At 67.7% G+C, this 115343-nt stretch carries 100 protein-coding genes and 7 pseudogenes (1 of these 107 running past the window's edge); 39 read left to right on the top strand and 68 right to left on the bottom strand.

Annotated features, from left to right (window positions below):
- The 9 genes from WS75_RS13655 to WS75_RS13615 form a co-directional block, all read right to left on the bottom strand.
- Positions 1 to 189, bottom strand: the 5' portion of a protein-coding gene (locus WS75_RS13655; RefSeq protein WP_059681057.1) for a RidA family protein. It extends 210 nt beyond the left edge of the window; only the first 189 of its 399 coding nucleotides appear in the window; the start codon lies at positions 187 to 189; its stop codon lies off the left edge, out of view.
- A gap of 116 nt (positions 190 to 305) precedes the next feature.
- The gene (benD, locus tag WS75_RS13650; RefSeq protein WP_059680925.1) at positions 306 to 1082 is read right to left on the bottom strand and encodes a benzoate diol dehydrogenase BenD; all 777 of its coding nucleotides are present in this window, start codon (positions 1080 to 1082) and stop codon (positions 306 to 308) included.
- Positions 1079 to 2101, bottom strand: a complete 1023-nt coding sequence (gene benC, locus WS75_RS13645) for a benzoate 1,2-dioxygenase electron transfer component BenC (protein ID WP_059680924.1) — start codon at positions 2099 to 2101, stop codon at positions 1079 to 1081. Before benC ends, benD begins: the two co-directional genes overlap by 4 nt.
- A gap of 39 nt (positions 2102 to 2140) precedes the next feature.
- Positions 2141 to 2629 carry a benzoate 1,2-dioxygenase small subunit gene (gene benB / locus WS75_RS13640; protein WP_059602469.1) on the bottom strand — a complete coding sequence of 163 codons (489 nt, stop codon included), beginning with the start codon at positions 2627 to 2629 and terminating at the stop codon, positions 2141 to 2143.
- Entirely contained in the window at positions 2626 to 3984 is a 1359-nt protein-coding gene (locus WS75_RS13635; RefSeq protein ID WP_059680923.1) for a Rieske 2Fe-2S domain-containing protein, read from the bottom strand. The genes benB and WS75_RS13635 overlap by 4 nt, the downstream gene beginning before the upstream one ends.
- A gap of 116 nt (positions 3985 to 4100) precedes the next feature.
- A complete protein-coding gene (gene catA, locus WS75_RS13630; protein WP_059680922.1) occupies positions 4101 to 5036 on the bottom strand; it encodes a catechol 1,2-dioxygenase in 936 nt (311 codons plus the stop codon).
- A 73-nt stretch (positions 5037 to 5109) separates the two neighbouring features.
- Positions 5110 to 5400, bottom strand: a complete 291-nt coding sequence (catC, locus tag WS75_RS13625) for a muconolactone Delta-isomerase (RefSeq protein ID WP_059680921.1) — start codon at positions 5398 to 5400, stop codon at positions 5110 to 5112.
- A gap of 45 nt (positions 5401 to 5445) precedes the next feature.
- A complete protein-coding gene (locus tag WS75_RS13620) occupies positions 5446 to 6582 on the bottom strand; it encodes a muconate/chloromuconate family cycloisomerase (protein ID WP_059602459.1) in 1137 nt (378 codons plus the stop codon).
- 520 nt (positions 6583 to 7102) lie between these two features.
- Complete coding sequence (locus WS75_RS13615) at positions 7103 to 8287, bottom strand: sugar transporter (RefSeq protein WP_059680920.1); 1185 nt, start codon at positions 8285 to 8287, stop codon at positions 7103 to 7105.
- Between the two features lie 202 nt (positions 8288 to 8489).
- Between WS75_RS13615 and WS75_RS13610 the strand changes: the two genes are divergently transcribed.
- On the top strand, positions 8490 to 9164 hold the full coding sequence (locus WS75_RS13610) for an HAD family hydrolase (protein ID WP_059680919.1): 675 nt from the start codon (positions 8490 to 8492) through the stop codon (positions 9162 to 9164).
- A gap of 108 nt (positions 9165 to 9272) precedes the next feature.
- On the opposite strand, the gene WS75_RS13605 is transcribed toward WS75_RS13610, so the two are convergent.
- Positions 9273 to 9515 (bottom strand): DUF6566 family protein, encoded by a 243-nt coding sequence (locus WS75_RS13605; RefSeq protein ID WP_059680918.1) that lies wholly within the window; start codon positions 9513 to 9515, stop codon positions 9273 to 9275.
- Positions 9516 to 9681: 166 nt separating this feature from the next.
- On the opposite strand from WS75_RS13605, the gene WS75_RS13600 reads away from it, so the two are divergent.
- From WS75_RS13600 to treY, 8 genes are all read left to right on the top strand, one after another.
- A complete protein-coding gene (locus WS75_RS13600) occupies positions 9682 to 10170 on the top strand; it encodes a phage protein NinX family protein (protein ID WP_059680917.1) in 489 nt (162 codons plus the stop codon).
- Positions 10171 to 10356: 186 nt separating this feature from the next.
- Positions 10357 to 13749 carry a maltotransferase domain-containing protein gene (locus WS75_RS13595; RefSeq protein ID WP_059680916.1) on the top strand — a complete coding sequence of 1131 codons (3393 nt, stop codon included), beginning with the start codon at positions 10357 to 10359 and terminating at the stop codon, positions 13747 to 13749.
- Positions 13749 to 17159 (top strand): maltose alpha-D-glucosyltransferase, encoded by a 3411-nt coding sequence (gene treS, locus WS75_RS13590; protein ID WP_059681056.1) that lies wholly within the window; start codon positions 13749 to 13751, stop codon positions 17157 to 17159. Before WS75_RS13595 ends, treS begins: the two co-directional genes overlap by 1 nt.
- Complete coding sequence (gene glgB / locus WS75_RS13585; protein WP_059680915.1) at positions 17156 to 19357, top strand: 1,4-alpha-glucan branching protein GlgB; 2202 nt, start codon at positions 17156 to 17158, stop codon at positions 19355 to 19357. The genes treS and glgB overlap by 4 nt, the downstream gene beginning before the upstream one ends.
- A gap of 32 nt (positions 19358 to 19389) precedes the next feature.
- Complete coding sequence (gene glgX, locus WS75_RS13580; protein WP_059680914.1) at positions 19390 to 21504, top strand: glycogen debranching protein GlgX; 2115 nt, start codon at positions 19390 to 19392, stop codon at positions 21502 to 21504.
- A 9-nt stretch (positions 21505 to 21513) separates the two neighbouring features.
- Positions 21514 to 23385 carry a malto-oligosyltrehalose trehalohydrolase gene (gene treZ, locus WS75_RS13575; RefSeq protein ID WP_059680913.1) on the top strand — a complete coding sequence of 624 codons (1872 nt, stop codon included), beginning with the start codon at positions 21514 to 21516 and terminating at the stop codon, positions 23383 to 23385.
- Entirely contained in the window at positions 23382 to 25679 is a 2298-nt protein-coding gene (gene malQ, locus WS75_RS13570) for a 4-alpha-glucanotransferase (RefSeq protein WP_059680912.1), read from the top strand. Before treZ ends, malQ begins: the two co-directional genes overlap by 4 nt.
- Positions 25676 to 28441: a malto-oligosyltrehalose synthase gene (gene treY, locus WS75_RS13565; protein ID WP_059680911.1), complete on the top strand. Its 2766-nt coding sequence runs from the start codon at positions 25676 to 25678 to the stop codon at positions 28439 to 28441. The genes malQ and treY overlap by 4 nt, the downstream gene beginning before the upstream one ends.
- A gap of 83 nt (positions 28442 to 28524) precedes the next feature.
- Here treY and arsH read toward each other — a convergent pair whose 3' ends face one another.
- The 5 genes from arsH to WS75_RS13540 form a co-directional block, all read right to left on the bottom strand.
- On the bottom strand, positions 28525 to 29247 hold the full coding sequence (gene arsH, locus WS75_RS13560) for an arsenical resistance protein ArsH (protein ID WP_059680910.1): 723 nt from the start codon (positions 29245 to 29247) through the stop codon (positions 28525 to 28527).
- Complete coding sequence (arsB, locus tag WS75_RS13555; protein WP_059680909.1) at positions 29244 to 30338, bottom strand: ACR3 family arsenite efflux transporter; 1095 nt, start codon at positions 30336 to 30338, stop codon at positions 29244 to 29246. The genes arsH and arsB overlap by 4 nt, the downstream gene beginning before the upstream one ends.
- A gap of 68 nt (positions 30339 to 30406) precedes the next feature.
- On the bottom strand, positions 30407 to 30901 hold the full coding sequence (locus tag WS75_RS13550; RefSeq protein ID WP_059681055.1) for an arsenate reductase ArsC: 495 nt from the start codon (positions 30899 to 30901) through the stop codon (positions 30407 to 30409).
- 22 nt (positions 30902 to 30923) lie between these two features.
- Entirely contained in the window at positions 30924 to 31259 is a 336-nt protein-coding gene (locus tag WS75_RS13545; protein WP_059680908.1) for an ArsR/SmtB family transcription factor, read from the bottom strand.
- A gap of 150 nt (positions 31260 to 31409) precedes the next feature.
- Complete coding sequence (locus tag WS75_RS13540; RefSeq protein ID WP_059680907.1) at positions 31410 to 31664, bottom strand: hypothetical protein; 255 nt, start codon at positions 31662 to 31664, stop codon at positions 31410 to 31412.
- Between the two features lie 128 nt (positions 31665 to 31792).
- Between WS75_RS13540 and WS75_RS32060 the strand changes: the two are divergent.
- Positions 31793 to 31960, top strand: a pseudogene (locus WS75_RS32060) (phophatidylserine decarboxylase associated domain-containing protein); the annotation flags it as partial.
- Positions 31961 to 32012: 52 nt separating this feature from the next.
- On the opposite strand, the gene WS75_RS13535 reads toward WS75_RS32060, so the two are convergent.
- From WS75_RS13535 to WS75_RS13515, 5 genes are all read right to left on the bottom strand, one after another.
- Entirely contained in the window at positions 32013 to 32237 is a 225-nt protein-coding gene (locus tag WS75_RS13535; RefSeq protein WP_059680906.1) for a hypothetical protein, read from the bottom strand.
- A 262-nt stretch (positions 32238 to 32499) separates the two neighbouring features.
- The gene (locus tag WS75_RS13530) at positions 32500 to 32841 is read right to left on the bottom strand and encodes a DUF1488 domain-containing protein (RefSeq protein WP_059680905.1); all 342 of its coding nucleotides are present in this window, start codon (positions 32839 to 32841) and stop codon (positions 32500 to 32502) included.
- 3 nt (positions 32842 to 32844) lie between these two features.
- Positions 32845 to 33393 carry a type 1 glutamine amidotransferase domain-containing protein gene (locus WS75_RS13525; protein WP_059680904.1) on the bottom strand — a complete coding sequence of 183 codons (549 nt, stop codon included), beginning with the start codon at positions 33391 to 33393 and terminating at the stop codon, positions 32845 to 32847.
- 310 nt (positions 33394 to 33703) lie between these two features.
- The gene (locus tag WS75_RS13520) at positions 33704 to 34069 is read right to left on the bottom strand and encodes a DUF3022 domain-containing protein (RefSeq protein WP_059681054.1); all 366 of its coding nucleotides are present in this window, start codon (positions 34067 to 34069) and stop codon (positions 33704 to 33706) included.
- A 90-nt stretch (positions 34070 to 34159) separates the two neighbouring features.
- The gene (locus WS75_RS13515) at positions 34160 to 34582 is read right to left on the bottom strand and encodes a hypothetical protein (protein ID WP_059680903.1); all 423 of its coding nucleotides are present in this window, start codon (positions 34580 to 34582) and stop codon (positions 34160 to 34162) included.
- A gap of 132 nt (positions 34583 to 34714) precedes the next feature.
- Here WS75_RS13515 and WS75_RS13510 point away from each other — a divergent pair, with 132 nt between their 5' ends.
- Entirely contained in the window at positions 34715 to 35071 is a 357-nt protein-coding gene (locus tag WS75_RS13510) for a DUF3175 domain-containing protein (RefSeq protein ID WP_059680902.1), read from the top strand.
- A gap of 42 nt (positions 35072 to 35113) precedes the next feature.
- Entirely contained in the window at positions 35114 to 36436 is a 1323-nt protein-coding gene (locus WS75_RS13505) for a cation:proton antiporter domain-containing protein (protein ID WP_059680901.1), read from the top strand.
- Between the two features lie 13 nt (positions 36437 to 36449).
- Here WS75_RS13505 and ligD read toward each other — a convergent pair whose 3' ends face one another.
- From ligD to WS75_RS13470, 8 genes are all read right to left on the bottom strand, one after another.
- On the bottom strand, positions 36450 to 39224 hold the full coding sequence (gene ligD, locus WS75_RS13500) for a DNA ligase D (RefSeq protein WP_059680900.1): 2775 nt from the start codon (positions 39222 to 39224) through the stop codon (positions 36450 to 36452).
- 24 nt (positions 39225 to 39248) lie between these two features.
- The gene (ku, locus tag WS75_RS13495) at positions 39249 to 40274 is read right to left on the bottom strand and encodes a non-homologous end joining protein Ku (RefSeq protein WP_059680899.1); all 1026 of its coding nucleotides are present in this window, start codon (positions 40272 to 40274) and stop codon (positions 39249 to 39251) included.
- Positions 40275 to 40558: 284 nt separating this feature from the next.
- Positions 40559 to 40945 carry a DUF3022 domain-containing protein gene (locus WS75_RS13490; protein WP_059680898.1) on the bottom strand — a complete coding sequence of 129 codons (387 nt, stop codon included), beginning with the start codon at positions 40943 to 40945 and terminating at the stop codon, positions 40559 to 40561.
- On the bottom strand, positions 40942 to 41103 hold the full coding sequence (locus tag WS75_RS32055; protein ID WP_027792525.1) for a DUF1328 family protein: 162 nt from the start codon (positions 41101 to 41103) through the stop codon (positions 40942 to 40944). Before WS75_RS32055 ends, WS75_RS13490 begins: the two co-directional genes overlap by 4 nt.
- 54 nt (positions 41104 to 41157) lie before the next feature.
- Entirely contained in the window at positions 41158 to 41346 is a 189-nt protein-coding gene (locus WS75_RS13485; RefSeq protein ID WP_059680897.1) for a DUF3008 family protein, read from the bottom strand.
- A 54-nt stretch (positions 41347 to 41400) separates the two neighbouring features.
- Positions 41401 to 42834, bottom strand: a complete 1434-nt coding sequence (locus tag WS75_RS13480) for an RNA polymerase factor sigma-54 (RefSeq protein WP_059680896.1) — start codon at positions 42832 to 42834, stop codon at positions 41401 to 41403.
- Positions 42835 to 43079: 245 nt separating this feature from the next.
- On the bottom strand, positions 43080 to 43364 hold the full coding sequence (locus tag WS75_RS13475) for a hypothetical protein (RefSeq protein ID WP_082729587.1): 285 nt from the start codon (positions 43362 to 43364) through the stop codon (positions 43080 to 43082).
- A gap of 193 nt (positions 43365 to 43557) precedes the next feature.
- Entirely contained in the window at positions 43558 to 43860 is a 303-nt protein-coding gene (locus WS75_RS13470; RefSeq protein ID WP_059680894.1) for a hypothetical protein, read from the bottom strand.
- A gap of 166 nt (positions 43861 to 44026) precedes the next feature.
- Here WS75_RS13470 and WS75_RS13465 point away from each other — a divergent pair, with 166 nt between their 5' ends.
- The 5 genes from WS75_RS13465 to WS75_RS13445 all read left to right on the top strand — a co-directional run bounded on the left by WS75_RS13465 (position 44027) and on the right by WS75_RS13445 (position 47788).
- Entirely contained in the window at positions 44027 to 44281 is a 255-nt protein-coding gene (locus tag WS75_RS13465; protein ID WP_059680893.1) for a hypothetical protein, read from the top strand.
- An 87-nt stretch (positions 44282 to 44368) separates the two neighbouring features.
- Positions 44369 to 44803: a CBS domain-containing protein gene (locus WS75_RS13460; protein WP_059680892.1), complete on the top strand. Its 435-nt coding sequence runs from the start codon at positions 44369 to 44371 to the stop codon at positions 44801 to 44803.
- Between the two features lie 90 nt (positions 44804 to 44893).
- Positions 44894 to 45376: a PRC-barrel domain-containing protein gene (locus WS75_RS13455; protein WP_059680891.1), complete on the top strand. Its 483-nt coding sequence runs from the start codon at positions 44894 to 44896 to the stop codon at positions 45374 to 45376.
- 279 nt (positions 45377 to 45655) lie between these two features.
- The gene (locus WS75_RS13450) at positions 45656 to 46951 is read left to right on the top strand and encodes an MFS transporter (protein ID WP_059680890.1); all 1296 of its coding nucleotides are present in this window, start codon (positions 45656 to 45658) and stop codon (positions 46949 to 46951) included.
- Positions 46952 to 47005: 54 nt separating this feature from the next.
- Positions 47006 to 47788: a substrate-binding domain-containing protein gene (locus tag WS75_RS13445; RefSeq protein WP_059680889.1), complete on the top strand. Its 783-nt coding sequence runs from the start codon at positions 47006 to 47008 to the stop codon at positions 47786 to 47788.
- Between the two features lie 24 nt (positions 47789 to 47812).
- Here the strand turns inward: WS75_RS13445 and dctA are convergent, their stop codons facing one another.
- The 9 genes and pseudogenes from dctA to WS75_RS13400 all read right to left on the bottom strand — a co-directional run bounded on the left by dctA (position 47813) and on the right by WS75_RS13400 (position 54358).
- Complete coding sequence (dctA, locus tag WS75_RS13440; RefSeq protein WP_082729596.1) at positions 47813 to 49135, bottom strand: C4-dicarboxylate transporter DctA; 1323 nt, start codon at positions 49133 to 49135, stop codon at positions 47813 to 47815.
- 43 nt (positions 49136 to 49178) lie between these two features.
- The gene (locus WS75_RS13435) at positions 49179 to 50102 is read right to left on the bottom strand and encodes a LysR family transcriptional regulator (RefSeq protein ID WP_059680888.1); all 924 of its coding nucleotides are present in this window, start codon (positions 50100 to 50102) and stop codon (positions 49179 to 49181) included.
- A gap of 250 nt (positions 50103 to 50352) precedes the next feature.
- Positions 50353 to 50757: a hypothetical protein gene (locus tag WS75_RS34115; protein WP_179948905.1), complete on the bottom strand. Its 405-nt coding sequence runs from the start codon at positions 50755 to 50757 to the stop codon at positions 50353 to 50355.
- A 2-nt stretch (positions 50758 to 50759) separates the two neighbouring features.
- Positions 50760 to 51371, bottom strand: a complete 612-nt coding sequence (locus tag WS75_RS13425; protein WP_059680886.1) for a hypothetical protein — start codon at positions 51369 to 51371, stop codon at positions 50760 to 50762.
- A 128-nt stretch (positions 51372 to 51499) separates the two neighbouring features.
- Positions 51500 to 51796, bottom strand: a pseudogene (locus WS75_RS13420) (hypothetical protein); the annotation flags it as partial.
- Positions 51797 to 51914: 118 nt separating this feature from the next.
- Positions 51915 to 52481: a hypothetical protein gene (locus WS75_RS13415; protein ID WP_059680884.1), complete on the bottom strand. Its 567-nt coding sequence runs from the start codon at positions 52479 to 52481 to the stop codon at positions 51915 to 51917.
- A gap of 67 nt (positions 52482 to 52548) precedes the next feature.
- Positions 52549 to 52848 (bottom strand): DUF2795 domain-containing protein, encoded by a 300-nt coding sequence (locus WS75_RS13410; protein ID WP_059680883.1) that lies wholly within the window; start codon positions 52846 to 52848, stop codon positions 52549 to 52551.
- Between the two features lie 46 nt (positions 52849 to 52894).
- A complete protein-coding gene (locus tag WS75_RS13405; protein WP_059680882.1) occupies positions 52895 to 53923 on the bottom strand; it encodes an SDR family oxidoreductase in 1029 nt (342 codons plus the stop codon).
- A gap of 27 nt (positions 53924 to 53950) precedes the next feature.
- Positions 53951 to 54358, bottom strand: a complete 408-nt coding sequence (locus WS75_RS13400) for a BON domain-containing protein (protein WP_059681052.1) — start codon at positions 54356 to 54358, stop codon at positions 53951 to 53953.
- Positions 54359 to 54646: 288 nt separating this feature from the next.
- On the opposite strand from WS75_RS13400, the pseudogene WS75_RS34930 reads away from it, so the two are divergent.
- Positions 54647 to 55025 (top strand): annotated as a pseudogene (locus WS75_RS34930) (glycosyltransferase); the annotation flags it as partial.
- Positions 55025 to 55193, top strand: a pseudogene (locus WS75_RS34545) (glycosyltransferase family 2 protein); the annotation flags it as partial. The pseudogenes WS75_RS34930 and WS75_RS34545, both read left to right, overlap by 1 nt.
- A 17-nt stretch (positions 55194 to 55210) precedes the next feature.
- On the opposite strand, the gene WS75_RS13395 reads toward WS75_RS34545, so the two are convergent.
- Positions 55211 to 56578 (bottom strand): sigma-54-dependent transcriptional regulator, encoded by a 1368-nt coding sequence (locus WS75_RS13395; protein WP_059680881.1) that lies wholly within the window; start codon positions 56576 to 56578, stop codon positions 55211 to 55213.
- Positions 56579 to 56927: 349 nt separating this feature from the next.
- On the opposite strand from WS75_RS13395, the gene WS75_RS13390 reads away from it, so the two are divergent.
- The gene (locus WS75_RS13390) at positions 56928 to 57992 is read left to right on the top strand and encodes a sigma-54 interaction domain-containing protein (RefSeq protein ID WP_059680880.1); all 1065 of its coding nucleotides are present in this window, start codon (positions 56928 to 56930) and stop codon (positions 57990 to 57992) included.
- A 26-nt stretch (positions 57993 to 58018) separates the two neighbouring features.
- Here WS75_RS13390 and WS75_RS13385 read toward each other — a convergent pair whose 3' ends face one another.
- Positions 58019 to 58969: a glycosyltransferase gene (locus WS75_RS13385; RefSeq protein ID WP_059680879.1), complete on the bottom strand. Its 951-nt coding sequence runs from the start codon at positions 58967 to 58969 to the stop codon at positions 58019 to 58021.
- The gene (locus WS75_RS13380) at positions 58959 to 60035 is read right to left on the bottom strand and encodes a glycosyltransferase family 9 protein (RefSeq protein WP_059680878.1); all 1077 of its coding nucleotides are present in this window, start codon (positions 60033 to 60035) and stop codon (positions 58959 to 58961) included. Before WS75_RS13380 ends, WS75_RS13385 begins: the two co-directional genes overlap by 11 nt.
- 521 nt (positions 60036 to 60556) lie before the next feature.
- On the opposite strand from WS75_RS13380, the gene WS75_RS13375 reads away from it, so the two are divergent.
- On the top strand, positions 60557 to 62146 hold the full coding sequence (locus tag WS75_RS13375) for a PAS domain-containing hybrid sensor histidine kinase/response regulator (protein ID WP_059680877.1): 1590 nt from the start codon (positions 60557 to 60559) through the stop codon (positions 62144 to 62146).
- Between the two features lie 4 nt (positions 62147 to 62150).
- Here WS75_RS13375 and WS75_RS13370 read toward each other — a convergent pair whose 3' ends face one another.
- From WS75_RS13370 to WS75_RS13350, 6 genes are all read right to left on the bottom strand, one after another.
- On the bottom strand, positions 62151 to 62483 hold the full coding sequence (locus WS75_RS13370; protein WP_156429774.1) for a four-helix bundle copper-binding protein: 333 nt from the start codon (positions 62481 to 62483) through the stop codon (positions 62151 to 62153).
- A complete protein-coding gene (locus WS75_RS35075; protein ID WP_059680875.1) occupies positions 62483 to 62662 on the bottom strand; it encodes a hypothetical protein in 180 nt (59 codons plus the stop codon). The genes WS75_RS13370 and WS75_RS35075 overlap by 1 nt, the downstream gene beginning before the upstream one ends.
- A 100-nt stretch (positions 62663 to 62762) precedes the next feature.
- A complete protein-coding gene (locus WS75_RS33530) occupies positions 62763 to 62903 on the bottom strand; it encodes a hypothetical protein (protein ID WP_156429773.1) in 141 nt (46 codons plus the stop codon).
- 113 nt (positions 62904 to 63016) lie between these two features.
- Positions 63017 to 64552, bottom strand: a complete 1536-nt coding sequence (locus WS75_RS13360; RefSeq protein WP_059680874.1) for an FAD-dependent oxidoreductase — start codon at positions 64550 to 64552, stop codon at positions 63017 to 63019.
- Between the two features lie 365 nt (positions 64553 to 64917).
- Positions 64918 to 65370 (bottom strand): phosphate-starvation-inducible protein PsiE, encoded by a 453-nt coding sequence (locus tag WS75_RS13355; protein WP_059680873.1) that lies wholly within the window; start codon positions 65368 to 65370, stop codon positions 64918 to 64920.
- Positions 65367 to 65666 (bottom strand): hypothetical protein, encoded by a 300-nt coding sequence (locus WS75_RS13350; RefSeq protein ID WP_059680872.1) that lies wholly within the window; start codon positions 65664 to 65666, stop codon positions 65367 to 65369. Before WS75_RS13350 ends, WS75_RS13355 begins: the two co-directional genes overlap by 4 nt.
- Positions 65667 to 66082: 416 nt before the next feature.
- Here WS75_RS13350 and WS75_RS13345 point away from each other — a divergent pair, with 416 nt between their 5' ends.
- The 7 genes from WS75_RS13345 (at position 66083) to trpS (ending at position 76191) form a co-directional block, all read left to right on the top strand.
- A complete protein-coding gene (locus WS75_RS13345; protein WP_059680871.1) occupies positions 66083 to 67153 on the top strand; it encodes a Dyp-type peroxidase in 1071 nt (356 codons plus the stop codon).
- Complete coding sequence (locus tag WS75_RS13340) at positions 67146 to 67961, top strand: family 1 encapsulin nanocompartment shell protein (protein ID WP_059680870.1); 816 nt, start codon at positions 67146 to 67148, stop codon at positions 67959 to 67961. Before WS75_RS13345 ends, WS75_RS13340 begins: the two co-directional genes overlap by 8 nt.
- 108 nt (positions 67962 to 68069) lie before the next feature.
- Positions 68070 to 68339, top strand: coding sequence for a hypothetical protein (locus WS75_RS13335; RefSeq protein WP_059681051.1), 270 nt, complete (start codon positions 68070 to 68072; stop codon positions 68337 to 68339).
- 636 nt (positions 68340 to 68975) lie between these two features.
- The gene (locus WS75_RS13330) at positions 68976 to 71822 is read left to right on the top strand and encodes an ATP-dependent Clp protease ATP-binding subunit (protein WP_059680869.1); all 2847 of its coding nucleotides are present in this window, start codon (positions 68976 to 68978) and stop codon (positions 71820 to 71822) included.
- A gap of 124 nt (positions 71823 to 71946) precedes the next feature.
- Positions 71947 to 74226, top strand: coding sequence for an FdhF/YdeP family oxidoreductase (locus WS75_RS13325; RefSeq protein WP_059680868.1), 2280 nt, complete (start codon positions 71947 to 71949; stop codon positions 74224 to 74226).
- A gap of 588 nt (positions 74227 to 74814) precedes the next feature.
- A complete protein-coding gene (locus WS75_RS34105) occupies positions 74815 to 74970 on the top strand; it encodes a hypothetical protein (protein ID WP_179948904.1) in 156 nt (51 codons plus the stop codon).
- Positions 74971 to 75177: 207 nt separating this feature from the next.
- Positions 75178 to 76191, top strand: a complete 1014-nt coding sequence (gene trpS / locus WS75_RS13320) for a tryptophan--tRNA ligase (RefSeq protein ID WP_059680867.1) — start codon at positions 75178 to 75180, stop codon at positions 76189 to 76191.
- 119 nt (positions 76192 to 76310) lie between these two features.
- Here trpS and WS75_RS13315 read toward each other — a convergent pair whose 3' ends face one another.
- The 4 genes from WS75_RS13315 to WS75_RS13300 form a co-directional block, all read right to left on the bottom strand.
- Positions 76311 to 76724: a VOC family protein gene (locus WS75_RS13315; RefSeq protein ID WP_059680866.1), complete on the bottom strand. Its 414-nt coding sequence runs from the start codon at positions 76722 to 76724 to the stop codon at positions 76311 to 76313.
- A gap of 233 nt (positions 76725 to 76957) precedes the next feature.
- Positions 76958 to 77878: a bestrophin family protein gene (locus WS75_RS13310; protein WP_059680865.1), complete on the bottom strand. Its 921-nt coding sequence runs from the start codon at positions 77876 to 77878 to the stop codon at positions 76958 to 76960.
- Between the two features lie 180 nt (positions 77879 to 78058).
- Positions 78059 to 79066 carry a cytochrome d ubiquinol oxidase subunit II gene (gene cydB / locus WS75_RS13305; protein WP_059680864.1) on the bottom strand — a complete coding sequence of 336 codons (1008 nt, stop codon included), beginning with the start codon at positions 79064 to 79066 and terminating at the stop codon, positions 78059 to 78061.
- A 3-nt stretch (positions 79067 to 79069) separates the two neighbouring features.
- Positions 79070 to 80470, bottom strand: coding sequence for a cytochrome ubiquinol oxidase subunit I (locus WS75_RS13300; RefSeq protein ID WP_059605895.1), 1401 nt, complete (start codon positions 80468 to 80470; stop codon positions 79070 to 79072).
- Positions 80471 to 80877: 407 nt separating this feature from the next.
- Between WS75_RS13300 and WS75_RS34540 the strand changes: the two are divergent.
- Positions 80878 to 81074: pseudogene (locus WS75_RS34540) on the top strand (formate dehydrogenase accessory sulfurtransferase FdhD); the annotation flags it as partial.
- Between the two features lie 609 nt (positions 81075 to 81683).
- Entirely contained in the window at positions 81684 to 84269 is a 2586-nt protein-coding gene (acnB, locus tag WS75_RS13295) for a bifunctional aconitate hydratase 2/2-methylisocitrate dehydratase (protein ID WP_059680863.1), read from the top strand.
- A 122-nt stretch (positions 84270 to 84391) separates the two neighbouring features.
- On the opposite strand, the gene WS75_RS13290 is transcribed toward acnB, so the two are convergent.
- Entirely contained in the window at positions 84392 to 85315 is a 924-nt protein-coding gene (locus WS75_RS13290) for a LysR family transcriptional regulator (RefSeq protein WP_059680862.1), read from the bottom strand.
- Positions 85316 to 85382: 67 nt separating this feature from the next.
- Here WS75_RS13290 and WS75_RS13285 point away from each other — a divergent pair, with 67 nt between their 5' ends.
- Positions 85383 to 86000, top strand: coding sequence for a LysE family translocator (locus WS75_RS13285; protein ID WP_059680861.1), 618 nt, complete (start codon positions 85383 to 85385; stop codon positions 85998 to 86000).
- A gap of 124 nt (positions 86001 to 86124) precedes the next feature.
- Here the strand turns inward: WS75_RS13285 and WS75_RS13280 are convergent, their stop codons facing one another.
- Positions 86125 to 87549, bottom strand: coding sequence for an aminotransferase-like domain-containing protein (locus tag WS75_RS13280; protein ID WP_059680860.1), 1425 nt, complete (start codon positions 87547 to 87549; stop codon positions 86125 to 86127).
- Between the two features lie 639 nt (positions 87550 to 88188).
- Here WS75_RS13280 and WS75_RS13275 point away from each other — a divergent pair.
- Positions 88189 to 89094: pseudogene (locus WS75_RS13275) on the top strand (branched-chain amino acid ABC transporter substrate-binding protein); the annotation flags it as partial.
- Positions 89095 to 89125: 31 nt separating this feature from the next.
- Here the strand turns inward: WS75_RS13275 and WS75_RS13270 are convergent.
- From WS75_RS13270 to WS75_RS13220, 11 genes are all read right to left on the bottom strand, one after another.
- On the bottom strand, positions 89126 to 90037 hold the full coding sequence (locus WS75_RS13270; protein WP_059680859.1) for a hypothetical protein: 912 nt from the start codon (positions 90035 to 90037) through the stop codon (positions 89126 to 89128).
- A 61-nt stretch (positions 90038 to 90098) separates the two neighbouring features.
- Entirely contained in the window at positions 90099 to 90422 is a 324-nt protein-coding gene (locus WS75_RS13265) for a TfoX/Sxy family protein (RefSeq protein ID WP_059680858.1), read from the bottom strand.
- Between the two features lie 78 nt (positions 90423 to 90500).
- The gene (locus WS75_RS13260; RefSeq protein ID WP_059680857.1) at positions 90501 to 92237 is read right to left on the bottom strand and encodes a site-specific integrase; all 1737 of its coding nucleotides are present in this window, start codon (positions 92235 to 92237) and stop codon (positions 90501 to 90503) included.
- A 98-nt stretch (positions 92238 to 92335) separates the two neighbouring features.
- The gene (locus tag WS75_RS13255; RefSeq protein ID WP_059680856.1) at positions 92336 to 93601 is read right to left on the bottom strand and encodes an MFS transporter; all 1266 of its coding nucleotides are present in this window, start codon (positions 93599 to 93601) and stop codon (positions 92336 to 92338) included.
- A 15-nt stretch (positions 93602 to 93616) separates the two neighbouring features.
- Positions 93617 to 94405 carry a peptidylprolyl isomerase gene (locus WS75_RS13250; RefSeq protein ID WP_059680855.1) on the bottom strand — a complete coding sequence of 263 codons (789 nt, stop codon included), beginning with the start codon at positions 94403 to 94405 and terminating at the stop codon, positions 93617 to 93619.
- A 9-nt stretch (positions 94406 to 94414) separates the two neighbouring features.
- Positions 94415 to 95098, bottom strand: a complete 684-nt coding sequence (gene narI / locus WS75_RS13245) for a respiratory nitrate reductase subunit gamma (RefSeq protein WP_059680854.1) — start codon at positions 95096 to 95098, stop codon at positions 94415 to 94417.
- Positions 95099 to 95122: 24 nt separating this feature from the next.
- Positions 95123 to 95818 (bottom strand): nitrate reductase molybdenum cofactor assembly chaperone, encoded by a 696-nt coding sequence (gene narJ / locus WS75_RS13240; RefSeq protein ID WP_059680853.1) that lies wholly within the window; start codon positions 95816 to 95818, stop codon positions 95123 to 95125.
- On the bottom strand, positions 95815 to 97344 hold the full coding sequence (gene narH, locus WS75_RS13235; protein WP_059680852.1) for a nitrate reductase subunit beta: 1530 nt from the start codon (positions 97342 to 97344) through the stop codon (positions 95815 to 95817). Before narH ends, narJ begins: the two co-directional genes overlap by 4 nt.
- A complete protein-coding gene (locus tag WS75_RS13230) occupies positions 97341 to 101120 on the bottom strand; it encodes a nitrate reductase subunit alpha (protein ID WP_059680851.1) in 3780 nt (1259 codons plus the stop codon). The genes narH and WS75_RS13230 overlap by 4 nt, the downstream gene beginning before the upstream one ends.
- An 816-nt stretch (positions 101121 to 101936) precedes the next feature.
- Entirely contained in the window at positions 101937 to 102128 is a 192-nt protein-coding gene (locus WS75_RS13225) for a DUF2964 family protein (RefSeq protein ID WP_059511565.1), read from the bottom strand.
- A 15-nt stretch (positions 102129 to 102143) separates the two neighbouring features.
- A complete protein-coding gene (locus WS75_RS13220) occupies positions 102144 to 102623 on the bottom strand; it encodes a universal stress protein (protein ID WP_059680850.1) in 480 nt (159 codons plus the stop codon).
- Positions 102624 to 102888: 265 nt separating this feature from the next.
- On the opposite strand from WS75_RS13220, the gene WS75_RS13215 reads away from it, so the two are divergent.
- Complete coding sequence (locus tag WS75_RS13215) at positions 102889 to 103650, top strand: 2-keto-4-pentenoate hydratase (RefSeq protein ID WP_059680849.1); 762 nt, start codon at positions 102889 to 102891, stop codon at positions 103648 to 103650.
- Positions 103651 to 103814: 164 nt separating this feature from the next.
- Here WS75_RS13215 and WS75_RS13210 read toward each other — a convergent pair whose 3' ends face one another.
- Positions 103815 to 104732: a LysR family transcriptional regulator gene (locus tag WS75_RS13210; protein ID WP_059680848.1), complete on the bottom strand. Its 918-nt coding sequence runs from the start codon at positions 104730 to 104732 to the stop codon at positions 103815 to 103817.
- Positions 104733 to 104841: 109 nt separating this feature from the next.
- Here WS75_RS13210 and WS75_RS13205 point away from each other — a divergent pair, with 109 nt between their 5' ends.
- Positions 104842 to 105441: an FMN-dependent NADH-azoreductase gene (locus WS75_RS13205; RefSeq protein WP_059680847.1), complete on the top strand. Its 600-nt coding sequence runs from the start codon at positions 104842 to 104844 to the stop codon at positions 105439 to 105441.
- A gap of 133 nt (positions 105442 to 105574) precedes the next feature.
- Positions 105575 to 106981, top strand: a complete 1407-nt coding sequence (locus WS75_RS13200) for a hypothetical protein (RefSeq protein WP_059681050.1) — start codon at positions 105575 to 105577, stop codon at positions 106979 to 106981.
- Between the two features lie 207 nt (positions 106982 to 107188).
- On the opposite strand, the gene WS75_RS13195 is transcribed toward WS75_RS13200, so the two are convergent.
- Positions 107189 to 108025, bottom strand: a complete 837-nt coding sequence (locus tag WS75_RS13195; RefSeq protein WP_059680846.1) for an alpha/beta fold hydrolase — start codon at positions 108023 to 108025, stop codon at positions 107189 to 107191.
- Between the two features lie 220 nt (positions 108026 to 108245).
- The gene (locus tag WS75_RS13190) at positions 108246 to 109079 is read right to left on the bottom strand and encodes an oxidoreductase (RefSeq protein WP_059680845.1); all 834 of its coding nucleotides are present in this window, start codon (positions 109077 to 109079) and stop codon (positions 108246 to 108248) included.
- Between the two features lie 94 nt (positions 109080 to 109173).
- Here WS75_RS13190 and WS75_RS13185 point away from each other — a divergent pair, with 94 nt between their 5' ends.
- From WS75_RS13185 to fucP, 3 genes are all read left to right on the top strand, one after another.
- Positions 109174 to 110145 (top strand): AraC family transcriptional regulator, encoded by a 972-nt coding sequence (locus WS75_RS13185; protein ID WP_059680844.1) that lies wholly within the window; start codon positions 109174 to 109176, stop codon positions 110143 to 110145.
- Between the two features lie 312 nt (positions 110146 to 110457).
- On the top strand, positions 110458 to 111384 hold the full coding sequence (rbsK, locus tag WS75_RS13180; protein WP_059680843.1) for a ribokinase: 927 nt from the start codon (positions 110458 to 110460) through the stop codon (positions 111382 to 111384).
- Positions 111385 to 111425: 41 nt separating this feature from the next.
- Complete coding sequence (gene fucP, locus WS75_RS13175) at positions 111426 to 112799, top strand: L-fucose:H+ symporter permease (RefSeq protein WP_059680842.1); 1374 nt, start codon at positions 111426 to 111428, stop codon at positions 112797 to 112799.
- A 38-nt stretch (positions 112800 to 112837) separates the two neighbouring features.
- Here the strand turns inward: fucP and deoR are convergent, their stop codons facing one another.
- Positions 112838 to 113608 (bottom strand): DNA-binding transcriptional repressor DeoR, encoded by a 771-nt coding sequence (deoR, locus tag WS75_RS13170; RefSeq protein WP_059680841.1) that lies wholly within the window; start codon positions 113606 to 113608, stop codon positions 112838 to 112840.
- Between the two features lie 146 nt (positions 113609 to 113754).
- On the opposite strand from deoR, the gene deoC reads away from it, so the two are divergent.
- Entirely contained in the window at positions 113755 to 114435 is a 681-nt protein-coding gene (gene deoC / locus WS75_RS13165) for a deoxyribose-phosphate aldolase (RefSeq protein ID WP_059680840.1), read from the top strand.
- Between the two features lie 163 nt (positions 114436 to 114598).
- On the opposite strand, the pseudogene WS75_RS13160 reads toward deoC, so the two are convergent.
- Positions 114599 to 115264: pseudogene (locus tag WS75_RS13160) on the bottom strand (IS256-like element IS1356 family transposase); the annotation flags it as partial.
- Positions 115265 to 115343 lie beyond the last annotated feature (79 nt).

The raw sequence follows: 115343 nt of genomic DNA, 5'->3' as shown, positions 1-115343 counted from the left end.
CACCAGCCTGAGATTCTCGAACGCCTGCACGATCTGCGCCTCGCGTTCTTCCACCAGTTGCATCGTCGCGTCGCGGCCGATCTGGCCGGACACGTACACGGTATCGCCCGCCTTGATCGCCGGCGCATAACCGATTTTTTCGTACACGGCTTCCATTCCCGCGGGGATGATCGCTTCGCGTTCGCGCATGAGTGTCTCCGTGGCCGGACGTTCTGCGTCGGCCGGTTGTTCGATGGTCATCGCGCGCACGCCTGACCGGGGGGCGCGCATCGCTGAAGCAGCGGGCGAACAGGCAACCCGGCCGCTCAACCCGTATCGCCGCCCGCAACCGGCAGCACCGTGCCGGTGATGTAACTCGCTTCGTCCGACGCGAGGAACAGGATCGGCGCGATCTGTTCATCGAGCGTGCCGTAACGCTTGAAGAACGTCGAAGCGGTCACCTGCCGCACCGCTTCGGCCATCCACGCCTGTTCCTGCGCGTTGTCGCCGGCCGCATTGCGCGGCACGCGGCGCGGCGGCGCCGTGGTGCCGCCCGGCGCGGTCGCGACCACGCGGATGCCGTGCTCCGCGTATTCCATCGCGAGCGCCGCCGTCAGCGCATTGACACCGCCTTTCGCGGCCGAATACGGCACGCGCCGAATGCCGCGCGTTGCGTTCGACGACACGTTGACGATCGTGCCGCCGCCCCCGGCCAGCAAGTGCGGCAGCACCGCGTGGCAACTGTAGAGCGTCGGCATCAGCGAGCGGCGGATTTCCGCGTCGATCTGCTCGGGCTCGAACTCGGCGAACGGCCGCATCCGGATCGCGCCGCCGACGCCGTTGATCAGCACGTCGATCCGGCCGAACGTCGCGACCGCGCATGCCATCGCAGCACGCGCGCCGTCGTAGGTCTCGAGATCCGCGACGAATCCGGCCGTGTTGCCGCCCGGCGCCTCGGCGGCCACCTCCGCCACGAAATCCGCGCGATCGACGAACAGCACGCGGCCGCCCTCGGCCGCCGCGCGTAGCGCGACGCCGCGGCCGATGCCCTGCGCCGCGCCCGTGACGACAACGACCTTTCCAGAGAATCGTTGCATGGTCATGCCGCCTTTGCCGTCGCGTTCGGGGTGAACTTCTCGTAGTGGAAGCTGTTGGGCTTCACGCCTGCGTCGTCGAAGTACTGGCGCACCGCGTCGACCATCGGCGGCGGCCCGCACAGGTAGACGTCCACGTCGCCGTCGTTGAGTGCATCGGCCGGAATGTGCTGCGTGACCCAGCCCTTGCGCGGATGGCTCGACGCCGCATCGGCAACGACGGTCGAGAAGCTGAAGTTCGGCAGCTTCGCCGCATACGCTTCGATCGCGTCGACCAGCACCAGGTCGAGATCGCGCGTCACGCCGTAGATCAGGTGCACCTTCTGCCGCGAGCCGCTGCGCGCGAGCACCTCGAGCATCGACAGGAACGGCGCGAGGCCCGTGCCGCCCGCGAGGAACAGCAGTGGCCGCGCCGCATCGCGCAGGTAGAAGCTGCCGAGCGGCCCGTTCAGTTCGAGCGTGTCGCCGGGCCTGGCCGATTCGAGCCACGTGCTCATCACGCCGCCGGGAATCTTCTTGATCAGGAATCCGACCTTCGTGTCGCCCGGCGCGGACGAGAACGAATACGACCGGTGCTGGCCGCTGCCCGGCACGCCGATGTTCACGTACTGGCCTGGCAGGAACACCGGCGCGGCCGCATCGACGTCGAGTTCGAGCACGATCGCCGCATCGTTGTGCGGCTCGACCTTCGTCACGGTTGCGGCGAACGCGCTGTGGCCGGTCTTGCAGGCGAGCGACGAGCTCGGCACCGCGATCACGCAATCGCTTTGCGGCACCATCTGGCACGTCAGCACGAGACCGCCGTCCTTTTCATCCTCGGTGAGCGCGTCGTCGATGTAATCGTCGCCGAGATCGTAGCTGCCGCTCTCCGCGCGGCACTTGCAGGTGCCGCACACGCCGTCGGAGCAGTCCATCGGCAGGTTGATCTTCGCGCGGAACGCGGCGTCGAGCACCTTCTCGCCGGCCTTGCAGTCGATGAAGCGGGTGACCCCGTCCTCGAAGTTCAGTGCAATCTTGTAGGTGGACATGACATCGTCTCCCGGTGTTACGTGTCGAATCGATCGGCGTCAGACGTGGTACACGTCGAGCACCTGCCGGATGTAGTCGTTCTTCAGCACGATCTTCTTGTTCGAGATCAGCCATGCGTCGCCCGAGCGGCGCAACGTGACGAACATCGTGCCGAAGAAGTGATCGGTCACGCGGTAGCGGTGGTTCAGCGTGTGGAAGTTGTAGCGCACGTCCACCTCGCCGTCGCGCTCGGCCAGCACCTCGACGTTCGTCACGTTGTGGCTGGTGCGCGGCTCGGGCGTCGACGCGCCGCTGCGCTCGGTCTTGATCCGGAACACGCGATCCTCGAGGCCGCCGCGATCCGCGTAATACATCAGCGAGATCTGGCTGTGCGGATCGTCGGTCGGCCGGTCGTCGTCGTCCCACGCGGGCATCCAGTACGTGACGTCTTCCGTGTAGCAGGTCAGCCACTCGTCCCACTCACGATCGTCGAGCAGGCGCGCTTCGCGATACAGCGCCGCGCAGATGGTCCGGTAATCGATGTTCATGCTTCCACCTCCCCGCGTTCCTTCTTCAGTGCATCGCGCATCACGTGCACCCAGTGCTCGTGCTGGCACACGAACAGCCCTTCGTCCTCGCTGCGCTCGCCCGATATGCGCGGGTTCAGCCCCATCCTTCTCGCGTTCTCGTCCGGCCCGTCGATCCATAGCGGCGCGCCGCGCGACAGGTCGTTCCACATCGCCGTGATGCCCGCATAGCCGGCCTGGCATGCGCGGAACTCCTCGAGGTCGTCGGCCGTGCCCATTCCGGTCACGTTGAAGAAGTCCTCGTACTGGCGGATGCGCGTCGTGCGGTCGGCTTCGCTCTCGCCCTTCGGCGCGAAACAGAAGATGCTGACTTCGGTCCTGTCGACGCCGAGCGGGCGCACCACGCGGATCTGCGTGCTGAACTGGTCCATCAGGAACACGTTCGGGTACACGCACAGGTTGCGCGTCTGGTTCACGATGAAGTCGGCCTGCACGTCGCCGACGCGCGCCTTGATCTCCTCGCGGTGCTGGTACACGGGCCGCACTTCGGGGTTCATCGTCTTGGTCCACAACAGGATGTGGCCGTTGTCGAAGCCGTACACGCCCGCGACCGACTTGCTCCAGCTGTTCGCGTCGACGGCCTTGGTGCCGTCTTCCTTGCGGCGGCCCATCGTCGCGGCGTAGTTCCAGTGCACGGTGCTCACGTGATAGCCGTCGCAGCCGTTCTCCATCTGCATCTTCCAGTTGCCTTCGTAGATGTAGGAGGAGTTGCCGCGAAGCACTTCGAGCCCGTTCGGCGCCTGGTCGACGATCTGGTCGATGATCACGCGCGCCTCGCCGAGGTACTCCTCGAGCGGCAGCACGTCGTCGCTCAGGCTGCCGAACAGGAAGCCGCGGTAGTTCTGGAATCGCGCGACCTTCTTCAAGTCGTGCGAGCCATGCGTGTTGAACTGCACCGGATACTCGGTCGTCTTCTCGTCCTTCACCTTCAGCAACTTGCCGGTGTTCGAGAAGGTCCAGCCGTGGAACGGGCACGTGAAGCTGCCCTTGTTGCCGTGCTTGCGGCGGCACAGCATCGCGCCCTTGTGCGCGCACGCATTGATCACCGCGTGCAGCTCGCCGGTCTTGTCGCGCGTGATGACGATCGGCTGGCGGCCGATCCACGTCGTGTAGTAATCGTTGTTGTTCGGGATCTGGCTTTCGTGCGCGAGGTACACCCAGTTGCCCTCGAAGATGTGCTTCATCTCGAGCTCGTAGAGCGCCTCGTTCGTAAAGATGTCGCGGCGGCAGCGGAAGATGCCGGCCTCCTTGTCGTCCTGCACGGCGGTGGCGAGCAGGTGGTCCAGTTCGGTGGTGTGGTCGATCGTGGCGGACATGTTGGTTCCTCCTGTGTGCGTGCCGGGTCCTGCAAGCACGCTCGCATCGGTATCGATTGAATCTCGCGGGGACGGGGCCGGCGGCGGCGCAGGCGCGCCGCCGTGCCGTCGGGCGGTTATGCCGTGGCGGAAGCGCGCAGGCGTTCGACGATCTGGTTGTCCTTGCCCTCGACGCGTGGCGTCAGGACGAAGTTGAACTCGATGTCCTGATATGCGTCGGCCTTCAGCCCGAGCGCGGCGCCGCCGGTCTTGCTGGTGACGGGCGGAATCAGCTCCTCGCGCGTCGCATACGCGAAGTCGTCCCAGATCAGCGGGTCGCCGTCGATGTTGAACTGCGTCGTCAGCTTGCGGTGGCCGTCGCTGGTCACGAAGAAGTGCACGTGCGCCGGGCGGTTGCCGTGACGGCCGAGGCGGTCGAGCAGCTGCTGCGTCGCGCCCTGCGGCGGGCAGCCGTAGCCGACCGGCATCAGCGTGCGGAATTCATACTTGCCGTCCGCGCCCGTCTTCACCGCGCCGCGCAGGTTGAAATCGCTCTGTGCGCCGGTCGGGTCGAAATGCGAGTAGAAGCCGTGCGAGTTCGCGTGCCAGCACTCGACCAGCGCGCCGGCCACCGGCTTGCCGTCGACCCCCGTGACCGTGCCGTGGATCACGAGCGGGCCCGCGCCTTCGTCCGCATCGAGGTCGATCTTCGCGACGCCGTCGCGCACCGGCGCGCCGCCGACGTACAGCGGGCCTTCGATCGTGCGCGGCGTGCCGCCGTCGAGTCCGATCGCCTCGTCCTCCGCGTCCATCCGGATGTCGAGATACTTCTCGAGGCCGAGGCCGGCCGCGAGCAGCGCCGCCTCGCCGTCCTGGCCGAGCTTGTTCAGGTAGTTCACACCGGCCCACACTTCGTCCGGCGTAATGTTGAGGTCGTCGATCGCCTTGAACAGGTCGCCGAGCAGCCGCAGCACGACCTGCTGCGTGCGCGCGTTGCCGCCACTGGCGCCCGCGTTCGACGCGGCCTTCAGCAGATCCTGCACTTCCTTGGTTTCGAATACTTTGACGCTCATGATGGTGTCTCCACGTGTATTTTGGGGAAAGGTGACCCGGTGCCCGCCGTTGCGGAAGAAGCGGCTCCGTGGCTCAAACGTCGCCGTCGTGAATCGACGACGGGTGGCGACACAACGGCGTCACCGAAATCTTCATGTACGGGAACAGCGGCAGGCCGGTCAGGATCTCGTGCAGCTCGGCGTTGCCGGACACGTCGAACACGCTGTAGTTCGCGTATTCACCGGCGATGCGCCAGATATGGCGCCACTTGCCGCTGCGCTGCAGGTCCTGCGAATAGGCCTTCTCGCGGGTCTTGATCTCGTCGGCCACGCCGACCGGCATGTCGGCGGGGAGGTTGACGTCCATGCGTACGTGGAAAAGCATCGTGATGTCCTGGTGCGTGATCGTGTTATCGCGAGTTGTCGCGATTCAGCGGGAGACTTTCGTCAGCCCGTCGCGCGTGAAGCGCGCGACCTTCGCTTCGTCGAGTTCGATGCCGAGGCCCGGGCCGCTCGGCACGGTCAGTTCGAAATCGCTGTAGTCGAGCGGGGTCGTGAGAATCTCTTCGGTAATCAGTAGCGGTCCGAACAGTTCGGTGCCCCACTGCAGGTTCGCGAAGCTCGCGAACAGATGCGCGGACGCGACCGTGCTGAACGCGCCTTCGAGCATCGTGCCGCCATACAGCTCGATGCCGGCCGCATCCGCGATCGCCGCGACGCGCTGCGCCGCGAAAAGGCCACCGCTCTGCTCGATCTTGATCGCGAACACGTCCGCGCCGTGATGCTTCGCGATCTCGAACGCGCTGTCCGGGCCCTGCAGGATTTCGTCGGCCATCAGCGCGACCGGGAAGCGGCGCATCAGCCGTGCGAGCGCAGCGGCCGACGCGACCGGCTGCTCGACCAGTTCGCAGCCGGCATCGGCGAGCGCCGGAATCGCGCGCGCAGCCTGCGTTTCACTCCACGCCATGTTCACGTCGACGCGCACCGATGCGCGCTCGCCGACCGCCCGCTTGATCTCGGCCACGTGACGGATGTCCGCGTCGAGCGCCTTCGCGCCGATCTTCAGCTTGAACACGTTGTGGCGGCGCAGGTCGAGCATTCGCTCGGCTTCGGCGATATCGGTCGCCGTGTTGCCCGATGCGAGCGTCCACGCGACCGGCAGGCGATCGCGCCGGCGGCCGCCGAGCAGTTCGCTGACCGGCACGCCGAGGCGCTTGCCGTGCGCGTCGAGCAGCGCGGTTTCGAGCGCGCTCTTCGCGAAGTGATTGACCTTCGCGAGCTTGCCGAGGAACGCCATCAGCGCCTGGATGCGCGTCGCATCCTTGCCGATGATCGCCGGTGCGAGGTACGCGTCGATTGCGAGCTTCATCGCTTCCGGGCTTTCCGGGCCATACGCCATCCCGGCAATCGTCGTGCCTTCGCCTGTGCCCGTCACGCCGTCGCTGCAGGTCACCTTCACCAGCATCAGCGTCTGGCCGTGCATCGTGGCGACCGACAGCTTGTGCGGACGGATCGTCGGCAGGTCGACGAGGCGGGTTTCAATGCGTTCGATGGTGACGGGAGACATGGGGCACGCTGCGTGTGGTGAGTTCATGGGACGGATTTATACGCGGCGGGGAAATGGACCGTCCAATACTTTTGGCCTCGCTTTTTCATACCTGTCAGGTATTGAAATTCGCTTCAGATCGAGAAATATTGCATCGCGCCATACCCGTTTTGTCTGGTTGGCGTGGCTGGAAGGCTTGCTGGGAGGAGCGGGACAGGTTTCAGGGCACCGCGTGGCGAGCAGTGAAATGCGGGCAGGCTGGTGGTTGGCGACGTCGACGGAAATCGAGGTCCGGGCGGGCGGATCAGGGTTTTCCTGATGGGAATGCGGTGTGGCCCGCCGCCCGTATTCCGCACGAAGGCGCCGCGATCCGGCCACGTCCCCGTGGCCGGATCATTGCGGTGGCGATAGGCGCCTGAAGCGCTTCCACAGTGTCTTCAATGTCTGATGATCTGCAGCCACGCGAGCGACCAGAAAGCCGCGAGCAAAGGCCGCGCCCGGCATGGCATGTGGCATGCAGTGCGATGGCACTGAAGGCGGACTACGCCACCGCCCGCCGCTCATGCAGCCGCAACGCGGCCCACGCGATGCCGGCGGAGAATATCCCGACCACCCCGCCGAACGTGCCGACCCACGGCAGCCCGAACTCCCCGGCGATATGGTTGCCGAGCAGCGCGCCGGCGCCGATGCCGACGTTGTACAGCCCGGAAAAGATCGACACCGCGAGATCGGTCGCCTCGGGCGCGAGCTTCAGCACCCAGGCCTGCATCGCGAGCCCGAAGCAGACGATCGCGCCGCCCCACACCAGCGTGTGAACCGACAGCGTGACGATGTTCAGCGCGCTGGGGAACAGGATCAGCAGACACGCCGACAGCGCGATGATCGATGCGAGCAGGAAATCGGCCGGCCGCTCCGGAAACACGTGGTTGAAACAGACCGCGGCCGGCATGCCGGCGACGCCGAACAGGATCAGCACGTAGGTAATCCGGCTGCTGCTCGCATGATTGACGCTCTGCACGAACGGCTCGATGTACGTGTACGACGTGAAATGCGCGGACACGACCAGCACGGTGATCGCGTACAGCGATACCAGTGCCGGCTTCCTGAGAAACATGCCGATGCTGGACAGCGATCCGGCGCCCTGGCTCGACAGCGTCGGCAGCGTCACGCGCAGCATCAGCAGCGCGACAGCCGCCGCGCCGCCGATCACGAGGAACGTCACGCGCCAGCCGAGCACCTCGCCGATCACGCGCCCGAGCGGAATGCCGGCGACCATCGCGATCGCCGTGCCCATCGCGAGCAGGCTCAACGCGCGGCTTTTCCGGCCGCTCGGCGCGAGCCGCACGGCCAGCGGAACGGAAATCGACCAGAACACCGCATGTGCGCACGCGATGCCGAGCCGGCCGATCATCAGCACCGCGAAATTCCACGCGACGCCGGTGACGACATGGCTGCCGATGAACACCAGCAGCGCGCAACTCAGCAGCCTGCGACGTTCGACATGGCGCGTGACGAACGTCAGCGGCAGCGACACGACCGCGACAGCCCACGCGTAGATCGTCAGCATCAGGCCGACGTCGGTCGGCTGCATCCGCAGGCTGTCGCCGATCGCGCTCAGCAGCGCGACGGGCACGAATTCGGTAGTGTTGAAGATGAAGGCAGTGAGTGCCAGGGCCAGGACGCCCCACCACGACTGTTCGGAACTGACGGCGTCCGGAGTTGCCATACGGGAATTCGACGAGGGTTGGGGGCGCGTGCGGCGCGGGCAGCCGGCCCGACGCATCGGCGCGATTGTACCAGCGGCAAACGACACGCCGCTGCCGGCCGCGGCGCCGGGACATGGCGATGACACGGCCGCGCGCCGATAATGCGTCGAAGGACTTTTCGCGGACGATTCGCCCGAACCTCATCGGGCCAGGAGATTCAACATGCGCATTGAAACGTCGTTTCTGTTCGATCTCGACGGCACGCTCGTCGACAGCGTCTACCAGCACGTGCTCGCGTGGAAGGAAGCGCTCGATGCCGAGGGCATCGAGCTGTCGGTGTGGCGCATCCACCGCAAGATCGGGATGAGTGGCGGCCTGTTCCTGAACCAGCTGCTGCGCGAGACGGCCGGCAACATCGACGCCGAGCGCGTCGAACAGCTCGCACGGCTGCACGCGGCCGCGTACCAGCGGCTGCGCGCGCAGGTCCGGCCGCTGCCGGGCGCGCGCGAGCTGCTGGCCGCGCTGTCGAACGCGGGCATCCGCTGGGCGATCGCGACCAGCGGACGGATGGAAACGGCGGCCATCAACCTCGAGGCACTCGGCGTCGATCCGGCGAAGAACGTGGTCGTCACGCGCGATCAGGTCAAGTATGCGAAGCCGGATCCCGATCTGTTCCTGACGGCCGCCGCGAAGCTGAACGTGCCGATCGAGCATACGGTGGTGGTTGGCGACAGCATCTGGGACATGCTCGCCGCGAGCCGCTGCCGCGCGCTGGGCGTCGGCTTGCTGTCGGGCGGTTACGGCAGCGACGAGCTGGAACGCGCGGGCGCGCTGCGCGTGTATGACGATCCGGCGGATCTGCTGTGGCACCTCGACGAGATCGCGGCGCGGCCGTGATGCCTGAATCGTCCGCCTGACCCACGGCGCCCGGCTCTGCGGCGTCACCTTCGTCGGCTTGCGGCCCCGCGTGCAAGCTGCCGGTCGCACCAATCGGGTCGGGTCGGGTCAATCGTCGTCGACACGCTTGTGGACCAGATAACGCCCGCGCTCGACACCCGCGCGCAGCGCCTCGTCCTCGGTTTTCCATTCCGGGCCGGCCGGCTCCGGCACGTGGAGCTCGATGCGCTCGCCGTCGACATACACCTGCACTTCGTCATCCCACGCGCCGCGCGCATTGCGCCGCGCCCAGACGCGAATCTCGTGGCCGCGATACGGGTCGCGCACCTGTGCGTCCTGTTGATGCTGCATGCTGGCCCCCTGTGCATATCTGCGATGGCGATGCAAAAAATGCGCGCCGCATGATCGCCGCGCGCGCCGTTGGCCCCATGCGCACACGCCGTGCCCGCTATCCGGCAGCTTGGTACGCCGCTTGCGCGCGTCCCACCGCGCTGACAAACCCTGACGGAGCTTGCCCATGCGAACCGACGAACTCGCCGGAACGGCCCTCGACTATTGGTGCGCGCGCGCGTTGTGCGCGGACGACGAAGACACGCTGTGCTTCACGGCCGTCGAGCCGCAGCTGACCGTGACCGCGGCGTGCGATGCATTTCGGCGCCTCGATGCAGGTTTCGCGCCGTCGACGTCGTGGGCCGATGCGGGAGCGGTGCTCGATCGCGTCGGCGATCTGCGGATCGCGCGGCGCGGCGACAGCGTCGAATGCGACGCATGCTTCATCGGTGGCCCGTCGACCTGCGCGGCGCGCGCGACCGACCCGCGCACCGCGCTGCTGCGCGCGTTCGTGCGGGCGCACTTCGGCGACGACGTCGATACCCCGCCGGCGTTCGCGCACCGGATCAAGCGCGGCGCGCCGGTGCGTTACTTCCCCGGAGCGCCGCTTCCCGAATCGGACGACGATCCGGCCGCCGGCGACAGTTCGGACATCCGCTCGATTCCGCGCATGTGACGACGCTGGACGCGCCCCGCCCCGCTCCGCGCGCGATGCAACGACCGTACAGCGTTCATGTAAAAACGACAGAGGTTCAGCCTGCGGCACCCCGTCGGCGCGTTGCCGCGCGGGGCTCGGCGCCGCAGGCACGCGGGTTGCGGCGCACGGCCGTTACCGTTCGCCGCCGCCCGCTCACGCCATTCCATGAACTTCACGCCGCCCTTCGCCGCACACCTCTACTTCTGCGACGCCCGCCTAGTCGGTCCGCTCGACACGTGGCCAGACACGTTCGCACATATCGCGGGCATGGGCTTCGATCACGTGCTGATCGGCGGCTTCTGGGCCGCCAGCGTCGCGGGTTTTCCGCGTCACGTCGCCGACTTCCATCGGCCGGCCGCGACGTTCGCGACGCGCGCCGGCGCGCTCGAGACGTTCTCGCGGCTCGCGCAGCTCGCCCACGGCCACGGGCTGCGCGTGATGCTCGAAGTCGTGCCCGATCGCATCGCGCGCGACAATCCGCTGCGCGTCGAGCATCCGGACTGGTACGTCGAGCGCTCGCACGACGACGCGCTGATCGATCCGCGCCGCGCCGCGCACGAACTCGACGTCGCGCATGCACAGGTCGGCGAGGATGCGACACACGACGCACTCGCCGCATGGTGGTGCGCGCATCTCGCTGCGTTCGCGGACGCCGGCGCGGCCGGCTTCCTGATCGACGCGCCGCATCATCTGCCGGCCGCGTGGTGGCCCGGCTGGCGCGCGGCGCTGCGTCGCGCGCGCCCGGACGTCGCGGTGCTGGCCGGCGTACCCGGCCATGCGCGCGACGCACTCGCGCAATTCGAGGCGGCCGGCTTCGACGCGGTGTTCTCGTCGGTACGCTGGTGGGATCTGCGTTCGCCGTGGTTTGCGGACGAACACCGTCTGTTGCGGCGCATCGGCTCGCCGATCGCGTTTCCCGACACCTACGACGGCCCGCGTCTCGCCGACGACTGGCGCGACGCGCCGGACGAGACGGTCGCCCGGGCGTATCACCGCGCGTTGTGGACCGCGGCGGCGGTCGGTACCGGCTGGCTCGTGCCGATGGGCTTCGAGCGCGGCGTCACGCTGCCGCTGATGGCGCGCGATGCGGATGCCACGCGCTATCGCGCCGCGTTCGACGTCGCGCGCTTCGACCTGTCCGGCGCGATCGCCGACGCGAACGCATGGCGCCGCGCGACGCCGCTCGCGGCCCAGCGCGGCGAAATCGCGCAACTGAGCGCGCCCGGCGCAGCCGCGACCGCGCTGTTGCGCGGCACGGGCCCGTCGCTCGAGCACGACGACACGGCACTCCTAATCGCGCTGAATCCCGATCTCGATACCGAAGCGCCGATCGATCCCGCCGCGATCCTGCCCGGCGTGCCGGGCGGCTTCACCCATGTCGCGACACCGGACGGCGCGCGCAAGCACGCGCCGGTCGCGCTGGAAGCGTTCACGCTCGAACCCGGCGGCTATGCGCTGCGCGAAGCCTGGCGCGCACCGCCGGCGATCCCGCGCGCCGACACCGCGCGTGAGCGCACCGCGCTGTCCGCGGCGCTCGCGGCCGACCGGATCGCGATCGAACGCGTCGAGCCGGCCGTGGACGGCGGCCGCTTCGCGATCAAGCGCGTGATCGGCGAAACACTGGTTGTGCACGCATCGATTTTCTCGGACGGGCATGCGCATCTCGCGGCAGCGTTGCAATGGCGCGCGGACGACGAGGACGACTGGCGCGAAGTGCCGTTCGTTGCAGAGCAGAACGATCGCTGGCACGCGCGGATCGCGCTCGACCGGCTCGGCCGCCACGCGTTCCGCGTGATCGCCTGGCGCGACGACTGGGCATCGCTCGTCACCGACATCGCAAAAAAGCGTGCGGCCGGCCAGGACGTGATGCTGGAGGTGCGCGAAGCGCAACTGCTGCTCGCGACCGCGCTGAAGCGCGCCGACCCCGCCGATCCGCGCGCGATCGGGCAGATGGAACGGCTGACCGCCGACTTCAAGGACGCGCCGCCCGACGCACGCCTCGCGCTGATCGGCGCGCCCGCGCTCGCCGCAGCCTTCGCGGCGCTGCGCTACCGGCCGTTCGTCACCCATGACGAAACGGTGTATCCCGTCGACGTCGAGCGCCGCGCCGCGCGCTTCTCGAGCTGGTACGAAATGTTCCCGCGCTCGGCGAGCAACGATCCGCACCGGCACGGCACGTTCGACGACGTGATCGCGCAGTTGCCGCGCATCCGCGACATGGGTTTCGACGTGCTGTATTTCCCGCCGATCCACCCGATCGGCACGACCGCGCGCAAGGGCCGCAACAATGCACTGAAGGCCGGCCCGGACGACGTCGGCAGCCCGTACGCGATCGGCTCGCACGACGGCGACCACACGGCCGTGCATCCGCAGCTCGGCACGCTCGCGTCGTTCCGGACGCTGGTCGATGCGGCGCGCGCGCAAGGGCTCGAGATCGCGCTGGACTTCGCGATCCAGTGCTCGCCCGACCATCCGTGGCTCGCCGCGCACCCGGGCTGGTTCGCATGGCGGCCCGACGGCTCGCTGCGCTTCGCGGAAAATCCGCCGAAGCGCTACCAGGACATCGTGAATCCCGACTTCTACGCGCCGGACGCGCTGCCCGACTTGTGGCTCGCGTTGCGCGACGCGGTGCTGTTCTGGGTCGACGCGGGCGTGCGGATTTTCCGCGTCGACAATCCGCACACGAAGCCGCTTCCGCTCTGGGCGTGGATGATCGCCGACGTGCGCGGCAAGCATCCGGACGTCGTGTTCCTGTCGGAGGCGTTCACGCGGCCGGGCATGATGTACCGGCTCGCGAAGGTCGGCTTCTCGCAGTCGTACACGTATTTCACGTGGCGCGAGACGAAGCGCGAATTCATCGATTACCTGACCGAGCTGACCGCCGGTCCGCCGCGCGAGTTCTTCCGGCCGAACTTCTTCGTGAACACGCCCGACATCAATCCGCGCCACCTGCAGAACGCGCCGCGCTCGCAGTTCGTGATCCGCGCGGCGCTCGCGGCGACGCTCGCGGGCTCGTGGGGCCTGTATTCGGGCTTCGAGATCGGCGAATCGGCGCCGCTGCCCGACAGCGAGGAATACGCGGATGCGGAGAAATACGAGCTGCGCGCGCGCGACTGGAACAAGGCCGCGCACATCGGCGCCGAAGTCGCGCGGCTGAACCGCGCGCGGCGCGAGCATCCGGCGCTGCAGACTCACCTCGGCCTCACGTTCGCCGACGCGGACAACGACCAGGTCCTCGTGTTCGTGAAGGCGACGCCCGCGCACGACAGCGTCGTCGCGGTCGCGATCAGCCTCGACCCGTGGCACCCGCAGGCCGCAAATTTCACGCTCGACACGTCGCTGTGGCGCGGCCTCGGGCTCGTCGACGGCGAACCGCTCGACGCGCTCGAACAGGACGCCGCGCATGCCGAAACTTGGCGCGGGCATCGCCAGTACGTGTCGCTCGACCCGCACGTGCGGCCGTATGCGATCTGGCGGCTCGCGCCATCTCCCGGCGCCGCGCGAGCGGCGGCGCCCGAGCCGGGCGACGCCCGACACTCTTCCGGAGCACACGCATGATGAAACGCGAAGACTCCCTCGACGACGTGCGTCGCGCGCAGTTCCCCTCGCTCGCACCGGCCGGCACGCCGCGCCGGCGCCGGTCGCGGCGCCGCGCGCCCGCGCTCTGCGCGGACGATCCGCTGTGGTACAAGGACGCGATCATCTACCAGGTGCACGTGAAGTCGTTCTACGACTCGAACAACGACGGGATCGGCGACTTCCCCGGCCTGATCATGAAGCTCGACTATATCGCCGAGCTCGGCGTCGACACGATCTGGCTGCTGCCGTTCTACCCGTCGCCGCGCCGCGACGACGGCTACGACATCGCAGATTACCGCGACGTGCATCCCGACTACGGCACGCTCGCCGACGTGCGGCGCTTCATCCGCGAAGCGCACGCGCGCGGGATCCGCGTGATCACCGAACTGGTGATAAACCACACATCGGACCAGCATCCGTGGTTCCAGCGCGCGCGGCGCGCGAAGCCCGGCTCGATACATCGCGACTACTACGTGTGGTCCGATACCGACACGAAATACGCCGGCACGCGGATCATCTTCCTCGATACCGAAACGTCGAACTGGACGCACGACCCGATTGCAGGCCAGTACTACTGGCACCGCTTCTACTCGCACCAGCCGGACCTGAACTTCGACAATCCGGCCGTCGTGCGCGAGGTGCTCCAGGTGATGCGCTTCTGGCTCGATCTCGGCATCGACGGGCTGCGGCTCGACGCAGTCCCGTACCTGGTCGAGCGCGAAGGCACCAACAACGAGAACCTGCCGGAGACGCACGCGATCCTGAAACGCATTCGCGCAACGATCGACGCCGAGTATCCGAACCGGATGCTGCTCGCGGAAGCGAACCAGTGGCCGGAAGACGTGCAGGAATACTTCGGCCACGAGGACGAATGCCACATGGCGTTCCACTTCCCGCTGATGCCGCGCATCTACATGTCGATCGCGAGCGAGGACCGCTTCCCGATCGTCGACATCATGCGCCAGACGCCGGCGCTCGCGCCGAGCAACCAGTGGGCCGTGTTCCTGCGCAATCACGACGAGCTGACGCTCGAGATGGTGACCGACTCGGAGCGCGACCTGCTGTGGCAGACCTATGCGTCCGACCGGCGCGCGCGGCTCAACCTCGGCATCCGGCGCCGCCTCGCGCCGCTGATGGAGCGCGACCGGCGCCGCATCGAACTCATCAACTCGCTGCTGCTGTCGATGCCCGGCACGCCGGTCATCTACTACGGCGACGAACTCGGGATGGGCGACAACATCCACCTCGGCGACCGCGACGGCGTACGCACGCCGATGCAATGGTCGTCGGACCGCAACGGCGGTTTCTCGCGCGCGGACCCGGAACTGCTGGTGCTGCCGCCCGTGATGGGCTCGCTGTACGGCTATGACGCGGTCAACGTCGAGGCGCAGACGCGCGACCCGCATTCGCTGCTGAACTGGATGCGCCGCATCCTGTCGACGCGTCGCGCGACGCAGTCGTTCGGGCGCGGCACGATCCGCTTCCTGCGCCCGGAGAACCGCAAGGTGCTCGCGTACCTGCGCGAACTCGAAGGCCACGAGACGGTGCTGTGCGTCGCGAACCTGTCGCGCTCGTCGCAGGCGGTCGAACTCGACCTGTCCGAATTCGCGGGCCGCGTGCCGATCGAGATGACGTCGGACTCGGCGTTTCCGCCGATCGGGCAGCTCACTTACCTGCTCACCTTTCCGCCGTACGGGTTTCTATGGTTCGTGCTGTCCGAGCACGGCCGCGAGCCGTCGTGGCGGCAGCCGCACGCGGAGCCGTTGCCCGAGTACGTGACGATCGTGATGCGGCGCGGCGACGTGCGGCCCGACGTCGGGCAGCTGCATATGCTCGCGCACGATGCGCTCGCGTCGTGGCTCGCGCGGCGGCGCTGGTTCGCGTCGAAGGACCGCAAGATCGGCAATGCGTGGCTGAATGTCGTCACGCCGATACCGGATGAGCCGTTCCAGTACGCGGAGGCCTGGGTGTCCGCGAGCGACGGCGGCGTCGAACGCTACGTCGTGCCGCTGGCTGCCGCATGGGGCGGCGAGACGTCGCATCCGCTGTTCGCCCAGCTCGCGCTCGCGCGCGTGCGGCGCGGCCACACGGTCGGCTACCTGACCGACGCGTTCGCGCTTCCCGCGTTCGCGCGCGGGATGCTGCGCAAGCTGCGCGACGGCGCGACGGTGCCGACCTCCGACGGCGGCCGCCTCGACTTCCTGCCCGAACGTGCGCTTGCCGCGCTCGACCCCGGCGACGACGCCGACGTGCGCTGGCTCGCGGCCGAGCAGAGCAACAGCTCGCTCGTGATCGGCGACGAGATCGTGCTGAAGCTGGTGCGCAAGGTCGCGCACGGCATCCATCCGGAAGCGGAGATGAGCCGCCACCTGACGCGGATCGGCTACGCGAACACCGCGACGCTCGCCGGCGAGGTCGTGCACGTCGATCCGGACGGCTCGCCGCACACGGTCGCGATCCTGCAGCGCTACGTCGACAACCAGGGCGACGCGTGGACGCGTTCCTTCGACTTCCTGAAACGCGCGGTCGACGAGCTCGCGCTGCCCGCCGTCGCCGACGGCGAAGCGGCCGAGCCCGACGAGGAACCGGATGCGCTGCTCGGCTACGCGGCGTTCGCGGGCATCGTCGGTACGCGGCTCGGCCAGCTGCACGTCGCGCTGGCGCAGCCGTGCGACGACCCGGCGTTCACGCCGGAGCGCGCGACGCCCGAGCACGTCGACGGCTGGTGCCTCGACGCGATCGCGTCGTTCAGGCACGCGCTCGACGTGCTGGCTACCCGGCTCGATGCGCTCGATCCGGCCATGCGCGCCGCCGCCGACACGCTGCTCGCGTCGCGCGACGCGGCCGTGCAGGCGCTTGGCGAACTGGTGCCGCGCACGCTCGACGCGCAATGCACGCGGATTCACGGCGATTTCCATCTCGGCCAGGTGCTCGACGTGCAGGGCGACGCGCTGCTGATCGACTTCGAAGGCGAGCCCGCGCGTCCGCTCGAGCGGCGCCGCGCGAAGTCGCATCCGCTGCGCGACGTGGCCGGCTTCCTGCGCTCGCTGTCGTACGTGAGCGCGACCGCGCAATTCGCGATAGAGAAGGCGCCGCCGCAGGCGGCCGGCCGCAAGCGTGCGCTGTTCGACCGCTTCGGGCAGGCCGCCGCCGACCGCTTCGTCGAATGCTATCGCGCAGCCGCCGAAGAGGCGCCCGAACGCTTCGTCGACCCGCGCTACGCCGATCGCCTGCTCGCGCTGTTCCTGATCGACAAGGCGTCGTACGAGCTGTGCTACGAGGCCGCGAACCGCCCCGACTGGCTCGGCGTGCCGGTCGGCGGGCTCGCCGCGCTCGTCGAACGCCTGCTCGACACGCACGGCACACCCGACAACGGAGGCGCCCAATGACCGACACGCTGTTCGACCGTCGCGATATCGATGCACTGCTCGCCGGCCGCCATCCGGACCCGTTTGCATGCCTCGGCCCGCACGGGGATGCCGGGCGAATCGTCGTGCGCGCACTGCTGCCCGGCGCGCGGCGCGTGCGCGCTGTGACGCCCGACGGCGACGAACTCGGCACGCTCGCGTGCGTGAACGACGCCGGCTGTTTCGCGGGGACACTCGCGCACGACGGCCATTACCGGCTCGCGATCGACTGGCCCGACACGCGCCAGGTGACCGACGACGCGTATGCGTTCGGCATGCTGCTCGACGACGCGGCGCTCGCGCGTTTCGCGGCCGGCGACCCGGCCGCCGTGCTCGACTGCCTCGGCGCGACGCCCGCGCGCATCGACGGCGTCGACGGTGTGCGCTTCGCGGTGTGGGCGCCGAACGCGCAGCGCGTGTCGGTGGTCGGCGACTTCAACGTCTGGGACGGCCGTCGGCATCCGATGCGGCTACGGCGGCCGTGGGGCGTGTGGGAGCTGTTCGTGCCAGGCATCGGCGCAGGCGAGCACTACAAGTACGAGCTGCGCGCGAGCGACGGACGCGTGCTGCCGCTCAAGGCCGACCCGTGCGCGCGCGCGACCGAGGCACCGCCGCGCACCGCATCCGTCGTCGCCGATACGGCGGCGCTCGACGCGTTCGCGTGGCACGACGACGACTGGCTGCGCGCGCGGCCGCATGCGGACCGCCGCTTCCGCATCCCGTGGTCGATCTACGAGGTGCATGCGGAGTCATGGCAGCGCGTGCCCGAGGAAATGGACCGCAGCGCGACCTGGGACGAGCTCGCCGAGCGGCTGATCCCGTACGTGCGCGGCATGGGCTTCACGCACGTCGAATTCATGCCGATTTCCGAGTATCCGTTCGGCGGTTCGTGGGGCTACCAGCCGCTCGCGCAGTTCGCGCCGTCCGCGCGCTTCGGGCCGGTCGACGGCTTCGCGCGCTTCGTCGATCGCGCGCATGCGGCCGGCATCGGCGTGATCGTCGACTGGGTGCCCGCGCACTTCCCCAACGACCCGCACGGTCTCGCGCAATTCGACGGCAGCGCGCTGTACGAGCACGCCGACCCGCGCGAAGGCATGCATCCCGACTGGAACACCTGCGTGTTCAACCTCGGGCGCAACGAGGTCGGCGCGTTCCTCGTCGCGTCGGCGCTCGCATGGGCACGGCGCTATCACGTCGACGGGATCCGCGTCGACGCGGTCGCGTCGATGCTGTACCGCGACTATTCGCGCAAGGAAGGCGAGTGGGTGCCGAATGTCCACGGCGGGCGCGAGAATCTCGAATCGGTCGCGTTCCTGCGCACGCTGAACGACACGCTGCACGGCGCGCTCGCGCCGCAGGGCGTCGTCACCTTCGCGGAGGAATCGACGGCGTGGCCGGGCGTCACCGCGTCGACCGGCGACGGCGGGCTCGGCTTCGACTTCAAGTGGAACATGGGCTGGATGCACGACACGCTCGCGTATCTGCGCGAGGATCCGGTCCATCGCCGCTATCACCACGACCGGATGACGTTCGGGCTCGTCTATGCGTTCTCCGAACGCTTCGTGCTGCCGCTGTCGCACGACGAGGTCGTGCACGGCAAGGGCTCGCTCGCCACGAAGATGCCCGGCGACGCGTGGCAGCGGCTCGCGACGCTGCGCGCTTACTTCGGCTTCATGTGGGCGCATCCCGGCAAGAAGCTGCTGTTCATGGGCAGCGAATTCGCGCAATGGGCCGAGTTCGCGCACGACGCGACGCCGCACTGGGACCTGCTCGACGCGCCCGCGCATCGCGGCGTGCAGCGGCTCGTGCGCGACCTGAACCGCCTGTACGCGGCCGAACCTGCGCTGCATGCGCTCGACTGCCACGCGGAAGGCTTCGCGTGGCTGATCGGCGACGATCGCGACAACAGCGTGTTCGCGTTCGCGCGCCGCGACGATGTCGGACGCCTCGTCGTCGCAGTCAGCAACTTCACGCCGGTGCCGCGCGCCGGCTATCGCATCGGGCTGCCCGCGCCCGGCCAGTGGCGCGAGCTGATGAACACCGATGCGGCCGTGTACGGCGGCTCCAATGCCGGCAACGACGGCGCCGTGTGGGCGGAAGCCGTGCCCGCGCACGGCGAATCGTGGTCGGCCGCGTTGTGCCTGCCGCCGCTCGCGACCGTCTGGCTGAGCCCGGCTTGACACCCGGCGATTTCGACACGGAGACCCGCCCCATGCCGACCGCCCTGCCATCCCGACTCGATCCCGGCCGCGCCTATCCGCTCGGTGCGACCTGGGACGGTCTCGGCACCAATTTCGCGGTATTTTCCGCGCATGCGCAGCGCATCCAGCTGTGCGTGTTCGACCCGACCGGCCGCAAGGAACTCGCGCGGCTCGACCTGCCCGAGTGCACCGACGAGGTGTGGCACGGATACCTGCCGAACGCGCATCCGGGCACCGTGTACGGCTTTCGCGCGGACGGCCCGTACCAGCCGCAGCATGGCCACCGCTTCAATCCGACCAAGCTGCTGCTCGACCCGTACGCGCGCAAGCTGGTCGGTCATTTCCGCTGGTCCGACGCGCTGTTCGGCTATCGCGTGCATTCGAACCGGGCGGACCTGTCGATGGACCGCCGCGACTCGGCGCCCGCGATGCCGAAGGCCGTGGTCGTCGACGAGGCGTTCGACTGGCGCACCGACCGGCGCCCGAACGTGCCGTGGCGCAGCACCGTGATCTACGAGGCCCACGTGCGCGGCGCGTCGATGCGCCGCGCCGGGCTGCGCGCGCCGGAACGCGGCACCTTCGCGTCGCTCGCGCATCCGGCGTTCATCGATCACCTGCTGTCGATCGGCGTGACGACCGTCGAGCTGCTGCCCGTGCACGCGTTCCTGCAGCAGCGCGCGCTCGTGAATCGCGGACTGCGCAACTACTGGGGCTACGACACGGCCGCGTTCTTCGCGCCGGAGCCGTCGTATCTGTCGACGCGACGGCTCGACGAAATGCGCATCGCGATCCGGCAGCTGCACGCGGCCGGCATCGAGGTCGTGCTCGACGTCGTCTACAACCATACTTGCGAAGGCAACGAACTCGGCCCGACGCTGTCATGGCGCGGCCTCGACAATGCGAGCTACTACCGGCTGCGGCCGGGCGACCCGCGTTACCACGTCGACGAGACCGGCTGCGGCAACACCTTGAACATGTCGCATCCGCGCGTCGTGCAGATGGTGATGGACTCGCTGCGTTACTGGGCCACCGCGTTCAATATCGACGGCTTCCGTTTCGATCTCGGCGTGACGCTCGGCCGCGAGGATCACGGCTTCGAGCCTGGCGCGGGGTTTTTCGACGCGTTGCGGCAGGACCCGGTGCTCGCGCAGCGCAAGCTCATCACCGAGCCGTGGGACCTCGGGCCCGGCGGCTATCAGCTCGGCCGCCACCCGCCCGGTTTCGCCGAATGGAACGACCGCTTTCGCGACACCGTGCGGCGCTTCTGGCGCGGCGACGCAGGGCAACGCCCCGAACTCGCCGCGCGCCTCGCGGGCTCGGCCGACCTGTTCAATCATCAACGGCGCCATACGTGGGCATCGGTGAACTTCGTCACCGCGCACGACGGCTTCACGCTCGCCGATCTGGTTTCGTATGCGCACAAGCACAACGACGCGAACGGCGAGGACAGCCGCGACGGTCGCGACGACAATTGCAGCGCGAACTGGGGCGTCGAAGGCGCGACCGACGACGCGTCGATCCGCGACCTGCGCGCGCGCGTCGCGCGCTCGATGCTCGCGACGCTGTTCACCGCGCTCGGCACGCCGATGATCGTCGCCGGCGACGAATTCGGCCGCACGCAGCACGGCAACAACAACGCGTATTGCCAGGATAACGAACTGTCGTGGCTCGACTGGGACCTGGCGAACAGCGATGAAGGCGTGCAGATGACGCGTTTCGTGTCGCGGCTCGCCGCGCTACGGCGCATGTACCCGGTGATGTCCACGCCGCGCTATCCGTCGGGCGACCGCGACGGCGCGCCCGGCATGCACGAGATCGACTGGTTCGACGAGCGCGGCGGCGCGCTGAGCGTGCCCGCGTGGGAGGACGGCGAGCGTCGCGCGTTGACGATGCGGCGCGTCGGCACGGGCCGCACCGGACGCACCGAGGCGTTGCTCGTGATGCTGAATGCGTCGACCCAACCCATCACGTTCAAGCTGCCCGCGCCGGTGCTCGACTACCGCGTGCTGCTCGACACCGCGACGCCCGACGCCGGGCCGCGTTCGTGGCCGGAGGCCGGCCTCGACGTCGCCGCGCACGCGGCCGTGATCGCCGTCGCGGCCGTGCCGCCCTCCCCGCCCGCGTAAGGAGCTGCCATGACGTCACATACCGCCCGTCCGCCCGTCCCACACGCGTTCGCCTCGTCGTTCGGCGCGGCCTGCATCGACGCGGCGCACACGCGGTTCCGCCTGTGGGCACCCGCGAGCCGCACGGCCACCGTCGAACTGCACGGCGAGCAGCGCATCCCGATGCCGGCCGCGGGCGACGGCTGGTTCGAGGTCGTCGCGCCGTATGGCCCCGGCACGTTGTACCGCTACCTGCTCGACGACGGTCTCGCCGTGCCCGATCCCGCGTCGCGCTTCCAGCCCGATGGCGTGCATGGCCCGAGCCAGGTCGTCGATCCGGCCGCATACCGCTGGCTCAACGATGCGTGGCGCGGCCGGCCGTGGCACGAGACGGTGCTGTATGAACTGCACGTCGGCGCGTGCGGCGGCTATTCGAACGTCGAGCGGCGCCTGCGGGATATCGCCGCGCTCGGCGTGACCGCGATCGAACTGATGCCCGTCAACGCGTTCCCTGGCGCGCGCAATTGGGGGTACGACGGCGTGCTGCCGTTCGCGCCCGACGCGTCGTACGGACGGCCCGAGGAACTGAAGGCGCTCGTCGACGCCGCCCACGGGCTCGGGTTGCAGGTGTTGCTCGACGTCGTGTACAACCACTTCGGCCCCGAAGGCAACCTGCTGCCGCGCTATGCACCAGAATTTTTCCGTGCGGACCGGCAGACCGCATGGGGGCCCGCGATCGACTTCTCGCGAGCGCAGACGAGCGCGTTCTTCATCGACAACGCGCTGTACTGGCTCGACGAATTCCGTTTCGACGGCCTGCGCATCGACGCCGCGTATGCGATCGACGACGACGCGTGGCTGCGCGCGCTCGCGCTCCGCGTGCGCGCGTATGCGGGTGACGCGCGTCACGTGCATCTGGTGCTCGAGAACGAACGCAATGCGGCGAGTCTGCTCGGGCCCGGCGGCTTCGATGCGCAGTGGAACGACGACTTCCACAACAGCGCGCACGTGCTGCTGACCGGCGAGCGGGAAGGCTACTACCGCGCATACGCCGACGCGCCGCTGCACGATCTCGCGCGCACGCTCGGCGAAGGGTTCGCGTACCAGGGCGAGCCGTCGCCGCTGCACGGCGGCGCGCCGCGAGGCGAGCCGAGCGCCCACCTGCCGCCGACCGCGTTCGTCACGTTCCTGCAGAACCACGACCAGATCGGCAACCGCGCGTTCGGCGAACGCCTGCGCGCGCTCGCGAACGACGACGCGGTGCGCGCGGCCACCGCCCTGATGCTGCTCGCGCCGCAAATTCCGTTGCTGTTCATGGGCGAGGAAGACGGCAGCACGCAGCCGTTCCAGTTCTTCACCGACTATCGCGGCGAACTCGCCGACGCCGTGCGCGAAGGCCGGCGCCGCGAGTTCGCCGCGTTTTCCGCGTTCGCCGACCCCGCGCATCGCGACGCGATTCCCGATCCGAACGACGTCGGCACCTTCTTGCGCTCGTCGCCCGGCCATGCGGGTGAGGACGCGTGGCCCGACGCCGACGCGTGGCGGCGCTTCTATCGCAGCGCGCTGACCGTGCGCGCGGCGCTCGTGACGCCGCACCTGCCGGGCGCCCGCGCGCTCGGCGTCGAGCTGCTGGCCCGCAACGGCGACGACGCCGAGGTGGCGCTCGTCGCACGCTGGCAGCTCGGCGACGGCAGCACGCTGACGATCGCGTTCAATCCCGGCTCGCACGACGCGATGCTGTCCGCGCTGCCGGTCGGCAAGATCGTGTTCGAAACGCCGCCGCGCGCGCGCGACCGGCTGGCCGACGAGCGGCTGCCCGCGCGCACCTGCATCGCGTGGCGCGACGGCGCGGTCAACCGCGATGCGCTGAGCCACCGCTCGAACGGGCATACACGGCCATGACGATCGACGTCCCGATCGCCGAACTCGCGCGTGCGGCCGGGCTGGAGCCCGACTGGATCGATGCGGGCGGTGTCGCCCGGCGAGTGGACGACGACGCGCTCATTGCGCTCGTCGGTGCGCTCGGCTGGCCGTGCGGCACGCCGAGCGAGCGGGTCGACAGCGCGGCCGCGCTCGCCGCCGCGCACGACGCGACGCCGCGCGTCGTGACCGGCGACGCCGGCGTGCCGCTCACGCTGCCACGCAGCGTCGCACCGCCCGGCGCGCGCTTCCGGATTTCACTCGAAACGGGCGGACACGTCGACGGGCGCGTGAGCGGCGCGGGCGAATACGGCACGCTGCCGCCGCTCGCGCTGCCCGGCTATCACGCGCTCGACATCGGCGAGCAGCGGATCGGGCTTGCGATCGCACCGCCGCGTACACGGCCGTTCGATGCCTGCGACGACGCGCAGCGCCGCTGGGGCATCGCGGCTCAGATCTACGGCCTGCGCCGCACGGGCGACGACGGCGCGGGCGACTACACCGCGCTTGCCCGCGTCGCCACGCGTGCGGCGCGGCACGGCGCGCACGCGGTCGCAATCAGTCCGACGCATGCCGGGTACCCGGCGCTGCCCGAACGCGACAGCCCGTATTCACCGTCGTCGCGGCGCTGGCACAACGTCGCGTATCTCGACTGCGATGCGGTGCCGGGGGCCGATATCGTGCGCCGAATGAGCGGCGCGGCGCCGGACATGCCGCACGCAGGCGACGCGCCGCTGATCGACTGGCCGCACGTGCTGCCGCTGAAGCTGCGCCGGTTGCGCGCGTGTTTCGATGCGTGGCGCGCGAACGGTGAGCCGTCGCGCGACGCGTTCGAGCGATTCCGCGCGGCGGGCGGCACGGCACTCGACGCGCACGCGCGCTTCGACGCGCTGCAGGCGTTCTGCATCGAACACGGGATCGGCGCGGACTGGCGGCAATGGCCCGCGCAGTGGCTGACGCCGGCGTCAGCCGAGGTCGACGCCTTCGCCCATGCGCATGCCGAGACGATCGCGTTCCATACGTTCCTGCAATGGTGCGCGTCGGACGCGCTCGGCAACGCACAGCGTGCCGCGCGCGATACGGGAATGGCGATCGGGCTGATCGCCGATCTCGCGGTGGGCTCCGATCGTGCGGGCAGCGATGCGTGGGCGCACGGCACGACACTGCTGCGCGGCGTGTCAGTCGGCGCGCCGCCCGACCTGTTCAATGCGGACGGTCAGGCATGGGGCGTGACGACGTGGACGCCCGCCGCGCTGCGCGCGAACGGCTTCGCGCCGTTCGTCGAGTTGCTGCGCGCGGCCTTCGCGCATGCGGGCGGGATCCGCATCGATCACGTACTCGGCTTCGCGCGGATGTGGATCGTGCCGGAGGGCCGGTCGCCGCGCGACGGCGCGTACCTGCGCTACCCGCTCGACGATCTCGTGCGGCTCGTCGCGCTGGAAGCGGCACGGCATCGCGCGGTCGCGATCGGCGAGGATCTCGGCACGGTGCCGGAAGGTTTTCGCGAGCGGCTCGGCGCGCAGGGTATCGCGGGGATGCGCGTGCTGTGGTTCGAACGTGAAGCCGGTCACGCGTTTCGGCCGCCGTCGGCGTGGGATCGCGACGCGATCGCGATGACGTCGACGCATGATCTGCCGACGGTGGCCGGCTGGTGGCGTGGTGTCGATCTCGAATGGCGGCGGGTCGTGGCCGGGGCGGGCCCGGATGCGGATGCCGATACCGATGCGGCCAGGGATGCGGCTGACCGGCGCGACCCGGTGCGGCGAGCCGCGAGTGCACGCAATGCCGGCGACGACATCGGTCGCGCCGCGGCCGCCCACGGCTCGAGCCGCGACGAACGGATCAATCCGGTCATGCGTGACGATACGCCGGCCACGGATGACAGCCACGGCGCGCCCTCCGCGCCCAACACACCGTCGCCCACCCCGGACCTCACGGCCGCCCGGGCCGAACGCGCCACCGACCGCGCGATGCTGTGGCGCGCGTTGCAGCACGCGGGCTGCGCACCGGCGAGCGATCCGATCCCGCCCGCCGATATGCCGCCCGTCGGCGCCGTCCTCGCGTACGTCGCGCGCAGCCCGTCGCCGCTCGCGATCGTGCCGCTCGAGGATCTGCTCGCGCTGGCCGACCAACCGAACCTGCCCGGCCCGCCATGCGGCCACCCGAACTGGCTGCGCCGGCTGCCGCGCACGGTCGACGCGCTCTTCGACGCTGACGTGCGCACACGCATCGCGGCGATCGAGCGCGCACGCCATGCACCGGAGGACGACGCATGACCCCGCGCGCGACCCTGAGATTGCAACTGCACGCGGGCTTCACGTTCGACGACGTGGCCGCGCACGCAGACTATTTCGCGCGGCTCGGCGTGAGCCACCTGTACCTGTCGCCGATCACGACGGCCGAGCCCGGCTCGACGCACGGCTACGACACCGTCGACCATCGCACGACCCGCGCCGAACTCGGCGGCGAAGCCGGTTTCCGCCGCCTCATCGACGCGCTGCGTGCGCGCGGCCTCGGCGTGATCGTCGATATCGTGCCGAACCACATGGGTGTCGGCGGCGCATCGAACGGCTGGTGGAACGACGTGCTCGAATGGGGACCGGCGAGCCCGTACGCACACTACTTCGACATCGACTGGCATCCGCCCGATACGGCGCTCGACGGCAAGGTGCTGCTGCCCTGCCTCGGCGCACCCTACGGCGACGCGCTCGCGGCCGGCGACATCATGCTCGGCGCCGATCCTTCAGCCGGATGCTTCTTCCTCGCATGCCCGGGCAGGAGGTTGCCGGTCGCCGCCGCAACTTATGCAGAAATCCTGCGCATCGCCAATCGTGCGGACCTGAACGCACTCGCCGAACGTTTCGCTGCCGCGCCGGTACGCGGCAGCGCGCGCCTCGCGGATGCACACGCGGCGCTGCGCGACTACGCCGCCACCCATGGCCCGCATGCGTTCGACGCGATCCTGCGCGGCGCCGATCCGCGCCGCGCGCGCTCGCGCGCGTGCCTGCACCGGCTGCTCGAACGCCAGCATTACCGCCTCGCATGGTGGCGCACGGCCGCCGACGAACTGAACTGGCGGCGATTCTTCGACATCGCGACGCTCGCGGCCGTGCGCGTCGAAGACGAAGCGGTGTTCGACGCGGTGCACGCACTGCCGTTGGAACTTCATGCCGCCGGCTTCATCGACGGCCTGCGCGTCGATCACGTCGACGGCCTCGCCGACCCGTGTGCGTACTGCCGGCGCCTGCATGCGCTGCTCGCCGCGCAGCGCGACGAGCGGCCGTATGTCGTCGTCGAGAAGATTCTTGCGGCGGGCGAGACGCTGCGCGAGGACTGGCGCGTCGACGGCACGACCGGTTACGACTTCATGAACGACGTCGCCGCGCTGCTGCACGACCCGGCTGGTGCCGCGCCGCTCGCCGCGCACTGGGCTGCCGTGTCGGGTTCGGCGCGCTCGTTCGCGCAGGAAGCGGTGGCCGGCAAGCGGCGCGTGCTGACACGGCAGCTTGCGGGCGAGCATGAACGCGTCGCGCGGGCGTTGCACCGCGTCGCCCGCGCCGCGCCCGCGACGCGCGACATCAGCCGGATTGCGATCCATCGGGTGCTGGGCGAGCTCGCCGTGCATCTGCCCGTGTACCGGCTCTACCCGACCCTCGGCGAGGAGCCGACCGGCGCCGATCGTCGCGTGCTGGCGCACGCGTACGACGCCGCGTGCGCGGCGATCGATCCGTCCGACCGCTACGCGCTCGATCGCGTCGCCGGCTGGCTCGGGCTGCCCGGCACGCGCGTGCCGCGCGCGGATGCCGCGGCGCTGCACGCGGCGCGTGTCGCGTTCGCGCAGCTCACCGCACCGCTCGCCGCGAAAGGTGTCGAGGACACGGCCAACTATCGCTACGGACGGCTGCTGTCGCGCAACGAGGTCGGCGCCGATGCCGGCGAGTTCAGCCTGTCGCGCGGCGCATTCCATGCACGCAACCGGCGACGCGCGCGCACCGTTCCGCATACGCTCGTCGCGACGGCGACGCATGATCACAAGCGCGGCGAGGATGCGCGCGTGCGGCTTGCGGTGCTGAGCGAAGTGCCGGACTGGTGGCGCGCGGCGTCGCTCGACTGGTCCGCGTTGAACCAGCCTTGGCGCGGCGGCGCGCATCGCGATCTTGCATGGACGCCGGGGCCTTCCGCCGAGGCGATGCTGTACCAGACGCTGGTCGGCTGCTGGCCGCCGGGGCTCGCGCCCGACGATGCGGCCGGACTCGCGGCGCTCGCGGAGCGCGTGGTGCGGTGGCAGACGAAGGCGCTGCGCGAGGCGAAACAGCATACGGACTGGCTCGCGCCGAACGCGGACTACGAGCACGCTTGCGAAGCGTTCGTCCGCGCGATCCTGACGCCGCACGGCACGGGCGATTTCGCGCATCGGCTGCAGGCGTTCGTCGCGCGGATCGCGCCGGCCGGCGTCGTCAACAGTCTCGCGCAGGCGGCGTTGCGAATGGCGTCGCCGGGCGTGCCCGATCTGTATCAAGGTACCGAGTCATGGGATCACTCGCTCGTCGATCCGGACAACCGGCGCGACGTGCCGTTTGCGGAGCTGGCGGCCGAGCGGGTCGACGAACCGGTCGCCGCGTACCTGCGCGACTGGCCCGATGCGCGGGTGAAGCGCGCGCTCGTCGAGCGGATGCTCGCGTTGCGCACGCGCTGGCCAACGACGTTCGCGGACGGCGCGTACGTGCCGCTGCGCGTTCGCGGAAAACTCGGGCGGCACGCCGTGGCATTCGCGCGCTGCGACGAAGCGGCGACGGTCGTGGTCGTGGTGACACGGCTCGCGTGCCGGCTGCTCGGCGAAGCGCCGGCGCTGCCGCGCGTGGAACCACGGGAATGGGGCGATACGGCCGTGGTCGTGCCGCAAGGCGCCGGCGAGCGGTGGATCGACTGGCTGAGTGACGGAAGCGAAGTCGCGGCGCCTGACGGCGTCATTCGGCTCGATCGCTGTCTGGGCGCGTTGCCGGTGGCGGTGCTCGTCGCGGCACGCGTTCGGAATTGAATCGGTCCGGATGGCTGAGGATCGTGCTCGCACACGCCGCCTGTCTCGATTGGGTCTCGCGAGAGGACGCGCACGCCGCTCCGTCAGATCGCCCGCTGATTCACCCGCTTCGATAATTCCTCCGCGCTCTCCTTCCGCTCGCTGTACCGGTCGACCAGATACGAACCGATGTCGCGCGTCAGCAGCGTGAATTTCACCAGTTCCTCCATCACGTCGACGACGCGATCGAAATAGGCCGACCGCTTCATCCGCCCTGCTTCGTCGAATTCCATGAACGCCTTGGCCACCGACGACTGGTTCGGGATCGTCAGCATCCGCATCCAGCGCCCGAGCACGCGCATCTGGTTCACCGCGTTGAATGACTGCGAGCCGCCGCTGACCTGCATCACCGCGAGCGTCTTGCCCTGGGTCGGCCGCACGGCGCCGATCGACAGCGGAATCCAGTCGATCTGCGACTTCATGATGCCGGTCATCGCGCCGTGTCGTTCCGGCGAGCACCACACCATCCCTTCGGACCACTGCACCCGTTCGCGCAGCTCGACGACCTTCGGGTGACTCTCCGGCGCATCGTCGGGCAACGGCAGGCCGCTCGGATTGAACATGCGCACCTCGGCACCCATCGCCGTGAGCAGGCGCCCGGCCTCCTCGACGAGCAGGCGGCTGAACGAACGCTCGCGCAGCGAACCGTACAGCAGCAGGAAACGCGGCGGATGCGTGGACGGCGAAGCCGGCCGCAAGCGGCTTGCGTCCGGCACGCGAAAGAGTTCGGGGTCGAGTTGCGGCAGGTCGGTCAGTGGGTCGGTCATGGATGGATTCCGTGGTTGGCTCGAGCGCGCTCGTACCAGCCCTTCGACCGGTTCACGATGCGCACCACCAGCAGCATGACCGGCACCTCGATCAGCACGCCGACGACGGTCGCGAGCGCCGCGCCGGAGTGAAAACCGAACAGGCTGATCGCGGCCGCGACGGCGAGCTCGAAGAAATTGGATGCGCCGATCAGCGCGGACGGGCACGCGACATCGTGCGTCTCGCCCACAGCGCGGTTGAGCCAGTACGCGAGCGCCGCGTTGAAGAACACCTGGATCAGGATCGGCACCGCGAGCAGCGCGATCACCAGCGGCTGCTTCAGGATCGCTTCGCCCTGGAACGCGAACAGCAGCACGAGCGTCGCGAGCAGCGCGGCGATCGACCACGGGCCGATCCTCGCCATCGCGGCATCGAACGCCGCCTGGCCGCGCCGCAGCAGCCGCTTGCGCCAGAGTTGCGCAAGCATCACCGGAATCACGATATAGAGCAGCACCGACGTGAGCAGGGTCGCCCACGGCACGGTAATCGCGGACATTCCCAGCAGCAGCCCGACCAGCGGCGCGAACGCGATCACCATGATGCTGTCGTTCAGCGCGACCTGCGACAGCGTGAACAGCGGATCGCCGCCCGTGAGCCGACTCCACACGAACACCATCGCCGTGCACGGCGCGGCGGCCAGCAGGATCAGGCCGGCGACGTAGCTGTCGATCTGGTCCGCCGGCAACATCGGCGCGAACAGCTGGCGGATGAACAGCCAGCCGAGGAAGGCCATCGAGAACGGCTTGACGAGCCAGTTCACGGCGAGCGTGACGCCGATCCCCTTCACGTGCCGTCGCACTTCATGCAGCGCGCCGAAATCGACCTTCAGCAGCATCGGGATGATCATCACCCAGATCAGCAGCCCGACCGGCAGGTTCACCTGCGCATACTCGATGCGGCCGATGCGCTGGAACAGGCCGGGCAGCACCTGGCCGAGCGCGATGCCGGCGACGATGCACAATGCGACCCAGACCGTCAGGTAGCGTTCGAAGAAGTTGATCGCGGGCTTCGCGGCGGCGTTGCAAGGCGGGATGGTGTTGGACGTATTCATCGGACAGGAGTCGATGCTGGAAAGACACAAGCGGCACGCGGGTTCGAGCGTGCCCTCCGTGCGGACGCTCAGTTCCGCGAGATCTCGATCAACGCCGCCTGGAGCCCGGCATCGCTCAACCGGTCGAGCGGCAACGCCAGCAGTTGCAGCATCCGGTAACCGATCGCCTCGCGCGTCAGCTCGAACGCGAGCCGCTTGCCTGCATCGCCGCCTTCGGCATTCGACGGATCGGCGTAGCCCCAGTGCACTTTCACCGGGCTGCCGGGCCAATACGGGCAGGCCTCGGCGGCCGCGCTGTCGCATACCGTGATGACGATGCGCATGCGCGGCGCGCCGTCGCCGACGAATTCGTCCCAGCTCTTGCTGCGGTATCCGGCGACGTCGACGCCTGCGCGTGTGAGCGCGTCGAGCGCGAACGGATTGAGCCGGCCGCTCGGCGCGCTGCCGGCGCTGTAGGCACGCACGTCGCGGCCGAGTTTCGCGGCCCAGTGATTGAGCATGCCCTCCGCGAGCACGCTGCGGGCGGAGTTGTGGGTGCAGAGGATCAGGACGTTGGTGGTCATCGGCGGGGGCATGGACGTGTGCCTACGTTGGGTCGGAGCAGGGGGTCGAACAGGCGGAGACCGGCGTGCACGGATTGCCGCCGCAGCAGTTCTCGGTCAAGTAGCCGATCAGCCCGTTCATCGTCGCGAAGTTCGCGCAATAGAACACGAAGCGGCCTTCCTGGCGGCTCGTGACGAGCTGCGCGTGGGCCAGTTCCTTCAGATGAAACGACAGCGACGACGGCGGCACGTCGAGCAGCGTCGCGATTTGCCCGGCAGGCAGGCCCGACGGGCCCGCCTGCACGAGCGCGCGGAATACGGCGAGGCGCGACTCGTGCGCGAGGGCCGACAGGGCGGCGATGGTCTGGTTCGTTTCCATTTTTCGATATTACTCGAAATATGGAAACGACGAAATCAGTGCTACCGGGCCCGGACTCTTTCCGCGGCGACGATTCTACCGAGCCTGCGCTCGTCGATTGCTATCGCCCGGAGCGACTGGCGGGCCAACAACAAGCGCTCAAGGTCACGATCACTCTTCCGGCGGCATCGCGCCGCTGTCATCTTCCCAATGCGGCTCGGCGGTCTTGTGACCGCCGCTCGGCGCCACCGGCCCGTTCCCGCTGCCGCGTTCGGCCCGCCGTGCAGCGTTACCCGCGTTACGTGAGGTCGCCGCGCGCACGCGTGCCCGCGTGCGGGTCGGCGCCACGGTCCGCTGTTCATCGCCGCCGCGCTCGTCGGTCGACGCCGCATCGTTCGTCTTTCGCACATTCGAGGCTGCGTTCATGTGTCCACTCCTGAGTCATCGAAAGCATCCATCGCCCCGAAAGCAGCAATTTCGATGCCGCGCACCGGGCAGCGCATTGCTGCCTGCGTTCGTATCGCAACGCTTCCCCGAGGTGAGCATGCCGACCGATCCCGGAACTGATGACGGTGATCGATCACCCGATGACCGACACGCTGCCATTCAGCGAAACGAGCCTGATCGTGTGCCCGCTGAACGCGTTCCTCGACTGGCCGATGTACATGCCGTCGGGCCACGCGGTGTTTCGCGACACGGCGGTCAACGCACATCTGTCGCGATCGCACGCTGAACCGCGCGCCGGCCACACGCGCGAGCATCATCCATCGCGTGTCACGCGTCGTGACCGCCGGCGTCGCGGCTGTCGTCCCGCTGCACGCACCGGACGACCGACAACCCGTCGGCGGTCAGCGCGGGGCGGCTCGTGCCCGACGCGTCCGGACGCATCACGATCAACTGTCGTTCTACCAGCGCGACGATGTCGTCGCGGTCGGTCTGGATCTGTTCCGGTGCGCGATGCACCAGGAACAGCGCGGCAAATTCATGGGCGGTCAGCATGCTTGTCTCCCCGTTGACGATTTCGCACGAAGCATCTGCGGCATCGCGGCGACGCACGGCGCGAAACGTGCGCCGGCGACGGGAGAAGCATGCAGGGAGCGTGCCAGATCGTGGGACGCAGCCGCCCCGCTCGCGACCGGCGCGCGGCGCGACGTGTCGCCACGAACCGCGTGACGGCGGCTGCAAAGTTTTCAACGGCGTGTAAGCGGGCACACGCGCGGCGCGCGAGCCGGCCCGCGCCGGCGGCCCGCAGCCGCGCGGATCACGACTTTCTCGAACGGAACAGCCCCGCCCGCGCCGTTTTCCCCGCCGCCTGATCGCGCGCGCGGAAATAGCCGCTGTGCAGTTCCACGCCGCCCTCGCCATCCGCGAGCACTTCCTCGCACGCGGCCTCGATGCGCGCACGGCCGCGCTCGAACGCGTCGCGCAAGTCGGCCTCGAGCGCGGAGCGCGCGCCGAAATGATCCTCGAGCGCTTCGACCGTGATCGCGCATGTGAGCAGCTTCCCATCGACCTCGACGACGAAGCGCATCTGCAGCGTCGCGCCGTCGAATTCGGGCAGCGCGTCGGTCAGCGTCACGCGATGAATGGAACCGGCGGGCATCGCTCAGGCCCCCCGCGACGCCAGACACTGCACCAGCGCGCCGTTGAATGCGGGCAGGTCGTCGGGCTTGCGACTCGTGATCAGGTTGCCGTCGCGCACGACCTCCTGGTCGACCCACTTGCCGCCCGCGTTGCGGATGTCGTCCTGCAGGCTCGGCCAGCTCGTCATCGTGCGACCCTCCACCAGCCCGGACGATACGAGCAGCCAGCCGCCGTGACAGATCGCGGCGATCGGCTTGCCCGCACCGACTGCCGCTGTCACGAATTCGCGCGCGGCCGTCACCATCCGGATCGCGTCGCCGTTGACGACACCGCCCGGTAGCACGACCGCGTCGTAGTCGCCTTCGCGCGCATCGTCGAACGTACGATCGACCTTCACGCGATCGCCCTTGTCGACGTGCCTGAAACCCTGGATCTCGCCGGGCTTCTGCGAAATCACGTCGACCTGCGCGCCTTCGGCCCTGAGCGCGCGCTGCGGCTCGACGAGCTCGGCTTCCTCGAAGCCGTCGACCGCGAGTATCGCCACCTTGCAATGGTCCAGCTTGCCGATCATGGAGCGCCCTCCTGTTGATGTTGCGGCATCGGTCGTGCCGTGCCTGTCGCGCAGCAATCTGCGTGCCGCGCGCACGGGGACGCCACCCGCACGCAGCATCGCGTCCATGGGGCGCGACCCGCCATCCCCGAATGGCCTCACGCGCGTGAGCCGCCGTGTGACGCGTAAAAGCCGACGTCACGCCGCGCCGCGCGGTGTCTGCAAAGATTTCAAAGGGATGTAACGCGATTGCCCTCGACTGCCCGCGACTGCGGCCCGGCTCTGTCATGCCAGGCCGCGCCCGTGGCGGCTCGCTACCGGCTCGACACGCTCACTGCAGATGACGCGCCGCGTCGAGCATCGCATCGGTCAGCTCGACCGTCAGCGTCAGATCCTCGGTGACGTCGGGCAGCGTGTCGAGCGCGGCCTGCACGGCATCGTGCAGCATCGCGTGCACGCGCATCCGCGCGCTGTCGTCGAGATCGGCGTAGCGCTCCATCGTGTCGTAGTCGAGTGCGAGCACGACCGCGTGCCGCGCGGTATCGGGCGGCGCATCGGGCGCCAGAGCCCAAGCCGCGTGAAACGTGATCCTGCCGGTCTCGATGTCGAGATGCACCGCCGTATCGAGATCATCGGAATCGGCCTCGTCGATGTCCGGTTCGGTCGGGTCGAACGAGGTCCGGTGGTTCGAGTGCATGATGTCCTCCTGCGTGGAGGCGGTGTGCGGCCCCGCGGCCGGCGCCCGCCATCGCGCCGCGCCGGTCATGCCGGCGCGACACCGTGATCGTCAGTAGCCGCTGGAACCGGCGCCGCCCGTACCGCCCGTACCGCCCGTACCGCCCGTACCGCCCGCGCCACCAGAGCCCGTCGCGCCCGCCCCTGCGCTGCCACCGCCGTTGGCGCTGCCGGTGCTGTCGCTACCGCCGGTGCCGGCACCGCTCGGGCCGCCCGGCTTGGTGCGCACATGCGGGCGCGCGTGCGAACGCATGGCGCGTGGCTCCTGCATGCGGGTCGCGGGCGGCGGCGCCGCCGTATTGCCATTCGACATGCTGCCGCCGGCGCTCTGTGCCGATGTGTCCGGCGGCGACAGGATCGGCACGCCGGCGCCCTCGTCGGAACGCTGCGAATTCTGTGCCCACGCGACCGGTGCGCCCGCGACGAGTGCGACGGCCGCGCACGCAGCGGATTTCGATTCGAATACTGGCTTCATGGAACGTTCTCCGTTAATGGAACCGCTGGCGTGGAATTTCCTGGGTCCCTGGTTCAGCAAGCCACGTGCCGTCAGCGATGCGCGGCATGCGGCTTGCTGCGCAGGGCCATCGATCCCGTACCGAGCCCTGTCATGCCTTCAGCTTCCGCCTCCCGTCCGCACGGCAAACGCGTGACGCGCCGCCCCGGCCGCGCGCGCAGCAACGATCCGCATCATCGCAAGCGCTGGTCCGCCGACGTCATGAAAAAGAGCGATGCGTTGGACATCGAACCCGAGATCTTCAAATCCGACGACCCGGGCGAGATCGCGGCGTCGCTCAAGCGCTCGGCCGAACACAGCCGCCGCCGCAAGGCGCCGCCGTTCCAGTCGGCGATGTCGATGCTCAACTTCTATGTGAACCGCGCGGGCCGCAATCTGCCGAAAACACGCCGCGCGACGCTCGAACGCGCGAAGCGGAAACTGCGCGAGGCGTTCGGCCGCAAGCCGTGACGCCCGCCGCCCGCTCCGTATCGACCTGCTCCGCCTGCACGTATGCATGAGACGCTGTGGTATCTGATCATCGGCGCGGTGCTGATGGCCATGGGTGTCGCGACGTCGGCGCTGCGTCACCTGCCATGCAGCAGCGCGATGATCTATCTCGCGCTCGGCGTCGCGCTCGGCCCGTCCGGCGCCGGACTCCTGCATCTCGACATCGAACGCGACGCGCCGCTGTTGCGCGAGATCGTCGAGGTCGCGCTGCTGGTGTCGCTGTTCGCGATCGGGCTGCGGCTGCGCGTGCCGCTGTCCGACAAGTTGTGGCTCGTGCCCTGCCGGCTCGGCCTGCTCGCGATGATCGTCACCGTGCCGCTGCTCGCCGGCTGCGCGGTGCTGACGCTCGGGCTCGGCTGGGGCCCCGCGCTGCTGCTCGCGGCGATCCTCGCGCCGACCGACCCGGTGCTCGCGCACGACGTGCAGGTGCACGATCCCGGCGACCGCGACCTGGTGCGCTTCGCGCTGTCCGGCGAAGGCGGGCTGAACGACGGGATCGCGCTGCCGTTCGCGCTCGCTGGCCTCGCGCTGTGCGGCGCGCCCGACACGTCACACGCGCGGCCGGCGCTGTCGGGTGCGTTCGCGCTGACCGCGCTGTGGGGCATCGCAGGCGCGGCCGCGATCGGCGGCGTGCTCGGCGCGTCCACCACCAAGGCGATCGGCTGGCTGCGCACCCGCCATGCGCAGGCGCTCGGATTCGAAGGCTTCTTCGCGCTCGCGCTGATCGTGCTGTCGTTCGGCGTCGCTCAGCTTGCGAATACGTTCGGCTTCATCGCGACGTTCGCCGCGGGCGTCGCGATGCGCCGCGTCGAGCATCGCGCGAGCGGCGGCCGGCGGCCGCGCGAAGTGATCGGCCGGATCGATTCGGAAGACGTGGTCGCGACCGAGAAGCATCCGGAGAAGGTGCACGCGTTCATGACCGAATCGGTGCTGGACTTCACGATCGAGCTCGAGCGGATCGCCGAGGCGCTCATCATGACGATGGTCGGCAGCGTGCTCGCGACGCTGTCAGCGCCGCTCGTGACGTGGGGCGCAATCGGGCTCGCCTTCGTGCTGTTCGTGGCCGTGCGGCCGCTCGCCGTGTTGCTGACGCTGACCGGCTCGCGCGCGACCCACGCGCAACGGCGGTTGATGGCGTGGTTCGGGATACGCGGGATCGGCTCGTTCTATTACCTGCTGTTCGCGCTCGAACACGGGCCGTCCAGTGCGGTGCGCCCGCTCGCGGCGCCGGTGCTGGCCGTCGTGGCGGCGTCGGTGATCGTGCACGGCGTATCCGCGACGCCGCTGATGGACTGGTATTACCGCCTGCAGCAGCGCGGGCGTTGACCGCGCCGGCAACTCACGACGCGCCGAGCCGCGCGCGCATCTTCGCGGAGATGCGCTGCCGCGTGTCGGCGTAGCCTTCCCACGGATCGCGCTCGAGCCGGTCGAGCCGTTGGTGCAGCGTGTCGATCGTCCATTGCGCGCCGCCCGTCGTGTCGGGCACCTCGTCCCAGCGCAGCGGCACCGACACGCCCATCCCGGGCCGCGCACGCGTCGAATACGCGGCGATCGTGCTCGCGCCGCGGCCATTGCGCAGGTAGTCGATGAAGATCTTGCCGCGACGATGATGCGGGCCCATCGTCGCGGTGAAACGATCCGGCAGCGCACCCGCGATGTGTTGCGCGACCGCGCGCGAGAAATCCTTCACGTCGTCCCATCCGAGGTGTCGCGTGATCGGTACGACCACATGCAGCCCCTTGCCGCCGCTCGTCTTGCAGAACGACGCGAGCCCCAGTTCGTCGAGCAGCCCGCGCACGAGTTGCGCGGCCTCGATCATCGCGCGCCACGGCAGCGCGGGATCAGGATCGAGGTCGAACACGATTCGGTCCGGCCGCTCGATGTTCGACGCGTGCGCGTTCCACGTATGCAGTTCGACCGTGCCCATCTGCGCGGCACCAAGCAGCGCGTCGACGCTGTCGAGCGACAGCAGCGGACCGTGCCCTGGATCGAGCCCGGCGTGTTGCGTGACGAACGGGATCTCGCGGCGCTCCGCGTGCTTCTGGAAGAACAGCTCGCCGGCGATGTCGCCGGGCGCGCGCACGAGCGACACGGGTCGCCCCTTCAGGTCCGGCAACAGCCACGGCGCGATCCATTGCCAGTAACGCGCGAGATCGATCTTGCGCGTACCGCTTCGCGGATCGAGCACGCGGTCGGGATGGGTGATGCGCACGCGGCCGAGCTGATCCGGGCCGGCATCGTTGCCCGCCGTGCGGGTGGATGCCCGCACACGCGCGTGGTGCTCGCGGCCATTCGCTTCGTGGGCCGCGCGCGTGGTTCGATGTCGATCCATCGCCACCTCCGTTTCCGCATTTTTCGTCTGTTTCGGCACTTCGCGGACGATCTGCGCGGCCGGCTTGTCTTCGCGCAGCGCGATGAACGCGGCCTGCCGCACGATGCCGTCGCCGGTCCACTCCGCGAATTCGCATTCGGCGACGAGCGTCGGCTCGATCCAGTGCACGCGCGTGCGCGAGCGTTCGCGCGGCGGCGGATCGAACGGCGCCGTTTCGCGCTCGTGCTTGCGCAGGATCGCGGCAAGCCGGTCGAGCATGCGTGCGTCGAATCCGGTGCCGACCCGGCCGACATAGCGCAGCGGTGTCGGCCCGCGCCGCCGCTTGCCGGCCGGCGCCGGTTCGTGCACGCCGAGCAGCAGCGCGCCGAAGCCGTGGCGGCTGCCCGACGGCTCGGTATAGCCGCCGATCACGAACTCCTGCCGGCGTCGGCATTTGAGCTTGATCCACGCAGGTGAACGCCCGGCCCGGTAGCGCGAGTCCGCGCGCTTGCCGATCAGCCCTTCCAGGCCGGTATCGCAGGCGCTCGCGATCAGCGATGCGACGTCGTCGCCGAGATCGGGCGAAAAGCGCAGTCGCGCAGGGTCGCTGTCGGCCAGCAGGGGTTCGAGCAGCGCGCGGCGTGCGGTGAGCGGTGCGTCGCGCAAGTCGTAACCGTCGAGATAGGGCAGATCGAAGACGAACAGCGTGACCGCATCCGAGTGCCCTGCGCCGAGGGCGTTCTGCAGCGCCTGGAAATCGGGGAGACCGTGCTCGCCGAGCACGACGGCCTCGCCGTCGAACCATGCGCCGTCGACGTCGAGCGCGGCGAGCGCGTCGCGTTGCGCGCGCAGTTTCGCGGTCCAGTCGCGGCCTTCGCGCGTCATCAGCTTCACATGCCGGCGTATGCCCTTGCCCGCAATGCGCGCGAAAATCCGGTAGCCGTCGAACTTCAGTTCGTAGCGCCAGTCGCCCTGCGCGGGCGGCACATCGACCAGCGTCGCGAGTTGCGGCGCGACGCGCTCGGGCAACGGCGCGCGCACCGCGCCTTCGATCCCGGACGGATCGGCCGGCGGGCGGCCACGATCGTCGTGTTCGTCATGCCGCGCGCCACGTGCAGCGCGTTTCCCGGCCTTGTCGCCGCTGCCGCGCGGCACCCGGCGCGTACGCTCGGCGCCGTCGGGCGAATCCGGCAGCGCCACCGCACCATCATGCACACTCCCCGGCCGCTCGCCGACGACGTCGAATTCGTCCGCGCCGCGCGCGTCGTCGTCGCGCTCCTTGATCAGCAGCCACTGCTCCTGCCGCCCCTGCTGGCGCCCGCTGCGCACGAGCGCCCAGCCGCCGTGCAGCTTTTCGCCGTCGAGCCGGAACGTGAGCTTGCCCGCGCGATAGCCGTCGCGTGCCTGCGCGAGGCCGCCGTCGGGCGTCCACGTGCCCTCGTCCCATACGACGACCGATCCTGCTCCGTAATGCCCGGCTGGAATCTCGCCTTCGAACGACGCATATTCGAGCGGATGGTCCTCGACATGCACGGCGAGACGCTTCACCGCCGGATCCAGGCTCGGCCCTTTCGGCACGGCCCACGACTTCAGCGTGCCGTCGAGTTCGAGCCGGAAGTCGTAGTGCAATCGCCGCGCATGATGCTCCTGGATCACGAAGCGCAGCGGATGGCCGGTGCGCGCACGCCCCCGCGCGGACGGTTTCGCATCCGCCTTTACACGTCGACGCCCGTGCGCGCCTTCAGGCTCCGGCGTCGCGCCGAAGTGGCGTTTGCGGCGATATGGATCGAGCTTGCCGGGCATTGCGTCACCTCGCTTCGCGCGGCGTCATGCGGCGTGCTTGCGGCGCGCGGTGGCTTTCTTTGCCGCATGCTCGCCGGTCGCGGCACGTTTCGCGGACGGCCGTTTCGCAGCAGCGGTTTTCGTGGACGCGCCCTTCACCGCGGTTTTCGAAACCGGCTTGCGGCGCCCGCCGCCGCGCGACGACAAAGACGCCCCGTCCGTATTCGCGTCCTCGTCGTCGCCCGCATCGCGCAGATCCGCCGCACGCGCCCCGCCGCCGCCATTCAGGCTGCGCTTCAGCAGCTCGGTCAGGTCGACCACGTTGGTCGCCGCCCGGTGCGTCTGCGCGGGCCGCTCCTCGACCTCCTCGATCTTGCCCGCGCGCACCTTGCGCTCGACCAGTTCGAGGATGTCGTCGCGGAACGTGTCGTGATACTCGTCGGGCGTCCATTTGCCGGCCATGTCGTCGATCAGCTTCTTCGCCATTCCGAGCTCGCGCGCGGTCACGCCCGCGCCCTTCGCGTCGACGGCCGGCACCGTCAGTTCGTCGAGGGGCCGCAACTCTTCCTGCCAGCGCAGCGTATCGAGCGCGAGCAGCGGGCCGACCGGAATCAGCGCGCCAAGATGCTGTCGGTCGCGCATCACCACGAGCGCAATGCCGATCTTGCCGCTTTCCTTCAGTGCGTCGCGCAACAGCGCATAGACCTTTTCGCCCTTGCGGTCCGGCACGAGGTAGTACGGCGTGTCGAGATAGAGGAACGACACGGCATCCGCGTCGACGAAGGTCAGGATGTCGACGGTCTGCGTCGATTCGGGGTTCGCCGCACGGATTTCGTCGTCGGTCAGCACGACGTAGCGCTCCTTCTCGTACTCGTAACCGCGCACGATGTCCTCGCGCGTGACTTCCTTGCCGGTGCGCTTGTTGATCTGCCGGTAGCCGACCGGATCCATCGAGCGCTTGTCGAGCAACCGGAACGACGGCTTCACGGTGCGTGTCGCGGGAAACAGCTGCACGGGCACATGAACGAGCCCGAAGCTGATCGCGCCTTTCCATATCATCCTCGGGGCCATGCCTGTCCTCCTTGCCGCCTGCACGCGCGCCTGGCGAACGGGCTCCCCGGTGCAACGCCCCGCTCGCTGGCGCGATTTCGCGCCGTCGGGTGGCGGCGGATTGCCGGATCGGGAAAATGCGTCATGCGCGCGCCCTCGTATCGGTTCGGTGAAGGACGGCTGCGTGCGTCACCGCGGCGCGGCGTCGCGGCGCACACGGAGCCGTCACGGGAAACGAACGAGCCGCGCGGCGCGTGCCGCGACGGCCCGCTACGGTGTTGTCACGGCGGGCTGCTGCCGCGACGTCAGGGCGCGCGAAGCGCGCGATCCAGTTCCTCGCGCGTCACGTCGAGCGCGACGCTGCATTCGATCTCGGCGTCCTCGACGCGCGGTTTCTGTTCATCCACCGCGCGCCGCGCCATGTCGCACACATGGGTCCGAACGCGCAACCGGTCGGCCGAGTCGAGGGACACATACCGCGCGAGAACGTCCGGCTCGAAGCGCAGGTCCACCGCGCAGCGCCACTGCCGCGCGCTCGCGTCGACCGGCACCCGCACCCACGACACCTGGATCGTCAGCCGCCCGGACGCGTCGTCCGCATGCACGACGAGGGTCGACTCCGACGGAAATCCGTTCGCGAGCGCAGCTTCGAGTTCAGCGATGCGCTGCGAACGGTCGGGCGTGACCGTCATCGGCGCACGACGCCCAGCAGCAGCGTGACCAGGAAGATCACGACGAAGATGTAGAACAGGATCTTCGCGATCTCGGCCGCGCCGGCCGCGATGCCGCCGAAGCCGAACACGGCGGCGACGATCGCGATGATGAAGAAGATGATGGCGTATCGCAGCATGAATTCCTCCTGGAGTCCTGACGAATGGCGATCGTCGACGCGGGTCGCCGCCGATCAAGAATCGTGCTTGTGCCTGGGTTTGCCGTGGACCGGCGTCGAAGCCATTTTTTCGAGTTCCTTCTCGCTCATCGACTTGGCCATCGACTTCGCAGGCGGCTTCAGGTCCTTCATCCTGGTGTCACCGCGCTTGGCCGACAGGGCGGCCCCCGCGGCGCGCTGCTGTGCCTGGGACTTGGCTGGCATGGCTTTCCTCCTCTCGGTGGTGCGCGCGGGCAGCGCGCGGTTCGAACGGCATCGTCATGCGGCGTCGCGCCGACGCAGTTCAGCCGGCGGAATCTTCATCGCCTGGCGATACTTGGTCACCGTCCGACGCGCAAGAAGGATGCCGCGCCCCGCCAGGTTCTGGGTGAGCGCGACGTCCGACAGCGGGTCGGATTGGCGCTCGGCCGCGATCATGTCGCGGATCAGCACCTTCGCGGCCAACGCCGAGCACACGCCCTTGCCGGCGGCTTCCAGCTTGCGCGGGAAGAAATACTTGAACTCGAACGTGCCGTGCGGCGTGGCCATGTACTTGTTGCCCGTCGCGCGCGACACGGTCGATTCGTGCAGGTCGAGCGCCTCGGCGATGTCGCGCAGCACGAGCGGCTTCATCGCGATCTCGCCGTAGCGGAAGAAATCGCGCTGCCGCGCGACGATGCATTCGCCGACGCGCTGGATCGTGTCGAAGCGCTTCTGCACGTTGCGGATCAGCCAGCGCGCTTCCTGCAACTGCTGGCCGAGCGGCGAATCCTGCTCGCCGCTCGACTGCGCGAACAAGGTTGCGTAGCGCTCGTGCAGCCGCGCGCGCGGCAGCACGGCCGGGTTGATCGTCACGATCCATTCGTCGCGCACCTGGCGCACGATCACGTCGGGTATCACGTAGTCGCCGCGCGTGCTGCCGTAGTGGTTGCCGGGACGCGGATCGAGCGTGCGCACCAGCGCGCACGCGGCCTGCATCGTCGCCTGGCTGCAGCCCAGGCGTCGCTGGATTTCGGCCGTCTCGCGACGCGCGAGCCGTTCGAGATGGTCGCGCGCGATCGCCTTCGCCTCCGCGAGCGCCGGCGTGCCGGCCGGAATCGCGTCGAGCTGCAGCACCAGGCATTCGGACACCGAGCGCGCGGCGATGCCCGGACGGTCCAGCATCTGCACGAGCCGCAGCGCCACCGCGAGATCCTGTTCCGACAGCAGCAGCGCCGGATCGGCCGCGACCAGCAGCTCGGCCAGCTCCTGACGCAGGTAGCCGTCCTCGTCGAGCGCATCGATCACGATGCGCGCAGCTTCGCGGTCGCGCTTGTTCAGCGGATAAAGGCGCAGCGCATCGTGCAGTTGCTGGTGCAGCGACGGCTCGGCCGCCATCCACTCGCCGGGCGACAGGTCGCTCGTGTCGTCGGCCTGGCGGCTCGTGCCGCGCGGCGCCGGAGCCGCCGTATACGACACCTCGCCGTCAGGCGGACGCACGTCCTCGTGCTCTGGCGGCGGCTCGGGCGGCGCGGCGTCCGCGGTGGGTTCGGGCACGTCGGCGGCGACTTCGTCGTCGCCCTGGCCATCTTCGAGAAACGGATTCGAGTCGAGCGCCTGCCGCAGTTCCTGCTGGAATTCGAGCGAAGACAACTGCAACAGGCGAAGGGACTGCTGAAGCCTAGGCGTGAGTGCCAGATGCTGTCGCATCTGGAGCGCTAGCGTGACGGACATCGATGCCCTCCTGGCGGTATGCTGAATTGCGTGTAGACGAATTCACGCAGCTTCCATGCCAAGGTGGCGAAGCGCCGTCCGTCGCGGCTCTCGCGGGTTCGCACCCCGCTTGCGGCGGCTCCGGCTGCCCCTTTTTTACAAGTGCCGGCAAGTTAGGGGCACGGAATTCGCGCCGGGCGGACGCATCGGCTGCGCACCGGCGCGCCGGTGTGTCCGCGCACGGCCGCCGCGCGACGTGCCATACGTCAGTGCTGCATCGGCGGCGGCGTGCGCGGCATCATCCGGTCGCCCTGCGCGCCGTTCGGTCCCGTCGCCAGCGCGTGGATCGGCGGCTCCCGCGTCGGCGGCTCACGTTGCGGTGGCGGCTGCGCTGGCGGATCGCCTTCCGGATCGTGATACGGCTCGGGCGTGCCGGGCGGCAGGTCGTCCGGCGGGGGCGGTTGTGGGTCCGGCTCGACGTCGGGCACAGGCGGCTCGGGCCGGTGCATCGACTGAGCAGGGTTTCGGGTGGCGTCGCTGTTCATGGGCATTCGATCGTTGCGCGCTCCTCGCGGAACCGGATCGCGGCGCGGCGCGTTCGCCGCTCGATGCGCCAGGGTCCGCAAGCCGCATGCCGGCCTTTGTCAGCGCTTGCCGCGCGTCGACGCGCTCACGCACAGGCCGCCCCTCGGCGCGACGTGTCTTCCCTACACCGCGCGCTGCAATTCTTTCAAGACCATCGCGCTACCCGTCGTACGCAGCCATCACGAGCCACAGCGCGTGGTCGTCGTCGCGCACCCGCGCGGCGAGCGCATACGGATCGGCCGGCTCGCACGCGCGCTGCAGCGCGAAGCGCGCCGGCTCCGTCGAGCCGAACGTCTCGTCGAGCAGCCTCACGTCGGCCTTGCCTTCGAACATGCGGCGATCGGGCCGGTAGATCAGCGGCGCCTGCTTCCACGTGATGAAGTGGCGCTTCACCGACTCGAACCCTCCGCCACATACGTTGACTTCATAGCGCACGCCTGGCCGCCGTTTCGGAATCGTCATCGTGCCCTCCCGCTTGATGTGCGTATGCAGGCGGCGCGTCGCGCGCCGTGGTGTCGTCGTTGCCACCGACGCGGCAAGTCACGCGGCAAGTCGCGTGCCGTCCGGATGCAGCGGGCACGGCCGTTGCGCCAATACCGCCTCATCGTCACCGACACGGAGCCCTGCCATGAAAGATTCGACCCGTTCCGGCCGCGACGCGCCGGCGCACGAACCGCACCCCGCCCCGTCGCCGCCGCTGAAGGACCAGGACCACACGAAAACGCGCCACTCGGAGCGGCATATCGACAAGCAGCTCGAGGACACGTTCCCCGCGAGCGATCCGCCGGCGACCGGCGGCATCACGCGCATCGAGCCCGACACGCCGCCGGGCACGCACGACGACGGCCCGTGGCAGGACCCGGCCAAGCGCCGCGACGCATGACCGTCGGCGATTCGACGGACACCCGTGCCGAGCGGCACGCCGCTTGCTGAATCGCACGGCCCCGCTTCAAGCCGCAAGGAGGACTTCATGCAGCGCGTCAACGAAATCATGTCGCAGGACGTCGTGCACATCGCGCCGACCGACTCGATCCGTCATGCGGCACAACTGATGGAGCGCTACGACATCGGCGCGCTGCCCGTGTGCGACAACAACCGGCTGATCGGCATGGTCACGGACCGCGACCTCGCGGTGCGCGCGATCTCGGCCGGCAAGCCGCCGGAGACGCGGATCCACGAAGTTGCGTCGGGCCCGATCGAATGGTGTTTCGAGGACGATCCGCTGGACGAGATCCAGCACTACATGGCCGACGCGCAACTGCGCCGCCTGCCCGTCGTCGATCACGACCAGCGCCTCGTCGGCATGCTGTCGCTCGCGGACATCGCGACGCGCACGGCCGGCCCCGCGCGCGACGACGTCGCGAACACGCTCGAAGGCGTGTCGCAACCGAAGAAGCGTACGTGACGGGGCGATCCTCGCCCCGCCCGACAACCCGCGCGACCCGCAGGGCCCATCCCGGGCACGGCCGCGCTCCACGCAACCAGGAGGACAACCATGCAGACTTCCGATCGAGGACAGACGCGCATCATCGGCAAGGGCGCCGCGACGGCGGCCGGCCCAGGCCCCGACGTGATGGCGGCCGACACGCTGGAAGGCAACAAGGTCTACACGACCGATGGCGACGACGTCGGCAAGATCAAGGACATCATGCTCGACGTGCGCTCGGGCCGCGTCGCGTACGCCGTGCTGTCGAGCGGCGGCCTGCTCGGCATCGGCGACAAGCTGCTCGCGATTCCATGGAGCGCACTCACGCTCGATACCGAACGCAAGTGTTTCCTGCTGTCGGTGTCGTCCGAGCGGATCCGCAACGCGCCGGGCTTCGACAAGGATCACTGGCCGGCGATGGCAGACCCGCAATGGGCCGCGCCGCTGCACGAGTTCTATGGCAGCACGCCGTACTGGAGCGCGGGCGACGAGCTCGGGCTCACCGATCCGACCGAGGAACTGAATGATCCGCGCACGCGCGGGCGGCATTGACCGTTCGTGATTTGTCGGTGGTTCAGGCGACAGGCCCCGCGAATGCGGGGCTTTTTTTGAGGCTTTTCGACGGATCTCCGAGGCGTGCCGATCCTTCGAGGCCGGCGTCGTCGGTCGCCGGCCGTGCGCGACTGGCGTAGCGCGCCGCCCGATTGATAACCAAACAACATCAATCCTTCCGAAAATCGCACTTATCGTTTTCTCGTCTTCGGGAGAAGATTGCCGAAACGACAATCGATCGCTCCCCGCGCATTTCCTGCATTCTCTGGAGACACCCTGATGCACCCCTCGCCCAGCCTTCCGACCGGACGTTCGAAGGCCGCCGCGGTATTCCGCGTGACGGCCGGCAACTTCCTCGAGCAGTTCGACTTCTTCCTGTTCGGCTTCTACGCCACCCAGATCTCCGCCGTGTTCTTTCCCGCCGCGAGCGAGTTCGCGTCGCTGATGATGACCTTCGCCGTATTCGGCGCAGGCTTCCTGATGCGGCCGCTGGGCGCGATCGTGCTGGGTGCATACATCGACGACGTCGGCCGCCGAAAGGGCCTGATCGTCACGCTGGCGATCATGGCAAGCGGCACGATCCTGATCGCGTTCGTGCCGGGCTACGCGACGATTGGCCTGCTCGCGCCCGTGCTCGTGCTGGTCGGGCGCTTGCTGCAGGGTTTTTCGGCAGGCGCCGAGCTCGGCGGCGTGTCGGTCTATCTCGCCGAGATGGCGACGCCTGGCCGCAAGGGCTTCTACACGAGCTGGCAGTCTGCCAGCCAGCAGGTCGCGATCGTCGTCGCGGCAGGCCTCGGCTTCGCGCTCAATCAATGGCTGAGCACGTCGGCCATCGCCGCGTGGGGCTGGCGCGTGCCGTTCTTCGTCGGCTGCATGATCGTGCCGTTCATCTTCATGCTGCGCCGCAACCTCGAGGAAACGCAGGCGTTCAAGGCCCGCAAGCATCGTCCGGGCATGAAGGAAGTGTTCGGTACGCTGGCGCGCAACTGGGGCGTCGTGGTCGCCGGCATGATGCTGGTCGCCATGACCACCACGAGCTTCTATCTCATCACCGTCTACGCGCCGACCTTCGGCAAGACGGTCCTGCACCTCAGCACGGCAGACAGCCTGCTCGTGACGCTGTGCGTCGGCGTGTCGAACTTCGTGTGGCTGCCGATCGGCGGCGCCCTGTCCGATCGCATCGGCCGCCGGCCGCTGCTCGTCGGCATGACGCTGCTCGCGATTGCGACGGCCTATCCCGCGCTGTCCCTGCTCGCGCATGCGCCATCGTTCGTCAACATGCTGCTCGTGCTTCTGTGGCTGTCGTTCATGTACGGGATCTACAACGGTGCGATGGTCGTCGCACTGACGGAAGTGATGCCCGTCGAAGTGCGCGTGGCAGGCTTCTCGCTCGCCTACAGCCTCGCCACGGCCGTGTTCGGCGGCTTCACGCCGGCCATCTCGACGGCACTCATTCACATGACCGGCGACAAGGCCGCCCCCGGTTACTGGATGAGCCTCGCCGCGGTGTGCGCGCTGCTCGCGACGTTCGCGCTGTATCGCCGCCGGACGCCCACGCTGACGCCGGCGCACTGAAGCCGCGTCATGCCGAACGACCTGTCCCGACTCCATACGGCCAAGACCACGACCATGAAAAACCTGCTCCTGAAACTCTGCGCCACCGCGCTCGTCACCACCTCGGCGGTCACGGCGAACGTGCAAGCCGCCGACCTGCACGTGATGAGCTCGGGCGGCTTCACCGCCGCCTACAAACTGCTGGGCCCGCGATTCGCGTCCAGCACGGGCAACACCCTCGATACCGCGCTCGGCCCGTCGATGGGCAAATCGCCTGAAGCGATTCCGAACCGGCTCGCGCGCGGCGAGCCGGCCGACGCCGTCATCATGGTCGGCTATGCGCTCGACGATCTGATCCGGCAAGGCAAGGTGATCGCCGGATCGCGCGTCGAGCTGGCCGATTCGCGCATCGGCATGGTCGTGCGCGACGGCGCGGCGAAACCCGACATCAGCACGGCCGAAGGCCTCAAGCAGGTTCTGCTGCATGCGAAGTCGATCGCCTACTCGGACAGCGCGAGCGGCGTCTACATCGAGCGGGAGTTGTTCAGGAAGCTCGGCATCGAGGACCAGGTGAAATCGAAGGCGACCATGATCCCGCGGATCCCGGTCGCATCCGTGGTCGCGAACGGCGACTACGAGATCGGCTTCCAGCAGGTGAGCGAACTGCTGCCCGTGAAGGGCGCGACCTTCGTCGGGAAGATTCCCGAGTCGCTGCAGTCCGTCACGCGCTTCGCGGCCGGCATCCCCGTCGGCGCGCACCACCCGCAGGAAGCGAAGGCACTTCTCGACTATCTCGCGTCGCCCGACGTGCAGGCCGAAGTGAACTCGACCGGACTGGATTCCGTTTCCGCACATTGAGCACGGACCACGGGAAGGTGCGCGTCAGACCGCCTTCCCGTCGGGCCCGGTGCCGGCATCGGATTCATCCGCGCCATTCGGGCCAGCCGGTTCGGTCGCGTTCAGCATCCGCGCGAGCCGCGCACGATCGCACGCCCCTTCCCGCATCGACACGAAGATCACAGCGCACGCGTTGCTGATCACGCTCGTCAGCGCACGCGCCTCGGACATGAAGCGATCGATGCCGACCAGAAGCGCGACGCCGGCAACCGGCAGGTCGGGCATCACGGCGAGCGTCGCGACGAGCGCGACGAGCCCGCTGCCGGACACGCCGGCCGCGCCCTTCGACGTCAGCAGCATGATGGCCAGCATCACGGCGATCTGCGGCGCGGAAAGCGTCACATCGCACGCCTGGGCGATGAACAATGCCGCGAGCGTCAGATAGATCGCGGTGCCGTCCAGGTTGAACGAGTAGCCGGCCGGCAGCACGAGCCCCACGACGCCCTTGTCGCAACCAAGCGACTCCAGCTTGACGATCAGCCGCGGCAATACCGGTTCCGTGGACGACGTCGCGAGGACGATCAGCAACTCCTCGCGGATGTAGCGCAACAGCCGCCACAACGCGAAACCGTGCAACCGCGCGAGCGGCGCGAGCACCAGCGCGACGAACAGCGCGCAGGCCACGTAGAACGACACCATCAGCCGTGCGAGCGAGCCGACCGAGCCGATGCCGAAGCGGCCCACCGTGAAGGCCATCGCGCCGAATGCGCCGAGCGGGGCGAGCCGCATGATCATCGCGAGCACGCGAAAGACGATCTGCGCGACGCCGTCGATCAGCGCCAGCACGGGCCGCCCGGCCTGCGGATACGCGTTCAACGAAAAACCGAACAGCAGCGACAGCAGCAGCACGGGCAGCACCTCGCCCTGCTGGAACGCGCCGAGCATCGTATCCGGGATCACGCTCAGCGCGAACGCGATGAATCCGCGCGGTTGCGCATGCTGCGCGTATTGCGCCAGAACGCTCGCGTCGAGATGGCGCACGTCGACGTGCATGCCGGCGCCGGGCCGCAGCACGAACGCGGTGACGAGCCCGAATGCGAGCGCGGCGGCGGTCAGCAGATAGAACAGCACCAGCGCGCGGACGATCGTGCGCCCGATGGCCTTCCCGTTCGCCAGCGACGTGATGCCGGAGACGATCGTGCAGAACACGATCGGCGCAATCATCATCCGTACGAGACCGACGAATGCGTCGCTGAGCGGCTTGAGCGACGCGCCTGCCGACGGCCAGAAGTGGCCGACGCTCACGCCGAGCGCCATCGCCAGCAGAACCTGCACGTAGAGCGAATGCAGCGGTCTTTCCAGCCTCACGGTGTGGTCTTCCTCGATGTTCCGGTCGTATTCGTCGCGTGCATTACTTCGATGCATCGCCGTGTGGCGCACCGCCGCGTCGGGCGTCGACAACCGCTCGGTGAAACTCCTCCGCGGCCGGCGTCAGCGGGCGTCCACGCCGTTTCACGATGCCCACCCGGCGCTTGACCGCCGGTTCGACGAGGGGCACGCTCGTGAGCAGCGGATGGTCGTGTCCGGGCATCGCCATCGACGGTACCGCGGCGACGCCGAGCCCCGCCTCGACCAGCCCGAGCATGGTCGTCACGTGGCGCGTCTCGCACACGCTCGGCGCACGCGGCGCGACGCTCGTCAGTGCCTGATCGAGCAACAAGCGATTGCCGGATGTCTTGTCCACGGACACGTACTCGTACTCGTAAAGCTCGTTCCAGGTCACGCGCTTCTTGCGCGCGAGCGGATGATCGCGCCGGCACGCGGCAACGAAGCGCTCCTGCAGCAGCAGCTTGAACTCGACCTCGGACTCCTGGCTGCCCATGAAGCTCACACCGAAATCGGCCTCGCCGCTGATGACGGCACTCAGCACCTCGTTCGCGCTCGCATCGAGCAGCTTGACCCTGATGCGCGGAAAGCGGCGATGATAGCTCGCGATCACGTTCGGCAGAAAGTAGTACGCCACCGACGGCACGCACGCGATCGTCACGTGACCGAGGCGGCTCGACGACACGTCGCGGATGCCAAGCAGCGCGACGTCGAGATCGTCCAGCAGCTGCTCGGCGCTCGGCGCGAACACGCGGCCGACCGTCGTCAGCGTGACGCTGCGCGTCGTGCGTTCGAACAGACGCACGCCGAGCGCTTCCTCCAGTTTGTCGATCCGGCGACTCAACGCGGGCTGCGAAATGCTGATCGCCTCGGCGGCCTTCCGGAAACTTCCCAGCTCCACCACCGCGCGAAACGCCTGCAAGTCGGTCAAATCGAAGTTGATTCCCACGGGCCTGGTCTCCGCATCTCTAATGCCGGGTATTGTGCACGATTCGGACAAGCACACCCAGCCGCGAAATGCCCGGCTGCGACGCGCCGGCCGCGCCGCCGTGCCGCCTGCGGCGGGCGAATGCGCGCGGCACGACGACGCCCGATGCCGTTTTACACGTGCCGTGGAAGGCTCCCGATCGGCCACGCTCGATCGTGCGCGGCCACGCGCCGGTTCCAGACAGGTGCGGCGTCAGCGGCACGGCCGCGCGTCACGGCAGCACGTCGCCGGCGTCCGTATCGTCGTGGGGGGCGAATTGTATCGCGGCGCTTTCGGTCGTCGCCGCCGACGATGCACCGGCCACGCTCGACGCCTGCCGCCGCTGCGGGCTGTGGGAACATGCGCCGCAGCCAGTGCCCGGTGCGGCGCCTGCCGCCGCGCGCATCATGCTGGCCGGCCAGCCGGGCAGCGGCATCGCATCGAACGTGTTCGGGAGGCTGGCGGTCGTGCCGATGGCGGGATCGGTAATCGTGATCGCCGCGGACATGCTGACCTGACCGGAACGGTGTGGTTGCGTCAGCAACCGTTCAACCGGGGAGGACCGGGACGGCGGCGCAACGATATCGGACAGCCGGGCGGCCGCGCGAGCAGCATGGCCCGGTTGCCCGATCGGCATGGTTACATCATCTTGCCGCGCGACTTTTCGGCACGCGCCGCATCGGCCGCCGACTCGACCTTCTTCACTTCCTCCGGCGGCGGGAGCACCGCCTTGAAGCCCATCGAGTCGATCCACATCTCGCGCGCCCAGCCGCGCGTGTGATAGAGGTGATGGTCCTCGTCGGCCTCGACTTCATCGTGCGCAGCCTTCAGCGCCTTCGCCGCATCGCCGTCGCGCAACTGGTCGGCCGCGTAGCCGATCAGTTCCCAGTTCAGGTGATCCTTGGTTTCGGCCAGCACCACGCATTCGGCCGCGACGACCTGCGCGACCGCCGGCTCGGCCTGCTTCCTCGCCTGCTCGATCACCTGGACGAGCGACTTGCCGGTCGCCTCCACGGCGGCACGGCCCGGCGACTTCGTATCCGGATCGAGGCCGAGCGTTTCGAATACCTTGCGCAGCACGTCCTGGTGATGCATCGTTTCGCGGTGGTACTTCTCCCATTCCTTGTGCAGGTCCTCGTCGGTCGCGCACTTGAGCGCGGCCTCGTAGATCTTCGCGCCGCCAAGCTCGGTCTCGTATGCCTGGCAGAGCAATTCGAGGATACCTGCATGCTTCGATTGTCGATGGGCCATGACTGCTTCTCCGAAAAAACGGGCCGCCCGCGCGGCCCTGGGGTTGAAGCGGACGCGCGTTACTGCGCGCCCACCTTGCACTGGAGTGCCTCCGCCATGCGGAGGTGATGCCTGTGCGTCGGCAGCGTGGATGTCGCGAACGCGACGATCGCACCTCTGGTCGCCGAGCAGTCGGGCAGCTTCGGGCTGCCGTGATACGCGGTCACCGACGCGGTATTGACGATGCGCCCGCCCGCTTTCGCGAAACCGATCGCGACCGCGCGGCCGATCCCGCTGTCGCCGCCCGTCACGAGCGCGACCTTGCCGGCCAGCTTGCCGCTGCCGACGTAATCGGCCGCTTCGCCGCGCGGCTTCGGGCGCATCTCCCGCTCGCGGCCTGGCTGTTGCGTCTGCGTCTGGGGTGGCGGTGTCCTGGCGACGGTCATGGGTTCCTCCTTGAACGGGTGTCGCGAATGCACCGCAAGCAGCGTGCCGTGTACCGCGCGGCGGCACACGCGGCGGCACGCCGCGCTGCAGACGCAGGCACAGGCGCAAACGACTCGTTCAGCGCGGGCGGCCCTGCGTGGTGCCGTCCGGCCGGCGCACCGGATCGAAGTCGCGCCACTCGCCGTCCTGCCAGTCGCCTTCGACACGCTCGATCGATTGCGCGCCGGTCGCGCGCAGCACGTCTTCCGCGGCGGCCGCGGTCGTCGCCGTCACGCGTGCGGCCAGGATCACGCCGGTTTCGGTACGTGCAAGCGTGCCCTTGCCTTCGGCCTGCTCGCCGCGCATCCGCCCGAGCGCGCCGCCGAATGCGCCGAGATACGCACCGGCGAGCGCGCCGGCGGCCGGCACGAACCAGTCGTGCACGCCGAGCGCATAGACGATCAGCCCGACGATCGCGCCGATCAGCAGCCCGCGCAGCGCGCCGACCATCGCGCCACGGCCACCCGGCTTCGCAGCCGTATCGGCATACACGTCGCCGCCGATCGGAAAGCGCGCGTGCTGGCCGCCCGGGTTCAGGAAGAAGATCGACACGTCGTCCGGGCCGAACGCGCGCTCGTAAAGGTGGCGCGCGCCACCTTCCGCTTCATGGAACGTCGTAAATCGTCCTGCGACGATCATCGCCATGTTCGTGCTCCTCGTGACCGTAAGCTGCCGCACACGCGACGGCGTGCGCGACGCGACGTGGCGGCGCTCACATCAGCCGCCCGAGCTCCTTCGATACCGATGCCGGCGTGCGGTATTCGCGATCGGGTATCTGCCTGAGCATGTCGAGCATGTGCGGGTCGGCGTGCGACCGCTCCGCGCACTGGACGACATCCGACTTGCTCGCCGGATAGTCCATCCCCTTCAGCGCCTTCTGCACGTCGACCGGGCCCGGCGCCTTGCCGTGCCCCGCCTGGTGACCGCCCTTGTCGTGGTCCTGCTGCGTGCGCTCGCCTTCGTGCGCGCGAGCGTGGCTGTATTCGTGGCCCGTATGTTGTCGGGATGACATCGAAACCTCCTTCGAATGAGACACCGGGAAACGGAACGGAACGCGGTTACGTCGAGGCACGCCGCGCACGTGCCAGCGCGGCAACCACGAGCGCCGCGGCGCCGAGCGCAACCGCGCCCGCGACCTTCGGCTGCTGCACCACCGCGTTGTACGCACAGCCGCGCAGCACGGGCCCTTCCATTCCTTCGCGCTCGTGCAGCGCATGGCGGGACTCGTACAGCGCGTTGTCGTCGCGCGGGCGCGCGGGGCGCACCGTGCGCTGGCCGCGTGAGAACAGCGTGGCCGCGATGCGATCGAACAGGCGCGGCGCGTGATAAGCACTGGCCGACGTCAGCTTCGCGGCGCCGCCGACGAACAGGGATCGGCGCGGGTGCGCGGCGGCGAACAGGATCGCGTCGGCGACGAGGTCCGGGTCGTAAATCGGCGGCGGCAGCGTCGCCTCGACGTTCATGTAGTTCTTCGCGTGCATCACGAACATCGTGTCGATCGCGGCGGGCTTGATGAGCGTGACGGACACGGGCAGGTGATCCGACTCGATCTCGAGGCGCAGCGAATCGGTGAAGCCCTTCACCGCGTGCTTCGACGCCGCATACGCGCTTTGCAGCGGCAACGGCGCATCGGACGCCTCGCTGCCCATGTTGATGATCGCGCCGCCGTGGAAATCGCTCTTGCGCCGGAAATGGTCCGACGCGACGAGTGAGCCGTGCACGACACCCCAGTAGTTGGTGTCGAACAGCCGGCGCTGATCCTCGAGCGGCACGGCCGCAGCCGTGCCGAAGATCGACACGCCCGCGTTGTTGACCCACGTATCGAAGCCGCCATAGGTATCGGCCGCCTTCGCGGCCGCGCGTTGCAGGTCCTCGAGAATGCCGACGTCGCCGGCGACCGGCACCGCAAGGCCGCCGTGCTGGCGGATTTCCTCGCACAGCGTGTTCAGCGCGGCCTCGTTGCGCGCGAACAGCACCAGCTTCGCCCCGCGCCGTGCCGCCTTGCGCGCGGTGACGAGGCCGATGCCGCTCGTGGCGCCCGTGATCACGATCGTCTGCTCGCCGACCGGTTTGAGCATGCACTTCATCACTGGACTCCTTCTGCGGGGCAGAGGTTATTGCGGGCGGATGGTCAACTGGTTACGCACGTCCCGCACGCCGTCGATCTGCTTGACGACGCTGACGGCCTGCGCACGCTGCTGGTCGTCCGGCACGCTGCCGGTCAGCATCACGATGCCGTGGCGCGTCTTCACGTGAATGTCGCCGGCCGACAGGCCGCTCGTGCCGACCAGCTCGGCTTTCGCCTTGGTCGTGATGGTCGCGTCGCGGATCTTCGTGCCGGTGCTCGAATGCGTCGACGACGACATGGATGACGATGCCGTGCCGTCGTCTCCTGAGGCGAACACGTTCGGCGCGACGGCGATACAGGCAGTGGCCGCGGCGATCGCGACCGCCATGCCGAGACGCTTCGCGGCACGACGGCGGAATCGCGGAGCGCGGGCTTGCAACGGGAATACCTTCATCGGGACCTCCTGTCGGGTGATGCCGGCATGGCCGGCGGACATCCGGGTGGCGCAAATCGCGTGCCGCGCGCAACACGCCGCGCGCACGCGCGACACGCTGATCGGAAGCGCTTTCATCCAATGCGTTGTAATTTCTTCGGCGTGGGGACGGGACATGCGCCCAGCAAAGTGCCGGGTATGGCGATTGCCGGAGGGGGACGCAACGGGGCTGGCCGGCGCGGCCCCGACCTCGGGAGCAGCACCATGCAAAGAATCACGTTGATCAGTGGAGATGCGTCGCCGCTCGGGGTGATCCACGTGCCGGTCGGCGCGCCCGACGAAATCCCGAAGGAACGGCTGCTGCCTGATATGGGCGCGCTTGCGAACTACTACATGACGGCGCGCATGCGGCAGGATCCCGACCCGGTCGATGTGATGCACGCGAACTGCTTCATGTCGTCGGGTGAGGCCGCGCTACGCGTGAGGAAGCATCTGGGGATCCCGCTCGTCATGACGTTCGATGCGCGCGGCCGCGTGCGCCGGCTGCATCAGGGCGTGGCCAACAGTTTCCCCGACAAACGCTTTGCGATCGAGGACACGCCCGCGCGTCGCGCTGACCAGCCGATCACCGAGTGCCCGCAGGATGCGCTCGCGCCTGACCACGCCCTACCGCGCAGATGCCGCGCGCACAGGCTCCGCATGTTACCGGGCCTGTGGCGCGAACGCAGCATCACGCCCGCGTTCGCAACGCCTACCGTGGATCCTGCGCGAGCGGCGCACGTTGCCGCCGCATGTCGAGCGCATGCGCCGCCGCCTCAACGAAGAAACGCGTCGCTGTGCGGGTGCGCGCGCATGAGCACGTCCGGCACGACATCAGGAATCCGGTTTCTCCACTTCGTCTTCCAGTTGCGCGAGCCGGTTGTAGATCGTCTTCAGGCTGACGTCGAGCACCTCCGCCGCCTGGGCCTTCACGCCGCCGCATTGCGCGATCGTGCCGAGGATCAGCTTGCGGTCGACTTCCTCGAGCGGTGTGCCGAACGGCACCGTCACGCGCTCCTCGTCCGAGTCGACCATGTTCGACAGTTCCTCCATGATCGGCGGCGGCAGCGTGTCGATCACGTCCGCGTCGGTGAAGATGCTCGCACGCTGCACGAAGTTGCGCAGCTCGCGCACGTTGCCGGGCCACGCGTAGGTCTTCAGCGCTTCGCGCGCGGCCGGCGCGAAGCGCAGGTTGCGGCCGCTTTCCTCGTTGTAGCGCTGCAGGAACGCATCGGCGAGCATCGGGATGTCGTCGCCGCGCGCGCTCAGCGGCGGCAGCGGAATCGGGAACACGTTGATCCGGTGATAGAGGTCGGGCCGCAGCTTGCCGTCCGCCATCGCGGCTTCAGGATCGCGGTTGGTGGCCGCGACGATGCGCACGTCGACGTCGATCTCGCGCGTCGAGCCGAGCCGCGTGAGCCGCCCGGTTTCCAGCACGCGCAGCAGCTTGACCTGCGATTCGACCGGCATCTCGGTGATTTCGTCGAGGAACAGCGTGCCGCCGTCGGCGCGTTCGAAGAAGCCCTTGTGCTGCCGCTCGGCGCCGGTGAAGCTGCCACGGTCGTGGCCGAACATTTCGCTCTCGACGAGGTTCGCCGCGATCGCGCCGCAGTTCACCGCGAGGAACGGGCCGCGGCGGCGCAGGCTCAAATCGTGAACCGTCTGCGCGGCGAGCTCCTTGCCCGTGCCCGACTCGCCGGTGAGCAGCACCGACGCTTCGGTGCGCGCGACGCGGCCGATCGCATCGTAGACGGCCTGCATCGCGGGCGAATTGCCGAGCATCCGGCCGAAACGGCCGAGACGCTTCAGCTCGGAGCGCAATTCGGCGATTTCCTCGTGCAGCGCGGTGGTGCGCGGCACGCGCGCGAAGATGCTGTTCAGTCGCTGCATGTTGAGCGGTTTCACCAGATAGTCGGTCGCGCCGCGCCGCAATGCGTCGATCGCGGTTTCGAGACTTGCGTGACCGGTGGTCAGCACCATTTCGCAATGCGCGTGCTTGGGCAAAGCGTCGAACAGATCCATCCCGTTGCCGTCCGGCAGCACGAGGTCGCACAACACGAGATCGGGGGTATGCGTCGAAACGAGCGTGCGCGCTTCTTCGAGCGTCGCGGCCGTGTCGCAGGCGAGTTGCTGCGCCTGGGCGAGCGTCGCGAGCATCGTGCGTGTATCGGCATCGTCTTCGACGATCAGGACATAAGGCATCGAAGCTCCTTGTGATGCGGCCCCGGCACCAAGCATCGACCGAAACCGCGGCGGGCATGCAATGCGGGCACGACACCGGTATTTGGCATGCAAGTCCGCACTGCACACGAATGAGCAGACTAGCTGTCCTGCCATGACAATCGAGTGCTTAGCAGTATAGAAGAAGCACGTCGCGCGATCGCCACTCATCGAATAAATCTATCCGCCGGCCGCGGTGGCATTGCCAGATTCAATCCGGCGATTCCGGCATAAAAGGTATGATTTCCACATGAAAAAATGACGTGTGTCGGTCATTTTTTCATCCAGTCTTCGACGGTTTCGGTCAATACTTCCCGACGCGATATCACTCATGTCGAAATCCGACGATGACGGCACGCGACTGTTCGGCCGCTCGCGAACGATTCAGAACTTGCTGCTGAAAGTTTCGCGCGTCGCAAGCACACGCGTCAGCGTGCTGGTGGTCGGCGAAAGTGGCGCCGGCAAGGACATCGTCGCGCGGCTCATCCACGACATGAGCCCGCGCCGGCGCGGCCCGTTCGTGCCCATCAATTGCGGTGCAATTCCGAAAGACATCGCTGAATCGCATTTGTTCGGACATGAGAAAGGCAGCTTCACCGGCGCCGTTGCGCAACATGTGGGCATGTTCGAAGCCGCGCGCGGCGGGACGCTGTTTCTCGACGAAATCGCGGAAATGCCGGCGGAATTGCAGGTGAAATTGCTTCGCACGCTCGAGTCGAACACGATCATGCGCGTCGGCGGTCACGAAGCGATTCCGCTCGATGTGCGGATCGTCGCGGCCACGCGTCACGATCCGGTGGAAGCCGTGCGCAGCGGTCGGCTACGCGAGGATCTCTTCTACCGGATCGCGACGATCGCGCTGCACGTGCCCGCGCTGCGGAAGCGCGAGGACGACATCGGCGACATCGCGCTGCAGATCGTCGAACGGCTGAACGCGCGGCACCGCACGCGCAAGCGTCTGTCGATGCAGGCGATGAAGGCACTGCGCGCGTATTCGTGGCCCGGCAACGTGCGCGAGCTGCGCAACGCGCTGGAGCGCGCATTCATCCTCGCGGACGAACAGATCGAACTGCAGTTGCCGCGTCGGCAACAGCCGCGAGAGGAAGTCCGACACAATGCGATGACGCTGCATATCGGCACGACGCTCGCTCAGACGCAGCAGCGCTTCATCGTCGCGTCGCTGCGTCATTTCAACGGCGACAAGCCGCGCACCGCGAAAGCGCTCGGCATCAGCCTGAAAACGCTGTACAACCGCCTCGCGCTATTGCCCGAACACGAGCGCAATGCCGCGAGCGGCGCGCCAGCACCGGCGCCAGGCGCGAGTGGTGCAAGTAGTACAAATAGTGCAAGTGGCGCCGCGAGCGCGGGCGCGCCACCGAGCGCAACGAGTCCGTAAGCGCGCCGCCTCGGCGGCTGAACCGCTCACGACGCGACGTCGCACAACGCGCTGTCCCATTCACGCACGAACCGCTCGATCCCGAATCGCTCGCACGCATCGCGCTTCGCCGCCGCGCCCCACTCGCGCGCGAGGTCGGGATCGCGGATCAACCTGCGCATCGCGTCGATCAGCACGGCAGGCCGCGTATCGGCGACCCCGTTGCAACCGCTCCTCACGAGCTGTGCCATCTCCGTCGTTGCGAGCGCAACGATCTGCAGCCCGATCATCATCGCTTCGATCACCGCGAGCCCGAGGCTCGCGTAGCGGATCGGATTGAAGAAGAAGCGGTAGTGCGACAGGAACTGCGGCAGCGCCGGGTTCGGCACCTCGCCGATGCCGCCGAGCTCGGTCGACCCAATGCCCACCAGATCGAGCGGCACGCTGTGACGCACGACCTCGAACAGGTCCGCACCGAGACACCGCCCGCGCCGCGCGATGTCGTTCACGACCGTCACGCCCTTCGGCAGCGTGCCCCGATACTCGACGCCGTCGGGAATCAGCACGCCGTGCTCGATCACGCGCGTCGGCGTGACGCCGTTGTCCCACATCAGCGCGTTGAACGGCGTCACGTGCACCAGCAACACGTTCGGGTCCTGCACCGGGTGCAGCGTGTCGGTCGGATGCTCGCCCGGCGGATCGTGTTCGACGAACAGCGCCGGCAACGCACGCTGCGCGTCGCTCAGGAGCCGCAACCGGTCGTGTGCGTATTGATTGTGATGCTGGTACAGCACGCAGTCGAACTGGGTATCGCGCACGCACTCGACGCGCACCTCGTGCACGTTGTCGCCCCATGGCAGGTGCCCGGCCCGCCCCGCGTAGCCGGGCGGATGCTGCGGCTTCGTCACGATATGGAAATCGTGCGGCGCCTGCGACAGGTAATACAGATAGTTGCCATGCACGTGCCAGGTGAGCACGCGCAACCGCTTACGTGACATGACGTCTCTCCTCGGCGAGCAGTTCGCCCGCCCGTTCCATCACGTCGTCGACGCCGATCGCCGTCGCGCACGCGTGCCCGTACGGACACGTGTCGAACGTGCACGGCCGGCAAGCCGGATAGTTCGCGAGAATGCGGTGGCGTTCGGCGTCGAGCGGTGCCCAGCGGGCCATGTCGCTGCCGCAGGCGACGACGATGCTCGGCGTGCCGAACGCCGCCGCGACAAGCGACACGCCCGTGTCGTTGCACAGCACGAGCCGCGCGCGGCCGATCAGTGCGGCCAGCGCGCCGAGCGGCGTGCGCCCGCACAGATTCACGCACGGCCGCGCGAGATGTTCGACGAACGCACCGGCCAGCGCAAGCTCCGCTCGCGTGCCGGTCAGCACGATTTGCCAGCTGTCGTCCGCGAGCTGCCGTGCCACGCTCGCGAAGCGCTCGGCCGGCCAGCGTCGCGACGCCATCCGGGCGCCCGGATGAACGATCACGTAGCGGTCCGGATCGAGCGCATGTTCGTCGCACAGCACATGCCATAGCGCATAGTCGAGGCCGCCGAGCGGAAATTCCAGGTAATCGCCCCAGTCCGGATAGCCGAGCTTGCGCATCAGCGACAGGGCGCGCGTGACCTCGGGCTCACCGTCGCGCCAGACGACCGAACAGTCGAGCGCGGTCGTGCCGCCGTCAGGCGGCACAAAGCCGGCGGTGCGCGTCGCGCCGAGCGACGCGACGATCGCGTTGGTCTGCGCGCCGCTGCCGTGCAACTGGATCGCCAGATCGAAGTCGCGCGCGCGGCATTCCGCGACGAACGCCTCGCGCGCGGCCGGCTCGGCGTCCGGCTGCTCGCCGAGCCCCGGCGCGCCGGGAAACGCGATGAAGTTGTCGACGTAGTCCGAGAAGCGTGATGCGAACTCGCGTGCCCACGGCAGCCCGATCAGCGTGATGCGCGCGGCCGGTTCGCCACGCCGCAACGCGCGCAGCGCCGGCACCGCACATAGCATGTCGCCGAGCTGCAGCGCGCGGAATACCGCGATGCGGACCGGACCGGACGACGAAACGGATTCGAGCATCATAGGAAGAACACCCGGAAGTGAAGCGCGCCGCGCACGGCCCCATGTCGCGTCGCGGCGTGCGTCGGTCAACTGGTTGCAAGTCACGTGCCGCCTGGCCGGCCGGCGCGAAGGGGCGGCACGTCGACGTCAATGTTCCGGTCGACGCCGTGATCCCCGCACCTCGCGCCCGACGCCCGCCGACGGGCGGCGCCGATCGGCCACGCGTCGCCGAACGTCCCTTGCCGGGCCTCCCTATCTGCAACGGGATTGCAGTTTTTGCGCAGCCGGTCGTCCTGCTATGGCCCTATTCGCCGCCCGTGCCGGGTTCCTCCGGCGCGTCCGGATCGTCGATGCCGCCTGGCTCGCCGCCGGCAGGATTTCGCACCACGGGCCCCGCGCGGCACAGGACGTGCGCCACCATTGCTCAGGTGAATTGACCTCCCTTATGCTTTCGGGGGTCAATCCGATTTGAATGGCCGCAGCCCGCCCGGCCGGCTGCGGCGGGGCGGCGTTCGTCCGCCCGCATCCAACTTGCCGTTCCGATGAAGACAGACGACACCATTTCCAATCCGTCCCCGCCGCTCGGACCCAACGATGCGCGCGATCTGCGGCACCGGTTCGCCGAGTTTCGCTTCGAGACCGTCGTCGGTGCGATCACCGACTACGCGGTGTTCATGCTCGACGCGCACGGCAACGTCGCGACGTGGAACGCGGGCGCCGAGCGCATCAAGGGATATCGCACGGCCGAGATCGTCGGCCATCATTTCTCGCGTTTCTATCCGCCCGACGCGATCGCGGCCGGGCGGCCCGCATTCGGGCTCCGGCATGCCGTCGCGCACGGCCACTTCGAGGACGAAGGCTGGCGCGTGCGCAAGGATGGGTCGCTGTTCTGGGCCAGCGTGACGATCACGGCCGTGCGCGACCATGCGGGCCAGCTCGCCGGCTTCATCAAGATCACGCGCGACATGACCGAGCGCAAGCGGCTGGCCGAGCTCGAAGTGTCAACGCACCGGCTCAGCGTGTTCATCGCGATGCTCGCGCACGAGTTGCGCAACCATCTCGCGCCGCTGCGCCATTCGGTCGGCGTGCTGCAGAGCCTGCCCGATCCGGCGCCCGGGCTCGCGCAATGCCGCGATGCCGTGCACCGCCAGGTCGGACACTTGACGCGGTTGGTCGACGACCTGCTCGACGTCGGGCGCATCACCGCCGGCAAGGTCGAACTCGACGACGCGCCGGTGACCGTGCGCGACCTCGTCTGCCGCGGCGTGGAAAGCATCCAGCCGAAGCTGGCCGCGCGCGGGCAGCACATTCGCGTCGATCTGCCGGCCGATCCGCTGGTCGTGCGCGGCGACGCCACGCGGCTCGTGCAGGTGTTGCACAACCTGCTCGACAACGCGTCGAAATTCTCGCCGCAAGGCGGCCGCATCGACGTCAGCGCGCACGCCGAGGGGCCGATCGTCGCGATCCGCGTAACCGATCACGGCGTCGGCATCGCGCCGGGCTCGCTCGAATCGATCTTCGACCTGTTCGAACAGGAAGCCGTGCCGGGCCGGCGCCCGTCGGACGGCTTCGGGCTCGGCCTCGCGATCTGCCGGTCGTTCGTCGAGTTGCACGGCGGGATGATCGCCGCTGAAAGCAGCGGCCCCGGCCATGGCGCGACGTTCACGGTGCGGCTGCCGCTCGAGCATGCCACGCGCGCGACGCCGGGCGATGCGCCCGCACCGCGCAGAACCGAACAACCGGCCCGTGCGCCGCTGCGCATCCTCATCGTCGACGACAACCGCGACTCCGCCGACACGCTCGCCGTGCTGCTGCAGGTCAAGGGCCACGCGCCGCGCGTCGCGTACAACGCGGACGACGCGCTGGCGTTCGCGGGCGACTTCGTTCCGCACCTGATGCTCGTCGACCTGTCGATGCCCGACGTCGACGGCTTCACGCTGCTGCGCCAACTGCGCGCGATCGACGCACTGGCCGGCACGACCTGTGTCGCGCTGTCCGGCCATGGGAGCCCGGCCGACTTCGCACGCACCGCGAGCGCGGGCTTCGACGATCACCTCGTCAAGCCCGTCGAGATGGCGGTGCTCGACGCGCTGCTGCAGCGCGTCGCCCGCAAGGTTCACGACGCGCGCTGAGCGCTCAGGTCATCGCGCGGCACATCGCGGCGCAGGTGTCGCATGCCAGCGCGCAGCGCCGGCAGTGGTCGTGCGCGTGCTGCAGGCATTCGGCCGCGCACAGCTCGCACGCATGCGCACAAAGCGCGCATACCTGAGGCGCGAGCGCGCTGCCGCGTGCCATCGCGCCCGATGCAAGGCGGCACAGCTGCGCGCAGTCGATGTCGAGTGCGATGCAGCCTACCAGGGCGTGCGCTTCCGGTTCCGTGAGGCACCCGGCGATACAGGCGTCGCACGCATGCGCGCACGCGTCGCACGCGGCCATGCAGTTGTCGTAGCGATCGTTGATCTGGTTCATCACAGCCCTCCTCGTTCCGGTTCGCATCGTCGTGGCGTCAGCGTCACCTTCATCCAGCCTGGCTCGCGCACGTCGAACGCGCGATACGCGTCGACCGCATCGGCCACGTCGGCGACTTCCGGGTCGGGTACCGTATCGATTCGAATATCGCCGATGCCGTGAAATACGACTGCTTTCATGTCAGGCCCTCCTTGTCGAAAGCGGAAACGGTGTGGACACCGTCGCGCTGTTCGAGCAAGGCGCGCGCCCGTCGGCGTCGCACTCCGGCCTGCTGCCTTCTCAGTCGGTGGGTGTGGCGACGCCGATCGTCATGCCGATCGCAGCCGTCAGCGGCAGGAACACGGGACTATTCGCGATCGGGTGCGTGATCGTGAATAGCGTCGGGAACACCTCGACGGAGCAGTCGAAGTCGCGGTGCATCTGCTCATGTCCGGTTCGGCGGTCTCCGCGCATGTCGCGACACTGCAACGACCGTTGCATACGCAACACCTTGACCGGAGCGTGCACCGCTCAATGCACGGTCGGCAGCCTGCTCACGCGTGCGTCGCGCCCTGCTGCTCGAGCGCCACTTCCGCGCGCAGGCAATCGAGATCGCGGCCGATCGTCGCGACCGCGAGCCGGGCGTTGCCGCGCCAGTACGTCACCGAAGCGTCGTGCGCGTCGAGATCGCCGTCGATCTCGACGCGGTCCCATTGCTCCGCGTGGCCGACATAGCGTACCGTCAGGTCGTAGTGCTGGCTCCAGAAGAACGGCACCGCGTCGAACGGCTGCTGGCGGCCGAGCATGTTGTGCGCCGCGGCGATTCCCTGTTGCTCCGCGACGACCCAGTGCTCGACGCGAATGCGTTCGCCCGTCAGCGGATCGGGCCAGCGTGCGATGTCGCCGGCCGCGTAGATGTCCGGCGCGCTCGTCTTCAGGAAACGGTCGACCGTCACGCCTCGATCAACGAGCAACCCCGCGTCTTGCGCGAGCGCGAAGTTCGGATGCACGCCGATGCCGACCAACACGACATCCGCCGGCAGCACATCGCCGTTCGACAGCGTGACGTGATCCTGCGCGATCTGCGTGGGCGTCGCGCCGAGATGGAACACCACGCCGTGCGACTCGTGCAGCGCGCGGATCGTGTCGCCGAGCGCGTCGCCGAGCACGCGTGCCATCGGCCGCGCATCGGGCGCGACCACCGCTACGTCGAGCCCGCGCGTGCGCAGCGCGGCGGCCGCTTCGAGGCCGATGAAGCTCGCGCCGACCACGACGCAGCGACGCGCGGTCTTCAGCTTGCCGATCAGCGCATCGCAATCGGCGCGCGAGCGCAGCACGCACACGTGCGGAAGATCGGCGCCCGGTACGATCAGGCGGTTCGGCTCGGCACCGGTGGCGAGCAGCAGCGCGCCGTAGCCGACGCGGCTGCCATCCGCGAGCTCGACCGCGTGTTGCGCGGGGTCGATCCGCGCGACACGCGTGCCGCAGCGCACGTCGATGCGCTGGTCGGTATAGAACGACGCCCCGCGCAGCGGCAGCCAGTCGGCTTCGGCCGTGCCGGCCAGATAGTCCTTCGACAGGTTCGGTCGATCGTACGGCGGCTCGCTGTCCGCGCTCAGCAGCGTGATCGCGTGCGGGTAGCCTTCCTGCCGCAGCGTCACGGCCGCCGCGATAGCGGCCGCGCCACCGCCGACGATCACCACCGATGCGGGCCATCCGGCCGCGTTCGACACGGGCGGCGACGCGGCAGGCTGCGGGCCGAGCACGACCGCACGGCCGTCCCGACGTTCGACGCGCCAGCACGTCAGGCCGTCGAGCGCCGGCGCGCGCAGCCGTTCGCCGGTGCGCAAGCAGAACGCCGCGTGATGCCACGGGCAGCGAATCGTGTCGCCGACCAGCAGCCCTTCGGCCAGCGGTGCGCCGTAGTGAGGGCATTGCGCGCTCACGGCAAACAGCGCGTCGGCGCGGCGCACCAGCAGCACCGTGGCGTCGCCGACCTGGCCCTCGATCATCGCGCCGTCGGCGATGTCATCGAGCGAAATGCCCCGCGCAAGATCGGGGCGTGAAGACGATGCGTCGCTTCCGGACATGGCGTGGCTCCCGGCTGAGGTAACGATCCCATTATCGGCGTCCTTCCTGAAAAGAGCAGGGACGGCCGACCCCGCAGCGCACGCAAACGCGGAGCATGGCTCGTATGCGATCCGCGACCGGCATGGAGCGTCAGCGACGCTGCGGCGCAACACGCTGGATACGCGTGCGCGGGATCCGGCGGCCGGAGCAATCCGCATGCCGTGTGCGACATATGGATTGCCGAGCGTCCCGAGCGGGCCGTCCTTGAACGGCCAATCCGCGCCGGGAACGGCAAGCTTGCCAGCTGCGTCCATTTCAACGATGACACCGTTATCGTTATGGAATCCTTTGTTATTCTCCGAAAGCGCCAGCCAGGCACGCGGCCTTAACGACGCATGTGCGCATCCTCCTCGACATCGTCGACTTCCGCCGGAAAACGATGCTGACCGAAGCTGAGGATCAGTACGCCCACCGCAAGCAGCACGATCCCGAACGTGGTCATCAGCATTCGCTCGGGGCTGTCGGTGGCGCCGCGCAGGATCAGGTCGCGCGCGAGCGACGTCATCGCGATGAACAGCGGAAAGCGCACCGGCGGCCGGCCGAGTCGCAGGTAGCGCACGTCCATCGCGAGCACTTCGAGATACAGGAACATCAGCAGCAGGTCGGTCAGCGACACCTCACCCGCGAGCACGACCTTCCACGCTTCCTGCGCCATCGCGAACGCGGTCGCGAGGCCGATCACGATCAGCCCGGCCATCTCGGCCGCATGGAGGAAGTGTCCGAAGCGGCGGCGGATGCGCTCGGCGGCCGTATCGGCGGAAACAGTGGACGTATTCAACGCGATGACTCGTGCAATGGCATCGGTGCCGCGATCGACGCTCCGTCGACGCGGTTGATGGTTTCGAGCGGCGGAAAGCCCCCGCCGAGTGAATCCTGAACGGTTGCGCACGCATCGATCCGGGCGATGGCTTGCGCGACCTCGACCAGCGTCCTCCTACAGCACAGGTGGAACGCGACGCCGGCATCGGTACACGCCATGGCGTCGCCGCGTTTCAGGTCGGACGCCGCACCGGGTGCCCCGCCATGCTCGACCACCGCGACGAAAATCGGCATCGCTTCCAGCAGGTTCATCATGATGGTCCTCGTCGGTGGGCGGAGCGAACCTAATCTACTGTACGCACCGCACCCGCTCAAGAGCACAGCGCCGCGCGCTTCAGGAGTACAGCCGCGCGCCCGCGACGCGAAATCGGACCCTGACCAGTCCATTCGAATCACAGATTGCCGATACGTGTTCCAAAGACCCGCCGAAGCTGCTAGATTGCATGCTCGACGACGTTACGCAGTGCGGCGAGGTCATGCGCCGGGCGAACGCGCGGCCATCCTGCCTGCCTCCCCTTGCGCGCCCGGGCGGCAGGCCGCCGCTGCCACGGCCCGTTGCGCGACGCCCGCGCAACGTCCTTCATCCGCATGTCACAAAGAGAACAGTCGAATGACACAGTCCAACCGTGCGTCTTCGCGCGCCGCGGCGTTCGCGGCCCGTCCGTCCCGACATGACTGACCGGCAGGCCGCGATGCAAACCCTTCCCCCGCTCTCCCAGGCCGTTCACAGTCCGATCACGCGCAGCGCGATCTTCCTCGTCGCAACCGTCAACCCGGGCGCCGACCGCGCCGATACGATCCGCGCGTGGTGCGGCGACATCGCCGCGCTCGTGCGCTCGGTCGGCAAGCGCGTGCCGGGCGGCAACCTGTCCTGCGTATGCGGCTTCGGCGCCGACGCATGGGATGCGCTGTTCGGCGATCCGCGCCCCGCGTCGCTGCATCCGTTCCGCGAATTCGGCGCCGGCCAGCGTGTCGCCGTCGCGACGCCGGGCGACATCCTGCTGCACATCCGCGCCGAGGCAATGGACCTGTGCTTCGAACTCGCCACTCAATTGCTCGGCGCGCTGGGCGACGCAGTCACGGTCGTCGACGAGGTGCACGGCTTCCGCAACTTCGACCAGCGCGCGATGATCGGTTTCGTCGACGGCACCGAGAACCCGGAAGGCCGCGAGGCGGTCGACTTCACGGTGATCGGCAACGAGGATCCGGCATTCGCGGGCGGAAGCTACGTGATCGTGCAGAAGTACCTGCACGACATGGCCGGCTGGAACGCGCTCGCGGTCGAGACGCAGGAACGCATCATCGGGCGCACCAAGCTGTCCGACATCGAGCTCGCGCCGGACGTGAAACCGTCGTGCTCGCACAGCTCGCTGACCACGCTCGACGAAGACGGCAAGGAAGTGAAGATCCTGCGCGACAACATGCCGTTCGGGCGCCCCGGCTTCGGCGAATTCGGCACCTATTTCATCGGCTACGCGCGCTCGCCGGCGCCGATCGAGCAGATGCTCGAGAACATGTTCGTCGGCCGCCCGCCCGGCAACTACGACCGGCTGCTCGACTACAGCCGCGCGGTCACCGGCTCGCTGTTTTTCGTGCCGTCGGCCGACCTGCTCGAAGCGCTCGCCGATCGCGCCGCACCGGCCGACGCCACCGCCGCGCGGCCGGCACCCACCTCGTCCGAGTCGCGTCGTGACGGCTCGCTGAACATCGGATCGCTGAAAGGAGCCAAAGCCCATGAATAACCTGCACCGCGAACTCGCGCCGGTTTCCTCGTCCGCCTGGGAGCAGATCGAGGAGGAAGTGGCACGTACCTTCAAGCGCTCGGTGGCCGGGCGCCGCGTGGTCGACGTCGAGGGCCCCGCCGGCCCTGAGCTGTCGGCCGTCGGCACCGGGCACCTGGTGGAGGTCACCGCGCCGCGCGAGCTGGTGAATGCGCGGCTGCGCGAAGTGCGCACGATCGTCGAGCTGACGGTGCCGTTCGAATTGAGCCGCGATGCGATCGACAGCGTCGAGCGCGGTGCGCGCGACGCCGACTGGCAGCCGGCGAAGGAGGCCGCGCAGCGGCTCGCGTTCGCCGAGGACAACGCTATTTTCGACGGCTACCCGGCCGCCGGCATCCTCGGCATCCGCGAAGGCACGTCGAACCGCAAGCTCACGCTGCCGGCGGACGTCAGCGCGTACCCGGATGCGATCAGCGACGCGCTCGAAGCACTCCGGCTCGCGGGCGTCGACGGCCCGTACTCGGTGGTGCTCGGCTCGGACGCGTACACTACGCTCAGCGAGGCGCGCGACCAGGGTTATCCGGTCCTCGGCCACATCAAGCGCATCGTCAGTGGCGAGATCATCTGGGCGCCGGCGATCAGCGGTGGCTGCGTACTATCGATGCGCGGCGGCGATTACGAATTGCACCTCGGGGAAGACGTATCGATCGGCTACACGAGCCATAACGACAAGGCCGTCCGCCTGTACCTGCGCGAAACGTTCACGTTCCTGATGCTGACGAGCGAAGCATCGGTGGCCGTGGCGCCGCAGGGCAATCCGGCGGCCTGACCGCAGTCGCCTGCGCGCGATGCCCGCCCACCGGGCGTCGCGCGCGACCGGCCGCGGCGCCGGCCGCATGTTCGTCGCCGATCGGACCCATCTTGCATGGAGCATGCCATGAGCGATACGAATGATGCACTGCAGGCGCTGCAAGCGTCGGTCGACAATCTGAAGAAGACGGTCGACGCGAACGCCGGCAGCCAGGCCGGCGACTCCGCCGTGCTGTTTACCGTCGTGTCGCTGATTCTGGCCGAGTTGCCGCCCGACACGCGCAACCTGATCGAGGATTCATTCTCCGTCTGGGCCAATGATCTGCCGAATGCCGCGCTGTCGACGGACGTGAAGCAGATCGCTCGCCAACGGCTCGCGATGACACTGTCCGACTGATCGTGGTTCGCCACGGTGGGCGCCCTGTCCGGCCCGTACCGTGCAACCCGACCTCTCCTTCGGCCGCCATGCACGCATCGGCTGCGGTGCGCGTGTGGCCCGCCATGACCGGTTCGCGTACGCCACCGGCGCTCGCGCTCGCAATGCGGCACGTCCGCCGCGCTGGTCAATCCGCATCTCCCTCCGTTTTCCGGCAACCGGCGCCCTGCGCGCCGATGTCGCACCGCGATACGCTCGCGTGCCGCTCCTCCCCGCCTCCAGTCAGCGCACGCGGCGCATGCCGCACGCGCCCGTGCCGCCGCGTGCGCGCACGTCTGTACTCCTTGCCCCCCGCGCGTGCGCGCACGTAAGGGTGCAATTCGCGGTCGGTCCGGTGTGGAACTGTGTCTTGGATGCCGCCCGCCGATTCGCTATTTTGACCGCAGTCGAAGCGATGCCGTGGGCTCCTCGCAGCACTCGCGCTTCCCGCCCCGACCGCGACCGTGTGACACGCCGGCGCGCACTGCGCGACAGCGTGGGCGCAGCGCGCGCACCACCGCGCCGCGCGTCGTGTGTTCGCGGTCGGGACGCGCGAGCGCCGCACCGCATCGGGAATTCCCCCTTCGACCCACTTTTACCGACAGGAGCCAGACCGCCATGGCCTCACTTTGCGATATCTGCCATGCCCGCCCGGCCGTTGCGCGCGCAACCGTGATGCAGGACGGCGAGCGCAAGACGATTTCGATCTGTGACTACCATTTCCGTCAACTGATGCGGCATCAGAGCATGCTGAACCCGTTCGATTCGCTGCTGGGCGGAGGCGGCTCGTCGTCGCTGTTCGGCGGGCTCGACGACGAAGCGCCGCTCGCCGCCGAGGTGCCGCGCGAATCGGTCGACCCGACCGACGCGTTCAGCGAACAGACGCTCGAACTGCTGCAGCGCGCGGCCGAAAAGGCGCACGAACTGCGCCGCAGCGAACTCGACTCCGAACACCTGCTCTACGCGCTCGCGGACACCGACGTGTGCGCCGCGCTGCTGAAGGAACTGAAGCTGTCGCCGCAGGACATCAAGTCGTATATCGACGAGCATGCGCACACCGGCACGGCCGCCGCCGATGCGCCACTCGACAAGCTGTCGATCTCGCCGCGCGTGAAGAAGGCCGTGCAATACGCGTTCCAGGCGTCGCGCGATCTCGGCCACTCGTATATCGGCCCCGAGCACCTGCTGATCGGGCTCGCATCGGTGCCGGACAGCATCGCCGGCACGCTGCTGAAGAAGTACGGAGTGACGCCCGAAGCGCTGCGCCAGAAGGTCGTGAAGGTGGTCGGCAAGGGCGCAGAGGACGGCCGCGTCGACACGCCGACCGGCACGCCGAACCTCGACAAGTTCGGCCGCGACCTCACCGCGCTCGCGCGCCAGGGCAAGCTCGACCCCGTGCTCGGCCGCGCGCAGGAAATCGAAAGCACGATCGAGGTGCTCGCACGCCGCAAGAAGAACAACCCGGTTCTGATCGGCGAGCCGGGCGTCGGCAAGACGGCGATCGTCGAAGGGCTCGCGCAGCGGATCGTCAACGGGGACGTGCCCGAGGTGCTGCGCAACAAGCGGCTCGTCGAGGTCAACATCAATTCGATGGTGGCAGGCGCCAAGTATCGCGGCGAATTCGAGGAGCGCGCGAAGCAGCTGATCGACGAAGTGACTGCAAAGCAGAACGAACTGATCCTGTTCATCGACGAACTTCACACGATCGTCGGCGCGGGCCAGGGAGGCGGCGAAGGCGGCCTCGACATCGCGAACGTGCTGAAGCCCGCGCTCGCGCGCGGCGAGCTGAGCCTGATCGGCGCGACGACGCTCAACGAATACCAGAAGTACATCGAGAAGGATGCGGCACTGGAACGGCGCTTCCAGCCGGTGTTCGTGCCGGAGCCGAGCGTCGAGCAGACGATCGTGATCCTGCGCGGGCTGCGCGACAGCCTCGAGGCGCACCACCAGGTGACATTCGCCGACGACGCGTTCGTCGCGGCCGCGGAATTCGCCGACCGCTACATCACGTCGCGCTTCCTGCCCGACAAGGCGATCGACCTGATCGACCAGGCCGCCGCACGCGTGCGGATCGGCGCGACGTCGCGCCCCGTCGACATCCAGGAGGGCGAAGCACAGATCGCGCAACTGAAACGCGAGCAGGACTACGCGACGTCGCGCAAGCGCTTCGACGAAGCGAAGCAGTTCGAAGAACAGATCAACGAGAAGCAGAATACGCTCGATGAAAAAATGGAGGCGTGGCAGCGCAAGACCGGCTCCGAAACGCTCGAGGTGACAGTCGAGTCGGTTGCCGAAGTCGTGTCGCGTCTGACCGGCATCCCCGTGTCCGAACTCACGCAGGAAGAGCGCCAGAAGCTGCTGAAGATGGAAGAGCAGCTGCGCGAGCGCGTGGTGGGCCAGAGCGACGCGGTGGTGGCCGTCAGCGACGCCGTGCGGCTGTCGCGCGCGGGGCTCGGCCAGACCCACCGGCCAATCGCGACGTTCCTGTTCCTCGGGCCGACGGGCGTCGGCAAGACCGAGCTCGCGAAGGCGCTGGCCGAGACCGTGTTCGGCGACGAGCAGGCGATCATCCGCATCGACATGTCCGAGTACATGGAACGGCATGCGGTCGCGCGGCTGATCGGCGCGCCGCCCGGCTACGTCGGCTACGACGAAGGCGGCCAGCTCACCGAGCGCGTGCGGCGCCGCCCGTACAGCGTGATCCTGCTCGACGAGATCGAGAAGGCACATCCGGACGTCTACAACGTGCTGCTGCAGGTGTTCGACGACGGCCGCCTGACCGACGGCAAGGGCCGCGTGGTCGACTTCAGCAACACGATCATCATCGCGACAAGCAACCTCGGCGCAGCGATCATCATGGACAACCTGACGCAGCCGGAAGCCGCGCGCAAGACCGACAAGGCGATCCGCGACGAACTGATGCAGGTGCTGAAGGGCCATTTCCGCCCCGAGTTCCTGAACCGGATCGACGAGGTGATCGTCTTCCACGCGCTGTCGAAGGAGAACATCCGCGCGATCGTGCAGATCCAGCTCGACCGCGTGGTGCGCACGGCCGCCGCGCAGGACATCACGCTCGTGATGGGCGATGCGCTCGTCGAGCACCTGACCGAATCCGGCTACCAGCCGGAGTTCGGCGCGCGCGAGCTGAAGCGCCAGATCCGCCAGACCATCGAGACCAAGCTCGCGAAGGAGATCCTCGCCGACCGGCTGAAGTCGGGCGACCGCGTCAAGGTCGACTACGACAAGGACAGCGACGAAGTGAAGTTCGACAAGCTCGCCGCGCCTGAAGCGAAAGACGCGAAGGACGCGAAGAAGGACGCCGACGGCAACGCGAAACCAGACGGCAAGGCGGCCGCCAGCGCATCCGACAACGCGAACGCGAGCGATGCGCCCGCCGACCTGCCGCCGCCCACCGCAAAGCAGTCCGGCAAAAAGTCGCACGGCGCGAAGAAGGACAAGCACTGACACCCCGCCTGCCCCGCAGCCCGGGCCCGCATGACCGGCTCCGTTCGCCGGACGGAGCCGCCTCACGCCGCGACGCGGCGCAACCCGAGCCACCCCGCAGCGGGTCCGGCTCATGGAGATTCAGATGACAAATCGACGCGAGGTGCCAGGCATCAGGAAGTACGATGGGCCCGCTGGCGGTTGGGGCGCGCTTCGCGCGACTGCCGAGGCCGTGCGCACGCAGATGGAAACCATCGAGGCGCCGATCGTGCTGATGCGGACCAACCAGCCCGACGGTTTCGACTGCCCCGGCTGTGCATGGCCCGACAAGGAACACAAGTCGACGTTCCAGTTCTGCGAGAACGGCGCGAAGGCTGTCACGTGGGAAGCGACGACCAAACGCGTAACCCCCGAGTTCTTCGCGGCGAACACGGTATCGTCGCTGCTGCGGATGTCCGACTACGCGCTGGAGAACATGGGCCGGCTCACGCATCCGCTCGCCTACGATCGCGCGACCGACACGTTCCGCGCGGTCGAATGGGATGACGCATTCGCGCGCATCGGCGAGGTGCTGCGCGCGCTGCCGCCCGAGCAAGTCGAGTTCTATACGTCGGGCCGCGCGTCGAACGAAGCCGCGTACCTGTATCAGCTCTTCGCGCGCGAGCTCGGCACCAACAACTTCCCGGACTGCTCGAACATGTGCCACGAGCCGACCAGCGTCGGCCTGCCGCAGTCGATCGGGATCGGCAAGGGCACGGTGTCGCTGGAGGATTTCGACCACTGCGAGCTGATCATCTCGATCGGCCACAACCCCGGCACCAACCACCCGCGGATGATGGGCACGCTGCACGAATGCTCGCGCCGCAACGTGCCGATCATCGTGTTCAATCCGCTGCGCGAGCGCGCGCTCGAACGCTTCGCGGATCCGCAGGACATGATCGAGATGGCGTCGTTCGGCTCGACGCGCATCGCGTCGACGTACTACCAGGTCGACGCGGGCGGCGACGCGGCCGCGCTGAAAGGCATCATGAAGGCGCTGCTGCAGCTCGAGGCCGAGCGCGGCGACGTGCTCGACCGCGACTTCATCGCGCAGCACACCGACGGCTTCGACGCGTTCTCCACCGACCTGCAGGCGACGTCGTGGGACGACATCGAGCGCGCGAGCGGCCTGAGCCAGGCGCAGCTCGAGCAGGTCGCGCTCGCCTATGCGAAGTCGAACGCGACGATCGTCACGTACGGGATGGGCGTCACGCAGCACAACAAGGGCACCGCGACCGTGCGCCTGATCGCCGACCTGCTGCTGATGCGCGGCAACTTCGGCAAGCCCGGTGCGGGCATCTGTCCGCTGCGCGGCCACTCGAACGTGCAGGGCAACCGCACGGTCGGCATCACCGAGAAGCCGTCGGCCGAGTTCCTGCAAAAGATCGAGGACGTATGCGGCTTCAAGCCGCCCGCGCATCACGGGCACGACGCGGTGCAGGCGATGCAGGCGATGATCGACGGCCAGGCCAAGGCGCTGCTGTGCCTCGGCGGCAACTTCGCGGTCGCGCTACCCGACCCCGAGCTGTCGTTCCCCGCGATGGCGAAGCTCGATCTGAGCGTGCATCTCGGCACGAAGCTGAACCGCTCGCATCTGCTGGTGGCAAAGGAAACCTACATCCTGCCCGTGCTCGGCCGCACCGAGCTCGACATGCAGGCGAGCGGCCGGCAGTCGATCACCGTCGAGGATTCGATGTCGATGGTCCATGCGTCGGCCGGCAAGCTCAAGCCGGCGTCCGACCAATTGCGCTCGGAGCCCGCGATCGTCGCGGGGATCGCGCACGCGACGCTGCCGAACAGCAAGGTCGCGTGGCTCGATCTGATCGCCGACTACGACCGCATCCGCGACCTGATCGACAAGACGGTGCCCGGCTTCGAGGCGTTCAACGAGCGGATCCGCGTGCCGGGCGGCTTCCGCCTGCCGCTGCCGCCCACCGAGCGCGTGTGGCCGACGCCGACCGGCAAGGCGATGTTTTCGGTCTACAAGGGCGTGAAGGAAGACGCCGACGTGCTCGGCGCCGAGCAGGTGCTGCGGCTCATCACGCTGCGCAGCCACGACCAGTACAACACGACGATCTACGGGCTCGACGACCGCTATCGCGGCGTGTTCGGGCGGCGCGACGTGCTGTTCATGAACGCGACCGATCTCGCGAAGTACGGGCTCGAACACGGCGACCTCGTCGACATCGAGACGATCACCGCATCCGGCCGCACGTTGCGCCTCGAGCAGATCACCGCGATCGAGTACGACATCGCGCCGGGGTCGGTCGGCGCGTATTACCCGGAAGCGAACGTGCTCGTGCCGCTCGACTACATCGACAAGGAAAGCGGCACGCCGTCGTACAAGTCGGTGCCGGTGCGGGTCTCCCGCTCCGCGGTCGTGTGATCCGCGGGTGGGCAGGTTCGCGACGTACGGCACGCCACGAACCTGAACCTGCCCGCCGCCCCTCCTCACCTTCTCCCGGCCGCCCCTCCTCACCTTCTCCCGGCCGCCGCTTCGCATCCGATGCGGCGGCCGCTTCCTTTCATCGCGTCGAACGACCCGCTTGCCGCACCGACGACGACGGCAGCTGCGCGCCCGTCTGCCGTGGCAGCCCGGTCCTTGAAGCAATCTACTGACGAATACCTTGCGATCGTCGGGTAGGAAAGATCGCATCGCTGGATCTGGACGACGACAGCCCGGGCTGGTGGCGTCCCAACGACTCGACGCTGCCCCTGCGGCCCCTGTCCCGACAATTCTTGACCTTGTCCACACCGCCGAACTGGTAGGATGCCCGTCGCCTGGGCGTGGACGGCAGCCAAACGACGTTCAACCGTCCCTTTTTATGCCCGCGACCGGCCAGCCCGGCCGCCCGCCCAGACGACACGGTGCCCCAGCCGCACCCAGCCCCCGTTGAAGCCCGCGACACCCCGGCGTCGCCCCACGCGACCCGTTGCAGCAACCGTTGGAGTGGCGCACGTTGCGCCTGCAAGCATGAAGAAACTGAAGCAGCACATCCGCACCCTGAGCGACATGGACCGCACGCCGCTGGCACGCGCCGGCGCGCTGCTGCTGATGGCCGGCCTGCTGTACCTGCTGTGGCCGTCGGCAGAAACCGCCTACCTCGCGATGGAGTCGGTCCTGCGCTGACGCAACGCCCATCCCCGCACTACGCTATACTCGCGCAATGCAAACCAAACCTGCCTCGCCGAACGTGCATCGCTGGTGGCGCGCCTGACCCAGGCGGCCCGTTTCCTTTTGCATGTCCCGAACGTGATGCCGCCAGCCATGGCGGCATCGTCGTTTCTGCGCTCACGTCATGGCTGGTGGCTTCGATAACCCGGAGCCAATCCACACATGACGCACCCGACCCGACCGACCATCCTCACCGGCGACCGCACGACCGGCCCGCTGCATCTCGGCCATTACATCGGCTCGCTGCGCGCGCGCGTGCAGATGCAGCACGAGGCGACGCAGTTCCTGCTGCTCGCCGACACGCAGGCGCTGACCGACAACATGGGCCGCCGCCAGCGCGTCACCGAGAACGTGATCGAGGTCGCGCTCGACTACCTGGCCGTCGGCATCGATCCGGCGATCTCGACGATCGTCGTCCAGTCGCAGGTGCCCGAGCTCGCCGAGCTGTCGCAATACCTGCTCAACCTCGTGACGGTCGCGCGCCTCGAGCGCAATCCGACCATCAAGGAAGAAATCCGCCTGCGCGGCTTCGAGCGTGACATCCCGGCCGGCTTCCTGACCTACCCCGTCAGCCAGGCGGCCGACATCACCGCGTTCAAGGCGACGCACGTGCCGGTCGGCGACGACCAGCTGCCGATGATCGAGCAGACCAACGAACTCGTGCGCCGCTTCAACGCGACGGTCGACAAGCCCGTGCTGGTGGAATGCGAGGCCGTGCTGTCGGCGGTCACGCGGCTGCCGGGCATCGACGGCAAGGCGAAGATGAGCAAGTCGCTCGGCAACGCGATCACGCTCGGCGCGACGCCCGACGAGATCGCGCAGGCCGTGAAGGACATGTACACGGACCCGAACCACCTGCGCGTGAGCGATCCCGGCCAGGTCGAAGGCAACGTCGTGTTCACGTTCCTCGACGCGTTCGAGCCCGATGTGCAGAAAGTCGACGAACTGAAGGCGCACTATCGTCGTGGCGGACTCGGCGACAGCGTCGTCAAGCGCGTGCTGAACGAGCGGCTGCAGGCGCTGATCGAGCCGATCCGTGCGCGTCGTCGCGAATTCGAGGCGGACAAGGCGGAGGTGATGGCGATCCTGAAGCGCGGCACGATGCACGCGCGCGAGGTGGCCGGCGCGACGCTGGCCGAGGTGAAAGGCGCGATGGGGCTGACGTACTTCGATTGAGCCGCGCGCGCAGCAAACGCGACCGGGCGGCGAGGCGCGGCGGCGTGCCGGCGCCGCGCTCGTCGGCTACCCAACGGCACAACGCCGTGCCGTTGGCAATCAGTCGTCGGCACATGCCGTCACGGCCGCTCGTGCGCCGATGGCGCAACGTGGCACACGGCCTCGATCCGGTTGCCGGCCGGATCGACGACAAAGGCCGCATAGTAGTCGGCGTGATAGTGCGGCCTCAGGCCCGGGTCGCCGTCGGGCCGCCCGCCCGCGGACAGCCCTGCCTCGAAAAATGCACGCACCTGCTCGCGGGAAGCCGCCTTGAAGCACCAGTGTCGCTTGCTCGTTCCGACTTCGGCGGGATCCAGATAAATCGCCAGGTAGGTCGATGCGGTGTCGTTGGCATTGCAACGTTCGCCGTAACCGAGCGCGGTGCCGCGGTCATAAACCTTGATCGCGCCCAGCGCGGCCATGACACCGTCGTAGAAAGGGCGTGCCCGGTCGATATCCGGAACGCCGATGGACACGTGGTCAAGAAGTTGCATGATGTTGGCTCCATTGAACGAGCACGAGTCTACACACACTTCCTTGGTCCACTCCGCCGATGTCGCGTAGGCGCGATCGTTTCCCCGTCTCAACGCACACGCCACCTCACGCCATCATGACGCCCCGGGAAATGATCGACCGCCTCGAGATCGTCGACGAAGATGCGCATCACGTAGATGCGCATGTGACGCGCTTCCGATCGTGCGTGCCGCTGCGCGCGTCGCGGTGCCGCTCATGTGATCTGATACGTCGACGCCGGCACGAACTCCTCCGGCATCGCGCGATCGCCCAGCTCGAGCACCGACCGCTCGATCGTGCGGGCCATCGCATCGAGCGCAAGCGCGTTCGGTGCGAGGCCGAACGGCTCCGCTACCTCGTTTGCGATCGCTTCGAGCGCGATCAGCGTGTACGAGATGAATACGCAAATCAGCGGCGTAAAGAATTCCGTCGAATCGACGAGGCCGAACGGCAGCAGCACGCAATAGGCATAGACGGTGCGATGCAGCAGCACGCTGTACGAAAACGGGATCGGTGTCGTCAGGATCCGCTCGCAGCCGCCCACCGTCTTGCCCAACTCGGCCAGTTGCGCATCGAACATCCAGCACGTTGCTTCGCTGCCTGGCGCGCGGCCCAGCGCGCGGACGATTCCGCCGCGCAGTTCATCGAGAATCGCGACGGGCTGGTAGCACTTGTGCGCGAACGTGGCGGCGCGCTCGACGCCGAGGATGCGCTGCAGGTCCTGCGCCGGATCGGTATGACGCAGCTGATGCTTCAACGCATACGTGAACGCGATCAGCAGATCGGCGAGCCGGTTGCGCTCCGCGTCGCCGACGCTGTCGGGCAGATAGCGCCGCAGCTGCGACGTGACGGTGCGCGCCGCGATCAGCAGGTTGCCCCACAAAAGCCGCGCCTCCTTGAAGCGGTCGAAGCTCGCGTTGTTGCGAAACGCGAGGAAGATCGCGAGTGCCAGCCCGAACAGCGTGAACGGTGCGGTGTTCAGCGGAATCTTCTCGCCGAAGATGCGCCCGTTCGTGAAGACCGCCAGCGTGCTGACGATCGCCATGAACACGAGTTGCGGAATGATCGATTGCAGCACGGAGCCGTTCCATATGAACAGCATCCTGAGCCAGTTTTGTCGTGGTCTGACGATCATGGTGTTATCTAGACTGTCGATGAAATGCGCAATGCGAATCACCGCCGCCCGATGTGCAACGGCCCGCGCGTGGCGGGCCGCTGTCCGGTCGATACCGGGCCGCGTGACGCGATTCACCGCGCTTGCGCATGATGATACGCCCGCGCACGCGCTGCCCCGTCACCGGGGCGCGCCGGTCAGTCAGTGATAGCCGGCGTCGCCCTCGCGCACCTTGCCGCGAAACACGTAGTACTGCATCGCGTTGTACACGAGGATGACCGGCAGCACGATCACCGTGCCGACGAGCGCGAACAGCTGGCTCGAATGGCTGGACGACGCATCCCAGATCGTCAGCGACGGCGGCACGATGTTCGGCCAGATGCTGATCACGAGCCCGGTGTAGCCGAGGAACACGAGCGCGAGCGTCAGCAGGAACGGTGTCGCCTCGTGCTCGCGCTTCACCGTGTGGAAGATGCCCCACACGCACGCGACGACGAGGATCGGCACCGGCAGGAACCAGCCGAGGTTGCCGCTGCCGAACCAGCGATGCGCGACGGCCGGCAGCCCGATCACGGTCCACAGGCTGACAACGCCCATCACCGCGAGCAGCACGCCCGTGAGCGGCTTCATCAGCATGCGCATCTTGCGCTGCAGCTCGCCGTCGACTTTCAGGATCAGCCAGCCGCAGCCGAGCGTCGCATAGGTGACGAGCACGCCGATCCCGCAGAACAGGCTGAACGGCGACAGCCAGTCGAACGGGCCGCCCGTGAACTGGTTGTTCTCGATCTTGATGCCCTGCAGCAGCGAACCGAGCACGATCCCCTGGCAGAACGCCGCGAGCGCGGAGCCGCCGATGAATGCGAGATCCCACATGTGTTGCGTGCGGGTCGCCTTTGCGCGCAGCTCGAACGCCGCGCCGCGGAAGATCAGCCCGACCACCATCAACACCAGCGGCAGGTAATTCGCGGGCAGCAGCGTCGAGTAGACGACCGGGAACGCGCCGTACAGGCCCGCGCCGCCGAGCACGAGAAAGGTCTCGTTGCCGTCCCATACCGGCGCGACGGTATTCAGCATGACTTCGCGTTCGGCCTTCGCGTCGAAGAACGGAAACAGCAGGCCGATGCCGAGGTCGAAGCCGTCGAGCATCACGTAGATGAACACGCCGAGGCCGATGATCGCGGCCCACACGACAGGAAGATCGATGTGCATGGCTTACTCCGCTTCGGTGACGTTCAGCGGCGTGGACAGCGCGCTCTTGCGCAGCCCCGGATGCCGGTGCAGCTCGATGTATCCGGCCTCGGCGGCCGGCCCGCGCTTCATCAGTTTCATCATGTAGTAGATGCCCGTTCCGAACACCAGGAAATACACGACCACGAAGATCAGCAGCGACACGCCGACCTGCTGCGCGCTGAGCGGCGCGACCGAATCGACGGTGCGCAGCACGCCGTATACGGTCCACGGCTGCCGCCCGACCTCGGTCGTGATCCAGCCGGCCAGCAGCGCGACGATACCCGACGGCCCCATGCCCACCACGAACCACTGGAACCAGCGCGTCTCATACAGGCGCCCGCCCTTTCTCAGCAGCAGCCCGAGCAGCGCGGTCAGCAGCATCAGCATCCCGAGGCCCGCCATGATCCGGAACGTCCAGAACACGATTGGCGAATACGGGCGGTCCTGCGGCGGGAATTCCTTCAGCCCGCGGATTTCGCCATCCCAGCTGTGCGTGAGGATCAGGCTGCCGAGGTGCGGCACCTGGATCGAATAGCGCGTGGTTTCGGCCTGCATGTCGGGCAACCCGACGAGGTTCAGCGCGGTGCCGCCCTTCTCGGTTTCCCACAGCCCTTCGATCGCCGCAATCTTCGCCGGCTGGTATTCGCGCGTGTTCAACCCGTGCGCGTCGCCGGCGACGATCTGGATCGGCGCGAGCAGCAGCAGCATCCACAGCGCCATCGAGAAGCTGCGCTTCACGGGCTCGTCGCGGCGCCCCTTCAGCAGGTGCCACGCGCCGCACGCGGCGACGATGAAGCCCGCGACGATGAACGCCGCGATCGTCATGTGCACGAGACGGTACGGGAACGACGGATTGAACACGACCTTGAACCAGTCGACCGGCACGACGAGACCGTTCTCGATCTTGTAGCCCTGCGGCGTCTGCATGAAGCTGTTCGATGCCAGGATCCAGAACGTCGAGATCAGCGTGCCGACCGCGACCATCAGCGTCGCGAAGAAATGCGCGCGCGGGCTCACGCGCTGCCAGCCGAACAGCATCACGCCGAGGAAGCCGGCTTCGAGGAAGAACGCCGTCAGCACTTCATACGTGAGCAGCGGGCCCGTGATGTTGCCGGCGACGCGCGAGAAGCCCGCCCAGTTCGTGCCGAACTCGTACGCCATCACGACGCCGGAGACGACGCCCATCCCGAAGCCGATCGCGAATATCTTCGACCAGAACTGGAACATGGATTTGTAGGCGGCATCGCCGGTGACGAGATAGCGCCATTCCAGCACCGCGAGGAAGCTCGCCATGCCGATGCTGATTGCTGGAAACACGATATGGAACGACACCGTGAACGCGAATTGCAATCGGGCGAGATGGAACGCATCGAAGATTTCCATGACCGTAATGTGCTCGTGGTTGTGAGGACGTCAGATCGAAGCAGGAAGTCGCGCGACGGCTTCGCGACGGCACGTGCACACATGGACGGATCGCGGGGCACGGCAACGAAGCGTGAATGACGATATCGCGTTTGCGACAATACTCGCAATCGCGCGAACGTGCGCTGAAACTGTGCTTTGCCCGGGGCCGAAGATGTGTGCACGGAAAACCCGTTGCGGGGCCGCGAGGCCCTCAGCTGTGCTGCTTTCCGCACTGCGACGCCGTGCATCCGCGGCACGGCCGAACGCCCGTGCCATCGGCTCGCAGCCTGCCGGTGGCGAGCCGGCGCGACACCGCGCACCGCCCCAGCATGATTCGCGCCCATCGCTCGGCGCACACGCCGAGCGATCGCCCAGGAGAAAACAGCATGGAGCGCAGCGGCCGCCCCGACGATCCGGCCGGGAGCCGCGCGTATCCGTTACGCTTCATCGCGTCGGCGAAACACCAGGCACCGTCGATCGCGTCGTCGGCGAAACGCCGGTTGCACTCGTGTTCAACGGCATCGCGCACACGGCGATGATGGCGACGCCGATCGACCTCGACGCGTTCTGCATCGGCTTCGCGCCGATCTGAGCGCGGGCTTCGTGTTCCTGTCGAGCCGCGCGAGCGACGAGCGCGTGCGCCGCGCACCATCGACGCCAGCGGCGCGCTCGTCATCCGCTGCGATCCTGACGCTTCCTCGCGCAAGATTTCGGCGTTTCTGCTTTCAGTCGCCTTGTTTTTCGCATGCTCGTAACTCCTCGTCTGTTTCGATTGGCGTTCTGCCTATGCGGACGGCGCGCGCGGCGCCGATATCGCGCCTCCTCGACATAGCCCGAAAAACCGGGGCGACCGACCTCGACCGGTTCACCGCTGGATTTTCCACATACTGAAATCGCGCCGGTCGAACGAATGCCTCATCTGCGACCTGCGTACGCCCCATAGCGCCCCGATCCGCGGTCACGCTCTGCACCACGCCGCTACCCAATCCGCCGAATTCTTCCGCAAGCTTCGCCGCGACAGCACTCGTTTCCCGATGCGCCACGGTCAACTCTTATATAAGACATAAGACATTTGACGCCTGACCATATTGCGATTAGAATCCCGTCCAAGCAGTGAAGCAGTGTCCGGAACAGCAGCCTCGGCGTGCCTGGAAAGCCCTTCCCCTGAAACGCAATCTCAGCAGGTCCCCCCATGCTTGAAAACTTTCGTGCTCACGTGGCCGCCCGCGCCGCGCTCGGTATTCCTCCCCTGCCGCTGACGGCTCAGCAAACCGCCGAACTGGTGGAACTGCTGGCGAACCCGCCCGCAGGCGAAGAGCAGACGCTGCTCGACCTGATCACCCACCGCGTCCCCGCCGGCGTCGACGAAGCCGCGCGCGTGAAGGCCGGCTTCCTGGCCGCCGTCGCGAAGGGCGAGACGGCCTGCCCGCTGATCTCGCGCGAGCGCGCGACCGAACTGCTCGGCACGATGCTGGGCGGCTACAACATCCAGCCGCTGATCGAGCTGCTGTCCGATGAGGCAGTCGCGGCCGTCGCTGCCGACGCACTGAAGAAAACCCTGCTGATGTTCGACCAGTTCCATGACGTGAAGGAACTCGCCGACAAGGGCAACGCGCACGCGAAGGACGTGCTGCAGAGCTGGGCCGACGCCGAATGGTTCACGAGCCGTCCGGAAGTGCCGGAAAGCCTGACCATCACCGTGTTCAAGGTCACGGGCGAAACCAACACCGACGACCTGTCGCCGGCCCCGGACGCCACCACCCGCCCGGACATCCCGATGCACGCGCTGGCGATGCTGAAGAACGCGCGCCCCGGCATCACGCCGGAAGAAGACGGCAAGCGCGGCCCGGTCAAGTTCATCGAATCGCTAAAGGAAAAGGGGCATCTGGTCGCCTACGTGGGCGACGTGGTCGGCACCGGCTCCTCGCGCAAGTCGGCCACCAACTCGGTGCTGTGGTTCACCGGCCAGGACATCCCGTTCGTCCCGAACAAGCGTTTCGGCGGCGTGTGCCTCGGCGGCAAGATCGCCCCGATCTTCTACAACACGATGGAAGACGCCGGCGCACTGCCGATCGAGCTCGACGTGTCGCAGATGAACATGGGCGACGTGGTCGAACTGCGCCCGTACGAAGGCAAGGCGCTGAAAGACGGCAAAGTGATCGCCGAATTCCAGGTCAAGTCCGACGTGCTGTTCGACGAAGTGCGCGCCGGCGGCCGCATTCCGCTGATCATCGGCCGCGGCCTGACCGCGAAAGCGCGTGAAGCGCTCGGCCTCGCACCGTCGACGCTGTTCCGCCTGCCGCACCAGCCGGCCGACAGCGGCAAGGGCTTCTCGCTCGCGCAGAAGATGGTCGGCCGCGCATGCGGTCTGCCGGAAGGCCAGGGCGTGCGCCCGGGCACGTACTGCGAACCGAAGATGACCTCGGTCGGCTCGCAGGACACCACCGGCCCGATGACCCGCGACGAACTGAAGGATCTGGCCTGCCTCGGCTTCTCGGCCGACCTCGTGATGCAGTCGTTCTGCCACACCGCCGCTTATCCGAAGCCGGTCGACGTGAAGACGCACCAGACGCTGCCGAACTTCATCAGCACCCGTGGCGGTATCGCGCTGCGCCCGGGCGACGGCGTGATCCACTCGTGGCTGAACCGCATGCTGCTGCCCGACACCGTCGGCACCGGCGGCGACTCGCACACGCGCTTCCCGATCGGCATCAGCTTCCCGGCAGGCTCGGGCCTGGTCGCGTTCGCGGCCGCCACCGGCACGATGCCGCTGGACATGCCGGAATCGGTGCTGGTCCGCTTCAAGGGCAAGATGCAGCCCGGTGTCACGCTGCGCGACCTCGTCAACGCGATTCCGCTGTACGCGATCAAGCAGGGCATGCTGACGGTCGCCAAGCAAGGCAAGAAGAACATCTTCTCGGGCCGCATCCTCGAAATCGAAGGCCTGCCCGATCTGAAGGTCGAGCAAGCGTTCGAACTGTCGGACGCATCGGCCGAGCGTTCGGCCGCCGGTTGCACGGTGCACCTGAACAAGGAACCGATCATCGAGTACCTCAACAGCAACATCACGCTGCTGAAGTGGATGATCGCGCAGGGCTATCAGGATCCGCGCAGCCTGCAGCGCCGTATCGTGGCGATGGAGCAGTGGCTGGCCGACCCGCAACTGCTGTCGCCGGATGCCGACGCCGAATACGCGGCCGTCATCGAGATCGACCTGGCCGACATCCATGAACCGATCGTTGCGTGCCCGAACGATCCGGACGACGTGAAGACGCTGTCCGACGTCGCCGGTGCGAAGATCGACGAAGTGTTCATCGGTTCGTGCATGACCAACATCGGTCACTTCCGTGCCGCATCGAAGCTGCTGGAAGGCAAGCGCGACATCCCGGTCAAGCTGTGGGTCGCGCCGCCGACCAAGATGGACCAGAAGCAACTGACGGAAGAAGGTCATTACGGCGTGTTCGGCACGGCCGGCGCCCGCACCGAAATGCCGGGCTGCTCGCTGTGCATGGGCAACCAGGCGCAGGTGCGCGAAGGCGCGACGGTGATGTCGACGTCGACCCGCAACTTCCCGAACCGTCTGGGCAAGAACACGAACGTGTACCTCGGCTCGGCGGAACTGGCGGCAATCTGCTCGCGTCTGGGCAAGATCCCGACCAAGGAAGAGTACATGGCCGACATGGGCGTGCTCACCGCGAACGGCGACAAGATCTACCAGTACATGAACTTCGACCAGATCGAAGACTTCAAGGAAGTCGCCGACACCGTGCAGATCTAAGCACGCGGTCGCGCTACGGCGGGCTATGCCCGTCGTGGCGACACGAAATGGCGCCACGGGCTGAATGCCTGCGGCGCCATTTTTTTGTGCTGCCGGCATCGCGCATCGATGCGGCTCACGCGTCAGACCATCGTCCTCAGCCAGTCGCGCAGCGCCCACTGCGCGCTTCCGTCCTTCACGGGCGCCGGCGTCAGCAGACAATAGTGCGAGCCGTCCTCGACGAAACCCATCGGCGCGACCAGCACGCCGCTTTCGAGGTCATCGCGAACGAGATGCCACGGACCGATTGCGACACCCAGCCCCGCGACGGCCGCCTGAAGGCTGAAATAGAAATGGTCGAACACTTGCCCGCGCCCGCTGCCCGGCGGTCGATGCGCGGCCGCCGCCCATTCCTTCCACGCGTCCGGCCGTGTCCGAGCATGCAGCCGCGGCGCGCCGCGCTTCAGCGCGCGACCGTCCCGGCTGCCGGAAAACCACATGTCCACCTTGTCGGGCCGGCACACCGGCCCCACCCTTTCTGCAAACAGTTTCTCCGCGTGATAATCGTCGGGCCACGCAAAGTCGTTGCGGCGGATCGCCATGTCGATGCCGTGGTCGAACGAGAACGGGCCACCCGCCGCGGCGAGGTGGATGTCGACGCCCGGGTACATTGCCTGGAAGTTCGGCCAGCGCGGGATCAGCCAGCGCATCAGCAGCGTGGGTTCGCACGACAGCACCGAACGCTGCGCACGGGCCGCCTCGGTCCGCAATTCATGCGCGGTCTGCCTGATCAGATGCAGACCTTCATGGACGGCCTGCGCCAGCTTGCGGCCCGCATCGGTCAGGAACACACGGCGACTGCGCCGCTCGAACAACGCCACACCCAGATCGTCTTCGAGCAGGCGCACCGCGCGACTGACGGCGCCGTGCGTCACGTGCAGTTCATCGGCGGCGCGGCTGAAATGCTCATGGCGCGCCGCCGCCTCGAAGCAGCGCAGCGCCATCAGCGACGGCAGACTGGCGCGGACATTCTGTGACTCCAACTCACCATCTTGGTCAGAAATCATCGCTTTTCCTGGTGAACCGTGATCCCTAATATTGGCGCATCACGGTGAAAATCAAAAGGACGATGCAATGACCGAATGGATAGTCGTAGTCACCATCACTTTGCTCGCGGTCATCAGCCCGGGGCCCGATTTCGCGATGGTCACGCGCAACAGCCTGATGCTGTCGCGCCGGTCGGGCTTGCTCACCGCATGGGGGATCGGGCTGGGCGTGACGGTACACGTGAGCTATACGCTGCTCGGCGTAGGCCTGCTGATTCGTCAATCCTTGTGGCTCTTCAATACCGTCAAGCTCGTCGGCGCGATCTACCTGATCTACCTCGGCGCGAAGATGCTCACCACCAGGCCTGCGCGCGGACAGCCCGCGACGGCTGCCGCGCCGCTGTCCGATCTGGCGGCGCTGCGCACCGGTTTCCTTACCAATGCGCTGAATCCGAAAACCACCGTGTTCATCGTCAGCCTGTTCATGCAGGCCGTTCGCCCCGACACGCCATTGATCGTGCAGATCGGCTACGGCCTGTTCATCGCGCTGGCGCATGCGGGCTGGTTCAGCCTGGTGGCCGTCTGCTTCTCCGCCGCAGCCGTCCGCGATCGTTTGTTGTCCTTACGTCACTGGATCGACCGCACATTTGGCGTTCTGCTCGTCGGCTTCGGGATCTTGCTGGCCGTTGCGCGCGGCAGTCGCTGAGCATCACGCGATCGACCGGATCGACACATCTCGCGCGCGTGTCCGGGTTTCTGCGCGCGAGGGCCGGCCGATCGCCGCGCTCCGCCGTCCGCGCCGATGCGTGCGACGCGCACCGGCCTTCGCTTCATCGCACGCACGCGGCCGCGAGCTTCCCGACCGTAATCACCGCCTGCTCGATCTCCGGCGACCATGGGCTGCTGTAGTTCAGCCGGATGAAGTTCCGGTAGTTGTCGGTGATCGAGAACATGTAGCCGGGGCCGATCGTGATTCCCTGCTCCAGCGCGAGCTGATACAGCCGCATCGCGTCGACCTGCACCGGCAACTCGACCCACAGCACGTAGCCGCCGGCCGGGCTGGAGATGCGCGTGCCTTCAGGGAAGAATCGCGACACCATCGCGCGCATCAGGTTCGCCTGCTGCGCATACGCCTTGCGCAAGCGGCGCAGGTGATGCTCGTAGCTGTCGCGTTCGAGAAACTCGGCGATCGCGAGCTGCGGCAGCGACGGCGTGGCCAGCGTGTTCAGGAACTTCAGCTTCTCGACCTGATCGCGATACCTGCCCGGCAACGCCCAGCCGATCCGGTAAGCCGCCGTCAGGCTCTTCGAAAACGATGCGCAATGCAGCACGATCCCGTTGCGGTCGTAGGACTTCAGCGTGCTCGGATGCGACTCGCCGAAATACAGTTCGTTATACACACCGCTCTCGATGATCGGCAAGTCGACGCGGGTCGCGAATTCCACCAGTTCGCGCTTGCGCTCGTCGGGCATCTGGAAGCCCAGCGGATTCTGGAAATTCGGCATCACCATGCACGCGGCGATCGGCTGCGACTTTACGATCGCCGCCAGCGCGCCGATATCGATCCCGTATTCCGGATGCGTCGCGACCTCGATCGCCTTCATCCCCATCCGCTCGATCGCATGCAGCATCGCGTAGAACGTCGGCGACTCCACCGCGATCGTGTCACCCGGTTTCGCGACCGCCTGCAGGCACAGATTGATCGCCTCCGTCGCGCCGACCGTCACGATGATCTCGTTCGGATCGACCGACATGCCGTTTTCCGGGTAGCGCCGTGCGATCTGCCGTATCAGGCGCGGGTGGCCGGGCGGCAGCCCGTCGGTCACGCCCCACAGCGACTTGTCCCGGCCGGCCGCATACGCATAGCGGTTCAGCTTCTCGAACGGAAAGAGGCTCGGATCCGGATACGGCGAACCGAGCGGCACGGCGTCGTCGGTGCCGATCGAGCGCAACGTCGACAGCACGAGCCGGCTCATGTCGACCGACGACGAAATCGCGATCGGCTTCGACGGCCGCAGCTCGCGCACCGGCGCATGGTTGCCGTTGCGGCGCAGGTTCACGAAGTAGCCCGACTGCGGGCGGCTTTCCAGCAGCCCGCGGCTTTCGAGCAGCAGATACGCGTGCAGCACGGTCGTGATGCTGATCCGGTGCTGCTGGCTCGCCTGCCGCACCGACGGAATCCGGTCGCCGTGCCGGTACACGCTCTGTCGGATCAGGCGTTCAATGTCATCCGCGAGTTTTTCGTAGAGCTTCATCGCGTGCTCCCCGCCGCCCAGCGCATGCGCGCCGCCGCCTCGTGCACACCCGTTCCGTGCATGTGCTGCCTGCCGACCAGGCTGTCGTGATGCCTGATTGCTCCCTCGGATTTTGCCTTTTCCATCGCAGTGGCTCGCTGTTGAAGATGCGCCGGAAGGCCCGTGATGCCTGGGTCTGCGGCACTGTGCACTTGATGATGGAATCTTAAGAGCAGAACAGTTGGTGCGGGGTACACACATCGGATACGCACAGAAGAGTACAGTTCGGCGCGAATTCGCGACTTCAGCGTGAACTGTACGTCTTACGAATCTGGTGCGGGGAGCGGCGACCGGAGCGCAATACGACGTGACGCGCAGCGCCGTCGGCGCTGGCTGGTCATGCCCGACCGGCCTGACGGGAAAAGGTCGAGGCGGCCCGAGCTGCACCGCCATGAAAATGACACCAGAACGATGGGGCGTGCCGCACGGGCGGCGGCGAGCCGACGATGAAGGGTTCGGGACGAAATGCGGACGCTGCCCGGTCGCGCTGCGCGCTGCGGCGGTTCCCATGCGCCCGGCGCGGGCATCGACATCGGTCTGCCCGACACGGGGAGCGAGCGGGCAGCCTTCGCCGTTGCACGCGGTATCGTCGCTACCGTGGCCGATCCGCGCATCGCAATCCAGGTCGCACAGAAACTCGTCGACGACGGCGTGGTCGGCGTCATCGGCCACTACAACTCGGGCTGCAGCATCCCCGCGTCGGCCGTCTACAAGCAGGCGAACGTCGCGATGATCACGCCCGGCTCGACCAATCCGCAACTGACGATGCAGGGCTTCAAGAACGTGTTCCGCACGATGGGGCACGACGGCGTCGGCGGCGTGGTGGCCGGCCGCTTCGCGGTCGAGCAGCTGAAGGCGAAGCGGATCGGCATCATCGACGATCGCACCGCATTCGGCCAGGGGCTTGCCGACGCATTCGAGAAAGGCGTCAAGGACGCGCACGGCAGCATCGTCGGCCGCGAATACACGAACGACAAGGCCGTCGATTTCCGCGGCATCCTGACGACGATGAAGAACAACAACGTCGACCTGCTGTTCTTCGGCGGCCTCGACGAACAGGGCGCGATGCTCGTCAAGCAGATGCGCTCGCTCGGCATCCGCGCGCAGCTGTTCGGCACCGGCGCGTTGAAAAGCAATGCGTTCCTGAAGATCGCCGGCAGCGCGGGCGAAGGCACGCAGGATCTCGAGCCGGGCCCGGCGCTCGACAAGCTGCCGTCCGCGATCGCGTTCGCGCAGCGCTACAAGGCGCGCTTCAACCAGGACGTCGAGCTGTATGCACCGTTCGCGTACGATGCGGCGCTCGCCATGATCGCGGCCGTTCACAAGGCCGATTCGGTCGACCGCGGCAAGATCGTCGCGAGCCTGCCGGGTGTGTCGGTCACGGGCGTGACGGGGAAGATCTCGTTCGACGAACGCGGCGACCTGATCAAGCCGCCCTACACGCTGTTCCGCGTCGAACAGGGGCAGTGGCACAGCATCCGCACGGTCGGCGGCGCGTCGAACTGATCGGCGCCGGGCAGCCCGGCAGCGGGCGGCGTCATCGCGCCGCCTGCTGCCGCTGCACTTCCTGTGCCTTCATCTGCAGGTACGCGCCACGCTCGACTTCGTGCAGTTGCTTCGGATACTGCTCGGTCTCGTCGAACCAGCGCGCAAGGCGCTGGTCGAGCGGCTTGTCGAGCGTCGCGAGATACGTGTCGATCGCGAGGTAGTAGCGCATCGTGTTGCGCTCCAGCAATCCGCGCACGCCGCCGATGTACTGCGGCTGCGTCGCCGATGCGCCGCTGGCTGCCGTGAACCCGACCTTGTCGCTGCCGACCGTCGCGAGGTAGGTCTTCATCGCCATGCGGCCGACGGCGCCGAAGCCGTACGAATACGTCAGGTGCAGAAACGTGCGCGACGCGCCGACCGGCACGGCCTCCAGCGCGATCCGGTAGTCCTTCGTGCCCATCGGGCCGCTGTCGGCAGTCAGGTCGACCTGAAAATAGTCAGGCGTCGCGGCGGCCACGCGGTAGCGGAACTGCACGCGATAGGTATCAGACAGCTTCTGCTCGATCTTGCGGCCGAGGTTCACGTCGAGCACCGGGCCGTCGCTGCCGGTCGACGCGTGACAGTACTTCGTGTTCAGGTGCAGGATCAGCACCGCGCACCAGTTCGCGGGGCCCTGCGCGGGATCGTTGAGCTTGCCGTTCACGACGGCAAACGGATAGTCGACGACCGCATAGATGTCGCCCTTCAGCGACGACGACGCCTCCAACGATTCGAGGTACAGCGGCCGGTGAAACGCATTGTCCTTCAGTTGCGCACCGAGGCTGTGGTAACGGTCGAGCAGCGCCGCCGCGCCGGCAGCGCCGAACGACAGCGCGCACCAGCCGAGGCACAGGGCTGCGACGAGCGCGTGCCATGCGCGGCGCGCATATCGCGGTGCTTGCGGATGTTCGGATGTCTCCATTCTTGTGCTCCAGCAGGGGGGCGCGGCGGTCGCGCACATGGTTCACAGAATACGCCGACCGCTATCGACCCCGCTTCACCGGCACCGGCAGTTGCGCAGCAGTGATCCGGATCAGCGTCGACAGCCATTCGCGGTCGTCCCAGCGCTCGCCCCCGATGAGGAGATGCGGCTTCGCCGTCGGATACGGTGGCGCTTCGTCGCAGGTGCCGAGAAACGCACGCCCTTCAGGCGTCGGCTTGACGAACAACCGGTCGTCGCACACCAGCGCGACCATCTTGCCGTCGCAGTAGATGCCGTACTCGCCGAACATCTTGCGCGCCGACACGGTACCCGCTGCAGCCATCTGCTCGACGACGAAATCGACGGTTCCCTGACTCGATGCCATCCATCCGCTCCGTTGCTGAATAACCCTTCTGACCGTCACCGACGCGGTGTCGTTCCGTTCAGATCGCGCGCGCCCGGCTCATTTGTCAGCCGAAAACGCACTCGACATCTGCCGTGCCCGCTTCACATCGTCACCGTGCAGATAGATCGACGTCGTCGAGATCGACGCATGCCGCAGGTTGTCCCGCACCGTCGTCAGCTCCGCGCCGCGCGCGAGCGCATGCGTCGCATGCGTATGACGCATCCAGTGCGGGCTCGCCTGGCGCAGCTTCTGCGCGAGCGACGGGTTGTCGTCATCGACGAGCGCGGCCGTCTGCGCGAAGAAACGCTGCATCACCTTCCACAGCCGCACGCTCGAAATTCCGGCCGCCCCGTCTTCCGCGAGGCTCGGAATCAGCGGCGTATCGGGCCGCCAGCGCACCGGCGTCACCGGCAGCCGCCGCGCGACCAGATAACGATCGAGCGCCGTGCGCGCGAGCGGCGGCAGCGCGACACGCGCGGCCTTGCTGCCCTTGCCGATCACCTTCAGCCACGCGTCGCCGTGCGCGTCCGTTTCGATGTCGCCAAGCGTCGCGCCGACCAGTTCGCTCGCGCGCAGCCCGGTCGCATAGCCGAAATCGAGGATGAAGCGCAGCCTTTGCGCGGCGGCCGGCGTCCAGCCGGACTGCGGTGCGCCGGACGGCTTGCCCTTGCGAAACTCGAGCCCGTCCGCGATCGTGCGCACGAGCAGCCACTCGCCTTCGGTGAACGCATGCGACGTGTCCAGCGCATTCGCCCCGCGCGTATCGCGCACCTTGACGCCCGCGAACGGATTCGCGAGCAGATAGCGCTGCTCGATCAGCCAGCGGAACAGCGCGCCGAGGACCGATAGCGTGTACGCGGCCGAACGCGCGGACAATCCGCCCGAAAACGGCCGCCAGTCCGGCGCGCCGCGCGGCCGCACCGGGCCGATCCAGCGTTCGTGCGGCGTCGGGTTGCGCAGGAATGCGCGATACGCAACCGCATCCTCGGTGGTCAGCGACGACAGCGCGCGCCCGCGCTCGACGATCGCCCACAGGATCAGCCGCTCGGCCTCCTTCCGGTACGCGCGGCGCGTCGCGGCCGATTCGTGCAGCGACAGCCACGCGTGCACGGCCGCGTAATCGTTGTCCGCGTCGAGCGTGCTGGTCGCGCGCGGCGCGCGGAACGTGCCGGCCGACCCGTCGACCTCGTGCGGCAACTTCAGGTGCTCCCACGGCACGATGGCACTGCGCGGCGTCGCCGCGATCAGCGCCCGCGCCCGCTCGGTCAAGTCGGGATGCGCGGAAAAGAACGCCTCGATGTGGCGCGCGCTCGCCACGCCAAGCCCCGTTATTGCGCGCCACCACTGGCGCCGCCGCGGAATCCGCACGGTCAGGTCGGCCAGCGTCGCGATCCCGTGTGCGCGCAGCGCGACGACTGCGCGTGCGGGCAGCCACAAACCAACGTCGTCGCTGATCTGCGGCACCGGCGTTCGCGCATGGCGCAGCAGGTCGATCGCATCGGTCGCGGCCTTCGCCATCTGACTGCGCGCGCTGTCGGCATGACCCAGTTGCTCCGCGAGATCGGGCCGCCCTGCCTGCCGCGCGACACGCACGAGACGGCGACGAATCCCGCCGATCACGCCGCGCGCCGAGCGCCCTTCGCCGAGCCGATCGGGCAGGTAGCGCTCGACGGCCTGCCGCACGGTCATGCCCGCGTACCACGCGCGCAGCGCGGCCAGTTCGTCCGCGTCGGGAAAGCCCGCGGGCGCAGGGGTGGAATCAGAGGAAGGCGATAAGGCGAGGCGCGGTGTCATGGGCGCCAGTTTGACAGAACTGCGGACGCTCGAAAACGCCTGGCGTGCTGCAAGATGCGTGCGCGCTGCCGCAGGCTACCGGCATCGCGCAGCAACGCTCAGCCCGTCACAGGTGTGCGCCGCACCTCGGACAGATAGATCAGGATCAGCGACACCCACACGATCCCGTACAAGAACATGAAGCAGGTCGTGCGCACGCGCAGCAGGTCGAGCAGCAGGCCGAACAGGATCGGCAGCAGGAAGCCGCCGAGCCCGCCCGCGAGGCCGACGATGCCCGTGACGACGCCCATGTTGTCCGGGAAATCGTCGGCGACATACTTGAAGGTTGACGCCATCCCGAACGCGAACACCGCGCCGAGCACGAAGGTCAGCGCGACGAAGCCTGCCACCGGCATCGACAGGTTCAGCGACGCGGTGCCGTCGATCGTGTGAATCACGAAGTCGGTCGCCGGATACGACAGCAGGAACAGGCAGATCCACGCGATCCACAGTCCCCACCAGGTGACCGCATGCGCGCCGAAGCGGTCGGACAGCGCGCCGCCGAGCGCACGCAGCACGGAGCCCGGCAGCGAGAAGCCGGCTGCGAACGCGGACGCCATCACGAGCGACATCCCGTATTCGCTCTTCAGGTACTGCGGGATCCACAGCGAGAGCGCCGTGAAGCCGCCGAACGTGATCGAATAGTACTGGCAGAGCCGCCACACGCGCGGATCGCGCAACACCTTGAACGCATCGAGCATCGATCCGCCCCGTTTGCCTGCCCCTGGATCGGGTGCCGACGCGAACCAGAAGATCACGGCCGTGACGAGCAATGCAACTGCATAGACGCGCGGCACGAAGCGCCATCCATATGCGGACAGCAGCAGCGGCGTGACGAACAGGTTGACCGCCGCGCCGCACGTGCCCGCACCGAACACGCCCATCGCAAGCCCACGCCGCTTCGGCGGGAAAAAGCGCGCGACGTACGGCGTGCCGACCGCGAACGACGCGCCGACGCAGCCGAGGAACAGCCCGATCACGAGGAACTGCCACAGCTGCGTCGCATAGCTGACGATGTAGACGGGAATCGCGCACACGACGAGCAGCACCGTCATCACGATCCGGCCGCCGAAGCGGTCGGTCCACGTGCCCAGCGGCAAGCGCATCAGCGCGCCGGTCAGCACGGGCGTCGACGTGAGCAGCCCGAATTCCGTGCTGTTCAGCCCGAGATCGGTGCGCAGTTGCACCCCGAGCACGCCGAACATCATCCACACGACGAAACACACCATGAACGCAAGCGTACTCGCGGCCAGCACCGACCATGCGCGCAGCGGAACGGCCTGCGTGTCCGCGGCCAGGCGGGCGTTACCTTGTTGAATTGCCATACGCAAAACCTCGTTTCATTGGACGAGCGGGCCGTTCGCGCCGTCGAAGGTCACGCCTTCGACCCGCGCGCCGCCCGCGAGTATCGCCACGTACTGCCGTATCGCCCGCTGCCGCACGCGTTCCGACAGGTACGCGGCGATCTGGCCGGCGGCCTCGTCGAACGGCACCACGTCGCCAGGCACGCGGCGCTCGATGCGCACGATGTGGAAGCCGAAGCGGGTATTGACGAGTTTCGGCAGCACGCCGAGCCCGTCCGTATCGAACAGCGCAGCCTCGAATTCCGGCACGGTGTCGCCGCGCAGGAGCTGCCCGAGGCTGCCGCCGACTTGTGCCGACGGACAATTCGAAGACGCGCGCGCGACCGCTTCGAACGTGTCGGGCGCGGCCACCACGTCGGCGAGCGCACGTTCCGCGCGCTGCCGCAGCGGTGCGAGCGGCACGCGGTCGGTCACCGCGAACAGCACGTGGCTCGCATACACGATGTCGCCGCGGCGAAAACGCGTCGGATGCTGCCCGTAGTAGCGCTCGCAATCGGCGCGATCGGGTTCGGGCACGTGAGTCAGCTCGCGCTCGAGCAACGCATCGACCGCTGCGTCGTCGAGCGGTGTGTTTTCATCGATCAGCCCGAGCGATACCGCGCGCTGACGCAGCAGTTCGCGCACCGCGAGCGCATGCCGTGCCGCGTCGAGCGGATCGGGTGCATCGCCGTGATGCTCGGCCTCGGCCGCAACAGCTGCGTCGTCGATCGCAACACCGTTGATCGCCAGCGGCGCGGTCGCGACTTCAGAGAGAACGTCGTTCATGTGGCCTCCTCAGCGCTTGCGCACGAGCTGGTACGGGCGGATCAGGTACGCGACCGACGCGATGCCGCTCCAGATGTGCACCATCCGCGTGAACGGCGACATGAGGAAGATCGTGAAGCCCAGCAGGATATGCAGCCGGTACGTCAGCGGCACGCCGACCAGCAGGCTCGCGATGTCCGGCCGGAACGTGACGACGCCCTTCACGTAGTCGGTGAGCTGCTCGAACATCACGCCGTCCATGTGGCGCGTCGACAGCACGACGGTGCCGAGCCCGAGCGCGAGTTGCACCCACAGCATCAGCACGATCAGGATGTCGGACTGGCGGCTGTTCTTGCGGATGCGCGGGTCGCCGAGGCGGCGCCAGATCAGGATCGTCAGCCCGATGATCGCCGCGACGCCGGCCGCACCGCCCGCCACCATCGCGACGAGCTGGTGCCCGGACGCCGACAGGAACGGCGACACAAGCCAGTGCGGTGCGAGGAAGCCGCCGAAGTGCCCGAGCACGACGACCAGCACGCCCCAGTGGAACAGGTTGCTGCCGAGCCGTAGCATCCCGTGGCGCAGCAGCTGCGACGAATCGCTCTTCCACGTGTACTGTTCGCGGTCGAAGCGGATCAGGCTGCCGACCAGCAGCACTGCGAGACAGATGTACGGGTAGATCCCGAACAGGAACTGATGCAAATAAGCGTTCATGTCTTTCCCCAGTTGAGTCCGCGCTTATGCGCCGCAGGCCGGCCGCTTGTCGTGGAACCGCACCGTCTGCTCGGCCGGCGTTGCCGCGCCGACGAAGCGCACCGCCTCGTCCGTATACGACGCGTCGAGCGCGCGGTAATCGTCGGCACTCGGCCGCTCGCCTGCGACGTCGTCGTCCGCGGCCGCCGGTGCGTCGACCGACGCGAGGCCGGCCATCGGCAGCAGCGCGCCGACAACGAAGCTGTAATGGCTGCCGCGCCGCGCGAGTTGGCCGGCCAACGCGCGCAGGATCTCGCCGGTCTCGCCGAGCAGGTTGCGCGCATCGGTCGCCGGCAGACGCGACAGGTATTCGAGGAACACGGGCAGGTAGTCGGGCAGTTCGCCCGGATTCAACGTCAACCCGTGCCGCTCGTACATCTGCAGCAGGTCGACCATCGCCTGCCCGCGGTCGCGCGACTCGCCGTGCACGTGCTCGAACAGGTGCAGCGACGTCGCGCGGCCGCGATCGAACAGCGCGACGTAGTTCTCCTGCAGCGTCAGCAAGTCACGCTCGCGCAGGTAGGCGAAGAAGCGGTCGAGGCCCGCGCGCACCGCCTTCGGCACGCGCGCGCATTCGCGCAGATGGGCTTCGATCGAGTCGAGCACGTCGACGAGCGCATCGTCGGGATAGTCAAGCAGCGCAGCGAACGCCGCGTAGGTCGGATCGGGTGCGGTGCTCATCGGGACGCCTCGTGGATCGGAATGGTTTTCGTGCCCTTCTTCGGACTGAACAGGCTGCCCTCCGAACGGCCGTCGGAACAGCCGTTGCCGAACGAGAAGCCGCACGACGCGCGCAGGTCGTATGCGTTCTCCGCATACTCGCGGTGCGTCGTCGGGATCACGAAGCGATCCTCGTAGTTCGCGATCGCGAGATAGCGGTACATCTCCTCGACCTGCGCGAGCGACAGGCCGACCTGGTCGAGCACGCCGCGCGCGTCGACGCCGTCCACGTGGCGCGCGCGCATGAACGCGCGCATCGCGAGCAGCCGTTCGAGCGCGAGCTTCACGGGCGCCTCGTCGCCGGCCGTCAACAGGTTCGCGAGATAGCGCAGCGGGATGCGCAGCGATTCGACGTCTGGCAGATAGCCGTTCATCCCGAGCGCGCCGCTGTTTGCGGCTGAGTTGATCGGCGACAGCGGCGGCACGTACCACACCATCGGCAGCGTCCGGTATTCCGGATGCAGCGGGAACGCGATCTTCCAGTCGATCGCCATCTTGTAGGTCGGCGAGCGCCGCGCGGCATCGAGCCACGCGGCCGGCACGCCGTCGCGCTCGGCCTGCGCGATCACGGCCGGGTCCTCCGGATCGAGGAACAGCGACAGCTGCGCTTCGTACAGGTCCTTCTCGTTCTCGGCGCTCGCGGCTTCACTGATCCTGTCGGCGTCGTACAGCAGCACGCCGAGGTAGCGGATGCGGCCCACGCAGGTTTCCGAACACACCGTCGGCTGGCCGGCCTCGATGCGCGGATAGCAGAAGATGCACTTCTCGGCCTTGCCGCTATGCCAGTTGTAGTAGATCTTCTTGTACGGGCAGCCCGACACGCACATGCGCCACCCGCGGCACTTGTCCTGGTCGATCAGCACGATGCCGTCTTCCTCGCGCTTGTAGATCGAACCCGACGGGCACGACGCGACGCACGCCGGATTCAGGCAGTGCTCGCAGAGGCGCGGCAGGTACATCATGAAGGTGTTCTCGAACTGCCCGTAGATCTCCTTCTGCACCGACTCGAAGTTGTAGTCCTTAGCGCGCTTCTCGAACTCGCCGCCGAGGATTTCCTCCCAGTTCGGACCCCACTCGATCTTTTCGAGCCGCTGGCCGCTGATCAGCGAGCGCGGCCGCGCGACAGGCATCGCGCGCGTGTTGCCCGCCTCCTGAAGATGGCCGTAGTCGAATGTGAACGGCTCGTAGTAATCGTCGATCTCGGGCAGGTGCGGGTTCGCGAAAATCTGCGCGAGCAGCCGCCACTTGCCGCCCATACGCGGCTCGATCCGGCCGTCCGCACGGCGCTGCCAGCCGCCGCGCCAGCGGTCCTGATTCTCCCAGTCCTTCGGATAGCCGATGCCCGGCTTCGTCTCGACGTTGTTGAACCACGCGTACTCCATCCCTTCGCGGCTGGTCCACACGTTCTTGCAGGTCACCGAGCAGGTATGGCACCCGATGCACTTGTCGAGGTTCAGCACCATCGCGATCTGTGCGCGTACCTTCATGACGTTTCTCCATCCCGTACGGCCTGTGTGGTCGGGTCGACCGCGGTTTCCTCGCCGTCGAGCCAGTCGATCTTGCTCATTCTGCGCACGATCAGGAACTCGTCGCGATTCGAGCCGACCGTGCCGTAATAGTTGAAGCCGTACGACAGCTGCGCGTAGCCGCCGATCATGTGAGTCGGCTTCAGCGCGATGCGCGTGACCGAGTTGTGAATGCCGCCGCGCGTGCCGGTGATCTCGGAGCCCGGCGTGTTCACGATCTTTTCCTGCGCGTGGTACATCATCACCATCCCGGACGGAATCCGCTGGCTCACGACCGCCCGCGCGCACAATGCACCGTTCGAGTTGTAGCACTCGATCCAGTCGTTATCGACCGCGCCGATCGCTTTCGCGTCGTCCTCCGACATCCACACGATCGGCCCGCCGCGCGACAGCGTGAGCATCAGCAGGTTGTCCGTGTACGTGCTGTGGATCCCCCACTTCTGGTGCGGCGTCAGGAAGTTGAGCACGCGCTCGGGGTTGCCGTTCGAGCGCTTGCCGACCATGTGCGCATAGCTGCCCGTGTCGATCGGCGGCTTGTATACGCACAGCGACTCGCCGAACGCGCGCATCCACGCGTGATCCTGGTACAGCTGCTGACGGCCCGTCAGCGTGCGCCACGGCACCAGCTCATGCACGTTCACGTAGCCGGCGTTGTACGACACGTGCTCGGATTCGATCCCGCTCCACGTCGGCGACGAGATGATCTTGCGCGGTTGCGCCTGGATGTCGCGGAAACGGATCTTCTCGTCCGCGCGCGCGGCGGCCAGGTGCGTGTGGTCGATGCCGGTGATGCCAGACAATGCGCGCCACGCCTTCACCGCGACTTCGCCGTTGGTCTCCGGCGCGAGCGCGACAATCACCTCCGCGGCGTCGAGCGCGGTGTCGATGCGCGGGCGCCCCTGCGTGGCGCCGCCGGCGACCCGGTAATTCAGCTGGCCGAGCAGCTTCACTTCGTCCTTCGTGTCCCAGCCGATGCCCTTGCCCGCGTTGCCGAGCTTGTCCATCAGCGGGCCGAGCGACGTGAAGCGTGCATAGGTATTCGGATAATCGCGCTCGACCGCGATCACCGAAGGCATCGTGCGGCCCGGCACCGGCTCGCATTCGCCGCGCTTCCAGTCCTGCACGTCGAACGGCTGCGCGAGTTCGCCCGGCGTATCGTGCGCGATCGGCGCGAGGACGACGTCGCGTTCGACGCCGAGATGCCCGTCGCACAGCTCGGAGAATCGCTTCGCGATCCCCTTGAAGATTTCCCAGTCGCTCTTCGATTCCCATGCGGGATCGACCGCTGCCGACAGCGGATGGATGAACGGATGCATGTCGGACGTGTTCATGTCGTCCTTCTCGTACCACGTCGCGGTCGGCAGCACGACGTCCGAATACATGCAGGTGGTCGACATCCGGAAGTCGAGCGTGACGAGCAGGTCGAGCTTGCCGCGCGGCGCTTCGTCGTGCCACTTCACTTCCTCCGGACGCGCGCCGCCCGTCGCGCCGAGGTCTTCACCCTGCACGCCGTTGGTCGTGCCGAGCAGGTGCTTCAGGAAATACTCGTGGCCCTTGCCCGACGAACCGAGCAGGTTCGAGCGCCACACGAACAGGTTGCGCGGGAAGTTGTCGGGGGAATCCGGGTCCTCGCACGCCATCCGCAGCATTCCGGCTTTCAGGTGCCGCGCGACCTCGGCGCCGGCCTGCGCGGGGTCGCCCAGACTCGCACCGACCTTCAGCGGATTCACCGCGAGCTGCGGCGCGGACGGCAGCCAGCCCATCCGTTCGGCGCGCACGTTGTAGTCGATCGGCGAACCGTGGAACTGCGTCTTGTCCGCGAGCGGGGACAGCAGCGCGCCCGGGTCCATCGTGTCGTAGCGCCACTGATCGGTGTGCGCGTAGAAGAACGACGTCGCGTTCATGTGCCGCGGCGGCCGGTTCCAGTCGAGCGCGAACGCGAGCGCGGTCCAGCCCGTCTGCGGACGCAGCTTCTCCTGGCCCACGTAGTGCGACCAGCCACCGCCCGGCTTGCCGACGCAGCCGCACATGATCAGCATATTGATGATCGCGCGGTACGACATGTCCATGTGGAACCAGTGGTTGATCCCCGCGCCGATGATCACCATCGACTTGCCTTGCGTCTTGTGCGCGTTCTCCGCGAACTGCCGCGCGACCGAAATCACGTCCGCGCGCTTCACGCCCGTGATCGTTTCCTGCCAGGCGGGTGTGTACGGAAGATCGTCGTCGTAGCTCGCGGCCACGTCGCGCCCGCCCAGCCCCTGGTCGAGCCCGTAGTTCGCGACGAACAGGTCGTAGACGGTCGCGACCAGCATCTCGCCGTCGCGCGTCGCGACGCGCCGCACGCCGATCCGGCGAGACAGCTCGGAGCCGTGCTGCGTCGAGTTGAAATGCACGTGGAGCTGGTTGCCGAAGTACGGGAACAGCACGTCGACCACGTCGTCGTGCCCGGCCGTGCAGGACAGCCGTGGTGACAGCGCCGCACCCTTCGACGTCTCGCCTCGCAGGTTCCACTTGCCCTTGTCGCTCGATCCTTCCTTGGCCTGCTGCCCCCAGCGGAAACCGATCGAGCCCACCGGCACGACAAATTCGCCGGTCGCGTCGTCGATCATCACGGTCTTCCAGTCCGGATGTGCAGCCTCGTCGAGCGCGTCGTCGAAATCGGACGCGCGCACGAGGCGCTCGGGCACGTAGCCATCGCCGTGCGGCACGAGGCGCACGAGCGCCGGCATGTCTGTATAGCGCTTGCAGTAGTCGATGAAATAGTCGCTCTTGCCTGCGAGGTGGAACTCCTTCAGGATCACGTGACCCATCGCGAGCGCGAGCGCCGCGTCGGTGCCCTGCTTCGGATGCAGCCACAGATCACCGAACTTCGCGCCTTCCGAGTAGTCGGGGAACACCGACACGACCTTCGTGCCGCGATAGCGCGCCTCGACGAGGAAGTGCGCATCGGGCGTGCGGGTCTGCGGGACGTTGGAGCCCCACATCATGATGAACGTCGAGTTGTACCAGTCGGCCGATTCCGGCACGTCGGTCTGCTCGCCCCAGGTCTGCGGCGACGCGGGCGGCAGGTCGCAATACCAGTCGTAGAAGCTCAGGCACACGCCGCCGATCAGCGACAGGTAGCGCGAGCCCGCCGCGTACGACACCATCGACATCGCCGGAATTGGCGAGAAGCCGACCACGCGATCGGGCCCGTGCCGCTCGACCGTGTAAACGTTTGCGGCCGCAACGATCTCATTGACCTCGTCCCAGCTCGCGCGTACGAAACCGCCGAGCCCGCGCCGGCTCTGGTAGGAACGCCGCGCGTCGTCGTCCTCGACGATCGAGCGCCATGCGTCGACCGGCGCGAGCGTGTGGCGGCGTTCGCGCCACAGCTTCACCAGCGCACTGCGCACCATCGGATGCTTGAGACGGTTCGCGCTATACAGATACCAGGAGTACGAAGCGCCGCGCGAGCAGCCGCGCGGTTCGTGGTTCGGCATGTCGGGGCGCGTGCGGGGGTAGTCGGTCTGCTGCGTTTCCCAGGTGACGATCCCGCCTTTCACATAGACCTTCCAGGAGCACGAACCCGTGCAGTTCACCCCATGGGTCGAACGGACGATCTTGTCGTGCTGCCAGCGCAGCCGATAGCCGTCTTCCCATTTGCGGTCCTCGTCCGTGACGGCGCCGTGTCCGTCGGAGAATGTTGGCCTTGTGGTGGAGAAATAACGCAATCTATCCAGGAAATGGCTCATGGGGATCTCGTTTTTCCGGTCTTTTCGCAGACCCTGAGTATTTAAGGAGGTGATATTCCGGATGTAAAGGACGATCGGCATTCGGCTCGTGGCGTCCGGTTCCATCCCTTGCGTCCGGATCGAATGAATTCTCTTTCGGATCGACATATCACGATTTGATACAAATCACGATATCGCTCCCCCCATACGCATCGGTATTAAATGGGGATCGATTCAGGAGCACTAATGGCATGCTCGGCACCGGACCTTCGCACCACGCGTTCGTCCATCGCGGCCACTCGTAGCCGGAGCGGGGCTCGGGATTCACCTGCACCGTGTGGCGCTGAGTCAACCGGTGTTTGCCATCTGGATCTGCCGCGCGGCTCACGCCTTCACGAAGGACTTCGAAACGGGTTTGACGGGTTGCAGGCTGACGCTCGATCACACGGTTATGCACGTGATCCGCCTTGTCACGACATCACGCGCTTTCGCGGCGCGATGCAATCACGCACGGCTCGCTGCCACGCGCGCGCTAACGGCTGCCGTGTCAGGCGGGATCAATGCGGGTGCGCCACCGAAGGAAAGCTGCGAGGACAGGACTCGACCGCCGCGATGAGATAAGAAGCAGCGTGCTCGCGCATGCACGAGTCATGCAATCAAAGCGTGCGCTGCCTGATGCGGAATCGATGAGACGGGAGATGCCGGCCAGGGCGATGCCGGCCGGGCTGGATGACGCGAATGCGCCGGACATGACGGACGGAGAGAGGCGGAAAGACGGACCGGCGGAGCTGCTGCGGTGATTGCCGGTCTTGCATGAAACCGAGGAAGCGCCGCGCGTCACCCCTCGCCCTTCGGCCCCGGGTTGAGCATGACGACAAAGCAGGCCACGCCGACGATCAGCGCGACCGCGCCGCCACGCAGCGCGATCGTCTCGTCGAACAGCAGCCCGGTCACCACGGCCATCATGCCCGCGAGCGACACGAACACGGCGATCGCCGCGACGACGATCCGGTATTGACGACGTATCATCGCGCGTCCGCCCCGTCAGGCTGCCGCAGCGGAAGCCGGCTCGCCGGCATCGTCGCCGCGAATCAGCAGCACCGGGCACTTCGAGCCACGCACGAAGCGCTCGGCGACGCTCCCGACCACCATGCGCCGGATGCCGCGCCGCCCGTGCGTGCCGACCACCGCGAGGTCGATCCCGCGCTCCTTGACGTAACGCTGCAGGCGTTCAGCGACGTCCTCGCCAATGCTCTCGGTCTCGACGAGTTCGCCCTCGCCCTTCGCGCCGGCCCGTGCGAGGACCTGTTCGGCTTCATGCAGCACCTTGCGCCCGTCGTCGCGGATTTCCTCGATGAGCGCATGCGGATCGAAACGACCCGCGTACGTGAACAGCACCGATTTGTCGACCACATACACGACGCTGATGTGCGTGTCGCCCGCCAGCGCCACCTTCACTGCCTCGGCAAGTGCCTGTTTCGACGAAGCGCTGCCGTCGACGGCCACCATGATCTTCTTGTACATGCGAACCTCGCTGGGGTGAGTTGCCGCGCGCGGTCGCGCGTGGCCATGTCCCCATCATCGGCGGACGGCCGGTTGCAAGCTTGACCGCGATCAAAGCCCACCCAAAACGCGGCGTGCGGCAAAGCGCCACGCTCAAAATGCGGCGCGCCATCCCCGAGGCCGCGCGGGGCAACCGAGCGGCCATGCGGCCGAAGGCGCTATCATCGACGTTGCGACCTTCGTCCGGCCCTTTTTTGCCGGCTCACTTTCAACTCGCTCAACCGACATGACAACGACTACCGAACGCGTGGACGGCGCCGCCCAGCATCTCGTCGCCGCCCGCCATGCCGGCGTGCCCGGCCCGTTGCTGCCCGACGCCTTGCGCCCCGAGAGCGTCGATACCGCGCTCGCGATCCAGCATCGCGTCGCCGACCTGCTCGGCGAAGCCATCGGCGGATGGAAATGCGCGCTGCCGCCGCCCGACCGCGTGATCGTCGCGCCGATCTTCGCGTCGACAATCCGCGAAGCCAATGTGCCGTATCGCGTCGTCGGCGGCCCGATCGTGCGGATCGAGCCGGAGATCGCGTTCGTGCTCGATCGCGACCTGCCCGCGCGCGCGCAGCCGTATGACGAGAGCGACGTGCGCGGCGCGATCCGCGAAGTGCGCATCGTGCTCGAGGTGCTGGGTTGCCGCTATGCGGAGCCCGCGCGCGCGTCGAAGTTCGAACTGCTCGCCGACGGGCAGTTCAACCAGGGATTGTGCGTGGGCCCCGTCGTGCCCGATGGATTGAACGTGCCGCTCGAGACGCTCGCGCTGTCGTTCGAAGGTGCGCTGAATCGCACGATCGACGGCCGTCATCCGGACGGCGATCCGCTCAAGCCGCTCGTGTGGCTGGTCAATTTCCTCGCATCGCGCGGCGACGGTGCGCGTGCCGGCCAGATCGTAACGACCGGTTCGTATGCGGGCGCGATCGACGTGCCGCTCGGCGACGCGCTGACGGTGCGCTTCGGCGAACTCGGCAGCCTGTCGGTGACGCTGACGGCCTGACGGCCGGCGGCGGGAACGCGGCGCGTTTCGTCGTCGGCGCGCAGCGGGTGTCGGCACCGTCGCGCTGAACGACTCACGCCGGCCGACACCCATTACGTTCATCGCTCGCCTCCGGCACGTCGCGCCGTTCCCGCGAGCCTGCCGCATGCGCGGCTCGCCGCACGCTACGCCTGCGCCTCCACCTCGGCCAGTCGCGCCGGCAACTGGTTCACCAGCGCATCGATGGCCGCGCGCACCTTCAGCGGCAGGTGCGACGTATGCGGCCACACCGCATGGATCGCATAGGTCACGCCCGGCTGATCCGGCAGCAGCTCGCGCAACGCGCCGCGGCGAATCTCGTCGCGCACCAGCCAGTAAGGCAGCCACGCGACTCCGAGCCCCGCGACAGCCGCGTCCAGCACCGCGCGCAAGTCGTCGGAGAGCAGACGGGCCGCCGGTTGCAACTCCTCCGTCCGGCCATCGACGACCACTTGCCAGCGATGCATCTGCCCGTAACGCGTATAGGTCAGCGCCTTGTGCTGCGCGAGCGCGTCGACGGTCGCAGGTTCGCCGCAGCGTGCCAGATACGCCGGCGACGCACAAAAGGCCATCTTGTGCTCGCCGAGCGCGCGCGCGACGAGGCCGCTGCTGTCGGGTAGCGCACCGACCCGCACCGCCAGATCGACGCGCTCCTCGACGAGGTCGATCGTCCGGTCGCTGAACGACAGGTCGAGATCGAGCTCGGGATGGTCGCGCGCCAGCCCGATCAGGATCGGCGCGACGCACAGATGCCCGAACAGCGCCGGCATCGACACGCGCAGCCGCCCCTTCATCTGCCATTTGCCGCTTTCGAGCAGCGCCTCCCCCGCGTGGATCTCCTCCACCGCGCGCAGGCAGTATTCATAGAACAACGCGCCCTCGTCCGTCAGGCTCTGGCTGCGCGTCGTGCGCTGGAACAGCACGACGCCCAGCCGCGCCTCGAGTCGCGCGATGCTCTTGCCGACCGCGGAACGCGTGATGTGCAGCGTCTCGGCGGCCTGCGCGAAGTTGTCGGCTTCCGCCGCGGCAACGAACACGGCGATGCCGTTGAGGTTGTTTCGCATGCAATTGGATCGATAAAGTCTACATTGACGAGAAATATTATCGCTTTTTGAGACAAAAAGTGGATGATACGATCGGCTCCGTTGTTCATAGATGAACGGAGAGATCCCGATGGCCCGCATTCTCGTACTCAAGTCCAGCATCAACCGCGACCAGTCGCAAACCAACACGCTGATCGACGCATTCCTCGCGCAACGCAAGGCCAGCGGGCACGCGGACGACGTGGTCGTGCGCGATCTCGTCGATCTCGACCTGCCGGTGCTCGACGGCGAGCTGTTCCATGCGCTGCGCGGCGCGGAGAATCCGGGCGAGCGTGCGCGGCAGGCGGTCGCGCTGTCCGACGAACTCGTCGCCGAACTGAAGGGCAGCGACCTGCTGTTGATCGGCGCACCGATGTACAACCTGAACGTGCCGACCCAGTTGAAGAACTGGTTCGACCTGGTGGCACGCGCACGCGTGACGTTCCGCTACACGGACACCTATCCGATGGGGCTCGTCGAAGGCGTCGACGCGATCGTGTTCAGTTCGCGCGGCGGCGTGCACGTCGGGCAGCCGACCGACGCCGTCACGCCGTACCTGCGTGCCGTGCTGGGCCTGATGGGCATCCATCAAGTCCGGTTCGTCTACGCGGAAGGGCTCGACATGAAGCCGCACGGCTTCGAAGCGGGGCTGGCGAACGCCCGCAAGCAGATCGAAGCACTCCACGCGTAACGCACGGCGGGCACCGCCCGCGCCACGCGAACGGCGGCTTCGCCGTGGCACACGATGCAGCATGTCGGCACTGCGTGATACCGTTGCACATCGCCCGTCACGCGCGAACCGCGTGCCCCTCCCGTCACTCGCCATGCCGCCGACACCGTTGCCTGCCCTGCTGGACGAAGTCCTGAGCACCGTCGAACGCCGCTACCGGCTGCCGCCGTTCGTCCGCGCATCGTCGCTGACCGATGCCGCGAACCCGGCCGCCATCATCGCCATCGTGATCGAGGAAGCGCGCCGGATGCTGGCCGACGGCCTCACGCCCGCCCCGGCATTGCAACGCCGGTTCACCGACGCGCTCGCGCGGATGATCGGCGACGCGATGGACACACGATCCGGCGACCCCGCATTCCAGGCTGCGGTGCTTCGACATGGTGCCCCGGCCGTGCGCGAATACGCCTCGCTCGCCTCACATGCCGAGCAGGATCGGCGCACGCTGCGTTCGGCCGTCAACACGATCGCGCATCCGGCCCGGCTCGAACGGCGTGCGCAGGCATGGCAACGCGAGCCGCTCGCACGGCTGCATGCGGCCGCGGCGGGCGCGTCGTGGAACGATCTCGATGCCACGCTGCGCCACTTGCTCGCGCAACCGGAGACGACGGCCGACACCGCGTTCCAACAGGACATCGCCAAGCTGAAGGACAGCGCCGCGCTTGCCCGGCTGCAGCGTCTCGACGCATTGTTGCCGGATCCGGACGTCCAGCGGTACCGCACGCTGTGGAGCCGCCAGGGTCCGCTCGAAGGCAGCGCGCTCGCCGTCGCACAAGGCGTCACGTCGCAACAGCGGGGCGCGGCCGTCGAAGCGCTGGCCGCGCAGGCGCTCGACGCCCTGGCCGCGCAGCTCGATGCGAGCGACGCGCACCGCACGTATCGCGTGGTCACGTCGATGCGCGTGCCGGCCTCGATACCCGGCAAACACGACCGCGCGAAAACCGAGTGGGATGCGGTGCTGCTCGAGCGCGCGCGCGGCGACGATCCGTCGGCCGCGTGGCACGTCCTGTTTCTCGTCGAAGCGAAAGCGTCCGCAGATGCCGCGACCACCGACCTGCCGCGCCTGCTGCGCGGCCTGAGCCTGCTCGCACAAGCCGATCCGGACACCGTCTATGCGTTCGACACGCGCGAAGGCGTGGTACGCCTGCACGGTGCGTCGCTGCACGCACTGGCGATCGACGACGCGTCACTGCAGCGCGAAGTGTTGTACTGCTGCGATGCATCGGCAGACCCCGCGCCGCGCCTGCTGGGGGCCGCCAGCCGGATGCAGTTGCTGTCGGCGCCGGCCAGCCTTGAATACGCGAGCGCGCTGGCGCAGCACGCGGATGCCGATCCGCACGGCCTCGGCGCCGTATGGCAAGCGCTGCTGGAACTGCCGTCATGGCGCGCAGTGCTGCATCAGTACGAATCGCTGCGGCAGGTTCGCGCGTTGATGGTGAGCGTCGACGATCTGATGGCCGCGATCGAAGGCGATGTCGGCGACAGCGCCGCAAACGATGCGTGACGTGTGACGCGCGCGGCGCGACGCGGCTGCACGCGCGTGGCCGCAGACGCACCGGCTCAGCGGCAGGACGACGCCGCGCAGACGCAAGTCGACGCGGCGTCTCCGCTCCGCGCAACGAACAGGATACCGAAGCAAATCGCCGCCGAGGCGACCGGCGTGACCGGCCAGCGCGGCGCAGCCCGCGAAAGCGGGCATGCGCCGATAGCGTTATGACTGGATGAAGGCGAGCAGATCGGCGTTCAGCACATCCGCATTGACCGTCAGCATCCCGTGCGAATAGCCCGGATACGTCTTCAGCGTGCCGCTCTTCAGCAGCTTGACCGACTTCAGCGCCGAGTCCGCGATCGGCACGATCTGATCGTCTTCGCCATGCAGCACGAGCGTCGGCACCGAGATCGACCGCAGGTCTTCGGTCTGGTCCGTTTCCGAGAACGCCTTGATGCCTTCGTAGTGCGCCTTCGCGCTGCCGATCATGCCCTGACGCCACCAGTTCTGGATCACGCCCTGGTGCACCACCGCGCCCGGCCGGTTGAAGCCGTAGAACGGGCCCGACGGCACGTCCAGGAAGAACTGCGCGCGGTTGTCGGCGAGTGCCTTGCGGAAGCCATCGAAGACCTCGAGCGGCAGGCCTTCCGGGTTCGCGTCCGTCTTCAGCATCAGCGGCGGCACCGCGCTGACCAGCACCGCCTTCGCGACACGTCCGGCCGGCTCGCCGTGGCGGGCCACGTAGCGTGCGACTTCGCCGCCGCCGGTCGAATGACCGATATGAACCGCGTTGCGCAGGTCGAGCGCTTCGGCCACCGCGAACGCATCCGCCGCGTAGTGATCCATGTCGTGGCCGTCGGAAACCTGCGCCGACCGGCCGTGGCCGCGGCGATCGTGCGCGACCACGCGATAGCCCTTCTGAACGAAGAACAGCAACTGGGCATCCCAGTCGTCAGCAGACAGCGGCCAGCCATGGTGGAACATGATCGGCTGCGCGTCCTTCGGGCCCCAGTCCTTGTAGAAGATGTCGACGTTGTCCTTCGTGGTGATGTGCGGCATGGCTGCAGGCTCCTTTGAGGTAAGTGAACATACGTGCCGGCCGGCCACCCGGGCGGGTGTCGGTGACGAGCTGCGGCGCGGTGGCACACCGGCGTCGGTCGACGCAGCACCTCAGTGTTGTAGCTGAAAACCGCGACCGTGTCATGAAGCCAATTGCATCGCGCCGTGCATCGCCCCCTGCTACTCACCGGATGACGCGTCACGCACGACCGATCGCGCGTCAACCATCCGTCGACACGGTCACCGCCTCCCACGTGCGAATTTCGTCTTCCAGCACCGACCATTTGGCACGCACGAGCCGAAGCGCATCGCTGCCGAGCAACAGATGGGCCGGCGGATGGTCCGCCGCGATGACCGCAAGCATCGCGCGCGCCGCCTTCGCGGGATCGCCCGATTGGCGGCCGTTTTTCTCCTCGCGCGCCTGGCGGATCGGATCGAAGAGCGCGTCGTAATCGGCGATCGAACGCGGCGTTCGCGTCATCGAACGGCCAGCCCAGTCGGTACGGAACGAGCCCGGCGCCACCGCGGTCACCGCGATGCCAAACGGCTCGAGCTCCTTGCCGAGCGCCTCGGAAATCCCTTCCAGCGCGAACTTGCTGCCGCAGTAATAGGCAATGCCCGGCATCGTGATGTGGCCGCCCATCGACGTGATGTTCAGGATGCGGCCGCGCCGGCGTTCGCGCATGAACGGCACGACGGCCTTCAACATCGCGACGGCGCCGAATACGTTCACGTCGAACTGTCGGCGCATCTCCGACAGCGGCGACTCCTCCATGATGCCTTCGTGTCCATAACCGGCATTGTTCACCAGCACGTCGACGGGCCCGACGCTCGACTCGATTTCCGCGACGACGCCGTCGATGCGCTCGAAGTCGGTCACGTCCAGCACGCGCCCGATGGCCGAGCGCGGGGACAGCGCCTCGAACGCCCGTTTTGCCGCTTCGCTTCTCACGGTGCCGACCACCGTATGACCCGCGGCCAGCGCCGCTTGCGCGAGCGCGCGGCCGAAGCCGCTGCTGACGCCGGTGATGAGCATGATGTTGCCGGATGCCATGTGAGCTTCTCCCGAGTGTCGATCGAAGCATGCATGCTAGTCTGACGCACCACGTCGAATAAGCCCGATTCCGCTGAATTTCTTGCCTGAAACTATGAACATCGCCCCCTCCTCGTCCCGCTCGCCGTCGCTGCCCGCGCGCGGTCGCCAACGCCTGATCGCGTTGCTGCATGCGTTGGCGCCGGACGAAGGCTACAACCTGACCGCGCTAACGAGCGTGCGCATCCTGCGTTCGAACCGCGCGCTATCCCGCACGCCGGTGCTGTACGACCCGGGCATCGTGATCGTGTGCCAGGGCAGCAAGCGCGGCTATTTCGGCGGCGAACGCTATCTGTACGACGAGGACCACTACCTGGCCGTATCGGTGCCCGTGCCGTTCAGCATGGAAACCGACGCAACGGCGGCGCACCCGCTGCTCGCGCTGTATCTGCACCTCGATTTCCCGATGGCCGCCGAACTGGCCGCGCAGATCGATCGCGAGGGAATCGCCGAACCCGTTCAAGCGCCGAAAAGCATGATGTCGACGCCGATGGACGATGCGATGCACGCGACCGTGCTGCGGTTCGTCGAGGCGATGCACCGCCCGCTCGAAGCGGCGGTGCTCGGCCCCGGGTTGCTGCGCGAACTGTACTTCCGCGTGCTCACCGGCGCGCAGGGGGGCGCAATGCGGAACGCGCTGGCGATGCGTGGACAGTTCGGCCGGATCGGCCGTTCGCTGCGCATGATCCACGCCGACTACGCGAAGTCGCTCGACGTGACGCAACTGGCCGCGGAAGCCGGCATGAGCGTGCCGAGCTTCCACAGCCACTTCAAGGCGATCACGCAGGTGTCGCCCATGCAGTACCTGAAGTCCACGCGGCTGCATCAGGCGCGCCTGTTGATGGTGCGCCAGGACCTGACCGCGGAGGCGGCCGGCCATGCGGTCGGTTATGCGAGCGCGTCGCAGTTCAGCCGGGAATTCAAACGGCTGTTCGGCCTGACGCCCGCGCAGGAGACGAAGCGCATGCGCGCGCAGTTCGCGATTCCGGCGGCGTTCGACGACGCGGTGTTCGTGTCGTCGCATTGAATGGCTGCGTCGCGAGCTGCACGTATGACCTTCGCGGGCCCGATGCCCCGTGCGCGAACCTGATCGGGACGCGTACGCTCGCCGCGCGTGGCGTCGCGCACCCGACCCGCCAGCGATTTCAGGATGAGCGCGGTCACGCCCTAGAGGTCCTGGTCTGGTGCGCCCGGCACCAGGCGCACCCGGGCCAATCCCACATAGTGACCCACATAACATTACACGATTGCATTTTCACATTCAGTGTGATTTTATTCTCACACGTGGCGGCCGCCGTCGATCGTACACGCGCCCCCTCATTCCAAGGAAGAGACGCAGATGGAGACAATCGCCGTCATCGGCAGCAACATGGTCGATCTCGTGACCTACGTCACGCGCATACCCGCCCGGGGCGAAACGCTCGAGGCGCCGAACTTCGAGCTCGGCTGCGGCGGCAAGGGCGCGAACCAGGCCGTCGCGGCCGCGCGCCTCGGTGCGCGTGTCGTGATGGTCACGAAGGTCGGCGACGACGTGTTCGCCGACAACACGATCCGCAACTTCGAGCGCGAGGGCATCGATACCACGCACGTGCGCAAGGTCGCCGGCGTGCCGAGCGGCGTCGCGCCGATCTTCGTCGAACCCGATTCGAGCAACAGCATCCTGATCGTCAAGGGCGCGAACCGCCACCTGACGCCCGCCGACATCGACGCGGCCGCGCCGCGGCTCGTCGAATGCGCACTGATCGTGCTGCAGCTCGAGATCGAGCTCGACACCGTCTATCACGCGATCGAATTCGGTGCCCGGCACGGCATTCCCGTGCTGCTGAACCCCGCGCCCGCCGTGGCCGATCTTGATTTCGAGCGGATCCGATCCGTCGAATTCTTCGTGCCGAACGAGACCGAACTCGCGATCGTGTCGGGCATGCCGGTCGATTCGCGCGACAGCGCCACCCGCGCCGCCGAATCGCTGATCGCGCGCGGGCTCAAGCACGTGCTCGTCACGCTCGGCAGCGACGGCTCGCTGCTCGTGTCACGCGACGGCGCGCGGCACGTGCCGGGCGTACAGGTCGATGCGCGCGACACGACGGGCGCCGGCGACGCGTACATCGGCTGCTTCGCGCGCTGCTACGCGGCGACGCGCGATGCGATCGACGCGATGCGCTACGCGTCGGCCTACGCCGCGCATTCGGTCATGGGCCTCGGCACGCAGAAGTCGTATGCCGACGCCGCGACGTTCGAACGCTTCCTCCGCGACGCCCGCATCTGAACGGCGCCTTCATCGACGAGACAACCGGGAAGGAGACACCCATGGGCCGTACCAGAATCGAACACACCCCCGACGGCTATTACCTGAACCGCACGCCGCTCTTCGCGTTCACGCTGCTGTGCTGCCTGTTCGCGCTGTGGGGCACCGCCGCGAACCTGAACGACGTGCTGATCGCGCAGTTCAAGAAATCGTTCTTCCTGTCCGATTTCGAATCGGCGTTCGTGCAGTCCGCGTTCTATCTCGGCTACTTCTTCCTCGCGATTCCGGCCGCGACCGTCGTGAAAAAGTTCAGCTACAAGACGACGATCCTCGTCGGCCTGCTGCTGTACACGACCGGCTGCCTGCTGTTCTTCCCGGCCGCGTCGATGGCGAAGTACGGGATGTTCCTCGTCGCGCTGTTCGTGATCGCGGCGGGCCTGTCGTTCCTCGAAACCGCGTCGAATTCGTATTCGACACTGATGGGCCCGCGCGAAACCAGCACGCGGCGGCTGAACATCTCGCAGACGTTCTATCCGTTAGGCGCGATGGCCGGCGTGTACATGGGCAGCTTCCTGATCTTCAAGGAGGGCGATGCGTCGCATGCGCAGCTCGCCGCGATGTCGGCGGCCGAAGCCCACGTCCACCAGCTCGCGATGATCCAGGCCACGCTCGAGCCGTACAAGTGGCTGATCGTCGTGCTCGCCGCCGTGTTCGTCGTGTTTGCGCTCACGCCTTACCCGGCCTGCAAGGGCAACGGCCCCGGCGTGGCCACGCACCGGATCGACGTACGCGGCACCTTGGCGCGCCTGTTCGGCAACCGGCGCTTCGTCGCGGGCATCGTCGCGCAGTTCCTCTACGTCGGTGCACAAGTGGGCGTATGGAGCTTCACCATCCGGCTCGCGATGCAGATCGGCGGCCTCACCGAGCGCGGCGCGTCGCACTACCTGCTCGCGACGTTCTTCGCGTTCTTCGTCGGCAAGCTGATCGCGACGCTCGTGATGAAGCGCGTCGGGCCGGCCAAGGTGCTGATCGTCTACGGCATCCTGTGCATCGTGCTGCTCGCGTACACGATCAGCGTGCACAACATCACGGCCGTCTATGCAGCCGTGGGCGTGAGCGTGTTCCTCGGCCCGTGCTGGCCGACGATCTATGGCCTCACGATCGACGGGCTCGGCAAGGACACCGAATACGGCGGCTCGATCCTCGTGATGAGCATCGTCGGCGGCGCGGTCGTGCCGCTGATCCAGGGGCTGATCTCCGATCACACGGGCGGCAACATGCAGCTCGCGTTCGTCGTGCCGCTCGCGTGCTTCGTCGTAATCGTCCATTACGGAATCTATTGCCTGCGGCACCTGCCGGCGGCGATGCCCGATGCAGCAACCGACAGCGGCGCATCCGCACGCTACGCCGAAACGCGCAACACGTCAGGCGCCTGACGATGCGAGGCGAGATCGAACTGCGGCGCCGTGCTGAATCAGGTCACGAGCGCGATCCCGTGTTCGCGGATCGCCGTTTCGTAGCGGTGGCTCAACTGCCCGTCCGAGATCACGTAGTTGAAATCGGTCAGCTCGGCGAAATAGGCCGCGCGCACTTCGTCGAACTTCGTGTGGTCGACGAGGAGGAAGCGGTTCTGCGCGCGTTCCATCACTTTCTTCTTCGCGTCGACTTCGTGGAAGTTGAAGCAGGTCACGCCGCAGCGGTCGCTCACGCCGGCCGCGGAGATGAACGCCTTCGACACGCGCACCGTATCGAGAATGCCCGTCTCGGCCACCGACTCGAACACCATGTTCTTGCGGTGATACACGCCGCCGCACAGGATCACGCTGCAGTGCGGCTTCTGCTGCAGCTTCGCGAACACGTTCAGCGAATTGCAGACGGCGGTGAATTCGAGGTCGTCCGGAATGAAGTCGACGACGAATGGCGTGGTCGAGCCGCAGTCGACGAAGATCGTGTCGCCGGTCGTCACGAACTGCGCGGCCAGCTTGCCAATGCGGCGTTTCTCCTCGGTCTGCCGGTTGTTCTCTGCGCTGACCACGTACTCGCCGATGTCGCTGCGCTGCGCGGCGAAGTGGCGCGTCACGTAGCCGCCGATCAGGCTCAAGCCGTGCGGGTTGTCCGCGAGATCGCGGCGGATCGTCATTTCGGATACGCCGAACAGCTCGGCGACTTCCCTCAGATGAATCGCGTTCTGCCCTTGCAGCACGTTCATCAGTGTCTTGATCCGTTCGCCCTTCTTCGTTTCCATGCCAGTATCCTGCGTACCCGTCGCGTCCGTCGCTTGTCATGCCGGGCGCGCGGGCCCAGCCGGAATGTCGTAGTTGTAACAAACCGATGTGAAAACATCAACTTTACGTGTGCCCTTTCCGCACACGATCCGTGGAGTTCTGAAACATGCCGCTTTCCAACGCCCAACTCGCTCAAACCATTGATCACACGCTGCTCGCGCCCGACGCGAGCGACGCGCAGATCCGCGAACTCTGCCGCCAGGCGGCCGAGCATCGCTTTTACTCGGTATGCGTGAATTCGGCGAACGTGCCGCTCGCCGCACGCGAGCTGGCTGAAACCGGCGTGCTCGTCTGTGCCGTGGTCGGTTTTCCGCTCGGCGCCGGGCTGTCGGCCGCGAAGGCATTTGAAGCAACCGCCGCGATCGCGGCGGGTGCCGGCGAGATCGACATGGTGATCAACATCGGCGCGCTGAAAAGCGGCCGCGCCGATGATGTGAAGGCCGACATCGATGCCGTGCACCGCGCATGCGGCGCGGTGCCGCTCAAGGTGATTCTTGAAACGGGGCTGCTGACCGACGACGAGAAGGTGCGCGTGTGCGAGATGTGCCGCGATCTCGGCGTCGCGTTCGTAAAGACGTCGACCGGGTTCGGCCACGGCGGCGCGACTCTCGCGGACGTCGCACTGATGCGCCGCACGGTCGGCCCCGTGCTCGGTGTGAAGGCGTCGGGCGGCGTGCGCGACCGCGCGACCGCGCTTGCGATGATCGAGGCAGGCGCGACGCGGCTCGGGACGAGCTCGGGGGTTGCGATCGTGACCGATCAGGGGGGGAGTGGGTCGGCGTATTGACTGGTGCAGCAGTGAGGCTGGCCCAATTTCCGTCCCGGTCTTAGCTGGAAAATTCCGGTACTTCGGGGCGGGCCGAACCGGCCCGATCGGTGCACTGGCGGGCGAATTCCGCCGGTGTCATCCAGGAGGTATCCGGAATTCCGTGTGTGAGGCGGGTTAGGGTTCAGATTCCGATGTTGAATCGCTCCGGGTAAAGCAGTGCAAACTGCGTCATCGCGCTCTTCCAATCGTGCCGGGAGCCGGTCCACTTGGCAACGACGTTGCGCAGCGCCAGCCAGATCAGCTTCAGCGCGGCCTCATCCGACGGGAAGTGGCCGCGCGCCTTGATGATCTTGCGTAACTGCATGTGCAGCGACTCGATCGCGTTGGTCGTATATACAATTTTCCGGATGTCGGGCGCGAAGGCGTAGAACGGAATCACCTGATCCCAGGCCCGCCGCCAGAGCGCGGCAATCGGTGGGTATTTCGTACCCCACGGGCTCGCGTCGAACGCATCCAGCGCCACGGCGGCGGCTTCGGCCGACGGCGCCCGATAGACCTCCTTGAGCGCCGCTGCGACCGATTTCCGGTCTTTCCAGCTGGCGAAGTCCAGCGAGTTCCGGATCAGATGCACGATGCAGGTCTGGACCGTCGTTTCCGGGTACACCGTGTTGATCGCTTCCGGGAAGCCCTTCAGACCATCGACCACGGCAATCAGGATGTCCTGCACGCCACGCAGCTTCAGGTCGTTCACCACCCGCAGCCAGAACTTGGCCCCCTCGGTCTGCTCGATCCAGAGGCCCAGAACGTCCCGCGTGCCGTCGCGGCGCACGCCCAGCGCCAGATAGATCGTGACCTGCGGCGGAATTTTGTAGCCAGTCAGGCAGTGAGTCTCGCGTCGATATTATCGGAATCCAGCCAGGCTCGAC

The organism is Burkholderia sp. FL-7-2-10-S1-D7 (genome assembly GCF_001524185.1).
In the GTDB taxonomy this organism is placed as follows: domain Bacteria; phylum Pseudomonadota; class Gammaproteobacteria; order Burkholderiales; family Burkholderiaceae; genus Burkholderia; species Burkholderia diffusa.
This window is presented reverse-complemented; position numbering and strand designations above follow the sequence as displayed.

Excerpts from the sequence above, each read along its gene's own strand:
- WS75_RS13300 (WP_059605895.1), bottom strand. The coding sequence starts at position 80,470 with ATGGAAATCTTCGATGCGTTCCATCTCGCCCGATTGCAATTCGCGTTC.
- narI (WP_059680854.1), bottom strand. The coding sequence starts at position 95,098 with ATGAACGCTTATTTGCATCAGTTCCTGTTCGGGATCTACCCGTACATC.
- WS75_RS34105 (WP_179948904.1), top strand. The coding sequence starts at position 74,815 with ATGAAGAAACTGAAGCAGCACATCCGCACCCTGAGCGACATGGACCGC.
- WS75_RS13400 (WP_059681052.1), bottom strand. The coding sequence starts at position 54,358 with ATGAAGGTATTCCCGTTGCAAGCCCGCGCTCCGCGATTCCGCCGTCGT.
- WS75_RS13475 (WP_082729587.1), bottom strand. The coding sequence starts at position 43,364 with ATGCCCATGAACAGCGACGCCACCCGAAACCCTGCTCAGTCGATGCAC.
- WS75_RS13230 (WP_059680851.1), bottom strand. The coding sequence starts at position 101,120 with ATGAGCCATTTCCTGGATAGATTGCGTTATTTCTCCACCACAAGGCCA.
- WS75_RS13410 (WP_059680883.1), bottom strand. The coding sequence starts at position 52,848 with ATGTCATCCCGACAACATACGGGCCACGAATACAGCCACGCTCGCGCG.
- WS75_RS13445 (WP_059680889.1), top strand. The coding sequence starts at position 47,006 with ATGAAAAACCTGCTCCTGAAACTCTGCGCCACCGCGCTCGTCACCACC.
- WS75_RS13210 (WP_059680848.1), bottom strand. The coding sequence starts at position 104,732 with ATGCGAAACAACCTCAACGGCATCGCCGTGTTCGTTGCCGCGGCGGAA.
- WS75_RS13380 (WP_059680878.1), bottom strand. The coding sequence starts at position 60,035 with ATGATGCTCGAATCCGTTTCGTCGTCCGGTCCGGTCCGCATCGCGGTA.
- WS75_RS13190 (WP_059680845.1), bottom strand. The coding sequence starts at position 109,079 with ATGGCATCCGGCAACATCATGCTCATCACCGGCGTCAGCAGCGGCTTC.
- trpS (WP_059680867.1), top strand. The coding sequence starts at position 75,178 with ATGACGCACCCGACCCGACCGACCATCCTCACCGGCGACCGCACGACC.
- WS75_RS13195 (WP_059680846.1), bottom strand. The coding sequence starts at position 108,025 with ATGCCGCACATCACCACGAAGGACAACGTCGACATCTTCTACAAGGAC.
- treY (WP_059680911.1), top strand. The coding sequence starts at position 25,676 with ATGACCCCGCGCGCGACCCTGAGATTGCAACTGCACGCGGGCTTCACG.
- rbsK (WP_059680843.1), top strand. The coding sequence starts at position 110,458 with ATGGAGACAATCGCCGTCATCGGCAGCAACATGGTCGATCTCGTGACC.
- WS75_RS13415 (WP_059680884.1), bottom strand. The coding sequence starts at position 52,481 with ATGGCGATGATCGTCGCAGGACGATTTACGACGTTCCATGAAGCGGAA.
- catA (WP_059680922.1), bottom strand. The coding sequence starts at position 5,036 with ATGAGCGTCAAAGTATTCGAAACCAAGGAAGTGCAGGATCTGCTGAAG.
- WS75_RS13225 (WP_059511565.1), bottom strand. The coding sequence starts at position 102,128 with ATGATACGTCGTCAATACCGGATCGTCGTCGCGGCGATCGCCGTGTTC.
- WS75_RS13545 (WP_059680908.1), bottom strand. The coding sequence starts at position 31,259 with ATGGAAACGAACCAGACCATCGCCGCCCTGTCGGCCCTCGCGCACGAG.
- WS75_RS13600 (WP_059680917.1), top strand. The coding sequence starts at position 9,682 with ATGCGAACCGACGAACTCGCCGGAACGGCCCTCGACTATTGGTGCGCG.
- benB (WP_059602469.1), bottom strand. The coding sequence starts at position 2,629 with ATGAACATCGATTACCGGACCATCTGCGCGGCGCTGTATCGCGAAGCG.
- arsH (WP_059680910.1), bottom strand. The coding sequence starts at position 29,247 with ATGACCGACCCACTGACCGACCTGCCGCAACTCGACCCCGAACTCTTT.
- deoC (WP_059680840.1), top strand. The coding sequence starts at position 113,755 with ATGCCGCTTTCCAACGCCCAACTCGCTCAAACCATTGATCACACGCTG.
- WS75_RS13330 (WP_059680869.1), top strand. The coding sequence starts at position 68,976 with ATGGCCTCACTTTGCGATATCTGCCATGCCCGCCCGGCCGTTGCGCGC.
- treS (WP_059681056.1), top strand. The coding sequence starts at position 13,749 with ATGAAACGCGAAGACTCCCTCGACGACGTGCGTCGCGCGCAGTTCCCC.
- WS75_RS13540 (WP_059680907.1), bottom strand. The coding sequence starts at position 31,664 with ATGAACGCAGCCTCGAATGTGCGAAAGACGAACGATGCGGCGTCGACC.
- WS75_RS13605 (WP_059680918.1), bottom strand. The coding sequence starts at position 9,515 with ATGCAGCATCAACAGGACGCACAGGTGCGCGACCCGTATCGCGGCCAC.
- WS75_RS13205 (WP_059680847.1), top strand. The coding sequence starts at position 104,842 with ATGGCCCGCATTCTCGTACTCAAGTCCAGCATCAACCGCGACCAGTCG.
- WS75_RS13610 (WP_059680919.1), top strand. The coding sequence starts at position 8,490 with ATGCGCATTGAAACGTCGTTTCTGTTCGATCTCGACGGCACGCTCGTC.
- WS75_RS13615 (WP_059680920.1), bottom strand. The coding sequence starts at position 8,287 with ATGGCAACTCCGGACGCCGTCAGTTCCGAACAGTCGTGGTGGGGCGTC.
- WS75_RS32055 (WP_027792525.1), bottom strand. The coding sequence starts at position 41,103 with ATGCTGCGATACGCCATCATCTTCTTCATCATCGCGATCGTCGCCGCC.
- WS75_RS13335 (WP_059681051.1), top strand. The coding sequence starts at position 68,070 with ATGAGCGATACGAATGATGCACTGCAGGCGCTGCAAGCGTCGGTCGAC.
- WS75_RS13525 (WP_059680904.1), bottom strand. The coding sequence starts at position 33,393 with ATGATCGGCAAGCTGGACCATTGCAAGGTGGCGATACTCGCGGTCGAC.
- WS75_RS13425 (WP_059680886.1), bottom strand. The coding sequence starts at position 51,371 with ATGGCCCATCGACAATCGAAGCATGCAGGTATCCTCGAATTGCTCTGC.
- WS75_RS13350 (WP_059680872.1), bottom strand. The coding sequence starts at position 65,666 with ATGATGAACCTGCTGGAAGCGATGCCGATTTTCGTCGCGGTGGTCGAG.
- WS75_RS13490 (WP_059680898.1), bottom strand. The coding sequence starts at position 40,945 with ATGACGGTCACGCCCGACCGTTCGCAGCGCATCGCTGAACTCGAAGCT.
- malQ (WP_059680912.1), top strand. The coding sequence starts at position 23,382 with ATGACGATCGACGTCCCGATCGCCGAACTCGCGCGTGCGGCCGGGCTG.
- cydB (WP_059680864.1), bottom strand. The coding sequence starts at position 79,066 with ATGCACATCGATCTTCCTGTCGTGTGGGCCGCGATCATCGGCCTCGGC.
- fucP (WP_059680842.1), top strand. The coding sequence starts at position 111,426 with ATGGGCCGTACCAGAATCGAACACACCCCCGACGGCTATTACCTGAAC.
- WS75_RS13395 (WP_059680881.1), bottom strand. The coding sequence starts at position 56,578 with ATGCCTTATGTCCTGATCGTCGAAGACGATGCCGATACACGCACGATG.
- arsB (WP_059680909.1), bottom strand. The coding sequence starts at position 30,338 with ATGAATACGTCCAACACCATCCCGCCTTGCAACGCCGCCGCGAAGCCC.
- WS75_RS13460 (WP_059680892.1), top strand. The coding sequence starts at position 44,369 with ATGCAGCGCGTCAACGAAATCATGTCGCAGGACGTCGTGCACATCGCG.
- catC (WP_059680921.1), bottom strand. The coding sequence starts at position 5,400 with ATGCTTTTCCACGTACGCATGGACGTCAACCTCCCCGCCGACATGCCG.
- WS75_RS34115 (WP_179948905.1), bottom strand. The coding sequence starts at position 50,757 with ATGCCGATCGGGCAACCGGGCCATGCTGCTCGCGCGGCCGCCCGGCTG.
- glgX (WP_059680914.1), top strand. The coding sequence starts at position 19,390 with ATGCCGACCGCCCTGCCATCCCGACTCGATCCCGGCCGCGCCTATCCG.
- WS75_RS13520 (WP_059681054.1), bottom strand. The coding sequence starts at position 34,069 with ATGCACTCGAACCACCGGACCTCGTTCGACCCGACCGAACCGGACATC.
- WS75_RS13465 (WP_059680893.1), top strand. The coding sequence starts at position 44,027 with ATGAAAGATTCGACCCGTTCCGGCCGCGACGCGCCGGCGCACGAACCG.
- WS75_RS13385 (WP_059680879.1), bottom strand. The coding sequence starts at position 58,969 with ATGTCACGTAAGCGGTTGCGCGTGCTCACCTGGCACGTGCATGGCAAC.
- glgB (WP_059680915.1), top strand. The coding sequence starts at position 17,156 with ATGACCGACACGCTGTTCGACCGTCGCGATATCGATGCACTGCTCGCC.
- benC (WP_059680924.1), bottom strand. The coding sequence starts at position 2,101 with ATGTCCACCTACAAGATTGCACTGAACTTCGAGGACGGGGTCACCCGC.
- narJ (WP_059680853.1), bottom strand. The coding sequence starts at position 95,818 with ATGAGCACCGCACCCGATCCGACCTACGCGGCGTTCGCTGCGCTGCTT.
- WS75_RS13215 (WP_059680849.1), top strand. The coding sequence starts at position 102,889 with ATGACAACGACTACCGAACGCGTGGACGGCGCCGCCCAGCATCTCGTC.
- WS75_RS13635 (WP_059680923.1), bottom strand. The coding sequence starts at position 3,984 with ATGTCCGCCACGATCGACCACACCACCGAACTGGACCACCTGCTCGCC.
- treZ (WP_059680913.1), top strand. The coding sequence starts at position 21,514 with ATGACGTCACATACCGCCCGTCCGCCCGTCCCACACGCGTTCGCCTCG.
- WS75_RS13390 (WP_059680880.1), top strand. The coding sequence starts at position 56,928 with ATGTCGAAATCCGACGATGACGGCACGCGACTGTTCGGCCGCTCGCGA.
- WS75_RS13315 (WP_059680866.1), bottom strand. The coding sequence starts at position 76,724 with ATGCAACTTCTTGACCACGTGTCCATCGGCGTTCCGGATATCGACCGG.
- WS75_RS13200 (WP_059681050.1), top strand. The coding sequence starts at position 105,575 with ATGCCGCCGACACCGTTGCCTGCCCTGCTGGACGAAGTCCTGAGCACC.
- WS75_RS13290 (WP_059680862.1), bottom strand. The coding sequence starts at position 85,315 with ATGATTTCTGACCAAGATGGTGAGTTGGAGTCACAGAATGTCCGCGCC.
- WS75_RS13340 (WP_059680870.1), top strand. The coding sequence starts at position 67,146 with ATGAATAACCTGCACCGCGAACTCGCGCCGGTTTCCTCGTCCGCCTGG.
- WS75_RS13310 (WP_059680865.1), bottom strand. The coding sequence starts at position 77,878 with ATGATCGTCAGACCACGACAAAACTGGCTCAGGATGCTGTTCATATGG.
- WS75_RS13265 (WP_059680858.1), bottom strand. The coding sequence starts at position 90,422 with ATGGCATCGAGTCAGGGAACCGTCGATTTCGTCGTCGAGCAGATGGCT.
- WS75_RS13260 (WP_059680857.1), bottom strand. The coding sequence starts at position 92,237 with ATGACACCGCGCCTCGCCTTATCGCCTTCCTCTGATTCCACCCCTGCG.
- deoR (WP_059680841.1), bottom strand. The coding sequence starts at position 113,608 with ATGGAAACGAAGAAGGGCGAACGGATCAAGACACTGATGAACGTGCTG.
- WS75_RS35075 (WP_059680875.1), bottom strand. The coding sequence starts at position 62,662 with ATGAAAGCAGTCGTATTTCACGGCATCGGCGATATTCGAATCGATACG.
- ku (WP_059680899.1), bottom strand. The coding sequence starts at position 40,274 with ATGGCCCCGAGGATGATATGGAAAGGCGCGATCAGCTTCGGGCTCGTT.
- benD (WP_059680925.1), bottom strand. The coding sequence starts at position 1,082 with ATGACCATGCAACGATTCTCTGGAAAGGTCGTTGTCGTCACGGGCGCG.
- WS75_RS13485 (WP_059680897.1), bottom strand. The coding sequence starts at position 41,346 with ATGCCAGCCAAGTCCCAGGCACAGCAGCGCGCCGCGGGGGCCGCCCTG.
- WS75_RS13595 (WP_059680916.1), top strand. The coding sequence starts at position 10,357 with ATGAACTTCACGCCGCCCTTCGCCGCACACCTCTACTTCTGCGACGCC.
- WS75_RS13255 (WP_059680856.1), bottom strand. The coding sequence starts at position 93,601 with ATGGCAATTCAACAAGGTAACGCCCGCCTGGCCGCGGACACGCAGGCC.
- WS75_RS13345 (WP_059680871.1), top strand. The coding sequence starts at position 66,083 with ATGACTGACCGGCAGGCCGCGATGCAAACCCTTCCCCCGCTCTCCCAG.
- WS75_RS13370 (WP_156429774.1), bottom strand. The coding sequence starts at position 62,483 with ATGAACCAGATCAACGATCGCTACGACAACTGCATGGCCGCGTGCGAC.
- WS75_RS13405 (WP_059680882.1), bottom strand. The coding sequence starts at position 53,923 with ATGAAGTGCATGCTCAAACCGGTCGGCGAGCAGACGATCGTGATCACG.
- WS75_RS13530 (WP_059680905.1), bottom strand. The coding sequence starts at position 32,841 with ATGCCCGCCGGTTCCATTCATCGCGTGACGCTGACCGACGCGCTGCCC.
- WS75_RS13325 (WP_059680868.1), top strand. The coding sequence starts at position 71,947 with ATGACAAATCGACGCGAGGTGCCAGGCATCAGGAAGTACGATGGGCCC.
- WS75_RS13470 (WP_059680894.1), bottom strand. The coding sequence starts at position 43,860 with ATGACGATTCCGAAACGGCGGCCAGGCGTGCGCTATGAAGTCAACGTA.
- WS75_RS13480 (WP_059680896.1), bottom strand. The coding sequence starts at position 42,834 with ATGTCCGTCACGCTAGCGCTCCAGATGCGACAGCATCTGGCACTCACG.
- WS75_RS13375 (WP_059680877.1), top strand. The coding sequence starts at position 60,557 with ATGAAGACAGACGACACCATTTCCAATCCGTCCCCGCCGCTCGGACCC.
- WS75_RS13455 (WP_059680891.1), top strand. The coding sequence starts at position 44,894 with ATGCAGACTTCCGATCGAGGACAGACGCGCATCATCGGCAAGGGCGCC.
- WS75_RS33530 (WP_156429773.1), bottom strand. The coding sequence starts at position 62,903 with ATGCACCGCGACTTCGACTGCTCCGTCGAGGTGTTCCCGACGCTATTC.
- WS75_RS13220 (WP_059680850.1), bottom strand. The coding sequence starts at position 102,623 with ATGTACAAGAAGATCATGGTGGCCGTCGACGGCAGCGCTTCGTCGAAA.
- narH (WP_059680852.1), bottom strand. The coding sequence starts at position 97,344 with ATGAAGGTACGCGCACAGATCGCGATGGTGCTGAACCTCGACAAGTGC.
- WS75_RS13280 (WP_059680860.1), bottom strand. The coding sequence starts at position 87,549 with ATGAAGCTCTACGAAAAACTCGCGGATGACATTGAACGCCTGATCCGA.
- WS75_RS13510 (WP_059680902.1), top strand. The coding sequence starts at position 34,715 with ATGCCTTCAGCTTCCGCCTCCCGTCCGCACGGCAAACGCGTGACGCGC.
- WS75_RS13535 (WP_059680906.1), bottom strand. The coding sequence starts at position 32,237 with ATGCTGACCGCCCATGAATTTGCCGCGCTGTTCCTGGTGCATCGCGCA.
- WS75_RS13450 (WP_059680890.1), top strand. The coding sequence starts at position 45,656 with ATGCACCCCTCGCCCAGCCTTCCGACCGGACGTTCGAAGGCCGCCGCG.
- acnB (WP_059680863.1), top strand. The coding sequence starts at position 81,684 with ATGCTTGAAAACTTTCGTGCTCACGTGGCCGCCCGCGCCGCGCTCGGT.
- WS75_RS13515 (WP_059680903.1), bottom strand. The coding sequence starts at position 34,582 with ATGAAGCCAGTATTCGAATCGAAATCCGCTGCGTGCGCGGCCGTCGCA.
- WS75_RS13285 (WP_059680861.1), top strand. The coding sequence starts at position 85,383 with ATGACCGAATGGATAGTCGTAGTCACCATCACTTTGCTCGCGGTCATC.
- WS75_RS13620 (WP_059602459.1), bottom strand. The coding sequence starts at position 6,582 with ATGTCTCCCGTCACCATCGAACGCATTGAAACCCGCCTCGTCGACCTG.
- WS75_RS13360 (WP_059680874.1), bottom strand. The coding sequence starts at position 64,552 with ATGTCCGGAAGCGACGCATCGTCTTCACGCCCCGATCTTGCGCGGGGC.
- WS75_RS13550 (WP_059681055.1), bottom strand. The coding sequence starts at position 30,901 with ATGACCACCAACGTCCTGATCCTCTGCACCCACAACTCCGCCCGCAGC.
- WS75_RS13250 (WP_059680855.1), bottom strand. The coding sequence starts at position 94,405 with ATGAACGACGTTCTCTCTGAAGTCGCGACCGCGCCGCTGGCGATCAAC.
- WS75_RS13185 (WP_059680844.1), top strand. The coding sequence starts at position 109,174 with ATGAACATCGCCCCCTCCTCGTCCCGCTCGCCGTCGCTGCCCGCGCGC.
- ligD (WP_059680900.1), bottom strand. The coding sequence starts at position 39,224 with ATGCCCGGCAAGCTCGATCCATATCGCCGCAAACGCCACTTCGGCGCG.
- WS75_RS13270 (WP_059680859.1), bottom strand. The coding sequence starts at position 90,037 with ATGGAGACATCCGAACATCCGCAAGCACCGCGATATGCGCGCCGCGCA.
- WS75_RS13505 (WP_059680901.1), top strand. The coding sequence starts at position 35,114 with ATGCATGAGACGCTGTGGTATCTGATCATCGGCGCGGTGCTGATGGCC.